The sequence below is a fragment of the Acinetobacter lwoffii genome, from assembly GCF_019343495.1.
Classification (GTDB): domain Bacteria; phylum Pseudomonadota; class Gammaproteobacteria; order Pseudomonadales; family Moraxellaceae; genus Acinetobacter; species Acinetobacter lwoffii_P.
This window is the reverse complement of sequence record NZ_CP072549.1, coordinates 2,651,495-2,766,837: the sequence shown is the minus strand read 5'-3', so window position 1 is coordinate 2,766,837 and position 115,343 is coordinate 2,651,495. Positions and strand designations below refer to the sequence as shown.

The 115,343-nt window shown below is 43.0% G+C and carries 98 protein-coding genes and 1 riboswitch (2 of these 99 running past the window's edge); of the genes, 37 read left to right on the top strand and 61 right to left on the bottom strand.

The annotated features are described in order from the left end of the window. Nucleotides 1-74, top strand: a riboswitch (cobalamin riboswitch); it begins 137 nt to the left of the window's first position. A gap of 38 nt (nt 75-112) precedes the next feature. The 6 genes from J7649_RS12960 (at nt 113) to J7649_RS12935 (ending at nt 7,113) form a co-directional block, all read left to right on the top strand. After that, a complete protein-coding gene (locus J7649_RS12960; protein ID WP_219308487.1) occupies nt 113-1,936 on the top strand; it encodes a TonB-dependent receptor plug domain-containing protein in 1,824 nt (607 codons plus the stop codon). A 102-nt stretch (nt 1,937-2,038) separates the two neighbouring features. After that, complete coding sequence (locus J7649_RS12955) at nt 2,039-2,623, top strand: cob(I)yrinic acid a,c-diamide adenosyltransferase (RefSeq protein WP_219308485.1); 585 nt, start codon at nt 2,039-2,041, stop codon at nt 2,621-2,623. 142 nt (nt 2,624-2,765) lie between these two features. Further along, entirely contained in the window at nt 2,766-3,479 is a 714-nt protein-coding gene (locus J7649_RS12950; protein WP_005267434.1) for a glycerophosphodiester phosphodiesterase, read from the top strand. Nucleotides 3,480-3,920: 441 nt separating this feature from the next. Beyond that, nucleotides 3,921-5,087, top strand: a complete 1,167-nt coding sequence (locus J7649_RS12945) for an acyl-CoA desaturase (RefSeq protein WP_005246022.1) — start codon at nt 3,921-3,923, stop codon at nt 5,085-5,087. A gap of 132 nt (nt 5,088-5,219) precedes the next feature. After that, nucleotides 5,220-6,665: a protein adenylyltransferase SelO gene (locus tag J7649_RS12940; protein WP_219308482.1), complete on the top strand. Its 1,446-nt coding sequence runs from the start codon at nt 5,220-5,222 to the stop codon at nt 6,663-6,665. A gap of 76 nt (nt 6,666-6,741) precedes the next feature. Then, nucleotides 6,742-7,113, top strand: a complete 372-nt coding sequence (locus J7649_RS12935) for an MmcQ/YjbR family DNA-binding protein (RefSeq protein WP_219308480.1) — start codon at nt 6,742-6,744, stop codon at nt 7,111-7,113. A 77-nt stretch (nt 7,114-7,190) separates the two neighbouring features. On the opposite strand, the gene J7649_RS12930 is transcribed toward J7649_RS12935, so the two are convergent. From J7649_RS12930 to baeS, 3 genes are all read right to left on the bottom strand, one after another. Next, nucleotides 7,191-7,697 carry a GNAT family N-acetyltransferase gene (locus tag J7649_RS12930; protein ID WP_216986540.1) on the bottom strand — a complete coding sequence of 169 codons (507 nt, stop codon included), beginning with the start codon at nt 7,695-7,697 and terminating at the stop codon, nt 7,191-7,193. A gap of 92 nt (nt 7,698-7,789) precedes the next feature. Further along, on the bottom strand, nt 7,790-8,476 hold the full coding sequence (locus J7649_RS12925) for a response regulator (protein ID WP_004278304.1): 687 nt from the start codon (nt 8,474-8,476) through the stop codon (nt 7,790-7,792). A gap of 13 nt (nt 8,477-8,489) precedes the next feature. Beyond that, entirely contained in the window at nt 8,490-10,142 is a 1,653-nt protein-coding gene (gene baeS / locus J7649_RS12920; RefSeq protein WP_219308478.1) for a sensor histidine kinase efflux regulator BaeS, read from the bottom strand. A gap of 134 nt (nt 10,143-10,276) precedes the next feature. Here baeS and J7649_RS12915 point away from each other — a divergent pair, with 134 nt between their 5' ends. The 3 genes from J7649_RS12915 to J7649_RS12905 all read left to right on the top strand — a co-directional run bounded on the left by J7649_RS12915 (nt 10,277) and on the right by J7649_RS12905 (nt 14,936). Further along, nucleotides 10,277-10,882: a hypothetical protein gene (locus tag J7649_RS12915; RefSeq protein ID WP_219308476.1), complete on the top strand. Its 606-nt coding sequence runs from the start codon at nt 10,277-10,279 to the stop codon at nt 10,880-10,882. 301 nt (nt 10,883-11,183) lie between these two features. Continuing rightward, on the top strand, nt 11,184-12,986 hold the full coding sequence (locus J7649_RS12910) for an acyl-CoA dehydrogenase C-terminal domain-containing protein (protein WP_219308473.1): 1,803 nt from the start codon (nt 11,184-11,186) through the stop codon (nt 12,984-12,986). A 168-nt stretch (nt 12,987-13,154) separates the two neighbouring features. Continuing rightward, nucleotides 13,155-14,936, top strand: a complete 1,782-nt coding sequence (locus J7649_RS12905) for an acyl-CoA dehydrogenase C-terminal domain-containing protein (RefSeq protein ID WP_180038786.1) — start codon at nt 13,155-13,157, stop codon at nt 14,934-14,936. Between the two features lie 60 nt (nt 14,937-14,996). On the opposite strand, the gene J7649_RS12900 is transcribed toward J7649_RS12905, so the two are convergent. Beyond that, nucleotides 14,997-15,203, bottom strand: a complete 207-nt coding sequence (locus tag J7649_RS12900; protein ID WP_005261855.1) for a hypothetical protein — start codon at nt 15,201-15,203, stop codon at nt 14,997-14,999. Nucleotides 15,204-15,376: 173 nt separating this feature from the next. Here J7649_RS12900 and J7649_RS12895 point away from each other — a divergent pair, with 173 nt between their 5' ends. Next, entirely contained in the window at nt 15,377-15,874 is a 498-nt protein-coding gene (locus J7649_RS12895; RefSeq protein ID WP_004647497.1) for a phosphate-starvation-inducible protein PsiE, read from the top strand. Nucleotides 15,875-16,205: 331 nt separating this feature from the next. Then, entirely contained in the window at nt 16,206-17,192 is a 987-nt protein-coding gene (locus J7649_RS12890) for an IS110 family RNA-guided transposase (RefSeq protein WP_004278529.1), read from the top strand. Nucleotides 17,193-17,312: 120 nt separating this feature from the next. Here J7649_RS12890 and J7649_RS12885 read toward each other — a convergent pair whose 3' ends face one another. Further along, nucleotides 17,313-17,765 (bottom strand): RcnB family protein, encoded by a 453-nt coding sequence (locus J7649_RS12885; RefSeq protein ID WP_219308471.1) that lies wholly within the window; start codon nt 17,763-17,765, stop codon nt 17,313-17,315. A 180-nt stretch (nt 17,766-17,945) separates the two neighbouring features. On the opposite strand from J7649_RS12885, the gene J7649_RS12880 reads away from it, so the two are divergent. After that, complete coding sequence (locus J7649_RS12880) at nt 17,946-18,404, top strand: hypothetical protein (protein ID WP_004647495.1); 459 nt, start codon at nt 17,946-17,948, stop codon at nt 18,402-18,404. Between the two features lie 84 nt (nt 18,405-18,488). Here J7649_RS12880 and J7649_RS12875 read toward each other — a convergent pair whose 3' ends face one another. Together J7649_RS12875 and znuD are read right to left on the bottom strand one after the other, a co-directional pair. Then, a complete protein-coding gene (locus tag J7649_RS12875; protein ID WP_219308469.1) occupies nt 18,489-19,952 on the bottom strand; it encodes a phospholipase D-like domain-containing protein in 1,464 nt (487 codons plus the stop codon). A 106-nt stretch (nt 19,953-20,058) separates the two neighbouring features. After that, nucleotides 20,059-22,173 carry a zinc piracy TonB-dependent receptor ZnuD gene (gene znuD / locus J7649_RS12870; protein ID WP_219308467.1) on the bottom strand — a complete coding sequence of 705 codons (2,115 nt, stop codon included), beginning with the start codon at nt 22,171-22,173 and terminating at the stop codon, nt 20,059-20,061. 140 nt (nt 22,174-22,313) lie between these two features. Between znuD and J7649_RS12865 the strand changes: the two genes are divergently transcribed. From J7649_RS12865 to J7649_RS12850, 4 genes are all read left to right on the top strand, one after another. Then, nucleotides 22,314-23,078 (top strand): DUF4184 family protein, encoded by a 765-nt coding sequence (locus tag J7649_RS12865; RefSeq protein ID WP_219308465.1) that lies wholly within the window; start codon nt 22,314-22,316, stop codon nt 23,076-23,078. A 163-nt stretch (nt 23,079-23,241) separates the two neighbouring features. Further along, nucleotides 23,242-25,026: an aspartate--tRNA ligase gene (aspS, locus tag J7649_RS12860; protein WP_005103279.1), complete on the top strand. Its 1,785-nt coding sequence runs from the start codon at nt 23,242-23,244 to the stop codon at nt 25,024-25,026. Nucleotides 25,027-25,140: 114 nt separating this feature from the next. Further along, nucleotides 25,141-25,362, top strand: coding sequence for a hypothetical protein (locus tag J7649_RS12855; RefSeq protein WP_004278319.1), 222 nt, complete (start codon nt 25,141-25,143; stop codon nt 25,360-25,362). Between the two features lie 18 nt (nt 25,363-25,380). Continuing rightward, nucleotides 25,381-26,247 (top strand): lysophospholipid acyltransferase family protein, encoded by an 867-nt coding sequence (locus tag J7649_RS12850; protein ID WP_219308463.1) that lies wholly within the window; start codon nt 25,381-25,383, stop codon nt 26,245-26,247. Between the two features lie 2 nt (nt 26,248-26,249). Here J7649_RS12850 and J7649_RS12845 read toward each other — a convergent pair whose 3' ends face one another. The 17 genes from J7649_RS12845 to mazG form a co-directional block, all read right to left on the bottom strand. Next, on the bottom strand, nt 26,250-27,077 hold the full coding sequence (locus J7649_RS12845; protein WP_100534596.1) for a glycosyltransferase family 32 protein: 828 nt from the start codon (nt 27,075-27,077) through the stop codon (nt 26,250-26,252). Between the two features lie 3 nt (nt 27,078-27,080). Then, nucleotides 27,081-28,493 carry a mannose-1-phosphate guanylyltransferase/mannose-6-phosphate isomerase gene (locus J7649_RS12840; protein WP_219308461.1) on the bottom strand — a complete coding sequence of 471 codons (1,413 nt, stop codon included), beginning with the start codon at nt 28,491-28,493 and terminating at the stop codon, nt 27,081-27,083. Nucleotides 28,494-28,516: 23 nt separating this feature from the next. Then, nucleotides 28,517-30,136, bottom strand: coding sequence for a glycosyltransferase family 2 protein (locus J7649_RS12835; protein WP_228738643.1), 1,620 nt, complete (start codon nt 30,134-30,136; stop codon nt 28,517-28,519). 2 nt (nt 30,137-30,138) lie between these two features. Then, nucleotides 30,139-30,861: a hypothetical protein gene (locus J7649_RS12830; protein WP_004647484.1), complete on the bottom strand. Its 723-nt coding sequence runs from the start codon at nt 30,859-30,861 to the stop codon at nt 30,139-30,141. Between the two features lie 128 nt (nt 30,862-30,989). Continuing rightward, entirely contained in the window at nt 30,990-31,916 is a 927-nt protein-coding gene (locus tag J7649_RS12825) for a branched-chain amino acid transaminase (protein WP_219308459.1), read from the bottom strand. A 24-nt stretch (nt 31,917-31,940) separates the two neighbouring features. Next, nucleotides 31,941-34,691, bottom strand: a complete 2,751-nt coding sequence (gene glnE, locus J7649_RS12820) for a bifunctional [glutamate--ammonia ligase]-adenylyl-L-tyrosine phosphorylase/[glutamate--ammonia-ligase] adenylyltransferase (protein WP_219308456.1) — start codon at nt 34,689-34,691, stop codon at nt 31,941-31,943. A gap of 94 nt (nt 34,692-34,785) precedes the next feature. After that, a complete protein-coding gene (locus J7649_RS12815; RefSeq protein ID WP_219308454.1) occupies nt 34,786-36,090 on the bottom strand; it encodes an RNA-guided endonuclease InsQ/TnpB family protein in 1,305 nt (434 codons plus the stop codon). Nucleotides 36,091-36,262: 172 nt separating this feature from the next. After that, nucleotides 36,263-37,531: a sensor histidine kinase gene (locus J7649_RS12810; RefSeq protein WP_219308452.1), complete on the bottom strand. Its 1,269-nt coding sequence runs from the start codon at nt 37,529-37,531 to the stop codon at nt 36,263-36,265. A 713-nt stretch (nt 37,532-38,244) separates the two neighbouring features. Then, entirely contained in the window at nt 38,245-38,778 is a 534-nt protein-coding gene (gene yjgA / locus J7649_RS12805) for a ribosome biogenesis factor YjgA (protein WP_004278333.1), read from the bottom strand. 2 nt (nt 38,779-38,780) lie between these two features. Continuing rightward, nucleotides 38,781-39,050, bottom strand: coding sequence for an HPr family phosphocarrier protein (locus J7649_RS12800; RefSeq protein WP_044109984.1), 270 nt, complete (start codon nt 39,048-39,050; stop codon nt 38,781-38,783). Continuing rightward, nucleotides 39,047-39,898 (bottom strand): RNase adapter RapZ, encoded by an 852-nt coding sequence (gene rapZ / locus J7649_RS12795; protein WP_219308450.1) that lies wholly within the window; start codon nt 39,896-39,898, stop codon nt 39,047-39,049. Before rapZ ends, J7649_RS12800 begins: the two co-directional genes overlap by 4 nt. An 18-nt stretch (nt 39,899-39,916) precedes the next feature. Beyond that, the gene (gene panC, locus J7649_RS12790) at nt 39,917-40,765 is read right to left on the bottom strand and encodes a pantoate--beta-alanine ligase (RefSeq protein WP_219308448.1); all 849 of its coding nucleotides are present in this window, start codon (nt 40,763-40,765) and stop codon (nt 39,917-39,919) included. Between the two features lies 1 nt (nt 40,766). Further along, on the bottom strand, nt 40,767-41,576 hold the full coding sequence (gene panB / locus J7649_RS12785; RefSeq protein WP_085064509.1) for a 3-methyl-2-oxobutanoate hydroxymethyltransferase: 810 nt from the start codon (nt 41,574-41,576) through the stop codon (nt 40,767-40,769). A 53-nt stretch (nt 41,577-41,629) separates the two neighbouring features. Next, nucleotides 41,630-42,115 (bottom strand): 2-amino-4-hydroxy-6-hydroxymethyldihydropteridine diphosphokinase, encoded by a 486-nt coding sequence (gene folK / locus J7649_RS12780; protein ID WP_219308446.1) that lies wholly within the window; start codon nt 42,113-42,115, stop codon nt 41,630-41,632. Then, nucleotides 42,112-43,584, bottom strand: coding sequence for a polynucleotide adenylyltransferase PcnB (gene pcnB, locus J7649_RS12775; protein ID WP_219308444.1), 1,473 nt, complete (start codon nt 43,582-43,584; stop codon nt 42,112-42,114). The genes folK and pcnB overlap by 4 nt, the downstream gene beginning before the upstream one ends. Nucleotides 43,585-43,720: 136 nt before the next feature. Beyond that, a complete protein-coding gene (locus J7649_RS12770) occupies nt 43,721-44,143 on the bottom strand; it encodes a ComEA family DNA-binding protein (protein ID WP_005245996.1) in 423 nt (140 codons plus the stop codon). Next, nucleotides 44,103-44,915, bottom strand: a complete 813-nt coding sequence (gene mazG, locus J7649_RS12765; protein ID WP_219308442.1) for a nucleoside triphosphate pyrophosphohydrolase — start codon at nt 44,913-44,915, stop codon at nt 44,103-44,105. Before mazG ends, J7649_RS12770 begins: the two co-directional genes overlap by 41 nt. Nucleotides 44,916-45,004: 89 nt before the next feature. On the opposite strand from mazG, the gene J7649_RS12760 reads away from it, so the two are divergent. Next, entirely contained in the window at nt 45,005-45,775 is a 771-nt protein-coding gene (locus J7649_RS12760) for an SDR family oxidoreductase (RefSeq protein WP_219308440.1), read from the top strand. 23 nt (nt 45,776-45,798) lie between these two features. Here J7649_RS12760 and J7649_RS12755 read toward each other — a convergent pair whose 3' ends face one another. The 21 genes from J7649_RS12755 to J7649_RS12655 form a co-directional block, all read right to left on the bottom strand. Continuing rightward, nucleotides 45,799-46,443 (bottom strand): 4'-phosphopantetheinyl transferase family protein, encoded by a 645-nt coding sequence (locus J7649_RS12755; RefSeq protein WP_219308437.1) that lies wholly within the window; start codon nt 46,441-46,443, stop codon nt 45,799-45,801. Between the two features lie 138 nt (nt 46,444-46,581). Beyond that, the gene (gene der / locus J7649_RS12750) at nt 46,582-47,991 is read right to left on the bottom strand and encodes a ribosome biogenesis GTPase Der (RefSeq protein ID WP_004278348.1); all 1,410 of its coding nucleotides are present in this window, start codon (nt 47,989-47,991) and stop codon (nt 46,582-46,584) included. 168 nt (nt 47,992-48,159) lie between these two features. After that, a complete protein-coding gene (gene bamB, locus J7649_RS12745) occupies nt 48,160-49,308 on the bottom strand; it encodes an outer membrane protein assembly factor BamB (RefSeq protein WP_168730663.1) in 1,149 nt (382 codons plus the stop codon). Then, nucleotides 49,305-50,003 carry a YfgM family protein gene (locus J7649_RS12740; protein WP_005103250.1) on the bottom strand — a complete coding sequence of 233 codons (699 nt, stop codon included), beginning with the start codon at nt 50,001-50,003 and terminating at the stop codon, nt 49,305-49,307. Before J7649_RS12740 ends, bamB begins: the two co-directional genes overlap by 4 nt. 30 nt (nt 50,004-50,033) lie before the next feature. Continuing rightward, entirely contained in the window at nt 50,034-51,329 is a 1,296-nt protein-coding gene (hisS, locus tag J7649_RS12735; RefSeq protein WP_219308434.1) for a histidine--tRNA ligase, read from the bottom strand. Nucleotides 51,330-51,332: 3 nt separating this feature from the next. Next, a complete protein-coding gene (ispG, locus tag J7649_RS12730; protein ID WP_219308433.1) occupies nt 51,333-52,454 on the bottom strand; it encodes a flavodoxin-dependent (E)-4-hydroxy-3-methylbut-2-enyl-diphosphate synthase in 1,122 nt (373 codons plus the stop codon). 23 nt (nt 52,455-52,477) lie between these two features. After that, nucleotides 52,478-53,269, bottom strand: a complete 792-nt coding sequence (locus J7649_RS12725; protein WP_219308431.1) for a helix-turn-helix domain-containing protein — start codon at nt 53,267-53,269, stop codon at nt 52,478-52,480. Beyond that, the gene (gene pilW, locus J7649_RS12720; RefSeq protein ID WP_219308429.1) at nt 53,260-54,060 is read right to left on the bottom strand and encodes a type IV pilus biogenesis/stability protein PilW; all 801 of its coding nucleotides are present in this window, start codon (nt 54,058-54,060) and stop codon (nt 53,260-53,262) included. Before pilW ends, J7649_RS12725 begins: the two co-directional genes overlap by 10 nt. 14 nt (nt 54,061-54,074) lie before the next feature. Beyond that, nucleotides 54,075-55,310: a dual-specificity RNA methyltransferase RlmN gene (rlmN, locus tag J7649_RS12715; protein ID WP_004278358.1), complete on the bottom strand. Its 1,236-nt coding sequence runs from the start codon at nt 55,308-55,310 to the stop codon at nt 54,075-54,077. Nucleotides 55,311-55,432: 122 nt separating this feature from the next. Further along, nucleotides 55,433-55,864 (bottom strand): nucleoside-diphosphate kinase, encoded by a 432-nt coding sequence (gene ndk / locus J7649_RS12710; RefSeq protein ID WP_004647460.1) that lies wholly within the window; start codon nt 55,862-55,864, stop codon nt 55,433-55,435. A gap of 110 nt (nt 55,865-55,974) precedes the next feature. Beyond that, nucleotides 55,975-56,175, bottom strand: coding sequence for a Fe-S cluster assembly protein IscX (gene iscX / locus J7649_RS12705; protein ID WP_004278360.1), 201 nt, complete (start codon nt 56,173-56,175; stop codon nt 55,975-55,977). Between the two features lie 87 nt (nt 56,176-56,262). Next, entirely contained in the window at nt 56,263-56,814 is a 552-nt protein-coding gene (locus J7649_RS12700; protein ID WP_005107877.1) for a phosphatase PAP2 family protein, read from the bottom strand. Nucleotides 56,815-56,834: 20 nt separating this feature from the next. Further along, complete coding sequence (locus J7649_RS12695; protein ID WP_219308426.1) at nt 56,835-58,115, bottom strand: glycosyltransferase family 4 protein; 1,281 nt, start codon at nt 58,113-58,115, stop codon at nt 56,835-56,837. Between the two features lie 271 nt (nt 58,116-58,386). After that, nucleotides 58,387-58,797: a hypothetical protein gene (locus J7649_RS12690; protein WP_005107879.1), complete on the bottom strand. Its 411-nt coding sequence runs from the start codon at nt 58,795-58,797 to the stop codon at nt 58,387-58,389. Nucleotides 58,798-58,807: 10 nt separating this feature from the next. After that, nucleotides 58,808-61,138: a fimbria/pilus outer membrane usher protein gene (locus J7649_RS12685; protein WP_219308424.1), complete on the bottom strand. Its 2,331-nt coding sequence runs from the start codon at nt 61,136-61,138 to the stop codon at nt 58,808-58,810. Nucleotides 61,139-61,179: 41 nt separating this feature from the next. Continuing rightward, nucleotides 61,180-61,881, bottom strand: coding sequence for a fimbrial biogenesis chaperone (locus J7649_RS12680; RefSeq protein ID WP_219308423.1), 702 nt, complete (start codon nt 61,879-61,881; stop codon nt 61,180-61,182). Nucleotides 61,882-61,991: 110 nt separating this feature from the next. Beyond that, nucleotides 61,992-62,513 (bottom strand): hypothetical protein, encoded by a 522-nt coding sequence (locus J7649_RS12675; RefSeq protein ID WP_005107882.1) that lies wholly within the window; start codon nt 62,511-62,513, stop codon nt 61,992-61,994. Between the two features lie 903 nt (nt 62,514-63,416). After that, a complete protein-coding gene (locus tag J7649_RS12670) occupies nt 63,417-64,247 on the bottom strand; it encodes a DUF2971 domain-containing protein (protein WP_219308421.1) in 831 nt (276 codons plus the stop codon). Between the two features lie 173 nt (nt 64,248-64,420). Beyond that, entirely contained in the window at nt 64,421-65,437 is a 1,017-nt protein-coding gene (gene ilvC, locus J7649_RS12665; RefSeq protein WP_004278368.1) for a ketol-acid reductoisomerase, read from the bottom strand. A 106-nt stretch (nt 65,438-65,543) separates the two neighbouring features. Next, nucleotides 65,544-66,035 (bottom strand): acetolactate synthase small subunit, encoded by a 492-nt coding sequence (ilvN, locus tag J7649_RS12660; RefSeq protein WP_004278369.1) that lies wholly within the window; start codon nt 66,033-66,035, stop codon nt 65,544-65,546. Further along, nucleotides 66,032-67,759, bottom strand: coding sequence for an acetolactate synthase 3 large subunit (locus tag J7649_RS12655; protein WP_004278370.1), 1,728 nt, complete (start codon nt 67,757-67,759; stop codon nt 66,032-66,034). The genes ilvN and J7649_RS12655 overlap by 4 nt, the downstream gene beginning before the upstream one ends. A gap of 686 nt (nt 67,760-68,445) precedes the next feature. Between J7649_RS12655 and J7649_RS12650 the strand changes: the two genes are divergently transcribed. The 7 genes from J7649_RS12650 to J7649_RS12620 all read left to right on the top strand — a co-directional run bounded on the left by J7649_RS12650 (nt 68,446) and on the right by J7649_RS12620 (nt 78,212). After that, entirely contained in the window at nt 68,446-68,799 is a 354-nt protein-coding gene (locus J7649_RS12650) for a DUF4124 domain-containing protein (RefSeq protein ID WP_219308419.1), read from the top strand. Nucleotides 68,800-68,924: 125 nt separating this feature from the next. Further along, nucleotides 68,925-71,546: a leucine--tRNA ligase gene (gene leuS / locus J7649_RS12645; protein WP_219308417.1), complete on the top strand. Its 2,622-nt coding sequence runs from the start codon at nt 68,925-68,927 to the stop codon at nt 71,544-71,546. A gap of 242 nt (nt 71,547-71,788) precedes the next feature. Beyond that, a complete protein-coding gene (locus tag J7649_RS12640) occupies nt 71,789-72,322 on the top strand; it encodes an LPS-assembly lipoprotein LptE (protein WP_219308415.1) in 534 nt (177 codons plus the stop codon). A gap of 9 nt (nt 72,323-72,331) precedes the next feature. Next, a complete protein-coding gene (gene holA / locus J7649_RS12635) occupies nt 72,332-73,318 on the top strand; it encodes a DNA polymerase III subunit delta (protein WP_219308413.1) in 987 nt (328 codons plus the stop codon). Between the two features lie 124 nt (nt 73,319-73,442). Further along, a complete protein-coding gene (locus J7649_RS12630) occupies nt 73,443-74,804 on the top strand; it encodes a MacA family efflux pump subunit (RefSeq protein WP_219308412.1) in 1,362 nt (453 codons plus the stop codon). 2 nt (nt 74,805-74,806) lie between these two features. Next, complete coding sequence (locus tag J7649_RS12625; RefSeq protein ID WP_044109938.1) at nt 74,807-76,783, top strand: MacB family efflux pump subunit; 1,977 nt, start codon at nt 74,807-74,809, stop codon at nt 76,781-76,783. A 10-nt stretch (nt 76,784-76,793) separates the two neighbouring features. After that, the gene (locus tag J7649_RS12620) at nt 76,794-78,212 is read left to right on the top strand and encodes an efflux transporter outer membrane subunit (protein ID WP_219308410.1); all 1,419 of its coding nucleotides are present in this window, start codon (nt 76,794-76,796) and stop codon (nt 78,210-78,212) included. A 68-nt stretch (nt 78,213-78,280) separates the two neighbouring features. Here the strand turns inward: J7649_RS12620 and J7649_RS12615 are convergent, their stop codons facing one another. Together J7649_RS12615 and J7649_RS12610 are read right to left on the bottom strand one after the other, a co-directional pair. Beyond that, nucleotides 78,281-80,116 (bottom strand): tetratricopeptide repeat protein, encoded by a 1,836-nt coding sequence (locus J7649_RS12615; protein ID WP_219308408.1) that lies wholly within the window; start codon nt 80,114-80,116, stop codon nt 78,281-78,283. Between the two features lie 98 nt (nt 80,117-80,214). Continuing rightward, nucleotides 80,215-80,985, bottom strand: a complete 771-nt coding sequence (locus tag J7649_RS12610) for a tRNA threonylcarbamoyladenosine dehydratase (RefSeq protein WP_114542006.1) — start codon at nt 80,983-80,985, stop codon at nt 80,215-80,217. Between the two features lie 182 nt (nt 80,986-81,167). Here J7649_RS12610 and J7649_RS12605 point away from each other — a divergent pair, with 182 nt between their 5' ends. Continuing rightward, nucleotides 81,168-81,419, top strand: coding sequence for a hypothetical protein (locus tag J7649_RS12605; protein ID WP_004733081.1), 252 nt, complete (start codon nt 81,168-81,170; stop codon nt 81,417-81,419). A gap of 36 nt (nt 81,420-81,455) precedes the next feature. Here the strand turns inward: J7649_RS12605 and orn are convergent, their stop codons facing one another. Further along, nucleotides 81,456-82,013 carry an oligoribonuclease gene (orn, locus tag J7649_RS12600; protein WP_044109923.1) on the bottom strand — a complete coding sequence of 186 codons (558 nt, stop codon included), beginning with the start codon at nt 82,011-82,013 and terminating at the stop codon, nt 81,456-81,458. Between the two features lie 125 nt (nt 82,014-82,138). Here orn and rsgA point away from each other — a divergent pair, with 125 nt between their 5' ends. The 4 genes from rsgA (at nt 82,139) to secB (ending at nt 84,471) form a co-directional block, all read left to right on the top strand. Continuing rightward, a complete protein-coding gene (gene rsgA, locus J7649_RS12595; protein ID WP_004278384.1) occupies nt 82,139-83,197 on the top strand; it encodes a ribosome small subunit-dependent GTPase A in 1,059 nt (352 codons plus the stop codon). 93 nt (nt 83,198-83,290) lie between these two features. Next, nucleotides 83,291-83,698, top strand: a complete 408-nt coding sequence (locus J7649_RS12590; protein WP_004647440.1) for a rhodanese-like domain-containing protein — start codon at nt 83,291-83,293, stop codon at nt 83,696-83,698. A 21-nt stretch (nt 83,699-83,719) separates the two neighbouring features. Next, nucleotides 83,720-83,974: a glutaredoxin 3 gene (grxC, locus tag J7649_RS12585; protein ID WP_004278388.1), complete on the top strand. Its 255-nt coding sequence runs from the start codon at nt 83,720-83,722 to the stop codon at nt 83,972-83,974. Between the two features lie 38 nt (nt 83,975-84,012). Then, nucleotides 84,013-84,471 (top strand): protein-export chaperone SecB, encoded by a 459-nt coding sequence (gene secB, locus J7649_RS12580; RefSeq protein ID WP_004647439.1) that lies wholly within the window; start codon nt 84,013-84,015, stop codon nt 84,469-84,471. A gap of 175 nt (nt 84,472-84,646) precedes the next feature. Here the strand turns inward: secB and J7649_RS12575 are convergent, their stop codons facing one another. The 7 genes from J7649_RS12575 to J7649_RS12545 form a co-directional block, all read right to left on the bottom strand. Next, nucleotides 84,647-85,453, bottom strand: a complete 807-nt coding sequence (locus J7649_RS12575) for an enoyl-ACP reductase FabI (RefSeq protein ID WP_004647438.1) — start codon at nt 85,451-85,453, stop codon at nt 84,647-84,649. Nucleotides 85,454-85,580: 127 nt separating this feature from the next. After that, on the bottom strand, nt 85,581-86,402 hold the full coding sequence (locus J7649_RS12570) for a TatD family hydrolase (RefSeq protein WP_219308406.1): 822 nt from the start codon (nt 86,400-86,402) through the stop codon (nt 85,581-85,583). Continuing rightward, nucleotides 86,399-87,361, bottom strand: coding sequence for an RsiV family protein (locus J7649_RS12565; protein WP_219308402.1), 963 nt, complete (start codon nt 87,359-87,361; stop codon nt 86,399-86,401). Before J7649_RS12565 ends, J7649_RS12570 begins: the two co-directional genes overlap by 4 nt. Nucleotides 87,362-87,405: 44 nt before the next feature. Then, entirely contained in the window at nt 87,406-88,230 is an 825-nt protein-coding gene (locus J7649_RS12560; protein WP_219308400.1) for a hypothetical protein, read from the bottom strand. A 111-nt stretch (nt 88,231-88,341) separates the two neighbouring features. Beyond that, on the bottom strand, nt 88,342-89,934 hold the full coding sequence (locus J7649_RS12555) for a peptide chain release factor 3 (protein ID WP_004647433.1): 1,593 nt from the start codon (nt 89,932-89,934) through the stop codon (nt 88,342-88,344). Nucleotides 89,935-90,077: 143 nt separating this feature from the next. Beyond that, entirely contained in the window at nt 90,078-91,931 is a 1,854-nt protein-coding gene (locus J7649_RS12550) for a putative bifunctional diguanylate cyclase/phosphodiesterase (protein ID WP_219308398.1), read from the bottom strand. Nucleotides 91,932-92,367: 436 nt separating this feature from the next. Continuing rightward, complete coding sequence (locus J7649_RS12545; RefSeq protein ID WP_219308396.1) at nt 92,368-94,554, bottom strand: carboxy terminal-processing peptidase; 2,187 nt, start codon at nt 94,552-94,554, stop codon at nt 92,368-92,370. Nucleotides 94,555-94,754: 200 nt separating this feature from the next. Here J7649_RS12545 and nagZ point away from each other — a divergent pair, with 200 nt between their 5' ends. After that, on the top strand, nt 94,755-95,777 hold the full coding sequence (gene nagZ / locus J7649_RS12540) for a beta-N-acetylhexosaminidase (RefSeq protein WP_219308394.1): 1,023 nt from the start codon (nt 94,755-94,757) through the stop codon (nt 95,775-95,777). A gap of 123 nt (nt 95,778-95,900) precedes the next feature. Next, a complete protein-coding gene (locus J7649_RS12535) occupies nt 95,901-96,764 on the top strand; it encodes a class I SAM-dependent methyltransferase (protein WP_219308392.1) in 864 nt (287 codons plus the stop codon). Nucleotides 96,765-96,791: 27 nt separating this feature from the next. Here the strand turns inward: J7649_RS12535 and J7649_RS12530 are convergent, their stop codons facing one another. Next, nucleotides 96,792-98,129: an alpha/beta fold hydrolase gene (locus tag J7649_RS12530; RefSeq protein WP_219308390.1), complete on the bottom strand. Its 1,338-nt coding sequence runs from the start codon at nt 98,127-98,129 to the stop codon at nt 96,792-96,794. Nucleotides 98,130-98,451: 322 nt separating this feature from the next. Between J7649_RS12530 and J7649_RS12525 the strand changes: the two genes are divergently transcribed. The 3 genes from J7649_RS12525 to pta all read left to right on the top strand — a co-directional run bounded on the left by J7649_RS12525 (nt 98,452) and on the right by pta (nt 103,584). After that, nucleotides 98,452-99,717, top strand: a complete 1,266-nt coding sequence (locus J7649_RS12525) for a glutamate-5-semialdehyde dehydrogenase (RefSeq protein WP_219310118.1) — start codon at nt 98,452-98,454, stop codon at nt 99,715-99,717. 452 nt (nt 99,718-100,169) lie between these two features. Continuing rightward, nucleotides 100,170-101,390 (top strand): acetate/propionate family kinase, encoded by a 1,221-nt coding sequence (locus J7649_RS12520; protein ID WP_219308388.1) that lies wholly within the window; start codon nt 100,170-100,172, stop codon nt 101,388-101,390. A 55-nt stretch (nt 101,391-101,445) separates the two neighbouring features. After that, entirely contained in the window at nt 101,446-103,584 is a 2,139-nt protein-coding gene (gene pta, locus J7649_RS12515) for a phosphate acetyltransferase (protein ID WP_219308386.1), read from the top strand. Between the two features lie 231 nt (nt 103,585-103,815). Here the strand turns inward: pta and J7649_RS12510 are convergent, their stop codons facing one another. Next, nucleotides 103,816-104,055 (bottom strand): DUF2171 domain-containing protein, encoded by a 240-nt coding sequence (locus J7649_RS12510; protein ID WP_004729548.1) that lies wholly within the window; start codon nt 104,053-104,055, stop codon nt 103,816-103,818. A 775-nt stretch (nt 104,056-104,830) separates the two neighbouring features. Between J7649_RS12510 and J7649_RS12505 the strand changes: the two genes are divergently transcribed. Next, nucleotides 104,831-106,357 (top strand): fumarate hydratase, encoded by a 1,527-nt coding sequence (locus J7649_RS12505; protein WP_004278405.1) that lies wholly within the window; start codon nt 104,831-104,833, stop codon nt 106,355-106,357. Between the two features lie 68 nt (nt 106,358-106,425). On the opposite strand, the gene J7649_RS12500 is transcribed toward J7649_RS12505, so the two are convergent. The 4 genes from J7649_RS12500 to tig form a co-directional block, all read right to left on the bottom strand. After that, entirely contained in the window at nt 106,426-107,142 is a 717-nt protein-coding gene (locus J7649_RS12500) for a DUF2846 domain-containing protein (protein WP_086044122.1), read from the bottom strand. A gap of 170 nt (nt 107,143-107,312) precedes the next feature. After that, nucleotides 107,313-108,623 (bottom strand): ATP-dependent protease ATP-binding subunit ClpX, encoded by a 1,311-nt coding sequence (gene clpX / locus J7649_RS12495; protein WP_004278407.1) that lies wholly within the window; start codon nt 108,621-108,623, stop codon nt 107,313-107,315. Between the two features lie 29 nt (nt 108,624-108,652). After that, a complete protein-coding gene (clpP, locus tag J7649_RS12490; RefSeq protein WP_004647427.1) occupies nt 108,653-109,258 on the bottom strand; it encodes an ATP-dependent Clp endopeptidase proteolytic subunit ClpP in 606 nt (201 codons plus the stop codon). A 194-nt stretch (nt 109,259-109,452) separates the two neighbouring features. Continuing rightward, nucleotides 109,453-110,784, bottom strand: coding sequence for a trigger factor (gene tig / locus J7649_RS12485; RefSeq protein ID WP_219308384.1), 1,332 nt, complete (start codon nt 110,782-110,784; stop codon nt 109,453-109,455). 266 nt (nt 110,785-111,050) lie between these two features. Here tig and J7649_RS12480 point away from each other — a divergent pair, with 266 nt between their 5' ends. Beyond that, nucleotides 111,051-113,306 (top strand): TonB-dependent receptor domain-containing protein, encoded by a 2,256-nt coding sequence (locus J7649_RS12480; RefSeq protein ID WP_219308370.1) that lies wholly within the window; start codon nt 111,051-111,053, stop codon nt 113,304-113,306. A 314-nt stretch (nt 113,307-113,620) separates the two neighbouring features. Beyond that, nucleotides 113,621-115,343: the 5' portion of a TonB-dependent receptor gene (locus J7649_RS12475; protein WP_219308368.1), read on the top strand. 605 nt of this gene lie beyond the right edge of the window; the window shows 1,723 of its 2,328 coding nt (coding positions 1-1,723); it begins with the start codon at nt 113,621-113,623; the stop codon falls past the right edge of the window.

Below are 115,343 nucleotides of genomic sequence, written 5' to 3'. Positions count from 1 at the left end.
GGAAGGTGGATATACAGCAAAGTCGCTGCTTTGCACATTTAAGTCCGGAAACCTGCTTGTTGTGTTCTATAACTCAATCATTCACGGGGAAGTGAATGTAGGGAGCTTTAACATGTCACTTCATTGTCAACCTACTGCCTTGGTAGGTGCGATCGCACTTGCGTTGGGTACCACTTCATCTGTTTTTGCTAACGAGCAAGAAGTTGCGAAAGCATCTTTAGATACCATTGTGGTCACGGCATCACGCAGCGAACAAAATATTGAAAATGTGCCGATGCGTCTAAATGTGCTTGATGAAAAAACGATTCAACAATCTCCTATTGCTGACTTACCTTCTTTATTAACGAAAGAAGCAGCGCTATCAGTCAAACAAGTGGGTGGCTATGGTCAACCAGCTTCAATTTTCTTACGTGGCAGCAATGCCGCACATACCTTAATTTTACAAGATGGTATGCGCTCCAATACCGCAACTGTTGCAGGTACAAATTTACATTTAATTGATACGACAGACATTAAGCAAATTGAAATTCTAAAAGGCCCTGCATCGGTACAATACGGTACTGATGCAATTGGAGGTGTAATTCAACTCATTTCCAAAACACCGACAGAAAATAGTGCGTTTACAACGGTCGAAGTCGGTGAAAAAAGTACCTACAAATCACTTGTCGGTATTGATGCTGCTGAAAATGGCTATTACGCCCAAATTCGTGGGCAACGCCTAGAAACAGATGGTGACCAAATTATTAGCAATCAATCTAAAAAAGCAGGTTTCGATCAAAAAGGCTATTCAGCGAAATTAGGCGTTGATCAAGACAACTTTGGATTGTCAGCGGAATTTAAAGAAAATGAAGGTCACGGCGACTACTTCTCTTATGGTGCACCAGAAGCTTATGATTTCACCAATCGCCTTTATAATATTAAAGGTTATTTTAAGCTTAATCCAAATTTAGTGTGGGAAACTCGCCTATCAGAATTTGAAGATGAATACGTAATTGTACAAAGCGCTTATCCATCGACTGTAATCACTGAACAACAAGAAATAGATTCCAATATTCAATGGCAAATCAACGCCGAGCATAAACTTCTTGCGGGTGTACATTACAATAAGACAGAAGCTGAAAGTTTAAACACCTTTAAAGATGAAAATGATAGCACTGGCTATTATTTACAGCACCAATATCAAAATGATGTCATCAGCACCCAAGCGGGTATTCGAGTTGAAGACAATCAGCAATTTGGTACACATAGTGTAGGACAACTCGCTGTTCGACATACCCTAAGCCATACATCAAGTATTTATGCCAATGTCGGAACAGCATTTCGTGCCCCAGTTGTCGGGCAAATTATTAGTGAACCCGCTTGGTGGGGCGGTAATCCTGACCTACAACCAGAAGAAAGTGTATCTTATGAAATTGGTTTTGATCATCTAATCACCCCATCAATGACATTATACGGTTCTGCTTTTCAAACCCAAGTCGACAATATTATGGTCTCTAACGGAGATACCAACTGGGTATTTGAAAATATGGACAGCGCCACCTTTAATGGTGCTGAATTGGGTTTAAAATTGACACAAGATGACTTCTATGCCAATGCTGAATATGCGTATATTCAAGCTAAGAACGATGATAAAGATAAAGATTTGCCAAATCGCCCACGCCAAAACTTCAACCTAACCTTGGGTTGGGATAATGGTCAGTATGGTGCGTCCACGTCTTTAGTAGCTAAAGGTAAATCTAAGGAGGATAAAGGCCTTATTCCAGGCTATGCAGTCATTGATATGAATGCCTATTGGCAAGTGAATCCTCACTTAAAAACCTTTGTGAATATTCGTAACCTAGGTGATACCAATTACAAAACAGCATTTAATGATGCCACATCTTATTACATTGCCAGTGACCGCCTCGCTTCTATTGGAATCACTTTTAAATACTAAGCTCTAAACAGCAAAAAACTTTAAAACAGCGCAGTTTATGGATAATGTTATGACCGACATTATCCTTTTTTATTATCTTCATTAAAAATTCAAGGAACACATATGGGCCACCGTTTAAGTAAAATTTACACGCGCACAGGCGATTCAGGTACCACAGGACTCGGTGATGGCTCACGTGTTGCCAAAGATGATTTGCGTATCACAGCACTCGGTGATGTCGATGAACTGAATGCCGTGATTGGCGTATTACGCGCACAAATTTCAGCAAGCAACATTGAAGATCAAGCCGCTTGGGATAAATCTTTAAGCCTGATCCAGCACTGGTTATTTGATCTAGGCGGTGAAGTCTGTATTCCGGGTTTTAATCTGGTGCAACCGGTATCGATTGAGTTTCTGGAAAATGATATCGACCGCATGAATGAAGCTTTGCCGATGCTCAAAGACTTTATTCTGCCTGCTGGAACGTTGGTGTGCAGCTTTGCCCATCAGGCCCGCGCTGTTTGCCGTCGTGCAGAACGCAGCGTAATGTCAGTTCATCACCGTGACCAAAATATTCAGGCAGCGTCACTGCAACTACTTAACCGTTTATCGGACTGGTTATTTGTAGCATCACGCACCCTGCAACGAAGCGAGGGCGGTTCCGAAGTGCTGTGGCAAAAAAATATCAATGACAGCATCGAAAAGTAAAATTATGTTTCAAGTTAGCATCTGAAAATACCCATCAGATGTCTCTTGATTTTACAGAGCATCTGACGAAAATAGAAAGTGTCATCCTTCTGTCACGTAGCCCTCGCAAAATGAACTTAACTTTCCCACTCATGAGCATCTTATGCGCATAATTGGTCATCGTGGTGCACGTGGCGAAGCCCCTGAAAATACCTTGGGCGGTTTTCAATATATTCAGGAGATCGGCATTCGCGCCGTTGAGTTTGATGTCCGTCAACTCAAAGACAATGCCTTAATCATCATGCATGATGACAACTTTGTGCGTACCACCGGTTTGCAGAAGCATCTATACGAGTGTAACCGTCAAGATCTTACCCAATATAATCACGCAATGGCCTGGTCAGAATGGAATAAAATCGAAGCGACCCCACTGCTCGATCAAACCTTAAATGTCATTCGAAATTTTGAGCATATTGAAGTCGAAATTAAAAGTGTTGACTCTGAAGCAGCAGCTGAAAAAATCGCGTTTGAAGTCGAACAGCAGTTACAAGGTTATGAGCAGGCAGCCATTATTACCAGCTTTGATGCCAAAATTCTGGATGCTTTCAAACAGCATAACTCACGTTTAAAACGCGGTTTATTGATTGAAACCGATGTCAAACATCAAGCCATTGATCAGGCGCTGGAACTTGGGTGCTGTCATATTGGCTGGATGGATGAACTGGCCAGTAAAGACCTGATTCAAGCCACGCAGGCTGCCGAGTTGAATATCAGTGTCTGGACAGTCAATGATGTCACCCGTGCCAAACAGCTGCGAGACTGGGGCATTCAGGGACTGATTACCGATTATCCAAAACTGATGCTACAACAACTCTAAGACAACCTCTCTTAGCCTTGATTGATCTAGGTATTTCTTGATCCAGTCCATGTCGATAACGCAATAATGAAAGTGTGAATCTTCCTTAATCAGATTTTATTTGAAAGTGAAATTAAGTTGCCCAACCTCTATATTCTGCAAATTTCCTGATAATATTGTAGAAATTATGAACAACTATTTTCCTCTGATTCATTCGGTTTCCATTTTCTGAAAGAGTGATAATCCTCAGTCACTTAGTCGGAAATCAGAACCCGTCTACGCTCGCAAAATGGTCACTTCTGCCCTACTTATTCTGTTACCGACAAGTACAATACAACCGTACAATAATGCTAGTGATGCCTTAGGGCACATGCTAATATGGACAAGATAGGCTGCTGTTAAAACCAACAGTAGTTTCTGCTTTTTGTTATACCTTCCGAGGTTCTAGGAGTGCTGTTGGAGATGAATGCTCCCTTACCCAAAGCCCCCATCAACTGGATTGCTGTGTTTGCATTGGTATTTTTACCGATTGTAGCCCTGATCGCGATTCCGTTGTATGCGTATCACCATGATTTTAGCGCTGCCGCTTGGATCAGTATGTTTGTTTTACTGGGCGTAAGCAGCCTCGGCATTACAGCAGGATACCATCGCCTGTGGGCACATCGTGCTTATGAAGCCACTTTACCATTGAAAATCATCTTGATGATTATGGGTACATTTGCTGTACAGAATAGTATTTTATTCTGGGCATCTGGTCACCGTACCCATCACCGTCATGTCGATGATGTTGATCAAGATCCGTACTCGATCAATAGAGGTTTCTGGTATGCACATATTGGCTGGATGTTACGTGATTATCCATCAGGTGCAGCCAACTATAAAAATGCGCCAGATCTGTTAAAAGACAAAGTAGTGATGTTTCAGGACAAATACTACGTTCCTTTAGTGATTGCTGTTCATGCCGCGATTTTATTGCCAATTGGCTGGGCAGTCGGCGATGTCTGGGGCGTATTGCTGTTGGGTGGATTAATGCGTTTAATCCTGAGCCATCATGTGACCTTCTTCATTAACTCATTGTGCCACATGTGGGGAAATCGTCCTTATACCGACGAAAATACTGCACGTGACAACTTCGTACTCGCGGTTGCAACTTGGGGTGAGGGTTATCATAACTATCACCACATTTTCCAATACGATTACCGTAACGGCGTGAAATGGTGGCAATACGATCCAACCAAATGGTTGATCTGGACTTGTTCTAAGCTTGGTTTAGCTAAAAACTTGCGCCGTATTCCTAGCTTTAATATCAAAAAAGCGGAATTGGCAATGAAGTTTAAATATGCTGAGCAGGATCTTGCGGTGTATGGTCATGATGTTTCTGAAGACATCTCGGCGGTAAAAACCAAGATTGCACAGGAATATGATGCATTTACCCAAACTTTAAATGACTGGGCAAAGCTGAAAGAACAGGAAATTCAGGTCAAGAAAGCATCGATGGCTGAAAAAATCCATCAGATGGATGACAAGCTGAAAGTTGAATTCCAGCTGGTTGAACAGCGTCTTTCCCATCATCGTCAAACCTTGAATCTACTGGTTCGTAATCTGAAAAAATCTGCAGTTTCTCAATAAAAGCTGTTGAACATTAAAGCCCCGATTGGGGCTTTTTTTATGCCCGAAAGATAACGTGAACTCTCGCTTATACAACAGTTTTATACATCTATCTTTGTTATAGTAAATTTATTCCAATCCTGTACCGATGCCATGTATTTTAACTCTCGCTATCAAACACTACCTGCTCGCCTCTATCACCATCAAATTCCGCTTCCATTAAAAGGTGCAAAAGCCGGACATTTTAATGCAGCATTGGCAGAACAGCTGCAATGGTCGGACGAAGACAAGGCGCAATGGGTCGAGATTTGTAGCGGTCAGAAAGTCTTTGCTGAGTTTGAACCTTTAGCTATGGCCTATGCAGGTCATCAGTTTGGACAATGGGCAGGACAGTTGGGAGATGGTCGCGGGTTGTTGATTGCGCAAATTCTGGATAAAAATAATCAGACCATTGACCTGCATTTAAAAGGTGCTGGTGCAACCCCTTATTCACGCATGGGCGATGGTCGTGCAGTACTGCGTTCAGTCATTCGTGAGTATCTGGCAGGTCATGCCTTAAATGCTTTAGGTGTAGCATCCAGTAATGCAGTTGGTTTTACTTCATCAATCCAAGGTATTCAGCGTGAGAAGCTAGAGCCGGGCGCGATGATGTTGCGTACTTCAGACTGTCATATCCGTTTCGGCCATTTTGAATGGATCAATCAGTATCAGCCAGATCTACTAGCTGAATTTACCCAGAAATGTATCGAATGGCATTATCCAGAATGCCTGCAAGCCGAACAGCCGATTCTGAGCTTTGCCACAAAAGTTATTCAGCGCACTGCGGTGATGATTGCCAAATGGCAACTGGTTGGTTTTGCACATGGCGTGATGAATACCGACAACCTGAATATTACCGGTTCAACTTTGGACTTTGGTCCTTATGGCTTTATGGAGCGCTTCCGTCCGAATTGGATCAATAACCACTCGGATTATCAAGGTCGTTATACCTATCAGCAGCAGCCGAGTATTGGGCATTGGAATTTATGGCAATGGTTAAATAATCTGGTGCCGCTCTGCCCTACCGATTATGACAAAGAACAATGGAAACAGGATTTAGCTGCATGTCTGGAGCACTATGAGCCAACCTTCTTGGAACATTATAAACATGGTTTAAACCAGAAAATGGGCTTGCCAAGTTTCCATAAAGACAGTTTTGACTGCGCAATGGCCTTTCTGCGAATTTTGCAAAGTGAACAACTGGACTACACCCAGAGTTTTATCCGTCTGCAAAATAAAGACTATGAAGCCATTAAAGATGATTGTCTGGACCGACGCCAGTTTGAAGCATTCCTGGCGCAATATGGATCTATCCGTGAACACCAGGATATAGAAGAATTGGATGCCGCCATGCAATTGGCCAATCCGCATTATATTCTGCGGAATCATATGGCACAGAAAGCCATTGAACTAGCAGAGCGGGATGATTTTTCTGAAGTAGACCGCCTGTTTAAATTATTGAGTCAGCCTTATCAGAAACAGCCAGATCTGGAACAGCCTGAAGATTTAGCACCATTGCCAAGTGACGTGCCAGAAGTAATGGTCAGCTGTTCTTCTTAATTTATTCACATCCAAAATAAAAACTGTGGATAATTTAAACATTATTCACAGTTTTATGATGATTTATCCATAGCTTATGACCTTACATACTCTTGCTGCCCAAGCTGCTTTAAAACTGCCTGAGGTCACTGTCACTCAGCCTTTTGGTGAGGGTTGTGATGTATTTAAAGTTATGGATAAAGTCTTTATGCTGACTTTTCATTTGCAAGGCAAAGCTGTCATTAATTTAAAAGTTGAGCCTGATCACGGTGCAATGCTGCGGGATATTTATCCCTATATTCGTGCTGGTTGGCATATGAATAAACAGCACTGGGTTTCAGTTTATGAGGATGAAAATCTGGACGAAGCTTTGATTGAAGATTTAGTGCTGAATTCTTATGAGTTAATACTATTAAAGTTAAAAAAAGTCGATCGGCAGCGAATTGAGCTACTTAAAACAGTACGATAGGTTTTTACCTTGTTTATAGGAATGATGTATATAAAAATTTTAAGATCCATTATCAGAATTATTCAATATATCGTCAGTTATTTAGTTGCATTAAATGCTTCATCATAAAATACCTGGGCTTTCGGAAAAGCCCCATCAAAACTGATCGCTTGAAAATATTCAGCTAGTACATTTTCCAAAATTAAATCGGCAATGGGTTGAAAACCAAAACGAGCATAATACTTAGGATCGCCTAATAGCACACAGCCTTTTGCATTCAATGCTTTCAGTCTGTCCAATGCTGCATGTATAAGCCTTGAACCAATGCCTAAACCTTGATAATGAGGCAAAACTGAAATAGGGCCTAATCCAAACCACCCTGCTGCACCCGAAGACATTGATACGGGAGACACGGCAATATGCCCAACAACAATATTATTTTCAAGAGCGACTAACGATAATGTCAATTGATGATTTTCCCTTAATACATTGATAATAAAATGTTCAGTATGACTTGAATATTCAATGTTTTTAAAAGCGGCTTTTGTTAATTCTTCAATTGCCTGAATGTCATTTATTTGCTCGTCTCGAATCATGATATTCATTATTTTTAGCCCTCTTATATTTATCATTTTCAGATATAAAAAAAGCGAATAAGTTCTCACCTATTCGCTTCTCTTAAACATTAAAAACTTAATCAGTCTTCAGGATATTCAAAACGGTAACCGACCCCATACACCGCCTGAATCCACTCATGACGGTTACCGGTTTCAGCCGCATCTGAAATCTTGCGGCGTAAATTCTTGATATGACTGTCAATCACACGGTCAGCCACATCAAAACTATCCGGATTAATATGATCCAGCAATTGCGCACGTGAATATACCTGTCCGACATGTTCCAGGAATAACTCCAGCAAACGGAATTCAGTTGGCGTTAAATTCAAGGCTTTTTGCTGGTACCAGATGCGCTGTTGTGATTTGTCCATGCGGAATAAATCATTGCTTTCCGGTTCTGATTTACGATCCAGACGACGTAACACAGCCTGTACACGCGCGACCAGTTCCTTCGGGCTAAACGGTTTACAGAGATAATCATCTGCACCCATATTCAGACCCAATACCCGGTCAATTTCTTCAGTACGTGCAGTCACCATAATAATCGGTAAATCCGACTGTTCACGTACTTTACGGCAAATGGTCAGGCCGTCCATACGCGGCACCATCAAGTCCAGAATCATCAGACTCGGTTTACGCTGGGTAAAACTGTTATATGCTTCCTGCCCATCATGAAACATACTGACCTCAAAACCAGCAGCTTCCAGATAGTCTCGCACCAACTGTGCAAGTTCGATTTCATCTTCAACCAGCATGACATGTTTCATCAATATATTTCCTTTATGGTTTCACTTGTTTAGGAAAGCTCAGCTTGCATCGTAAACCACCCAGTGGTGAATGTGCAAAGCTTAAGCTGCCGCCCAGCGCCTGCGTAATTTTACATGATAATGCCAAACCCAGTCCGGTTCCGCCAGTCGCCCGGGTACGCGAATCATCGACACGGTAGAAACGTTCACCAATACGCGCCAGTTGTTCATCAGTCAGGCCAAATGGACTATCATCGATATATAAGGTCCATTCTTTATCATCTTGCGTGGTGTGAATATGCACCTGCCCGCCTGCTTCAGTATAGCGAATACTGTTACTGAGCAAGTTCGCCACAATCTGTTTAAAACGATCCAGATCCAGATTTAACTCAGTCCCTTCGCCATCTGCAGTAACCGTCAATTCAGCTTGCTCAAATTTCGGCTGGAAGTTGATGAGTTCCTGCTGCACCACCTCCCACGGATTTACCGAGGAGAAATAAAATTGCAATTGCTGGGCATCGACCTGTGCCAGCGCGGCCAGATCTTGGGTCAGTTTTTTCAGGCTGTTTACCTGCGCCAGCATGGACGCAAAATGTTCAGGCGTTGGTTTACGAATCCCGTCCTGCATCGCTTCAATCTGTGCCTGTAAGACTGCTAGTGGCGTTTTCAACTCATGCGAAGTATCTGCCACCCACTGACGGCGCGAGGTTTCATGCTGATCCAGAATCACCGCCAATGCATTTAATTCATTGGATAAATCACCTAGTTCATCATTCCGGTTTACTTTAACCTGATACTGATAATTCCCCTGAGTCAAGGCACGTGTACCATTGAGCAGACGTTGAATCGGCTTTTTGAAATAAGTTGCCAATAACAGGGAAGCAATCAGACTCGCCAAAATACTGAGTGCATAGACCAGAAATAAATAACGCTTCTGGTTACTAAAGAAATTGATACTTAAGGCATCATCCTGATCCAGAACCGGTTTTAAGCCCAAATAGCCGACAATCTGATTATTCACCATAATCGGGCGATAAGAAATCTGTTCATCTGAAGCCTCACCCACTACGAAACGACGTTTTGCATCATACAGGGAGAGACGTGAACTGAGACCAAGACGGTCCGGCATCTGGATAAACTGTTTCTTGCCAGTCGGTTGCTGTGCTGGCTGCTCACCATTTTTGCGATCAGTTCTAAACAGATTCTGATTAGAACTGAGCGGGAATTTCAAGCCTTCAAAAGGCTGAAACTGGGAGGGCAAATTAGAGGCCAGCAAACGTAATTCTTCTTCATTGACCTGACGTTGTGGCAACTGTGGATCCACCATACTCGGTGCCACTTGAGCCAGGGTCTGTTCTTGAAAATAACGCTGCTGCAAGGCAATATCATACTGACGGCGCAGCCACCAGCGTGATAATCGGTCATAATCATCTGGTGCGGCTTCACCTTCCATCTGGAGAATCTGTGCCTGAATCGCATTGCCCCAGTCCTGATAAACTGCATAGACATCTGCCAGATTTTCAATCACATAATCCAGCTTCTGCATTTCGACATCAGCGACATAGCGGGCGAAATTACGCTGCATATTCAGATGCAATACACCTAGGCTCACCGTGGTAATGACCAGCGTGGTCAACAGCACGGTCAAAAATAGACGTAATGCAATGGGAATACGGCGAATGTTCAAAACTAAAATCTCAATTTTTCTTCTATATTCATTATTGTAGCGAACACCGAAGCAAAAAACTCTTCATTGTTTCTTCATCTTTATTGTTTAATCTTTATCTAACATAGAATCAGCTTCTTGACAGGATAAATACAATGCAAGCCATGACAAAAATAGCTTTAATCAGTGCAAGTGTTTTATCAATGGGTGCGTTGACTGCCTGTCAATCCACCAGCAATGTCCCAAACAATGATCATTCCCACATGATGAAACATCATGAAGGCAAAAAACAGCATCTAACTCCCGAACAGCGTGAACAGTTAAAGGCAAAACGTGCAGAACGCATGCAGTTTGCTAAACAGCTTCAACAAGCCTGCGACAATAAAGCTGTGGGCTCGGCCGTTCAAATCAAGACTGGTGACAAGACTATAGACGGCACCTGCAAGATGGTCTTTAAAGCAGATCGTAAAGAGATGAAAAGCCATCGCGATGAACATCGTGGCATGAAAGCTGAACATCATCCAATGCGTGCCGATATGCGTAGAGGCATGATGCACGGTGAAGTCTTGACGGATGCCAAACGTGCAGAATTAACCAAACAGTTTGATCAGCGCCTCGCTCAACATCAGGCACATCAACGAGCCATGCTGCAAGCCTGTCAAGGCAAAAAAGACGGGACTGCTGCACAGATCAAGATGAGCGAACAAACTATCAATGGCAAATGTCATGTCCGTTTCCAGCCCACAGCCTCTACCTATTAATGCATAGGAATCAAGGCTTCACGACTAGCACCTTCGGGTGCTTTTTTATTGCGTGCTCTTTCATGCATACAGTTGACTATTCGTTTCCTGCAGAATATGGCTAAAGTCTTTATACTCAAGACCTTTAATGCGTCATGCAGATTAATCTTTGACTTTACAGTCACCAAGAAAACACCCCGAAAAGCTTGTACCGCAGGGGAAGTTGTTGCACGATTAGATCATTCCAAACCGTGTCAGTGAAGACAGGTTTTAGTTCATCTAAGATTATAACGCTGGTTCAACCAGTATTGAGGAAACCGATATGCCACAATACAAAGCGCCTTTACGTGATATGCAATTTGTGTTGCATGAATTATTAAATGCTGAACAACACTATGCAAATCTCCCTGCATTCCAAGAAAACGTAAGCCGTGAGCTAGTAGATCAGTACTTAGAAGCTGCGGCCGACTTCTGTGAAAACGAATTGTCTCCGATCAACCAGACCGGTGACCGTGAAGGCTGTACCTGGAATGACGGCGTTGTTACGACTCCGACTGGCTTTAAAGAAGCGTACCAAAAATACATCGAGCTTGGCTTCCCTTCTCTTTCTGCTGAAGAACAATACGGCGGTCAAGGCTTACCGAACTCTTTAGGTATCGCGATTTCTGAAATGGTGGGTACTGCGAACTGGGCATGGGGCATGTACCCTGGCCTGTCTCACGGTGCGGTTCGTACTTTAGAACATCATGGTTCAGCTGAACAAAAAGACGCTTACCTGCCTAAACTGGTTTCAGGTGAATGGACGGGTACCATGTGCTTAACTGAATCTCATGCGGGTTCTGACTTGGGTATTATCCGTACTAAAGCTGAACCACAAGCGGACGGTAGCTACGCAATCTCTGGCGAGAAGATCTTTATCTCTGCTGGTGAACACGACATGGCAGAGAACATTATCCATATCGTACTTGCTCGTCTGCCAGGTGCACCGAAAGGTACCAAAGGTATCTCATTATTCATCGTGCCAAAATTCAATCTGAATGCTGACGGTTCGATTGGCGAGCGTAACGGTGTACGTTGTGGTTCGATCGAACATAAGATGGGTATCCACGGTAACGCGACTTGTGTCATCAACTTTGACAATGCTAAAGGCTTCCTGATTGGACCTGAAAACCGCGGCCTGAACTGCATGTTCACGTTCATGAACACAGCACGTATCGGTACAGCAGTTCAAGGTCTTGCAGCATCTGAAGGTTCATTCCAAGGTGCACTCGCATACGCAAAAGACCGTCTGGCAATGCGTTCTTTAAGTGGTCCTAAAGCACCTGAAAAAGAAGCAGATCCAATTATTGTGCATCCTGCGGTACGTAACATGCTTTTAACTCAAAAAGCATATGCAGAAGGTGGTCGTGCACTGGTTTACCTGTTAGCACAATATGCTGACGTGGTTGAACATGCTGCAGAAGAAGCTGACCGTAAATTTGCAGACAACATCCTGTCATTGCTAACACCAATCGCAAAAGCGTTCCTGACTGAAACCGGTTCTGAAGCTGCGAAACACGGTGTACAGGTATTTGGTGGTCACGGCTTTATTTCTGAGCACGGCATGGAGCAAATCGTACGTGATACACGTATTGCCTGCTTGTACGAAGGTACCACTGAAATTCAGGCACTAGACTTGTTAGGCCGTAAAGTATTGGGTACGCAAGGTGCAATGTTGAAAGACTTCACCAAGATCATCCATAAATTTGCTGAAGCGCACAAAGACAATGCTGCAATGAAAGAATTCGTTGAACCATTGGCTGCCTTGAACAAAGAATGGGGCGACCTGACCATGCAGATTGGTATGCGCGCGATGCAAAACCCTGAAGAAGTGGGTGCGGCTGCAGTCGATTACCTGTACTTCTCTGGTTATGTAACGCTTGCTTTCCTATGGGCACGTATGGCATTGGTTGCTCAAGAGCAACTGGCTGCGGGCACCACTGAGGTTGATTTCTACAATGCCAAAGTGACCACAGCACGTTTCTACTTCAAGAAGATCCTGCCACGCGTTCGTTCACATGTTGACGTGATCGCAACAGGTTTAGATCCACTAATGAACCTGGATGCGGAACACTTTGCATTCTAAGTTAGTGTCATTCTAACTGCATTATAGAAAAAGGACGGTCAATCAACAGGCAGTCCTTTTTCTTTATAAAGAGTTACAGAATTAACCTTTAGTCGTCTAACATTCAGATTTTGAGTGTTTTAGACTGATTAAAACTCATTTAATCAAACAATAAACAGGTGACACACCATGCCAATTTATAACGCGCCACTTGCCGATATGAAATTCATCCTGAACGATGTCTTCAATGCAGAACAGTTCTGGCAGGCCAATGAAAATCTAGCGCATCTGGATGCTGCGACAGCAGAAGCGATTCTTGAAGAAATGGCAAAATTTTCTCAAAACGTCATGCTTCCTCTGAACCGTACCGGCGATGAAGAAGGCGCAAAAATTGAAAATGGTAATGTGACCACACCTGCTGGCTTTAAAGAAGCGTTCAAACAATATGCAGAAGGTGGCTGGATTGGTCTGGGCGCAGATATGGAATGGGGCGGCCAGGAAATGCCGAAAATGCTAACGGTACTTTCTGATGAAATGCTGTTTGCCACCAACCCGTCTTTCATGCTGTATCCATTGCTTTCTGTTGGTGCGGGCATGGCGCTGAACAGCTATGCTTCACAAGCACAAAAAGAAACCTATTTACCTAAAATTTATTCAGGTGAGTGGTCAGGCACCATGTGCTTAACCGAACCACATGCCGGTACTGATCTGGGTATTATCAAAACCAAAGCTGAACGTAACGAAGACGGCACTTATAGCATCAGCGGCACCAAGATTTTCATCACGGGTGGTGATCATGACCTGGCGGAAAATATTATTCACCTCGTTCTAGCGAAAACCCCAGATGCCCCTGCTGGCTCTCGTGGTATTTCCCTGTTCATCGTACCGAAATTCTTGGTCAATGAAGATGGTTCTATCGGCGAGCGTAATCCGGTCGGCCCAGGTTCAATCGAACACAAGATGGGAATCAAGGCATCAGCAACCTGTGTAATGAACTTTGACGGTGCGAAAGGTTACCTCGTTGGTAAAGAAAATGAAGGTCTCGCTGCAATGTTCGTGATGATGAACTATGAACGTCTGTCGATGGGTATCCAAGGCCTAGGTGCTTCTGAATTCGCTTATCAAAACGCTGCGCAATATGCGACAGACCGTTTACAGGGTCGCAGCGCGGCTGGCGTTCAATCACCAAACAAACCTGCGGACAGTATTCTAGTGCATGGTGATGTACGCCGTATGCTGCTGAATGTACGTGCCAATAATGAAGCTTCACGTGCATTCGCCGTGTATGTAGGTCAACAGTTGGATATCACCAAATTCTCTACTGATCCTGAAGCGGTGAAAAAAGCCAATGACCGTGTTGCGCTATTAACACCAATCGCGAAAGCGTATTTAACGGATACCGCATTCCAGGCGACCCTAGATGCACAAATGGTCTTCGGTGGTCATGGCTATATCCGTGAATGGGGCTTGGAGCAATGTATCCGTGACCTACGTATTTCCCAGATCTATGAAGGCACCAACGGTGTACAGTCACAAGACTTGATCGGCCGCAAAACCATTAAATGTGGCGGCGAATATATCTCTGAATATATCTCTGAAATCCGTGACTTTGCCAATAGTCTGGATGCGGATCTAAACTTTATTAAAGATGCCACACTGGATGCAGCAACTGAAGTTGAATCGGTGACTCAGTACATTCTGGAAGCAGCACGAGAAAGCCATGACTTCCCGAATGCAACCGCAGTTGACTATCTGCACGCTGTAGGTCTGTTGAGCTTCTCTTATATGTTCGCGCGCATTACCAATGCAGCGAAAAATAAAGACGGTGAGTTCTATCAAAATAAAATCGCTCTGGCACGTTACTTTGTACAACGCATTCTGCCTGAACTGGCATTACGCATTACTAAAGTGAAATCAGGTTCTGACGTCATCATGAACTTCTCTGAAGATTATTTCACGACTCAAGCTTAAGCTAAAAATCTGCAATAAAAACGCCTGCATCAGCAGGCGTTTTTTATGAAAATGCAACAATTAAACTTTTTGAATTAGCAAGGTATCCGTCTGATTATTGCTTTTCGGATTCGAATGTTTATTCACAATTTTGATATTCCCCTCTGACTCTAAAGACTCGCAGAGCTCCACCACCTTTTGCATATCTTCAGCCTTAATGCCTACGCCGAGGATTAATTTTTTTCCGGCTTCTAATTGGCTAATTTTTGTTTGAATTTTATCTAACACTTTTTTCTCCTATTTATTCAATGTACCACCCATACAATATAGCAATTTAGTCTAAAATAAGCGCAAAAGTTCAAATAATTTAATCTTTATTTTTCATTCAATCATTCTGTGCATGATCTTTGCACGCTATTCTGTAACTATCTTTATTTCACATGAAAAATCAGGAGGATAATATGTCTAAATCACGTCCGAAAATTGAAAAATTTGAAGCGCTCCTCGACCGTCTTGGTAATCTTGCTGTAGAAAGCTTTCATTATATTGCGCTGTTTATTATTGGCTGTATGGTGATCTGGTCTGCTGGCCATACGGTCATCGACATTCTGACCGTCAAACAGTTCGCCACCATTGACGACATTCTTCTGTTGTTTATTTATCTGGAACTGGGTGCCATGGTCGGCATCTATTTTAAAACCAACCATATGCCAGTACGTTTCCTGATTTATATTGCCATTACTGCACTGACCCGTTTGCTGATTGCAGATATTCAACACACGCATAAAGCCAGCATGGATCTGGTGATTATTACCGGTTCGATTCTGATTCTGGCCTTTGCGATATTAGTGGTGCGCTATGCCTCATGGACCTATCCATCCGTGATCCGTGACAAACATAGTGAAAAGCCATTGCCACTCGGTAAAACACCGCGCCCAGAAGATGATGAATTGGCCTAGTCTTTTAAGCCCTCTTTTTTTTTGCACTTCAGCTTAAAGTAATACTTAAGCCTCGTTCAGGGTTTAGGACTATTTATCTCAAGCAACCTCTCCCTTGCGTAGCAGTGCTACTTGTATCTTGATTGATATAGTGATTAGCTACCACTATACGCAAATTGTAGAGTTTGGAGTGCTGCTAAAATCTTAAATTTGAACCTGAGATAAAACCTACAATTTGCCCTTATCCCTCATACAACTCTGAACGGTAACTAAGCAGTTTGATGCTGTATTCACAAGGTAAGATGATGGTTAATGGGATAAAAATCATAGCTTAAACTCAAGGAATATCACCATGATTATGCTAGGTATTGATGTCAGTAAAACCAAAATAGATTGTTGCATTTTCCCTCAAGGTTTGACTGGAAAAAGAAAAAATAAAATATTTACTAATACAGAAAGTGGCTTTGGCAGTCTGCTCAAATGGCTCATCACTCTTAAAATTGAACCTGATCAAGTGACAGCAATCATGGAAGCGACTTCGGTTTATCATGAGAATTTGGGATATTATCTATATGATGCAGGTGTAAAGGTTTGTGTGGCTAATCCTTCACGAGTAAGAGCCTTTGCCAAAGGCATGTCCATGCTAAATAAAACGGATAAAGCTGATAGTGAAGCTCTTTCACGTTATGGTTACACCGCAAAGTTAATCATATGGCAGCCTGAACCTGAAAATGTCAGATTATTAAAAGCTTTACTAGGCAGACGAGATGTCTATCTAGGTAGTCTATTGCAGGAAAAGAATCGACTTGAAAAGGCGCAGTCCACTCATACCTCCGTTGTTGTGATTAAATTACTTGAAGAGAATATTGAGTATTTAAATCAGCAACTTGAACATATTGATAAGTTAATAAATAATCACATAGATCAAGATCCAACATTGAAACAGGATTTGAAATTACTGCAAACTATTCCTTCAATCGGTGAACGATCAGGCTTATTACTGTTGGGGTTATTTCATTCGCACAAGTTTGAAAAAGCAAGTCAAGCTGCTGCATATGTAGGTTTGGTTCCAGTACATCAGTTGTCTGGCAGTTCAGTCAACAAGCAAAGTCACTTATCAAAAGCAGGTGACAGTAAAATACGCTCAGTATTGTATATGTCAGCATTAACAGCGATTAAATATAATCCACACATTGAAGCTTTATATCAACGATTATTAAGCCAGGGTAAAAATAAAATGTGTGCTTTAGGTGCTGCAATGCGCAAGCTTATACATCTGTGTTATGGCGTTTTAAAACATCAGACTGCCTATCAAAGAGATTATTTATTGGTCGAATAATCTCAAAACCTGATTGACTACCAAGACGGTATCTCATCTCCTCACAGGAGAGGGAACTATTTTGGTCTTTTTAGTTATTTACGCTTATTACTGAATTATTCGTTCAGAATTTAAAGCAGTTTAACGATTCGGCATCAGTACATAGCGTCCGTTTTCATAAATCCAGTAGCTGCCACGTGGCGGTGCTGGTAGTCCTAAACGCTGCCAATCGGTAATTACCGTATATCTCGAACTTTCAATCCGGGCAACATTCGGATCACCATTGACCCACCTATAACTATTCGAATTTTGATAAATGGTGGTCGGTGCCTGATACTGAATATTTAATCCACTTTGACTCTGCGCAGGCGGATAACCCCAATGTGGTGGTCGTTGCGGGTAATGTGGTCGCGGTGGCAGTGGACGTTGCGGATAATGCTGCCGTGGTGGATCATAAGATCGTGGTGCGCTGCGATAATTCGGTACAGATCGGTCTACACCACCATAACCCACCCAGGCATTGCCAGCCATCGTCTGTGCAGAAGCCCCCAATAGCAAAGCAGCGAATATTGCACTCGATAGTACGATTCTCATTTGAGCTTCCTCCGAATAATCTGCTTATATTTTAAACAAAATAGATGCAGAAAATATGGATAAGCTCGTTGGAGCTGCAATTTTTTGTAATGCGCTTGCCTATTTTCAATCTGACAGGCACGTCGGCAAGCTACTGCTTTATGCTAAAATTACTTTTTTTAATGTTTCGAGTTGAATACTGTGTCTGATTTAAATTTCGATCGTTTACATGAATATTTTTCTAAAGTGCCGAGTGTTCAGAAAGAACGGATTGATAGCTATGGTTCAGATGGCAAACAGGCATGGTGGTTTAAGTTTCAGATCAATGTCGATCATCCGCTGGCTTGGCAAACTGTGCAAGAATTAGGTCATGTCCTGAATTATATTTCTAAAAATGAACGTCTCCCAACTCAGTTCCTTCCAGTTTCGCCACCGCCATATATGAATGGTGTAGCCAAAGATTTCCTGTCTTGGGTGATCCAGTGTAATCACGCAGATTTCCCACCCGATGTAGTTTGTGACTGGTTAGAAGCGCGTTTACCAAATCCGGTTGATGATGAAGCGCAATGGAAAATTAAAACCGATATTTCTGAGCTGGATGAATTAACGGATAAAGAGCTGGATCAGCTGGTTCCGCCGAATCCAGAATCAAAAAGCTGATAATAAAAAATCTCCCTAACTCCCTCTTTTTCAAAGAGGGACTTTCCTCCCTTTTTAAAAAGGGAGGTCAGGAGGGATTTAAAATTAAAACGTCGACCAGCCGCTCCATTCCATAAAACGATACAGCCAATATTTAAAGAATGAGTTTTCTGCATATTGAGTGTAATCTACGCTCATCGAACGGCCATTTAGATTTGACCATGCACCCTCAAAATATTGCTGGGCATCCCGGAAGACTTCGGCCTGAGGCTGACCCACCACGCGCATATTAGTTTCCAGATTATAGTTTTTCAAATTGCGTACCGTAAAATTGGCCGAACCTAAAATCATTTCAGCTTGCTGAGCATTGCGCTTCATTAGGATCTTGCTATGACATTGCTCACCCTGAGTATGACACCAACGTACATTTATACCCGCTTCGTGCAATTCTGAAGCCACCTGCCGATTTGGAATTCCATTCTTTTCACGGCCAAAGGCATCTTTATTTGGGTCGAGTAAAATCCGGACTTTGACACCACGTTCATGGGCCGCTATCAGACTTTTGATAATTTTTCGCTCAGACAGATAAAACATTGCCAGATCAATCTGTTCACTGGCTTTCGCGGTCTGAATCAGATTCAGAATCGCATCATAAATGGCTTTTTCAGTCAGCACCTGAGCTTGTGGCTGGCTACTATCTGCCTGAAAATCCCCAGCGACAATGGCTGGCATATTCGCTTGTGACATCATGCCCACAGACAGTTCTGTTTTCAAAATATCCACAGCTGTGCTCCCCCAGACCAATAAACCAATATTGGAATGCTGTGAACTGCCATCATGCGGGTTCATGGACGTGACCAGTGCTTTCCAGCCTTGATCAGTATCCACCACCATGGTTTTGCGATGATTGGCTTTAAAGTTAAACAAATCAAAATAACTGCGCAGGGTAATTTTTTCTGTTCCAAACGGATTCGGCAACCAGCCTGTTTCCGGATTATTGCCAATGCCCTGGCAACAGATATACCAGAAGCCCGACCAGCTTGGATTGGAAGCCCGCAATGGCGTCAGATTGGTTTCAATGACATCAATACCGTGCTGACGTAATTCCCGATACTGCTCGGTTCTAATCCCACCATAAACTGAATTGATCGGATCGGTAATAAATTTGATTTCCACCTCAGGCTGCAACAGGCGCTTACTGATTAAAGCATCGCTCAGTTGTTGACTTAATGCCCGATGCTGCTGCATAGATGCACCGGTTTGCTGATTAAATAAAAACATGTCCAGCACAATCAGCGATTTGGCCTCCGCAATCATCTTCAGCATTTCATTAAAAATGCGATGATCTAAATGCTGTTTTCCTTCTGCATCCAGATAAGTCTGATCGGCCAGAAACTTGACTTCGGCATGACGCAGCTTGCCCGTGTAATTCAAACCTTCTGGCAAAGGCTTATACGTGTGGTAGATCGCCGAAGCCAGATAACCCACGGCCAGCATACTGATGATCAAAGTCGCATAACGGCGATTCGACCAGTTCAATTTATTGTGAATTCGTTGAAAGATACGCATAAGAAAAAACCTAACCCAATATACTCAGGCTAGGTTTTATCTTATGATTTTTCAAGTAGATTTCAGTGAGATCTAGATGATTTGGTCGATTATTTCAGTAGACCTGTTAGAAATCATACTGCACGCCGACAGTAAAGTTGCGACCCACCTGCGGAATATTAGACAGGAATGAAGTATGTGAATACACCTGATCATCGAGCAGGTTGTTGGCCTTGAAATAAACTCGATAAGCATTGTTATCTGCAATGCTATTGGCATAACTCAGGCCAACATTCACCATATTGTAGCCTTGGGTTTCATCTTCATAGCTGGCGATCTTGTCCTGATTAAAGACATGATAATACTCAGCCAAACCTGACCAGCCATCGGCAAAGTCTGCTTCTACTTTGGTGCCTAAGCGACCTGCAGGTACACGTGGTGCATTCTCAGCTTCAATCTTGCCACGCACATAGTCCCCAAAGACGCTGACTTTATACATATCATTGATCTGATAACCGGCTTGTGCTTCTGTACCATAAAATCTAGCTTTGTCTTGGGTATATTGCACGCCACGTAAATTACCTTTCTGCGCTACCGTTTCGTCATAGATATAATCATCAAACCAGTTGTGATAGACATGCACATGGTAATCCAGTTTATCCCCTTCATAATGCAGACCTAACTCGAGATTATTTGAAGTTTCTTTATCGAGATCAGGATTACCGAGTTCATAGGTATTGGTCGCAAAATGCAAGCCATCAGCATAGAGTTCTTGAGCTAAAGGCAAACGCTGCTGATGAGATCCCACCACAGAAAGTTTGTAGTTCGGTGCAAATTCCCAGTTGGCAGCAGCGGATGCAGAGACACCAGTCCCCGAATAATCTTTCTGATCCGAATCTACTTTCACTTTTTGATGATCGACACGCGCACCAAGTTCAACATGCACATCGCCAAGTTGCTTATGTTCTAAAGCAAAAAGACTGAATTTGTCAGTTTTTGTGTCCGGCATCACGACCCCTGAACCATGAACATGATGTTCTTCATCGTCCTCATCGCCATCTTCATGATGGTCATGCTCTGATGCGGCAAGATTAATTTTTTGCTGTGAAATCTGGGTTCCGATCACCCCTTCCCAACCTGCAACTGGCACGTGCACCAACTCTAAACGACCGTCATAACCTTTGCTTTTAAAGTTACTGATCACTTCATTTTCTTCAAGTTCATCGTGTTCATAATCGGTAATGCTGGCATGTGCACGTAGTTTTTCAACACCGGCAAAAGGCTGTTCCAGTTCGGTGCGTACTTCATAGCGTTCAGATTTTAAATCTACCCATGGTCCACCATGCTCTTCATGGACTGGTGCATCTGGGTCAGGTGTTGGACAACCATGAAAATGATCGCCATGTAAAACACAGCCATGATATTCATGACTATGCCCTGGCAAGCCATACTGATCCTGACGGTTGCTATAAGACAGACCGACAAAACCACGATCATGAATCCATGATCCGCCAATATTGACTGTTTGCCCTTCAGCAAAAGTATTGCCCACACGACGTTCTTTTTCTAATTCGTCATCATGCTCATGAAAATAATCCGGTGCAATATAATCATTGGCTTTACGTTTTGAGCCTTCTACACGCAAAGCAAAGTTTTCACCAATACCCGCTGTCACACCAGCACTTGCCAGTTTTTCATCACTGCCTGAGTTATAACGCAGGCCGACTGTACCTTCCAAACCATCTTCAGGCATCTGGGTCGGAATTTTTTGATCAGTGACATTCACCAGACCACCGACTGTACCAGCGCCATAAAGTAATGTAGATGGACCGCGAATCACTTCGACCTGTTTCGCCAGAATCGGATCAACGGTGACAGCATGGTCAGGAGATAAAGTGGATACATCCGCTGTTTCAGACGCATGCTGCAACACTTTCACACGTGGACCATCTTGACCCCGAATCACCGGACGGCTTGAGCCTGAACCATATTGATTAGAATAAACACCAAGCTCATCTGCCAAGGCATCACCAATGGTGGTGGCGCGTTCAGACAGTGCTTTCTGATCCACGACATGATCTGCAACTGCAAAATCTGCTGCAGTCTGCACCAATGGATGAGCTTGCACCTGAATCGTGTCCATGGTCTGAACCGGGATAGAAGATGAGGATTGCTCTGCAAATACTGTAGGCGCAACTACAGCAAAAATTGACAATGTTATTAGATTTTTAGGAAAGGACATGACCGAAGCTCAAATTCAGCAATTTGGATTAATGTTATAATATAACATTTCATTATTTTTGCAATCCTTTACGATAATCAGTGCTATATTTTATTAGAATGTCCTTTGAATACTTTTGATTACATTAAAACATTGTCTTTATGCCCTTTACCTTATCGCATGCTGTGCTTGCTCCACCTATTTCATATTTGACTGGGAATAGACTTCCTGTTGCTGCGCTGGCAATTGGGAGCATGGTTCCCGATCTGCATCGCTTGTTTACTCATACTAATTCGAATATCACCCATTTATGGTCTTCTCTGATTCATCCAGATCTCTGGATTGGTTTGGCTTTTTGTGCCGTCTGGTACCTGATTTACCGGCCCGTGATTTACCGTTTCATCGGTATTCAGCATGATTTAAAGATTCACAATATCCTTTCAGCACTAAAATTCATCCTGGTGATGTGTCTGGCAGTCATCATTGGTACAGCCACCCATTTAATCTGGGATGGAATAACCCATGTCGATTTTCGAACTTTTGCCTTCCATGAAGTCTTAGCCCAACATTTTCAGTTGTTTGGACAAAGCTATCCGCTGCATCGGATTTTACAGATTGGCACCTCAGTGATTGTCTTGCCTCTTATCCTGTGGATGAGCCTGCATTATTATAAAACTCATCAGCAATATCTTACAGTCAGCCTAAAAATCAAATCGTTTGCCTGGGGCTTATTGCTCTTTTCTATATTCACTGGCCTATTTTCTGTCTGGGATTATGCGCGCTATATTTCTACTGAAGTCTGGCAATCAGACCTCTATTATTTTACTGGTCGCTCGATCAATGAATTTAGTCAAGGCTTTTTGATCACCTTTAGTATGGGCTGTTTATTGTTTTTATTTTTAGATAGAGATCGCAGGATGGGTTAAACAAAGCACTGGCTTTGCCCCTATTCACTTTAAAATGATATTGTTTTTGACCCAAGTTCTTGTGACAACATGCCCAAAGAGGCATAATCCTACCTTTACTTAAAAGCGGTACGCTGTTTACGTATTCGCTGACCTTAACCCATATAGTTGGATTTCTAACGCTATGATGCGAACTCATTACTGCGGTTCTTTAACCGAAGCTCAAATTGACCAAACCGTAACATTATGCGGTTGGGTACACCGTCGCCGTGACCACGGTGGTGTAATCTTCCTTGACATGCGTGACCGTGATGGTCTTGTTCAAGTGGTTATTGACCCAGATACTCCTGAAGCATTCGCAACTGCTGATAAAGTACGTTCAGAATTTGTATTAAAAATTACAGGCCGTGTACGTCGCCGTTATGAAGGCACAGAAAATGCCAATATGGTGAGCGGTCAAATCGAAGTCTTGGGTAAAGAAATTGAAGTTCTTGCTCAGTCTGAAACTCCGCCATTCCCATTGAATGACGAAAACACCAATATTTCTGAAGAAATTCGTTTGAAATACCGTTTCTTGGACATCCGTCGTCCAGAAATGTTAGATCGTTTACGCTTCCGTTCTAAGTTAACCAACCTGATTCGTAACTACTTCGAAGACAATGGTTTCTTAGACGTTGAAACACCAATTTTGACACGTGCAACGCCTGAAGGTGCGCGTGACTATTTGGTTCCAAGTCGTGTTTCTAACGGTAGCTTCTACGCACTGCCACAATCTCCACAGCTATTCAAACAGTTGTTGATGGTCGGCGGTATTGATCGTTACTACCAAATCGCGAAATGTTTCCGTGATGAAGACTTACGTGCTGACCGTCAGCCTGAATTCACCCAAATCGACGTTGAAACATCGTTCATGAGTGACGATGACATTATGGATTTAATGGAAACTTTAACCGTGAAGATGTTCAAAGAACTTCTAAACGTAGAGTTTGATAAATTCCCACGCATGACCTACAACGATGCAATGCGTGACTATGCATCTGACAAACCGGATATGCGTATTCCTTTGAAATTGGTTGACGTTGCAGACTTAATGCAAGACGTTGAGTTCAAAGTATTCGCAGGCCCTGCTAAAGATCCTAAAGGTCGTATCGTTGCGCTTCGCGTACCGGGTGCTGGTTCACTTCCACGTAGCGCGATTGATGAATACACCAAATTTGTAGGCATTTACGGTGCACGCGGTTTGGCTTACATCAAAGTCAACGAACTTGAAAAAGGTATCGAAGGTCTTCAATCTCCAATAGTGAAATTCATCGAGCCAATCGTGCTTGATCTATTGAAACGTGTTGGCGCTGAAAATGGCGACATCGTATTCTTCGGTGCAGACAAAGCGAAAGTTGTTAACGATGCCATGGGCGCGCTTCGTGTGAAGATCGGTCATGACCTTAAATTATCAACTTGTGAGTGGGCGCCACTTTGGGTTGTTGATTTCCCAATGTTCGAAGAAACTGATGATGGCAAATGGACCTCTGTTCACCACCCATTCACGCTGCCAAAATCTAGCGTTGAAGAAGTGAAGAACAATCCAGGTGCTGCTCTGTCTGTGGCTTACGATATGGTATTGAACGGTACTGAAATCGGTGGTGGTTCACTGCGTATTCATAACCTTGAAATGCAAAAAGCGATCTTTGAAGCACTTGGTATTGGTGAAGAAGAAGCAGAAGAGAAATTCAGCTTCTTGCTTAATGCTTTACGTTACGGTGCTCCTCCGCATGGTGGTTTGGCATTTGGTCTTGACCGTCTTGTGATGCTCATGACTGGCGGTGCTTCTATTCGTGACGTAATTGCATTCCCGAAAACCAAAACTGCTGAATGTCCGTTAACGCAAGCACCTGCTCCAGTTGAATCAAATCAACTGCGTGACCTTGGTATTCGCTTACGTGAAAAACCAAAAGCTGAATCTCAAGAATAATTCTTGAAGTATTAAGTGAAAAAGCCCTGCCTCGTGTGGGGCTTTTTTGTGTGATTGAGTCGTATCTGGAACAGTGGCATAATAGCCACAGTTTTTAATCTAAGGTAATTAGCAATGGCTATGCGTCCTGCAGTTCGTAATCGCAGCATTATGCTTATTGTATTTTCAGTGGTTCAATGGCTGTTCATGCGCTATATCCTTGCCAACAATCTGTTCAACCTCGATACCAATGATCGTATTGTGTATTTTTGCCTGAGCAGTATTTTAGGTGCCCTGCTGATTTTTGTAGGTTTGATTTATATGGTGCTGAAGGGCAATCCGGACAAAGACCTATAATCTGACCATCTGGATACCATGTACACCCTACTCAAAAATTTCTCTAAGCTTCCACTAAGATTCATTCAAAATCTTGCGCAACTGGCTGGATCGCTTTTGTATCTCAGCCATTCTTCTGCACGCCGAGTGACCGAGATTAATCTGGCCTCTGCTTATCCTGAACTTTCTGAATCTGAACGGGCTGACTTGACTAAACGCAGCCTGAAAAGTCAGTGCATGACGTATGCGGAATCAGTCAAGATTTGGGGATCATCTTCTGAATATGCACTGTCTTTAATTCGAGATGTGCAGGGTGAAGATATTTTCCTGCAAGCTCTGCAAAATCCTCATGGCTGTTTGGCGGTGGTGCCTCATTTTGGTACTTGGGAGCTATTGAATGTCTGGGTCAATCAACACACTTCTCCTGTGATTATGTATAAGCCCAGCAAGAATCAAGATGTTGACCGCTTTATGCTTGAAGCTCGGCAACGCCTGAATGCAACACTGGTCCCTACAGATGATTCTGGGGTACGTGCTGTGTTTAAGCATTTAAAACAGGGTGGTTTTTCTGCAATTTTGCCGGATCATGTTCCTAAAGAATCTGGTGGAATCTATTCTTATTTTTATGGTCAAAATGCGCTGTCCTCTACGCTTCTTTCCAAACTGGCAGCTAAAACACAATGTTCTGTAGTTGGGCTTAGTTGTTTAAGACGAGAGGATTTGTCTGGCTACGATATTTACGTGACTAAATTATCAAATGATATTGTATCTAAAGATTTACAACTGTCGGTTGATACCTTAAATAAAGAAATGGAGCGTATGATTAATGTCGCTCCAGAACAGTATTTGTGGGGATATAAAAGGTTTAGGAAGATGATTGGTAATAAAAATTATTATAAAATATAACGTCAATTTCTCCACAAACCAAAAGTTTTTAAAGTATTTTTAACCAAACGTACACCTAATATATAAGCATTAAATATTAAATTCGATATATTATTTTTCCTAACAATAGGCCCTTTATAACTAGCATAATGGTTAGAAAGCACCTTAGTATGAGATTGATCAACTAAAGCATTATAAACAAAACCTAGGTCTCTATCATAACGTTCAAATCTATGAGGATATTTATCCATAACACTATGAATAGCTTTAGTATATGCCACAGGCCCAGTTACAAATAGCACACCTCTTTTCCCATAGCTATGTAATTTATAATGCCATGGTCGATAACTCAAGATATTATTTACTACTGTATTTACCACTTCCTTCAAGAAAGGAGAATTAGCCTCAGAAATAATAAACCATTGCTGATACTCACCATTTTTAATACCTAATTTATGTGTTAACTCTTCAAACAATCCAGCCCCTTCATTTACTTCCCCTTCTTCATTCTGCCATTGTGTAATAATAAAATGTTCATTAGGTTTAATAACTTCATTTAGAGGATAAACACATGTACTTTTAATATCCAAGTACACTCCACCTTCTTTATATAAAACTAAGTATCTAAATAAATCTGCCTTAGCAGCACCATAAACAGGATTAATTTTCAAATAGGCTTGTAATGTACGCTCATCAAAATTAGATTGAATATATTTATAAATATCATCATCTGTATAGAATCGATATTCCCAATCTGTATTTCTAGTTTTTAATTGACCTACAATTTCAGCAATTTCTGTTGGTAACTTTTCAGTTCTATAAGTTTGATGAATAATTTTAGGTATAGCCATTATTTATACTCTTCCATAAATATCATCAAATCTAATAATATCATCTTCCCCAAGGTAACTACCTGATTGAACTTCAATTAATTCTAAAGGTAATTTACCTGGGTTTTCGAGTGCATGAACTTCACCCACAGGGATATACACTGACTGATTTTCAGTTAATAAAAATGTCTCTGCACCCTTAGATACTTTTGCTGTACCACTAACAACAATCCAATGTTCAGCACGGTGATGATGCATCTGCGTAGAAAGCTTTTGACCCGGCTTTACAGTAATACGTTTGACCTGATAGCGTTCAGATTGGTCAATACAATCATATTTACCCCATGGACGATAAACTTCACGATGCGATGATATTTCACCTCGATCTTGTGATTTTAAATCATCAACAATCGCTTTAATTTCTTGAACTTGGTCCTTTGCAGCAATTAATATTGCATCCTGCGTATCAATAATGACCATATTATTTACACCAAGCAAAGAAACCAAGCGTTTTTCACTGTAGCAATAATTCTCACTAGATTTATTTGAAATAACATCACCTTGATAAACGTTACCTTGATGATCTTGCTCTGAAACCTCCCATAAGGCAGACCATGAACCAATATCACTCCACCCTGCATCAAGCTCAACTACAACAGCATTACTTGTTTTCTCCATCACAGCATAATCAATTGATTCTGACCTGCAATTTTTAAATTGATCGTGATCTATTCTAATAAAATCTTTATCATATTCAGTTTTAATCATTGATAGTCGGCAGTTATCTAATATATCAGTGCCATACTGCTCCAACTCATTCAAATAATGGTTCGCTTTAAAAACGAACATCCCACTATTCCACAAGTATTTTTTGGATTCTAAGTACAACTCAGCTGTCTCTCTATTCGGCTTTTCTACAAATTGCTGTATTTTAAAACCACACTCAAATTGTGTACCTTTTTCAATATATCCATACCCTGTTTCAGGCTGCAAAGGAACAATTCCAAAAGTCACCAATTTATTCTTTTCTGCTAAAGACACCGCATCTAAAATTGCATTTTCAAATACTGCAGTATCTTTTATCAAATGATCAGCAGCTAAAATCAACAGTATTTGATTTGGCTCAGTTTTCTCTAATAATAATGCAGCTAAGGCAATTGCTGGCGCTGTATTTTTACCTTCTGGTTCCAAAATTATTGTTGCATCGATCCCTATTTCACGCATTTGCTCTGCAGCGATAAAACGATGCTCTTCATTACATATTAGAATTGGCTGATCACATTCTAAATTTTTTAAACGCAATACCGTATTCTGCAATAATGTGTAATTCGTTGAGCCAAGTTTTAAAAATTGCTTAGGACTTTGTTTTCTAGATAATGGCCAAAGACGAGTTCCACTTCCACCCGCAAGAATCACTGGTTTAATTTTTTTTGACATTTAAAGCACCATTTTGCTGAATTTTAAAGATCTTTATTTTGTTTATTCATCTGCCAAAGCATCAAATATTTATCAAATGTATAACCCATTGATGCCAATGCTAAGAACAGACCATAAGCTCCACCAGCAAAGTCACCACGAATGATATATTCACGAATAAAAGAAAATATCGAACGGGATAATAATGCGATTAATGAAACACTTTTGTCGTGTTTGAATTTATCTTTTGCCCAATCATGGCTATAACGGACATTTTTAAGCAAGAAATGATGCAGGTCATCATTGGTTAAGTGTGGCAAAAAACCCTCTAGCTTCTGCATTGGTGCATTCTTTTGAGCCAAAGATTCATGTACTTCTAATGCCGAATACTGATAATGCACTCTTGAATATAAGCGTGCCAATTTATCTGTATAGAAGAAACGTTTTTGCACTTCGATACCACAGAATAAATTCACTCGGGCTAAACCGAAAACCTTATCTGTTTGTAATGGTTGTTCTAGAATTTGCGCAATTGACTCACGTAAAGGCTGCTCTAGACGCTCATCTGGATCCATGACCAAAACATAATCTTTTGTTGCATAGGTTTGAGCAAGTTGGCGTTGCTTACCAAAGCCTTGCCAGTCGGTATTTACAAACCATTTTGCACCGTAACGGTCTGCAATTTCTTTGCTATTATCGGTACTTCCAGAGTCAAGAATAACAATCTCATCAACAAGGTCATGAACCGTATCTAAACAATCTGCCAAATGACGAGATTCATTTTTTAAAATGATCACAAGCGATAGACTGGCTTGTTTATTTTTAAATACAATAGGTTTGAGCTCAGCATTATGAGCTTTGTACTCTAAAAATGTTTTTTCAGCTTCGTTATGATGTAAATCATACAAAATGGCATATTTATTAAAGGTATATTGGGTAAACAATAATGAATAAATAAAGCCATACGTACCTTTTAAAAATCGGCCATCTACCACATATTGCTTAAAGAATGCCCACCAAGCATGTAAGATAACCGACGGTATCGAGACGGTTCTACCACGCTGATAACGATCTATTGCCCAGGCATGTGCATATTGCAAACGCTTACTTAACCAAAACTCAGGTGTATCTGCTGTATGGTGCAGCATAAAACCTTTTAACGTTTCTTTTTGAGCACCATCAATCAGGACAGATTCATGTACTAAATTGTCATTATACTGAAACGTCTTTGGGTACAGGCGCCAATGTGCTTTAACGGCCCAATATTGATTGTCAATTTCATGTCCAAAAATACAGTCGATTCGCTTAATTCCATAGACTGTATTTTCAGGTTTAGCCTGAATCACCTGAAGAATGCTTGTCTTGAGTTCTTCAGTAATTTCTTCATCTGCATCTAAGGCGAGAATCCAATCACCTGTCGCATAACTTTGAGCAAGTTGACGTTGTTTACCAAAGCCTGACCATTCTGTATTTACATACCATTGACCACCTGCTTCTTCCACCAATTGTTGACTCTGGTCTGTACTACCCGAGTCTAAAACAATAAGCTCATCAATCCATCCTTTCAACGCTGGTAAAGTAATCGCAAGATTTTTAGCTTCATTCTTAACCATCATTACCACAGATAAACGATACGGCCGTTCTAATGTGTTCAGTTTATCCATGATTACTGCCAAGCATCCTTGATCCACTGCGATGGCAATACATAACGGTACCATTTCCCACCACCACCATTGACTGCATCAGGTGGATTAATCTCCCCATGAAACACAATGATTTTGGCCCCTTCAGGCTTCACAGGTGGCTTAAAGTAAGCCATCGGGATTTTTTGCAGGCAATGATATTTATAGCTCTTGCACCAGCTTTCTGGCCAGTATGTCTGTTTACCTTCACGGTCTACGTACCAAGACAAATAGGCTTGCTCATTACGGAATTTTTTACGGATTTCATCAAAGTTTTCACGGAAATAAGGTAACAGACCTGGGAAAGCACCCAGTTTAAACCGGTAAACCGAACTGTTACCGGTAATACGCCACGGCCGTTTCCAGTCATGGATAATCAGAAAGTCGCCCGGATAGGTAAAGAACTCATCGATATTATCGACAATCACTACATCAAGATCGAGAAATAATGCATTGCCTTCCAAACCATACAGATCAGGCTCAAAAGTAGATAGCTTGTTCCAGCCACGCTCAGGCGCACCTTCAGGCAATGCCAAAGGTGGAATAGGGAAACATTGTACTGCAGGATCAATGCCTTCAGTACGATCCGTCAGACAGACCATTTTAAAGTCGACTGTCGTATGTCGTTTAACCATATTGTATAAACGATTGACGTATTCTGAACCGTATTTGGTTCCCCATTTCATACAAATAACGATGTTACTCATTGCGTATGCCTAAGCTCATCTTAAAATCTTCTTGATGCTGAATATGATGACATAAGTTCAGCAGAATAAGTACATCCGTTAAAAAAAACCTCGCAAATGAGAGGTTTTTTCAATCAGTAAATTCTGAATTACTTCACATACGTTAACCAGTGTGCATATTTCGGGTCTTTGCCCTGAACCGCATCAAAGTATGCTTTCTGGATTTGAGTGGTAATTTGACCACGTACACCTTCACCAATTTGACGGTCATCATATTCACGGATTGGTGTTACTTCTGCAGCAGTACCGGTAAAGAATGCTTCATCTGCGATGTAGAACTCATCACGGGTAATACGGCGTTCAATTACGTCATAACCCAGGTCTTTAGCAATGGTAATAATGGTTTGGCGAGTAATACCATCCAACGCACCACCTGCGATATCAGGCGTATGAATCACGCCATCACGCACCAGGAATACGTTTTCGCCTGAACCTTGGCATACATAGCCTTGTGGGTCGAGCAGCATTGCTTCATCATAACCTGAATGCGCCACTTCCTGATGCGCAAGAATCGACAAGGTGTAGTTACCTGATGCTTTAGCCTTACACATGGTCACGTTCGGATGATGGTGGGTAAATGAAGACGTTTTTACGCGAATTCCCTTCGCCATCGCCTCTTCACCAAGGTAAGCACCCCAGCTCCATGCCGCAACTACGGCATGAATGGTATTGTCAGTTGCAGCGATACCGAGTTTTTCAGAACCAATAAAAATAATTGGACGTAAATAGCAAGACGCTAATTTGTTTTCACGAACAACATCAATTTGAGCCTGTTCTAATGCTGCTTGATCAAATGGAACTTTCATTTGATAAATTTTTGCAGAATTCAACAAGCGCTTCGTATGTTCTTTAAGACGGAAAATAGCCGTTCCATTCGGGGTTTCATAAGCTCGGACGCCTTCAAACACACCCATGCTGTAATGCAAAGTATGTGTTAATACGTGAGTTTTTGCCTCACGCCAGTCAACTAGTTGTCCATCTTGCCAAATGAAACCATCACGATCAGCCAAATTCATGCCACAAACTCCAATTTTTCACAATTATTCACTATCCAGTACAAAGTCTGCACTTGGATCAATTAGTCTTTGCCATAACTTGCAAACGGTCATTCGGGTATCGTGCCAGTCGCTTGCAGACACTTGCATGGATTGATTTGCAAGGGCTAAGCGATGGCTCTCGGCGCGTTCACGGAGATAAGCTTGAATCAGAGCAGTCGCATCGTCGCTGGATAAGCAACCTGATTTTGCGGCATCCTCAAGAATTCGTACATTGTCGGAGAAATGGGCGAGATCTTTATTCGTCCCACTCCAAGCCAACACCGCATACTGTGCCATAAATTCGATGTCTACGATACCACCTGCATCTTGTTTTAAATGAAAAATACCATCTTTTTTTTGCTCTTTAGAAGAACCGAGATGCTCCTTCATTTTCTGACGCATTTTCAGTACTTCTGCCCGTACATAATTTTCATCACGGGGCTGAATCAAAATATCCCGGCGCAAGACTTCAAACTTTTTCCGTAAGCTCATTTCACCCGCAATCGGGCGGGCTCGTACCAAGGCCTGATGCTCCCATAGCCAGGCACTCTTGAACTGATACTGTTCAAAGGCTTTTAAACTGGTGACCAAAAGCCCAGCTTCGCCCGATGGACGCAATCGGGTATCGACTTCATATACACGTCCATCCAAGGTTTGCGTGGTCATCAGTGACATAAACTTTTGTGCAACCCGCATGGCAAATTCAAAGCCACTGATCGGCTTAAGTCCATCGGTATCGGCCTGTTCACCCATATAGTGAATAAACACCAGATCCAGATCCGAGCCATAACCCAATTCAATTCCACCGACTTTACCATAACCAATGACTGCAAAAGCCGTATGCTCGACTGAACAGCGCTGCCCTTCTGCATCCAGTGGAAAACCATGCTTTTTTGCCACAATCTGATAGGCCAGATGCAGCGCTGCATTCACCGATACTTCAGCAATATCGGTCAAGGCATCGGAAACTTTCATCAGCGGGCTTTCTGCCAGTACATCACTGGCGGCAACGGCCAGAACATTAGATTTTTTAAACAGGCGCAAAACCCGCATCTGGTCTTCGACCTGATCAATTTCAATCCGTAACAGTTGCTGGCGCAAGGAATCTTCCAGATCCTTTCGTTTCGGCAATTCAAAATCCATCGACAGGAATTCATCCAGTAGCACCGGATAATGGGTCAGTTCTTCACAAATCCAGGGGCTGACCGTGGCCATCTTCACCAGTCGCTGCAAAGCCCCTTTGCTCTCAATTAACATCACCAGATATACCGTACGGCGCATCACCGATTCGACTAGGGGCATCAGTCGTACCAGTGCTGTCTGCGGATCATCTGACTGTAAAATGGCTTCAATTAAATGTGGCCAGAAGGTTTTTAAACGTTGTACCGCCTTTGCCGGTAATTTTTTTAAGGCATGCCCATTCCAAAACTCATGAACGAGATTCTTCGCATTCTCATCCAATACTTCTTTGAGTTTTTTTTCCAGCTGGGAAAAACTTTCAACCAGGGTATCTGGGCCATTTTCCTTGATTAAATGATCAAACTGATACATCACTTTGTCACGTTTCTCATTGAGATATGCCATAAAGCTGTCCCAATCCGCAAAACCAAGTGTGTCCGTTATACGCGCCCTTAACTCTGGCTCTGTCGGTAATGATTGCGTTTGCTGGTCATTTAGGGCCTGAATCGCGTGCTCAACCCGGCGCAGGAATAAATAGGCATCTTCCAGATCCTGCACCGCCTGTTCATCCAGTAACTCGGCATCATCCAGATGATTCAGATTCACCAGACACTGGCGATCCTGCAATTCAAGCTTGGCTCCACCATAAATCAGCTGAAACACCTGCACGATAAATTCAACCTCGCGAATGCCGCCAGCTCCGAGCTTGATATCATCTTCTATATTCCGGCGTTGTACTTCACGCTCGATCATGGCTTTCATTTCGCGCATGGCTTCAAAAGCGCTGTAATCGACGTACTTGCGGAATACAAATGGACGAGTCATCTCCAGCAGCTCATCGCCTTCCAGGCTTGGATTGACAATCCGTGCTTTAATCCAGGCATAACGCTCCCATTCACGCCCATGCTGGCTCAGATATTTTTCCAAGGCCGCGTGGCTAATGGCCAGCGCTGAACCATCGCCCCAGGGACGCAGGCGCATATCCACCCGGAATACAAAACCATCCGCCGTGATCTGATCCAGCAAATGAATCAATTTTTGTCCCCACAGGATGCAAAACTGCTGCACATCAATACATTTGCGCCCATCGGTTTCACCCTGCTCATCGAAGGCAAAAATCAAGTCGATATCACTGGAAAGATTGAGTTCTTGGGCGCCGAGTTTGCCCATCGCGATGACAATCAGATCCTGGACTTTTCCGTTATAGCCAATCGGCTGGCCATACTTGGCAGCGACCGGAATACGGGCAAAATCTTTCGCCGCACAGATGCAGGCATCGGCAAAATCGGAGAGTTCTTGAGTGAGGGTAATAACATCGGTGAGTTGATTGGCATCCTGCCAGATCCAGCGAAACATCAAACGAGCCCGCAGAATACGCATTGCGCGCATCCACGTTGCTTCATCGCTTATATTCAGGATGCAGTGCTGCACCAGCTGATCAATATATTCCCGACTGAGTGAGCCTTGAAACTGATCAATTGCATAATCCTGTTCCAGTAAACTCTGGTGATTGGCCAATACCTGTTCGGTATATTGGCTAGCTCTTAAGGTTTTCTGCAATTGTGCCGCATTCATCACTCAACTCTTCCCCTGAAACATTCTGCTTAGTTTTGACATACTCCCACCACTTTCACGATGTTCAAGTGGGGGATTCTAAAAGTAAAAGCTCTTAGGTGACTTCCTCACGGATTTCACTTGCTTTCTGCTTCGCAAGGCGACCTTTACCGCATCCACCCTCCACAGACAAAACGGTATGTCCTACCGCCAAAATATTGCGAGAAGCATTAATATCTGCATTCTCGCCAAAGCTACACTCGACACAACTAAAGTTTGCTTGAGTAAGCCTATTTTCTTTTGCAACGTGACCACATGAACTACAAGTCTGACTTGTATATTTAGGGTCAACTTTAACGAGTAAACCACCTCGCCACTGCTGTTTGTACACCAACATATTAACAAGCATTGACCAACCTTGATCCAGGATTGATTTATTTAAGCCGGACTTGGCTTTAACATTCTTTCCTTTTTTCTCGATTGAGCCTTTCGCTGACTTCGACATATTGGCTACTTTTAAGTCCTCAACTACGATCATTGCGTGGTTTTTGCTGAGCGTTGTGGTGACTTTGTGCAAGTAGTCATGCCGAATATTGTCAATATGATGGTGTAATGTATTGATCTTGAGATTCAGCTTTTTCCAATTTTGACTGAACTTGTTTTTCTTTCTCAGCTTGCGCTGAAGCCTAGCCAACTTTACTTGATTGGCCTTGAAACTATTGATCGGGTCGAATACTTGACCACTAGACGTTGTAATTAACTTTTTAACACCTAAATCAATGCCAACGGCTGATTTTGATGGGTGGACTGGTGCTTCTACTGTGTTTTCAGCACCAAATGACACATACCATTTCCCGACATGCTTTGAGATTGTGACGTTCTTAATCTCACCCACAATATTTTGTGATTTTCTGAATTTCACAACGCCAATGTCATTAGGTAACTTAACTTGGTTGCCTTTAACCCAACAATATCTGCCAAATTGAACAATACGAATGGAATCATAACCATCAGATTTCTTTTTGAATCGTGGCATAAGTGGTCTAAGTTGAACTTCACCACCATCGGATAATTTAAAAAATTGTGGCTTCTTAGTTCTAAATGGTTTTTGCTTTAACTTAGCTTGTTCCTTTTTGTTAAAAAACTTCCCCCAAGCATCACCAAGATCACGAACTTTTTGTTGGAGTGAAACGCCATTTGAGCTGTTTTCTAGAAAAGCACATTCAGGTTTTTTGCGTAATTCAGGAATTTTATTGACTAAATTAACTTTGTTGATTCGCTCATTATTAGCAAGCATCTCGAACGAAACAGCTAAAATTTGATTCCAAACAAAACGTGCAGAGCCAAGCAACTTGTTTAAAACAAGCTCCTGTTCCGCATTAGGCTCAAGCCTAAATTTGTACGCTTTGTTGATCTTCATTTCGCCTTAAATCTATTTAGATACAGAGACTTAATGCAAATTATTCTATCATATTGCACTAAAAAAAGTCGTGAAATTCACCTCCACCCTAATGTTGGGTGGAGTCCTCTTTCATACTAAAGATAGCAGGAGTTTTGTCTCAGTGGGAATGTTTTAGTTTGAAATTTACCTTTTAAGATTGCTCGATATGTACATCTTCAAGCACCAGTGCCTGATGATCATTGGTGACCATCGGTAAATGCACGGTAAAGGTCGTACCCCGACCCTCTTTGGAATCTACAGCAATTTGACCATGGTTCAGGTCAATAAAGCGCTTGCAGAGCACCAGACCCAAACCTGCCCCTTTCTCTTCAGCTGTGCCTCTGACACTCACACCCAAAGTCGGTTTAAACAGATTCTGCATCTGCTCTTCAGTCATGCCCAAGCCAGTATCCTGAATCGTAATCTTGACCTGCTCGCCTTCCATTTCTGCAGCTAAAATCACTTTACCGCCTTGATTCACCGGGGTGAATTTAAGCGCATTCGACACCAGGTTCTGCAAGACAGAGGTAATCATGTTGATATCCGCATGTACCTTGATGTCTTCAGGAATATTATCAACCAGTTCAATTTTTTTATTTAAGGCCAGACTTTTCAGCACACTGCACACAATATTACTGGATTGTTTCAATTCATAATTAATCGGATGATAAATAAAGCGTCCACCCTCTGCCATCGCCCAAGTCAGCAGGCTTTCCAGCAGGTTATAGGTCGATTGTGCATTATCATATAAATAATCCGCGATGCTCTGGATACTGGATTCGTCCAGAGTGTCACGCTCCTGCGCTAGCACTTCGGAAAAGCCCAGTAAACCATGAAATGGTGCACGCAAGTCATGCGCAATAATCTGGAAAAATTTGGTTTTACTGAAGTTGAGTGCGCATTGCTGTTCATATAATTCTTTCAGTTCAGTATGTTCTTGATTGAGCTGAATTCGAATCACTAAACTTTCAGCAAATTGTTTAATAGTGACAATATCATCCTGATCAAACCCTTCAGTCTGATCATCAAAGAAAATGACCTGTCCAAAAGACACACCGCTACTTGATTTTAAATTAAAGGCGACTAATCTCTGATGCGCTACACCGAGATTTTTCACATAATTTGACAGTTCTGTATAAGCAGGATGCATCTGGTCAATGACCTCTGCCTGTTGCAGATATGTAGGCAGATTCACTTCCTGCGGGGCGTGCAAGGCCCGGAAACCGCGCGGACAGCTGTACCAGATATAGGGTTCCGTATGGAAGCCGATAATACTGGTTTTAACGTTTAAAACTTTACGGGCGATCTTACAAAAGGTGTCTAATAGGTTGTTAGAGGTATAGACACCTAAAATGAGAGATATACGGCACGAGCTTAATTGCTCCGTATTCTGACCGACCTCTAGCAGTTTTAGTTCCATGTCTGCCTCTCTGAATGTTTATGGAATAAAGAAAACACAGCCGACCAAATTCATACAATCAATAACAAAGATTCTATATTTACTCAACGATGGAAACCCACCTCTAGGTTAAAGGATTTGTTAACCTGTTTCTATCCAGATACATTCTTAACTGCAAGGTACTGATATTTAATTGATTAAGAATAACTTGAAAATTTACTATTCTAAAAAAACCTACATAAGTATTTGAAATTAATCTATCTCACCTAAAATAAGTATCTTTATTTGTATCTACTGTAACACAGTACCGAATAAAAAATACCCACCATCGATTTTTACTCTATTTAAAGTAAAAGCTAATGATTTTTCAACTATATAGTTTGACCTTATGATTAAAAACAGATTTTATATCAGGTTTCATCTATCTAATAACACTCAGAATTATTTTTTAATTTTTAAAACTATCTTAACAATTCCAGTCTACGAAATATTTAAATATCAGCATTTCAACTAAAAACAGACCCAAAAAACCACTGAGAATTGTAAAGAACTTACATTCATTAACAAATTAATTGCGAAAATTTTGTGTTTTTTATCCTCAGTGCAGTTTTAGAAGCTGGAATAGAAATATTAAGATAGATCACTTATAGGCTATGCATGTCTACGTCAAACCAATCGGCTCAGAATAGCTATAAAAAAAGCGGCCTAAAAAGACCGCTTTTTTACATGGCTACTTAATTGTCAGAAATCAAGGCCACTTGCTGTACATAGTTAAACAGCTTTAATTTAGAAGCATTCACTTCTTCTTCAGGTGCTTGATTCTTTAAATCACGGTGTACCCGAAGATAATGTTGACGTAAGGTATGACGCTCTGTCGCATTATAGGTTTTGGTAAATTCATTGATGGCCGGATCTCCATCTTTGACAATTCGATCCACCCAACGCTGTAATTGAGCTGTCTTTTTAAGACCTTGTTTCGGTGTTAAATAAGACAAAATTACCGTTTCATTTTCATTGCGTAATAATTTACCAATCCGTGAAAATTGACGACGACGTGCTTCATGTGAACTAATTGCCTGCACATCAAGCAATGCGTCAATCAAACGCTCATCTACAGGTAGGTTTTTAATTTGTTTAGCGCTCAGCTCTGCAAGCTGCGCACCTAAAGCAGCCATACGCTGGACTGCTTTTTTCTGTTCGGTCTTACTTGCGCGTCCCTCTAAAGAATCAAAATCTTCTTCAGTTAAACTGTTCGGTCGACGTGCCACGATTAATCTGCCTCATAAAATTTTGCTGCAAATAGTGCCTGAATTTCAGATAAGGCTTTTTCCTCATCTGCTCCTTCAATCACTAAGCGTAAAGTTGTTCCTTTGCCTGCACCAAGCATGAGCAATGACATGATATTTTTGGCATCTACCAATTTGTCAGCCTTGCCAATCTGGATACTGGAACGAAATTTGGTGGTAACTTCTATCAGTTTACCAGATGCGCGTGCATGTAAACCCAGTTTATTAATTACGTCAACTGTCGTATCAATCATGACCAGTGCTTCATTTCTCGATGGAGGACTTGAATAGACCATTTTGCCTCAAGGGCTTTTTTTAGTCTATCCACAATATAAACAGAACGATGCTGACCACCGGTACAGCCAATCGACACGGTCATATAATGACGATGCCCTTCAGCAAAGGTCGGCAACCACTTGTCCAGAAAATGATACAGATCATTGAACATATCCTCGACCTGATCGCTCTTTTGTAAAAACGCCTGCACCGGCTGATCTAGTCCTGAAAATTTGCGCAGTTCCAGTTCCCAATGCGGATTCGGCAAATGCCGGACATCAAAGACATAATCGGCATCCAGTGGAATGCCATGCTTATAACCAAAGGATTGCAGAATCAGGATCAGGTTATCGGCCTGCCCAAGCTTGGACAATAAGGTATGTTTCAGATCATGCACGCTTTTGTCGGTGGTATCGATGTGTACCGTAGAGCGCAACTGAATCGGCATCAACAGGATTTTTTCTTCCTGTATACAGTGATTCAGACTTTTAAAGCGTGACGCTAAAGGATGCGGCCGACGCGAAGCACTAAAGCGGGCAATCAGCTCCTGATCCTGCGTGGTCAGATAGATAATATCGACCGAGCCATGCTGCTGTAGTTGCTCAAATACATGATCAAATTCTTGTAAATCTGCCCGGGTACTGCGCACATCGACGCCCAGCGCCAACTGTTCCAGATTATTTTCACTGTCCAGTTTTGCCACGATTTCGGGAAGCAATGCCAAAGGCAGATTATCAATACAGTAATAACCCAGATCTTCAAGCACCTGTAATGCAGATGATTTACCCGAACCAGATTGTCCTGTGACAATTAAAATGCGCTTCATGCATGCTACCCTTTCATCTTAGCCGGCAGTGTATTTAACCTGCAGGTTATCGATCAGACGTGTATTACCCAACTTTGCAGCTATAAATAACACAAGATCTTGATTAAACGTATGAATTTTTTGTAATTCGGGAGTGCGGGCTTCAACATAGTCCACCACAAACCCGGCATCGGTTAAAGTCTGGCGAATCTCTGCCAATACCGTTTCCAGCTCCACGCCTGCATGTAATTGCTGTTCAGCCTTTTGCAAGCTTTGATAAATGACCGGTGCGATTGCACGATGCTCTTCACTTAAATAACCATTGCGCGAACTTAAAGCCAAGCCGTCTTCTGCACGGGCAATCGGCACACCAATCACTTCCAGTGGAATATTCAGGTCTTGTACAAACTGACGAATGACCGCCAATTGCTGATAATCTTTCTGGCCAAAGAAGGCGTAATTCGGCTGTACGATGTTAAACAATTTAGTGACCACCACCGCCACGCCATCAAAATGGCCGGGACGCTGCAAACCACATAAATCATTAGTAATGTCAGAAACACTGATATTGGTCAGACGCGGTTTTTTACCATACATTTGTTCAACCGTCGGCGCAAACACGATGTCACAACCAACTTCTGCCAAAAGCTGCTGGTCCTGCTCAAGCGTACGCGGATAGCTGTCAAAATCTTCATTTGGCCCAAACTGGATCGGATTGACAAAGATACTGACCACCACCACATCACACAACTTACGCGCTTCACGCACCAAGTTTAAATGTCCTTGATGCAGATTACCCATGGTTGGTACAAAACCGATAATCTTGCGACTGGTACGTGCCGGATTTAATGATGCCGCTAAGCCCTGAATGGTGGTTTCTGTTTTCATCTTACAATTCAACCTGAAAAGTTTGTTCTGGTGCCGGGAAAGATCCATCTAAAACTGCAGCATGGTAAGCTTTAAAAGCATCCAGAATGGCTGTCGCACCCGATTGTTCTTGCATAAAATTACGTACAAATTTTGCAGTGTGACCAAAGGTCAGACCCAGCATATCCTGTACCACTAGCACCTGGCCGTCTGTAGCTGCACCTGCGCCAATGCCAATGACCGGAATGTGCGGAAACAGTTCTGTGATTTCCTGGCCAAGCTGTGCCGGTACGCATTCGAGTAGCAATAATGCAGCACCCGCCTCTACTACTGCTTTACAGTCCGCAATGAGCTGATCGGCCGCTTCACGGGTACGGGCTTGCAGTTTATAACCGCCAAAGACATGTACCGACTGCGGAGTAAGACCCAAATGCACACACACCGGAATACCGTTACGGGTCAGCACTTGCACGGTTTCCGCCAACCATGCACCGCCTTCCATTTTCACCATTTGCGCGCCAGCCTGCATCACGGTTTTCGAACTTTGCAAGGCATCATTCAAGGTAGCATAGCTCATAAATGGCAAGTCAGTCATGATAAAGGCATGCTGGTTACCACGGCGTACCGCAGCCGTATGATAGGCCATATCCGCAACCGTGACCGGCAAAGTCGAATCACGGCCCTGAATTGACATTCCCAGAGAATCGCCAATTAAAATGCTGTCCACTTCGGCAATTTCCATGGCTTTGGCCATACTGGCATCATAGCAAGTCAGACATGAAAATTTGCGTCCATCTGCTTTAAAGCGTCTTAAATCACTCAGACTGACCATGAAAATGTTCCTCTATGCTTGAAAGTTCTGACAAAGCTACCATCACTTAAAAATTAAATATTTGCCCAGTTGCTGTCATCGAGTACCGCGAGGGTCGACTGTTTAACGATGTCCAGGTCTTTTAATCTGTGTCCATAAACCTGTAATTCAGGCTCAATATCCAGAAGTGGAATCAGGACAAAATCACGCTCTAATACCCCAACATGCGGCACAGTTAAGCGTTCATTTTGAATGTGCTCATTACCATAGAGCAGCAAGTCCAGATCCAGCGTACGTTCGCCCCAATGACGTAAACGTACCCGACCAGCGTCCTGCTCAAAAGCTTGCAGGCGATCCAGCAGGCTTAAAGCGGCCAGATCGGTATTTAACTGCACCACTGCATTCAGATAGTTCGGCTGATCCTGTGGTCCCATCGGTGGACTTTGATACAGATGCGAAGTTTTCACCTGCCCCAAGGTCGCCAGTTTCTGTACAGCTTCTGCCAGAATCTGGCGTGAATCGCCCAGGTTACTGCCCAGGCCAATATATGTCACGATCATTGTGTTGGTCCAAATACCACTTGGCTCAGATCACGTTTTACCCGCTGACGTTTCATAATCGGATGATCTGCGCCAATTTCACCGCTGGCACTGGCTGCCACATGCGACAGAGGTTTCGCCTTGTCTTCAAACTTGGCTTTACGCACCCGACGATTGCGTGGTTCAGGTTCATTCACTAACGGCTCAATCTCGGCAAGATCTTGCTGTTGGGTCAGTTTCTGGTCCAGATGTTCTTCTTGACTCGCCTTGCGACGGCTCTTGGCACGCTGACGGTTATACTGGCTAATGGCCCGTTCTTTCTCGTCACCGCTCATTTGCTGGTAAGCATCCCACCAGCTGCCCATGCCTTGGGCAGTTGCATCGCCTGATTTTTCACGCAGCAGCAAAAAGTCAAAGCCGGCACGGAAACGCGCATGACTGGACAAGGCCTCAATTTGCTGTGGTTTTGGATTCAGCAAACGGGTCTGCATTTCCCAAACTTCACGAATAAAAGTTTCCGCAAAGCGTGGAATAATAGTGCGGGTTGCCTGACGTTTTAATACGTCGAGACCGGCTTGGGCACGGGCTTCGGCCGCTACCACACCTTTATTCAGATAGAATTCACAACGCTCCAGGAATGGCTGCCACAACAATACCGCATAGAAAAATGCCGGATTGATGGTCTTGCCGATCGAAATACGCTGATCGGTATTTTTCGCAGCGCGTTCCATAAATGGCATAATTTCAGGCTTGATATCTGCAAATAACTGCTGCCAGATCCCGAAATCAATCAGCATTGGCAAGACACGGTTCAGGTGTCCCATGGTGAACAGTTTCTGTGATTCATCATAAAGTCGATGTGGAGAAACATCACGCAGCAACTGGGTCATTTCCGGGGTAAAGACATCCAGAATCGCTTCATCAATATTAAAGTTCAGTTTGGCGGCAAAACGTAAGGTTCGCAGCATCCGCACCGGATCTTCTTCAAATCTTAAAGCCGGATCACCGAGTAAGCGTAAGGTTTTGCTGTGGATATCATCCACTGCATTGCAGAAATCCAGCACAATGCCTTTACGCGGCTGGTAATACATCGCGTTGATGGAAAAATCACGACGGGCAAAATCCTGCTCGATGCTGCCCCAGTTATTATCACGTAGAATCATCCCCGCGGCCGAGGTCACTGCTTTTTTTGGTGGTGCACGAAAGGTTGCCACTTCAACCAGTTCCCGCCCTGAATAGACATGCGCCAGTTCGAAACGTCGTCCGATAATTCGACAACGTCGTCCGAAAACTTCCTTGACCTGAGCCGGGGTTGCATTGGTGACTGCATCGAAATCTTTAGGATTCAAACCTAACATCAGATCTCGAACACCACCACCCACGATATAAGCTTCATAGCCTGCCTTGTTTAAGGCATCAATCACATCGAGAATATAAGAAGGTAATTGAGCGGTTGATAAACCACATTTTGACGCGCGCAAAGTTTGCAAAAGACGCTGTCTCCTACGTCTGAACGTAAAATTCTAAGATGACGCTAATCATATCGCTTACACGGCTAAAGGGCAATTTGATTATGTCAATCCTGCGAGTCAAATTAATCAGCTAGTCATGATCCATACTGTCGCCTTACAAGGCCAGTTTGGCCTTGTTTTTGGCAAATAATGCCGGCCCAATCCCTTTGACCAGCTGGATCTCTTCAATGCTTTTGAATTTTCCATTTTTTTGCCGATGTTCAATAATCGCTTCAGCCTTTTTTTGACCAATACCATTTAGCTGCTGTAATTGCTCTACAGTTGCATTATTCAAACTGATTTTATCAGCAGCAGAAGATGCCGATAATGCAGGCTTCGCCAGATAGTGATTGCTTTCTGATGAAGCCGTAGCGGCAGCTTTTTTCTTCAGGCGGGCGTCGTGTTGCTGTTGTTGGGTCTTCCATTCCATATAATCGGTCGCAGTCGCATGCGCTGTTCCGATAGAAATAAAGCCCAGCCAGCAACTCAGAAGAAGATTAATCCATGTTGGACCGATTCGATAAGGTGTTTTTTTCATGTGCTGCTCTTTGTTTTAATTCTAATTTAGCCTGTTCCCAGAGCTGATCAAGTTCAGCCAGTGACAGTTTTTCCAGGTCTAATTGCTGTAATTGTGCCTGATCTTCCATCAAGGCAAAGCGGGTTCGAAATTTATGGATCGTCCCCAATAATGCCATCTCACTGGAGATGCCAAGTTTACGTCCAACATTGACCAGAGAAAATAAGCAGTCGCCAAATTCTTCCTGTATTTCATCGGAATTTTGTCCGGCTACCGCTTCTTTTAATTCAGCCAGCTCTTCTTCCAGCTTGGCATAAGCACCCGCCATGTCCGGAAAATCAAAACCGATTTTGGCGACATTTTTTTGAATTTCATCAGCCTGCACCAAAGCCGGTGCATGTTTAATATCATCCAGACGTGAACGCGGCTTGCCCTGCTTTTCTTGCTGTTTGATTTCTTTCCATAGCTCAGACACATCTTCCGGACTCATTTTTGCAAATTGTTCAGCCTGAAATACATGCGGATGACGGCGAACCAGTTTATCGGTAATGGCCTGAACCACATCCTGAAAATCGAAAGCCCCCTGCTCGCTATACATTTGCGACTGGAACACTACCTGTAACAGCAAATCACCCAGCTCATCGCGGACATCGTCGACTTTTCCAGAGCGGACTGCTGCTTCGACTTCGTAAGCTTCCTCAATGGCATATTTAGTCAGAGATTCAGGGGTCTGTTGCTGATCCCATGGACATTTTTCACGTAATTCGCGAATGACCTTGAGTAGTTGTTCCATATTCAAAAACCTCTTTTTTACCAAATAGTCGCGTCAATCTGCCAGTTTCTTGTTATGCTCAAAAAAAAGACAATAAGGAGATCAGGCACATGCACAGTATATTGATTAGTGGTGCAGCACAAGGAATTGGTGCCGCGACGGCCACCCTATTTTACCAGCACGGCTACAAGGTGGGCATTTATGATGTTCAGGTGGAGCAGGCAGAACAACTGGCCCAGCAACTGGGCGAACATGCCAAAGCCGGTTTTCTGGATGTGGCTGACTACGCTTCCTGGGAAACAGCTTTAGCCGAATTTTCAGCTTGGGCAGGTGAAATCAATATTCTGGTCAATAATGCCGGGATCCTATATTCAGGGCCTTTTGAAGATACTACTATTGATGCACATCACCGGACTCTGGATATTAATGTCAAAGGGGTCATGAACGGCTGTCATGCCGCTTTCCCATATTTAAAAGAATCTTCATTTGCCCGCATCATTAATCTATCTTCCGCTTCGGCAATTTATGGCCAGGCCGATTTAAGCAGTTATTCCACTAGCAAGTTTGCAGTGCGTGGCCTGACTGAAAGTCTGGATATTGAGTGGCAACCCTATGGGATTCGAGTCTTGGATATCATGCCGCTTTTCGTCAGTACGGCCATGGTCAAAGATATGCAGGCAGAAAGTATTAAAAAAATGGGCGTGCATTTAAAAGCAGAAGATGTCGCACAAGATATTCTGAAACTGGCAGAACTCAAAGATTCCATCTGGCAAGCAACGCATCATCCCGTCGGATTCAAAAGTCAGTTTTTATTTCATTTATCGCGGATGAGTCCGCAATTTGTGAATCGGCTGAGTAATCTGCTCATTTCCAGAAAATAAAAAATATTCGGGTTGATTCTGTTTTAGACAGTGTGATGAATCTGAATCACCGGAAATTTCAACCCGTTGCAAGAGTGCTCACTTTGCCAGGCCACGGTGAGCACGCAGCCAGCAAGCGTATAATTTTGATAGGCATAGACGCCAATCTTTGGATGTTCGCAGCGCCCGCCATTTTGCTCAGGATGGATATTAGTATTGAATTCGTTGAGGTTGATCCGGATTCCCAAGCCTGATGCCTTTAACACGGCCTCTTTGGTCGTCCAGACTTTAAACCAGTATTCAGGGTCATAAGCCAGCGCTTGCCAATTTTTGAGTTCTTCAGGATGGAAGGCGTGCTGTGCCAAAGCTTCAAAACGGACTTTACGGCTCAGTTCTTCAATATCGATTCCCAAGTTTTGGACATTCCTGCTCGTGGCCAGGGCGTAGAAATTATGGCTATGGCTATGATTAAAACTGAAGTCTGGATAGTCATTTAAATAAGGCTTGCCAAAATTCGTCCGCACCACCTGTTGATCGCTAACTGGCAATTCAAAAGATTGGGATAAAAGCTGATTGCGCAAAAATGCCACTTCGCGTTTCCGTTCGGCAATCTGGGTTTTGCGGTCTGACAATTGATCACAAGCCAGATCAGAAAGTTGATGCAGATGAATTTGAATCAGCCGAGCCACGTGAATCCATTAAAAAGATGTCAATTGATTTGAGTGTAAAAGAATTTACACTTTTATTGGGAGAGAAATTCATTATTTTCTCAAAACAAAAAGCCCGCTTTACGCAGGCTTTTTATCCGAAAAATTTAAACTATAAAATTAACGCTTAAATTTCTTCTCGGCTTTCTTGAACTTCTGTACATAGCGACGTTTACGTGCAGCTGCACGCTCATCCACTTGAGACTTACGACCTTCAAACGGGTTTTCCGAAGTTTTAAACTCGATTTTAATCGGTGTACCTTCAAGCTTGTACACTTTACGGAACACGTTTTCCAGGTAACGACGATAATCCGCAGGAGTTTTATCCACCTTGTTTCCGTGAATCACGATCGTTGGCGGATTTTGTCCACCCATGTGTGCATAACGCATTTTAATACGACGACCCTGAACCATTGGCGGTTGGTGGGCATCTGTCGCATCATTTAAAATCTGGGTGATTTTTGCTGGTGACACTTTCAAACGAGATGAATCATAAGCACGGTGAATCGATGGATAAAGATCACCCACACCCGTTCCATGCAATGCAGAAATCAAATGTACTTTGGCCCATGGAATAAAATCGAAGCGACGCTCTACATCGAGCTTACATTGCTTACGATCATATTCAGTCATGTTATCCCATTTGTTGACTGCAATGACCATGGCACGACCCGCTTCAAGCGCATAGCCAATCAAATGCAAATCTTGCTCAACAATACCATCACGCGCATCAACCACAACAACAATTACGTTGGCATCTTTCATTGCCTGTAAAGTTTTAACAATCGAGAATTTCTCAATCATTTCATCAACTTTACCTTTACGGCGCACCCCTGCAGTATCAATCAGGGTGTATTGACGGCCATCACGCTCGAATGGAATATAAATCGAGTCACGTGTTGTACCCGGCTGGTCAAATGCCACCACACGCTCTTCACCGAGCAAACGGTTCACCAGCGTTGACTTACCAACGTTCGGACGACCAATAATCGCTAAACGCAGACCCGTGTTTTTGTCATGCTCTTCCGGATTTTCATCTTCCGGTACATCAGCAAGTACATCTTCCAGCATCTGCTGAACACCACGACCATGGCTGGCTGCCACTTGTAGCGGCTCGCCCATACCCAGTTTGTAGAATTCAACCAGGGCAGCTTCAGCATGTACGCCATCAACTTTGTTGGCCACCAGAAAGACTTTTTTGCCTAAAGTACGCAATTCACGGGCAATCTGTTCATCAGAAGCCAGCAGTCCGGCACGCGCATCAACCACAAAAATAATGATGTCGGCTTCATGAATAGCAGTCTTGGACTGCTCTGCCATGTACGAGTCAATCCCACCTTCATTTTCGCCAATACCGCCAGTATCGACCACAATGAAAGATTTATTTTGATAAGTTGCATCGCCATATTTACGGTCGCGTGTCAGACCTGCAAAGTCTGCCACCAATGCGTCACGGCTCTTGGTAATCTGGTTGAACAGCGTTGATTTTCCGACGTTCGGACGACCAATGAGCGCAATTACGGGTTTCATAGAGTAACCTTTATTCAATATCAGGCGTCAAAGTGGCCTGAACATCAGAAAGTATAGGAAGATATAAGGGGGAAATACCCTAAATAAAAACACGGGGCATTGATTTTTCAATCACCCCGCGTTCACAAAAATACGGTTGTGGCTAGTTTAGCATAAGGCTCGTTAAAATTAACGGTTCTGCCAAATGCTTAATGCGCCCTTGCGTGTGGAAACATACAGCTGGTTGTCGATGACGCGTAAGCTACGTACTTCCCCAGAGGTTTTCGAACGACCAGTAATCTGTCCGGTACGCGGATCAATCAGGTGCAAGACACCATCCAGATCGCCGACTACAAGATCAGTACCCAGCATCACCGGATTACTTAACTTGCGATTCAGCAACTGGTCATTTTCCCAAAGCGGTTGACCCGAGGTAATTTCAAAGGCTTTGATTTTGCCATCGGTTTGCGCCACAAATACACCATTGCCCACAACTTCTGGACGCTGGATACTGCTGGCATCTTCACTCCAGACCACCTGTTGTGAAGCTAAATCCAGCACAGTCACCTGACCTTGATAACTGGTGGTCACCACAAACTGGCCTGCAACGACCGGTTCCCCGTCAATATCAACCAGACGCTGGATATCAGAACGCCCATCCGACACTGCGACACGACGCTGTAATTTTGGCACACCGCTTAAGGCATCCAGTGCATAGATATAAGCATTGGAAGATGCAATCAGTACATTACGCGCATCTAATGCAACCGGTGCAGCCATACCACGCAGGCTGAATTGTACATTAGGTAAGTCATAAGTCCAAACTTGCGCACCCGTCGCAATTTCATGCGCATATACGGTGCCGTCATTGCTGACACTAATGACCCGCCCTGCATGAATCAGTGAAGGCGCCAGTAAAGCACCCGTCAATTGCGCAGTCCATTTCTGCTCGCCGGTTTGTTGATCTAGCGCAAACAGCTGACCTTTCTGGTTGCCGACGACAACAAGACCTTCGGCAGCTTCAACGCCAGAACTTAAATTGTCTTTGCTGACTTTCTTCTGCCACAGACGCTGTTTGCCTTTAAATGCAGACACTTCGCCTTTCGGGTCAATCGCAAAGACCACGCCATTGTCTGCATCCAGACGTAAACGCAACGGATCAGCAGCATCTGTTGACGCCACACTGGTGGAAAATACAGGGACCAGGGTTTTGGCTTGGGTCAGTTTTGGAAGTGGATTCGGTTTTACTTCTGGAACTTTAGTGGTTTTACCTGCACAGCCAGCCAGTGCAAGCGTTAAAACAGTCAAGGCACAGGTAATTTTGTATTTTCTATTCATGCAGCTTCTTCCGCTTGTGTTTCTATAATTGGGCGTTCGATTTCTGGATCATCGACTAACACGCCTACGCTTTCGAGCTTAATTTGTAAAATCTGACGTTCTTCTTTACGTTCAATCAAAGCATCCCATGCACTTTGATATACTTTTTTCGCATTTTCAATATCATTTTTGGCAACATAGATATCGCCACGTGCTTCATCGGCAGTTGCTTTAAATGCAGGTTCAGTCACTGCTTCTAAAGTTTTCAATGCAGCATCATATTTTTTCTGTGCCAGTTGCGCATAGGCCAGACGAAGTTTAACCACCTGAACCAGGCCTTTATCATCTACTTTCGAGTTTTCAACTTTCTGTAGTGCTTTCTCGGCCGCAGCATAATCTTCTTTGTCATAAGCCAGTTTCGCCATGACTAACTGGGTTTGAATCGCCTGAGCTGAGTCAGGCGCTTCCTTGACAATTTTGTCCGCAGTTTCAGACAGCTTGGCAAAACCATCACCTTTCGATGCCTGTGCATCATCCATCAACTGCTGAACCTTGGCAGTGTGCATTTGCGACTCTGCCAGGTTTTTCTTCTGCCAATATTCCCATCCAAAAAAGGCAATCAGCGCAATTAAAATCCCGGTAATCATCGAAGAACCATATTTCTTCGTAAAGGATTTTAAGCTTTCAAACTGTTCATCACCACTCATTGCGCTCATGAGATTACCCTTTTCCTAATGTTTTATCGATTATTTTGAAGAAATTTTAGTACTAAAAAATGCAACGAAGTCCGTAAATGGTACATTCGATTGCTCTGCGGTTGCCAGCTCTTTCACAGTAAACGCCTGAGCTTCCAGTTCACGCTCGCCCAAAATCGCCGCATACAAAGCACCGGCTTGATCGGCCTTTTTCATTTGTGATTTCATTGAACCTTGTGAGCCTACTTTCAGACGAACCTGACTGTCTGCTGCTTCAAGCTGATCACGAATCTGCTCCGCAATGACCAAAGCTTTACCTTGAGAAGCCGGTTCAACCACCAGGAATACTTCACAATCACGTGCCCGGGTATTGTCTTCAACCTGTTCCAGCAGAAGCAATAAACGCTCGATCCCCATAGCAAAACCGACCGCAGGGACAGACTGATCTGCCTTTCCTTTAAGTTGACCCACTAGACCGTCATAACGGCCACCGGCACAAACTGTACCTTGTGAACCCAAATGGGTTGTGGTCCATTCAAAAACAGTTTTGTTGTAATAGTCCAGACCGCGTACCAGCTTTTGATTGATCACGAAGCTCACGCCTGCATCAGTCAAATACTGCTGTAACTGGGCAAAGTGCGCCAGCGTTTCTTCACCCATAAAATCATGCAGTTTCGGTGCATTTTCTAAGATACTTTGTGTTTTGGCATCTTTAGAATCCAAAATACGCAATGGATTCGTGGTCAGACGGCGCTGAGAATCTTCATCCAGATCAGCTTTATGCGACTCTAAAAACTCAACCAGCGCCGCACGATAGGCTGCACGCTCATCCGACTCACCTAAAGTGTTCAACTCAAGCTGAACCTTGTCTGCCACACCCATACGTTTCCATAAACGTGCTGTCATCAGGATCAGTTCTGCATCCATGTCCGGAGTCGCCACACCAAAAGTTTCTACACCAAACTGGTGGAACTGACGGTAACGGCCTTTTTGCGGTTTTTCATAACGGAACATTGGGCCGATATACCAGACGCGAGGCGTCGCACCGCGCAGCAGGTTATGCTCCAGCATGGCACGTACACAACCCGCCGTCCCTTCAGGACGCAGCGTCAATGACTCAGGCGGATTGCCCTTGTCGAGGAAGGTATACATTTCTTTTTCAACGATATCGGTTGCATCACCGATCGAACGTTTAAACAGATTGGTCTGTTCTACGATAGGCAAACGAATTTGTTGATAGCCATAGGCATCCATCAAACCGGATAGATGCTGTTCAAGACGTCTCCAAGCTGGGGTTTGCGTTGGGAGAATGTCATTAAAACCTTTGATTGCGACGATTGAACTCATGATCTACTCAGGAAAACTTGTACGAATAATTTCTTTAGATTTAGCTTCTTCAAGCTCGGAAACGCGTTGACGAACCATGGTTTCGATTTCATCAACCAATTGATTCGTGTCAATTAAATGGCTCTTTTCGCCATTACGGTACACTAGTGAACGCGGACTTGCACCCACCACACCAATATCCGCTTCTTTGGCTTCGCCCGGCCCATTCACTTTACAGCCAATGACAGAGACATCCATTGGGGTACGAATATCTTCTAAACGCTCTTCAAGTTGCTGCATCACCGAAATCACATTAAATTCCTGACGTGAACAGCTTGGGCAGGCAATGAAGTTAATCCCGTTGGAGCGCAGACCCAGCGATTTCAGAATATCAAAACCAATTTTAATTTCTTCTTCAGGGTCGGCAGCTAAGGAAATACGCATGGTATCCCCAATGCCTTCCATCAGCAGGCCGCCCAAAGCGATCGCTGATTTAACCGAACCGGTGCGGTAAATACCCGCTTCCGTTACACCCAAATGTAACGGATTATTAATTTGCTGTGACAGCAAACGATACGCATCCATGGTCAGGAACACATTCGAGGCTTTGACTGAAATTTTGAATTCCTGGAAATCCAGACGGTCTAAAATATCGATATGGCGCATCGCAGATTCAAGCAAAGCCTGGCCAGTCGGCTCACCATATTTCTTTTGAATATCTTTTTCCAGTGAACCGGCATTGACACCGATCCGCATGGAAATATCGTTATGACGTGCTGCGGCCACCACTTCACGGATTTTCGCTTCAGAACCGATATTGCCCGGGTTAATCCGCAGGCAGTCTGCACCCAAATCGGCAACTGCTAAAGCAATTTTATAATCGAAGTGAATATCGGCGACCAAAGGTACATTGACCTGCTTGCGAATTTCACCAAATGCCGCCGCGGCTTCCATGGTAGGCACAGAAACCCGCATAATATCCGCACCTGCATCGACGCAGCGCTGAATCTGTGCAACCGTAGCTGCTACATCACAGGTTTCAGTATTGGTCATGGACTGGATACTGATTGGTGCATCACCACCCACATAAACTGAACCCACACGAATTTTACGTGTTGGACGACGTTTAATTGGATTTATGATCATCGTTCTGCTCTACTCTTGATCTGTTAAGGTGATAAACGGAATTCTGCTTTTCCGTTCACAGTGTAGGGTGACAATGAAATATTTTCATTATTCAAACTGAGCGATACAGCCGAGGCATCATCCAGACGAATCTGGAATGGCGCTTCACCATTCAGTTGCAAGCTCGATGCCTGACGGCCAGTTGCCAGAACATTACCCGCTGAGTCGACAATATGCACCGAAGTCGGACGGTTAAAATCAAGTTTCAGCTGATCACCGGAAAGTGCGGCACCTGTATCCAGATTCAGAATCTCGACATTAGAAGCGCCTACTCCAGAGACTTCACTGCTATTTTGGGAATTACTGCTCGACCAGTTCTGAATCATGGCAAACAGTGCGCCCAAAATCAGCAACAGTACCAGCGTAATAAAAATTCGTCTTAACCACTTACGATTGCGGTCACGCTTGGAACCTGGCAATTTCCCCATAATTTTGATAGGAGAATTGTTCAGGGCATGGTTCGGCAGCAGCCCGGTATCATTGGTATAAATTTCATCAAAACGCTGAATAATACTAGACGCATCTACACCCAGAAATTTGGCATAAGTCCGGTAATAACCTTTGATAAAGGTCGCTTCAGGCAAAGATTTGTATTCATCCTGCTCAAGAGCAGTCAGGGTTTTGACCGGGATGTTCAGCTCTTTCGCTACATCTTCCAGATTGCGTTGCTGATTGATGCGAATCTGGCGCAAGTACTCGCCCGGACGTTGAATATTTCCTAACGCATTTGGAGCTACGCTCGAATGATTCGATGGTGAATTAGGATTTACTTCCATACGGCCTCAGTACTGTACTGTAATTGCAAATAACGTTGGTATTCCTGGCTTTCAGGAAAAAGTGCACGTAACTGGTTGACCAATACCTGCATACCCAACTGATCACCCCCGGCACGCGCAGTGCGAATGCCGACCCAGAGCGCACGAGCACCCTGATTCTTCTGTCCCACACCACGCACAAACTGTTGATACATTTGTGTCGCCGCCGGGAACTGCTGGTTCAAATAAAATATTTCTGCCAACTCTAACATTGAAATATAAGAATCGCGATTGGCTTGCAGCGCCTGTTTGAATGATTTTTCAGCATTTGTTGCATCACCCAGTTTCAGGTAAATCCGCCCCATATTTTCCAGTGCGCGGAAACGTTGATCATAACCCAACGTGGCACCAGCAATTTGAAACTGCTCGATCGCATCATTATAGCGTTCAAGCTGATATAAATAAGTGCCGTAATTATTTCGCGCCTGCGCATTTTTCGGATCTGCCGAAATCGCACGCTTGAAATAATGATCTGCTTTTTCGAGATTAAGCTTACTACCTTCCTGTTGCAGTAGCACGCCCATCATCATATTTGCTTGAGAATCACGCGGAGTAGTCTCAAGTGCCTGATCCAGCGCACGTTTGGCTGCATCCAGGTCACCTGTTCTCAGATATTCTACCGCCAATTGGGTACGGACTTTGGTGGCCTTTTCAGGGTCTTTCTGACCCAGATCTGGCGTCTGACACGCGACTAAAACCAAAGACACACATACTGTTGAAATCAAAGCAAACTTTGATGTTAGATTTCTCAACTGGCGACCTCTTATTATCCTTGTGAGCGCATGATCTCATTCGATTGCGCAATTTTCTTTTTCCACTGTTCCGCACGACGGGTACGGTCAGCGACTTGTCCGACTAACTGTCCACACGCGGCATCAATGTCATCACCGCGTGTCTGACGAATCGTACACACAAAACCGGCATCAGACAAAGTTTTTTGGAAAGAAATAATCCGGTTGCGGCTTGAGCGGCCATATGGCGCATGCGGGAACGGATTAAAAGGAATCAAATTAATCTTGCTTGGCAAATTCTTCAACAGCTTAATCATTTGCTGAGCATGTTCAGGATGGTCATTCACGCCATCTAACATCACATATTCAATCGTCACATGTTTACGTGAACTTTCGTTACCATCTTTAGCAATATAACGCTGACATGCTGCAATCAGCTGCTCAAGCGGATATTTTTTATTGATCGGCACCAGCTCGTTACGCAGTTCATCATTTGGCGCATGCAATGAAATAGCCAGCGCCACGTCAATATCTTTGACCATCTGATCGATTTTCGGTACCACACCAGAAGTCGATAAAGTCACACGACGTTTTGACATGCCGTATGCAAAGTCATCCAGCATAATACGCATTGAATTCAATACTGCATCGTAGTTGAGCAATGGCTCGCCCATGCCCATCATCACCACGTTCGTGACTGAACGTTCACGCTCAAGTACAGGCACATCTTCCATATAGGAATAGTTCGCCATCCAGAGCTGACCGATAATTTCGGCTTGAGTCAAATCACGCTGGAAACCCTGTTTACCGGTTGAGCAGAATGAACAGTCCAGTGCACAGCCCACTTGTGAAGAAATACACAAAGTGCGACGTAAACCACTGCGATGTTCAGCAGGAATCAATACGGTTTCGACGAGGGAACCTTCACCGTCGCCAACACGGAATACCCATTTACGGGTACCATCTTTAGAATAGTTTTTATGCACCACTTCAGGCGCTTTAATTTCACAAATCTTTTCCAGTTTTTCACGCAGTTTTCCTGAAATATTGGTCATTTCAGCAAAATCAGTCACGAAGAACTGGTGAATCCATTTCATCACCTGCCCGGCACGAAACTTCTTTTCACCCATGTCCTCAAAGAATTTTTCCATTTGCGGACGTGACATGCCAAGTAAATTCACTTTCTCGACAGTATTTGCCTGTGCTGGAGCGGATGGAGTGTGTTGCTGTGGCTCAGAAACTGCTGATACAGCGACTGCTTCAGTACTCATGTGTATTACCTAAACCATGTCTAAAGATGAAAGGAGAAGCTCAATATGTGAGCAAAGAATTATTCAGAGAATAAAAAAACCAGATAAGTATAATAACACTTATCTGGCTTGAATACTGCGAATTAACGAGTACGTGGAGCAATCTCAGTTTGAGCGAAGAAGTAGTTAACTTCACGATCAGCAGATGCTACAGAGTCAGAACCGTGAGCAGCGTTTTCATCGATGCTTACAGCGAAATCTGCACGGATAGTACCAGGAGCAGCTTCTTTAGGATTCGTCGCACCAAGGATGTCACGGTGAGCAAGAACAGCGTTTTCGCCTTCAAGAACTGAAACAACCACTGGACCAGAAGTCATGAATGCAACTAGGTCAGCAAAGAAACCACGTTCTTTGTGCTCAGCATAGAAGCCTTCAGCTTCAGCTTGAGTCAAATGTTTCATTTTAGTTGCAACAATTTGAAGACCAGCTTTCTCGAAACGAGCAAAGATGTCGCCGATGTGGTTTTTAGCAACTGCGTCTGGTTTAACGATAGATAAAGTACGTTCGATAGCCATGATAGGCTCCTTAAGTCAATTGTTGACATGAAAATTTGGCGCATTATACCGAGATAATGCGCATTTTTCTGCTTTTCATCTGTAAAAAAATGCTTTTTTAAGATGAGGGCTTAGCGTGCCTCATCAATCCATGCCATTTGAATCGCTTCAAGCAGACCTTCAGTCGACTTGGTTGGATCATCTTCAAATTCAGGCAAAGCACATACCCAGGCATGTAAATCAGTAAAACGAATCCACTGCGGGTCCACATCTGGATGCGCTTCATAGAGTTCAATCGCGATATCGAGAGTGTCAGTCCAACGTAAACCCATCTCTATTTCTCACCATAATTGCTTTGATGCTGTACTTTAACAAATCTGTGAAAATCTGCGAGCCTTTGCTCCGGCTTTCACTTATTTTTACAGCACAATATTCAGATAAGGTGCGGTCAGGACAATGGCAATTGCCATCATGCCACCCAGAATTGCGCCAACTGCCACATCACTTGGATAATGTAATCCCAACACCATTCGGGACACTGCGACCAGAATCGTAAAAGGCAACATCAGCATGAGTAATAAAGGTGCGACATAACCTAAAACGGTGGTTGCCATCACGGCATGCAAGGTATGCCCCGAGGGAAAACTGAAATGATCCAGTGGATGCTCACCCAGACGGATCACCTGATGCACCTGATAAGGACGTGGCCGTACGGTTTTGATTTTAAGCACCTTGTAAATAATGGTACCAATAGTGCTTCCCAAAATCAGATAAACAATCTGCACGGTATAGATCAAGCCTTGCATGATCCAAACCAGTATCAGCATGAAATACCAAAATGCACCATTTCCTAAGCGGCTAATCATTTTAAAAAAAGTGGCAATACGGACTGAATGCGAAAAATGATTCAGATAAACACAGCCTTTCAAATCGATTTCTAAAAATTTAATCTTTACATTCTGGAGTTTCACACTGTTGCTCCTTTCTTGTTTTATATCCTGTATTCCTGATGCTGTACCAGTAAATACAGTGCCTGTTCAAATTGCCGGACTGGATATTGCCAGCCTACTTTTTCGGCTTTTTTACGTGCTTGCGCGCCCATCTGCTGTAATCTTTGCAGATCAGGCAGTTCGAGCATCTGCTGAATCAAACCCTGCTGATGTCCAAGTCCGCTCAACCATCCCGTTTCACCATGCTGCACATGCAAATTTGCACAAGCATAATCATAAGCAATCACTGGCAAGCCACTGGCCATCGCTTCCAAAACCACATTTCCAAAGGTTTCGACCTGGCTGGCAAAACAGAACACATCAGCACTGGCATACGCCGCTGACAGTTTTTCCCCTGTCAAGCTACCGGTAAAAACAATGCTACCATCCTGATTCAGTTGTTGCAGTCGAGTGCGATCCGGCCCATCTCCGACCACCACCAAACGCACATCTTGCTGACGAACTTGGCGCAGCACAAAATAGGTCTTGATCAGCACGTCAATTTCCTTTTCAGGAGAAAGCCGTCCCACATACAACATTACCCGGGTCTCGTTTGAAACTCCCCAAGCATAGCGCAAATCTGGTGATCGCCACTTTGGTGAAAATGTATCTGGATCGACGCCTCTGCCCACGACTGCCAAGGGACAAGTTACACCAAACTGATTTAAGGCTTGAGCCGTGTCTCGACTCGGGACACAGGTCAAATCAGTATTATTATGAAACCACTTTAAATAACCTTGAATTGGCTTCAGTAAAAAGGCCAAATCAAAAAACCGACTAAATTCCTGAAATGACGAATGGAAACCGCTAGAGACTGGAATTTTATGGAATTTTGCAAGCTGCTGAGCTACCAAACCCAAAGGGCCTTCGGTCACAATATGAATAATATCGGGTATAAAAGTTTCAACAGCTTGATGGATTTTTAGAAATTGCGGTCTACCAAACTGCAAATTACTATATTTAGGAATGCAATGCGCTTTAACCAGACATTCACTATGCGGTTGAAAATCATTACAAGCTTGTCGTTGTTCTGGACGTATTAATAAAATCTTATGCCCCTGTTTTTGTAATCCTTTACAAAGTTGCAATAAAGCATGGGCAACACCATTGATTTCAGGAGGCCAAGTTTCGGTAACGATGGCAATTTTTAAACGGGACCGTGTCAGATCTTCTAGGACTATTTTGTCACGAATAGCCTGTTTACGTTGCTCTTTTAAATCAAACTGGATTTTGTGAATAACAGGTCTTTGCTCTAATAATTCTGAGATGGAAATTTGTTGCATCTCGCACCTATTTGCTTATATTTTTCACCCAGTATAGAAAGATCTCATGACTATTTGATGAATAAAAATAACTAAAAAAACCAAAAATAAATCTTCTAAATTATTATTTATATTAAAAAAATAAGTGAATACCAATTAATTCTTAGACTAAAAAGATATTCACTTTATACAGATCTTCATTTAACCTCCTCAAAGTTTCTGCATGTTTGCTTTACTGTACTGATCCCAGGTTGGTTTAAAGTCTTTCAGGCAATTTCCTTATTTCTATGATTTAAAAATTAATATCGACAGAAATCCGATCACGATAAGTTCCAGCTGGAACCCCATTAAAAGGATTCTCTTCGAGTTGAACCGAAACGATATATTTCTGTCTCTGTGAAGCTCCCTGATTCACTCTGACTCCCCATAACCCACTATTTGCACCACTCAAATTTAATTTGGTACGCAATTTATTAGGACCATTAGACACATAACTTATCCCGTTGGAACTCACCAGGTTCTGACTATTAAATAAAATTGAATAGCCCATATCACATGAAATATTAAATGAAGTGGCAGCCTGACTACGCTGATAGCTGGCTAGACGTAATTCTGGAGTGGTAAAACCATCAATCGAGCAATATTGGGCCATGGCTATTTCACTCATACTGAGTGCGGTAATAAATAAAAAGAGCTTTTTCATTTTTCTACTCCTACTTACATATAGTTTCCAGAATTTGCTTGTCTGAATTCTGGAATTGGTTTTCATTCAGAATGAATTGAGCCTGGCACTGCTGCCCTCTATTAGTCTTCACTTTAATGTTGTAAGTGCCTGCTTTAAATAGATATAGGTAAACAATACCCTGACTATCAACAAAAGAAGGTTCTGTACTGAGACCATCCACAAGAACCTCAGAGCCTATGACTAAATTATTTTGTTGTGCATCTTTAATTCTTAGCGCAATACGTTTGGTTTTATAGATAGGAAAATCCAGCTTATATCCACGTTGATCCAGACCAATAATTTTTTTAGAAGAGTGTTCAAAAGTTTCTTCCATCGCTAACTGGTTATGGTCAAAAGAAATATCGTAATGGATATAAGGGATGATGTTATGTATAAACATATAGCCTTGATTATTGGTGCTTCCAGCTAGACTCGCTGAACGATAGATATCAAGATTTGGATGTTGATCGACCTCAACCAGAGCAAAAGCATTATCAGCATATTTGGTGAATGCTATTTTACTACCTAGCCAAACCAAGGCGCCCTCAAACATAGCCTGTGAATTACGACGATTCTCATATTCATCATGAGAAAGTTGTAAATTACCAATACTGGTTTTCCATAAACCATAAGCATTGTAATTAACTTCTTCTTCAGTGCGATTAACCCCCAAAACATAATCAAAACCATTCTGAGTCATCGTTCTGTGACTAAAACTTAAACTCGTTTCATTATCCTCAGTATCGTGATTTAAATAAATTTGACCCTTTTCTTCCCAATCGTAAGATAAGGCGATATTAAAACCATGATCCCCCTCATTCCCAAAATCTTTATAAAAGCCAAAATTTGTATATATTTTTTTTGTTAAGCTTTTTGAAGCTCGAATATCAAAAATTTTCTGAGTATCATTACTAAAACCATTTTGATCATAATAAGATTGATAAATATAACTAAGATTTAATCCATCAATGAATCCCAAATTGGAAAAATTAAAATATAGAATATTTGAGGCTTCAATATTAGAGTTATATATATCACCACTTAAATACTGATATTCCTGAGTAAAATATCGACTATTTATACCAAAGGACCAGTTTCTAAAATCTCGACTCAGGGCTATCGAAGCCGCATATCCTTGTTCATCATCCGCTTCTGTCTGGCTAACTGAAAATGCACTATCCATAAGCAAGTATTTACTTATTCCTTGGGTCCATAAAAAATCAAAATTGCTGACATCTTTACTATATAAAAAATCTCCTCCCAAGGTCGTTGAAGACGTTATACCCCGCCGATAAAACAATTTTGTAAAAAACTCCCGATAATCATCATCGACATAATCATAGTTATATCTTAATTTACCCAATGAAATATTATATTCGTTCAATTTTGGCTTTAATAATCGACTATTAATATAAACCGGAAAACTCTGGACGCTCCTATTCCCTAAAATATCTTCTACAACAATTTGTGCATCACCCGCCTGATTTAGCATTGCTCCAGCAGGAAGATTATAATTACCAGGGGTCACAGAATCCCGATATAAACGTACCCCATTAATATATAGATCAATTGTTGAGGGTACGCTTGCACTCCCATTTAAAGTCGGCGCATTCCAGTAAACAAAGTCTGGACGATTGGTATAGTTGGTACCAAAACTTAGCCCCCCAAACCGAAAAGAATTATTTAAACTACTATAAGGACTCGTCGTATCTCCCAAGGTAAGTCTTGAAAAGTTTTTTGGAAATTCAACATCGAGCGTCGTATTGACACGTAAAAATCTTTCTTCAATATCTTCAGGTTCATTACGATATAAAAAAGCATTTTTTAATAACCAATAATCTTTAAATATCCCAATTTCTGAAAATGTATTAAATTCTTGTTCTTCATCATCTTTATTATAAAATAAGCTATAATTAACAAACCCTCCAAAATTCGCTTTCTCGGGATTTTCTACCTCTAATTCATAATGAGTATCTTCAAAATAATTGACTGGAAAATTAATTTTAATGGCTTGTAAACTATAGTCATCTTCAACTGTTACACCTGGTTGATTCAATAAACAGAATTCTTTCTTGACCAAGTGACGGGGGATCCTTTCAATGTGAATTCCGATTCTGGATAAAGCCTCACACTCAATATATCTCTGCCCTCCATCAGAAAAATGAATTGCTTCAGTTTTATAATCTAAGCCATTTACCCATATATTTACGATGAACATTTCTAAATTGTCTTTCTGCACCGTCTGTTGAACATTTTCAGCATTTACATTTGTTAGCCCCATCCCACACGCGATCATTAGAAGAATTTTAGTGACCTTCATAGCATCATCCTTTTACTATTTATTCTTTTTATAAGCATCTTCTAGGCTTTTACAGGAAATTCCAAATATCCCTCATGGTCTTCCACTTTTATCTTTAATTTCAAATCTCCATTTTCTTTTAATTCTCCAAGTTCAAATTTAATTTTATTTCCACTCAAAATATATTGAACAAAATCTTTTTTCATGAGTTGATTATTTTTACTATCCAATACTATAACTTCAGTAATTTTTGCATGAGATTTAGATAAATTATTTACATTTAAATAAGCCAGTTCATTAATTTTTTGCAGATCTATATTTAATTTTGGTGTAACCTGTTTTCCAGCAAAAAAAGGCAGTGAGAAATTAAATAAAAAATTAATCGAAGAATTATCATCAACTGGTGTTACTTCTTTAAAAATGATCCTCCATGATTGCTGTTGCTCTAAATTTAATGGGGGTTGGCTAAACCCGATACGGACAACTTGTTTACTTTCAGGTTTTAGCTCAAATGTTTTTGGATTAAACAATAAAGTATTATCCTCCAATAGAACATCTTCACCTTTTTCATTTTGCTGCCATTTAAATGCACTAATTTCATATATTTTTGAAGTACTTAATCCTGTACTTTCAATATTAACAGTTGTACTTTTCTGTCTTTTAAAATCTTGAATATAGAGTTGGATAGGACTGAACTTTATTCCCGCTGATAAAGAAAAACTAAACAAAAACAATATAGAAAATCCTATAATTTTTTTAATCATATTTCACTCCCAAACCTAAATATAATTATTATTAATCATAAAAATATTAAAATAGGAGATGTAGTACATCTCCTACTTATTCAAAATGTTATATAAAAAATTTCTTATTATTAGAATCGCACTTCTACGTTATATACACCACGATAAGTACCAGCATCAGCTGCTTCAACCGCACTACCAGCTACTGTAGCTGCGACATCCCAACGATGAGCTTGTCCTTTGGTACTTGACTGAGTGCCATAATAAGCTTTTCCACCACGTGTAGTAGTCACAACTACAGGTACAGAGTTCTCACCATTGCGCAAAGTATTTAGTGGATTAATATTTAATCGATAAGGGGCATTTGTGCTGACATTAAAGAAGCCCGCATCGCTCCAATTACCTCCCGTGGTTTGTGCAAGTGTTAATCGAGGTGTCTCAACATCTAAATCACAATGTCTTGGAACTTCCAAAACAATGTCAATTTTTCCGTCACATTTGTCTCCACATCCATGTTTGCCTGGTTTATGAGGTTTATTTGGACCCTGTTGTGGAGGACCACCTCGGTTTGTTTCTGCTGCGTATAGAGCTGTTGAACTAAAACCAAAACCCAGTACGAGTGCTGCCAATGTGGCTTGAGTCATTTTTTTCATGTTTTTCTCCATTTCTTTTTTTAAAAGAATATATTTTTCTTTTATTTTTAACGCTTATATCCCAACTCTTGGAATTCAGAGCTATTTTTCTAAGCGCAGACTCATATTAGTGCGATTATTTTCATTAGCGTACAAAGCTTTAATATTCACAATATAGCGCCTATATTTTTATAAATTATCTATCTATATATTTATTTGTTTTATAAGCACTTAGACTTATATATAAATTATTACAAATACAATCCATTTAAAATTATAAGCATTCCATACTTTCACCACACTTCATTTAATAGATAAAAATACCCACAAGACATTGATATAATTATTTTTTCAAATTACTCAATTTAAATTGGAAATAAATCTTACAAATGCTTACAATTTCCAGATACTACCCTTTAAAAAAATTATTTTTTTTATTTTTTATAGTTATTTTTACAGCATCATAAAAGTTTAATATTTTTCAGCTAAACAAACAATTACAATCAAACAACACAAAGCATATATTGAACCTAGAATATAAAAATGTAACAAAGTAAATAATTAATTTTATAATATTATTAAATTTTAATTACTATTAATTTAATTTAATTTATCAATAATTTTAATATTTAAAAATTTAATTTCAAAATTTATATTCTAATAAATATTTTTTTGATTGACCTCAAGGTAAAAATAAGTTTAGTGATGTTTATTTCAATATTTTTTAATTGATTTTTTTTAGAGGTCGTACAATTATAGTTCAATAACTGATTTATACAAATCAAATAATAAAAAATTGAGTGTGGACATGATCAATAAGAATGAGTTTTTACGCTGGCTATACTTCATTTTTTGAAAAGAAAAATGAAGTGGAAATTTAGAACACATACTATGCTTTAAAACCAATATTATTACTTAATATTTTTAAATATCAATATTTTTACGTGTAAGATCCCACCTATCATAATCTTTATCTACTTTAAATACAGGTAAACTCAAACTTCTACAAAGGTTATATAACCGATCTAATTTTTCTATATTATCAGGATTCCAAGTATTAGTTTCTTTTTCTTGTGAACGTCTTAATTTCCGGTATGAACCTAATCCAAATGTTACATCAACAAAGGCATCAGGATTTATTTCCAATGTATAAATTGGTTTAAATCCTGGTGTAATTTTTTGCCATACTTGACCATCAAAATTATACTTTCGTTGACGTGGTATATGATAGGTAGAAATATAAGGTGAAATTTTTTTCACAATTCTTACCTCTTCTTCATACTTCCAAAAATGCATTTTATTAAGTAGCGCTTGTTTCAATATTTCTTTATCTTTTCCCCAAGTTAAATTTTCAACATTATTCAAAAATTCAACAGTACATCGATTTAAGTTTTTCGGCTCTTCACTTAAATATGTGACTGAACCACAGTCTGCTGTAATAATGAATTTATCAGCATCATTCAATCCAGCTTTATTTACGTCAATTCCAATTACTACACCATTATGGCTATCTGCATAATGTGCCCACATCAATGGATTTAATGGCTGTTTAGTTAAACATGTAATTAAATACTTTCTGGAAAACTTCTGCTGCAAAACCTCATTAGAATTTCGCTTTGAAATTACATGATCATACAAGCCTAATGTTGTACATTCGAACGGATCATTAAAATCCTCTAAATGCGAAAAAGCTAATGTCCGATTATTTAAGGTTAAAAGAGCATCATCAAAGCTCATATATTTATATAAAATCATTATTCTTATCCAATAAAAAACCCCGCTTTCGCAGGGCTTTTATAGCATAAAAATCAGCCAATCAAGAGATTAGTTTTTCTATTTATCAACGATTTTGTTTGCTTGGCTCCAAGATATGAAAAACCCACTCAAATTAAGTGGGTTTTCGCATTCAAATCAATTGATTCGAGAAATTAGTTTTTCTCTTTATCTACAATTTTGTTCGCTTGGATCCAAGGCATCATCGCACGTAACTTGTTACCAGTAACTTCGATACCGTGAGCCGCATTTTGACGACGACGAGCAGTCATAGATGGGTAGTTCAACGCACCTTCTTGAATAAACATCTTCGCGTATTCGCCAGATTGAATACGTTTAAGTGCATTACGCATTGCTTCACGAGACTGTTCGTTGATTACTTCAGTACCCGTTACATATTCGCCGTATTCAGCATTGTTTGACACTGAGTAGTTCATGTCCGCGATACCGCCTTCGAACATCAAGTCAACGATCAATTTAAGTTCGTGTAGACATTCGAAGTACGCCATTTCTGGAGCATAACCCGCTTCAACAAGAGTTTCGAAGCCCATTTTAACCAATTCAACAGCACCACCACAAAGAACTGCTTGCTCACCGAAAAGGTCAGTTTCAGTTTCTTCACGGAATGAAGTTTCGATGATACCTGTACGGCCGCCACCTACGCCTGAAGCGTAAGAAAGAGCAACGTTACGCGCATTACCAGAAGCATCTTGGTGAATCGCGATAAGGTCAGGAACACCTGAACCACGTTGGTATTCAGAACGTACTGTGTGACCAGGAGCTTTAGGCGCAACCATGATTACGTCTAAGTCAGCACGTGGAACAACTTGGTTATAAAGAATCGAGAAACCATGAGCAAATGCTAAAGTCGCGCCTTGCTTGATGTTTGGCTCAATTACGTCACGGTAAAGTTGAGATTGGAACTCATCTGGAGTCAAAATCATAACTACGTCAGCTTGCGCAACAGCAGCAGGAACTTCAGCAACTTTAAGACCTGAATTTTCAGCTTTCTTCCAAGAAGCAGAGTTCGCACGTAAACCTACAGTTACGTCAACGCCAGAATCTTTCAGGTTAAGCGCATGCGCGTGGCCTTGTGAACCGTAACCAATGATCGCTACTTTCTTAGATTGGATAATAGATAAGTCACAGTCTTTATCGTAAAAAATTTGCATTGCTGTCTCCGCTTAAATGCTTGTTTGTCCGTTAAATCAGGCAATGACCCTTAAATTTACATTGCCTGATACCCTCTTCTTGTTCAGATGAGGAAATACTTAAAATTTAGATGGTGAGTACTTTTTCGCCGCGTGCGATACCTGATACACCTGAACGTACCACTTCTAAAATCGTGTGTTCTGCAAGTGCATCAATAAATGCATCCACTTTTTCAGTCGTACCTGCGATCTGAATGGTATAGGTCGTTGGGGTTACGTCAACAATCTGACCACGGAAAATATCCGCAGTACGTTTGATTTCGTCACGGGATGAACCCAATGCTTTCACTTTAATCAGCATCAATTCACGCTCAATATGTGCACCTTCAGACAGGTCAACCACTTTCACCACTTCAACCAGCTTGTTAAGCTGTTTGGTAATTTGCTCAATCTTGTGATCATCGCCATAAGTGGTCAATGTCAAACGTGAAAGTGTTGGATCTTCAGTCGGGGCAACATTCAATGTTTCGATGTTGTAGCCACGCTGTGAGAACAAACCCACTAAACGGGAAAGCGCGCCTGATTCGTTTTCTACGAGTACAGAGATAATATGTCTCATTTCGTGCGCTCCCCTTTAGCCAACCACATATCCTGCATCGACTGACCCGCAATCAACATCGGGTAAACGTGCTCGGTACGATCTACCATAACGTTAATAAATACGCACTTGTCGTTAATCGCCATCGCTTCTGCAAGCTTAGACTCTAGCTCATCGGCATGATTAATCTGAATGCCAACATGACCATAAGCTTCCATCAGTTTGGCAAAGTCAGGTAATGAATCTACATAAGAACTTGAATGACGTCCTTCATAGTTCATATCTTGCCATTGTTTTACCATGCCTAAAGACTGGTTATTCAGGCACAGGATTTTTACATTCAGGCCATATTGCTTACAGGTCGACAGTTCCTGGATACACATCTGAATCGATGCTTCACCGGTGATACACACTACTTGCTGTTCCGGGTATGCAAGCTTCGCAGCCATTGCATACGGCAAGCCGACACCCATGGTGCCTAGACCACCTGAGTTGATCCATTGACGTGGACGTTTGTATTTGTAATACATCGCACCAAACATCTGATGCTGACCGACGTCAGAAGTAATGATCGCTTCACCATTGGTCACTTTGTCCAGTGCCTGAACCACTTGTTGTGGCTTCATTACACCATCAACACCTGCTTCAAAACGACCGCCATGAACCTTGCGCCATTCATTGATCTGTTTCCACCATGCCGCAATCGCTTCAGGATTTGGCTTAGAAACATTAAGCTGTTTCAACTGATTCAACATCTCATTCAATACAGGCTCTACAGCACCGACAATTGGAATGTGCGCCATAATGGTTTTTGAAATTGTCGCTGGGTCGATATCAATATGAATCACTTTGGCATTCGGACAGAATTTCGCAGGGTTATTGGTCACACGGTCATCAAAACGCGCACCCACACACAGAATTACATCTGCATTGTGCATGGTCATGTTAGCTTCATAAGTACCGTGCATACCCAACATACCGATGAACTGTTCATCATCACCCGGGAATGCGCCAAGACCCATCAAGGTATTGGTCACTGGATAACCCAATAGATGCGCAAGCTCTGTCAATTGTGCTGAAGCATTGCCTTGAACCACACCACCGCCTGAGTAAATAACTGGGCGTTTAGCATGGATCAGTTCTTCAATCGCTTTACGAATTTGACCTGAGTGACCACGGAACGGTGGCTGATACGAACGCATCTTCACTTTTTCTGGGTATTCGTAAGCAAATTTCTCTGCAGGATTGGTCGCATCCTTTGGAATATCAATCACTACAGGACCTGGACGACCTGAAGACGCAATATAGAAGGCTTTCTTGATAATCGCAGGAATTTCGCTGGCATGACGCACCTGGAAGCTATGTTTCACGATAGGACGTGAAATACCGACCATATCGGTTTCCTGAAATGCATCTTCACCAATCAGATGACTCGCAACCTGACCTGACAAAATCACCATCGGGATTGAGTCCATATAGGCCGTTGCAATTGGGGTCACCGTGTTGGTTGCGCCCGGACCTGAAGTCACCAGCACAACACCGGTCTTGCCTGTCACGCGTGAGTAAGCATCGGCCATGTGACCAGCAGCCTGTTCGTGACGTACGAGATAATGATTGATTCTGTCTTGTTGAAATAGCGCATCATAAATATGAAGAACTGCGCCGCCTGGGTATCCAAAAACATGTTCAACGCCTTCGTCCGCTAATGCGCGAACAAGCATTTCACCACCAGATAGAAGTTCCAACGTGATTCACCCTAATATTATTCACTGCACAAATGGGAGGCATTTGCAGTGTTTCATTTGTTAACTGTCTGCAATGTTATAGCACACAAATTTCATAGTTTTCAAAGCAATAGGAAAAAAATCTGATCTCTTCGCTGTTCGAGCAATACGGGATCTAAAACATGTTGGGATAAACATATTTTGCTTAGCTTTGTTCAATTTCTCGGCTAGAAAAATCGCCCACTGCATGAAATGACACTTAGTCGAAGGGTGATCGATCTAAGGCATATAAAACTATTGCAGCATTCTTGTGTTTTCAGGCTTTAAAGTCAAGTTTAAAAAACAGACAATCCATACTTATAGTGCCTAGATCTGCTGTTTTTAACAGCAATATCAGCTCATAGCCATGCATTTACTGTCTTGTCTATTCATCTAATCCAATAAAATTCATAGAGTTAATGGTTTAATTTTATAAATTTTTAATATGTCTTATATAAAAAAAATGAATGAATTTTTATTAAATGAAAGGAAATTGTTTATCAATAAATTTTGTATACGAAGATTTTTCTCTGATTTCTTATATGCTAGATTGAGCTTATTTAAGCAGTTAGCTTTGAATAAAGCAGATAAAAATCCATCATTTTTACTGAAAATATCACTACAATAATTGCAGTATTCCATGCCTAGCAAGCCGAGGCCCAAGAACAATGAAAATATCTTTTTTAACCGCCTTCAGTCTAAGCTGCGCAATATCTCTGGGCATCTATAGCACCAGTGCGTCAGCAATCCAGTATTATAAATGGGTCGATGCCAAAGGTATCACGCATTATACCAAGACCCCACCGCCAAAATCTGCGAAAAAAGCCACCACAGTGGATACTTATGGCTGGAAAAATTCAGCACCGGCATCCTCAAAACCGGCTGAAACTGAAGCTCAAACCGAGAACACGTCGCAAGAACAACAGCAACAAGCCCCTCAAGTTCCTGCGAATCAGGACCAGCAACAACGTGAAGCCAACGAAGCCTTGCAGCAATCTAAAAATCGTGCAGTGGCTTTATAAGATACCTCTCTTACTAGAACAGCAGGTTTTTTCTTCGGGAAATGCCGGCGCAAAATTCACTTTTAGGTGCATTTTGCGCTATGCTGTGCAACAGACTTTTTTCACCGTAATTCACTGATACGTTTATGACTACTCACATTGATTCCGAATATCAAGCCAGTGCGATTGAGCCTCAAGTCCAACAGGATTGGGAATCTCGCAAAGCCTTTAAAGTTGCCGATAAAGTAGAAGGTCCACGTCGTTATATTCTCTCGATGTTCCCTTACCCAAGTGGCAAGCTGCATATGGGTCATGTGCGTAACTATACGATTGGTGACGTGATCAGCCGTTTCCATCGCTTAAAAGGTGAAACGGTCCTACAACCAATGGGTTGGGATGCTTTCGGTCTACCTGCTGAAAACGCAGCGATTGCACATCAGGTTGCACCAGCAAAATGGACATTTGAAAATATTGCTTACATGCGCGACCAGTTAAAAAAACTCGGTCTTGCAGTGGACTGGGATCGCGAATTTGCGACCTGTACCCCTGAATACTATCGCTGGGAACAATGGTTATTTGTTCAACTTTATAAAAAAGGCTTGATCTACCGCAAGCTTTCAACCGTGAACTGGGATCCAGTTGATCAGACTGTTCTTGCCAACGAACAGGTTGAAAATGGTCGCGGCTGGCGTTCAGGTGCATTGGTAGAAAAACGTGATATTCCAATGTACTACTTCCGCATTACCGATTATGCGCAAGAGTTACTTGACGACCTAGACACGCTTAAAGATGGCTGGCCACAACAGGTCCTGACCATGCAGCGTAACTGGATTGGCCGCTCACAAGGGATGGACATCACCTTCCCTTCAGCAAATCCAGAAATCTATGCAGACGGTTTAACGGTATTCACTACCCGTGCCGATACCTTGATGGGCGTGACCTATGTTGCAGTTGCAGCAGAACACCCGATGGCGCTGAAAGCGGCTGAAACAAACCCAGAATTGGCTGCATTCATTGAAGAATGCCGTATGGGTTCTGTGGCAGAAGCGGATCTTGCGACTGCCGAGAAGAAAGGCATGGCAACCGGTCTTTCTGTAAAACACCCTGTCACAGGTGAAGAAGTTCCGGTCTGGATCGCCAACTATGTATTGATGTCTTACGGTTCAGGTGCGGTGATGGCAGTTCCATCACACGATGAACGTGACTTCGAATTTGCCAATAAATATAGTTTGACCATCAAGCAAGTGATTGATGCCAAAGGCGCAGATGATGCTGAGTTCTCTGAGACAGAGTGGCAAGAATGGTATGGCTCTAAAGAAGGTAAACTGGTTAATTCAGGCGAATTTGACGGTCTAGATTTCCAGGGTGCATACGATGCATTCCTTGCCAAATTAGAACCAACAGGCCTGGCAAGTTCTAAGGTTCAATTCCGTTTACGTGACTGGGGTGTTTCCCGTCAGCGTTATTGGGGTTGTCCAATTCCAATGATTAACTGTCCATCATGTGGTCAAGTGCCAGTACCTGAAGAGCAGCTTCCTGTGGTTCTTCCGACTGACGTTGTTCCAGATGGTTCAGGTAACCCGTTGAACAAAATGCCTGAATTCTACGAAACGTCATGCCCAAGCTGTGGTGGCGATGCTCGTCGTGAAACAGATACGCTAGATACCTTCGTGGAATCATCTTGGTACTATGCACGTTATGCATCTCCAGACTTTACTGATGGCATGGTAAAACCTGAAGCGGGTCAAACTTGGTTACCTGTCAACCAATACATCGGTGGTGTTGAACACGCGATTCTGCACTTACTTTATGCACGCTTCTTCCACAAATTGATGCGTGATGAAGGCGTGGTACAAGGCAATGAACCATTCACTAACTTGTTAACGCAAGGGATGGTGCTAGCAGATACCTTCTACCGTGAAGCAGACTCAGGTAAGAAAACCTGGTTTAATCCGGCAGATATCGAGCTTGAAAAAGACGAAAAAGGCCGTGTGCTTTCTGCCAAATATAAAGAAGATGGCCAAGACGTTATCGTTGGTGGTCAGGAAAAAATGTCGAAATCGAAAAATAACGGTATCGACCCGCAATCGATTATTGACCAGTACGGCGCAGATACGGCACGTGTGTTCATGATGTTCGCTGCACCACCTGATCAATCACTGGAATGGTCTGATGCCGGTGTTGAAGGTGCAAACCGCTTCCTGAAACGTGTATGGCGTTTAGCAACAGGTTTCCTTGAAAAAGCGAATACTGCTGCAAACATCGACAAATCGGCACTGTCTACGGCTGCGCAAGACCTACGTCGTAAGACACACGAAACCATCCAAAAAGTCGGTGATGACATCGAACGTCGTCATGCATTTAACACTGCCATTGCTGCATTGATGGAACTTCTAAACGCCAACAACAAGTTTGAAGCCCAAGATGACAATGACGTTGCTGTTGCACGTGAATCAATTACCACGCTGTTAACTTTACTTGCACCATTTGCACCGCATTTAAGCCAGACTTTATTGGCTGAATTTGGGATTGAATTGAATTCAACTTTATTCCCTGCGGTAGATGAATCTGCGCTGACACGTAATACACAAACTATTGTGGTTCAAGTCAACGGTAAGCTTCGTGGTAAGCTTGAAGTATCTGTAGATGCCTCTAAAGATGACATCTTGGCTCAAGCCAAAGCATTGCCTGAAGTTCAACAATTCTTGACAGGTCCAACTAAGAAAGAAATTGTGGTACCGAATAAATTAGTGAATTTGGTGGTTTAAATCCATATAGCTCGTTCTCCCTTTGGGAGAAGGTTGGGATGAGGGTAATTAACCTCTCCCTAGCCCTCTCCTTTTAGGAGAGGGAACTTAAGGAATAATCTCCCCTAACCCCTCTTTAAAAGAGGGGAACAAAAGGATTTCACAATTCCCAAACAAAGCCCGTTGCCAGCCAACGGGCTTTGACTTTACAATCCAGTTCAGGATTTCAAATATTCCCCTTCGGGAAGCATAGAGGGCAACACATGCATTTGGGCAAACATTTAGCAGCAATTGTTTTAACTTGTGGTCTGAGTGCAGGCTTAGTCGGCTGTGGCTTTCATCTGAAAGGAACCAATCTGAGCTCCGCCCCTGTTGCTTACTCTGTCATGAGCCTGTCTTTACCGCCCAATACTGAAGAACTGCAAGAGAAACTGGCAGTTTACCTCGGTGCTGCAGGCGTACAGCTGAGTAATGCACCCAATGCTTATGTGTTACGTGTCCTGGATTACACCCCTCGCCGTCTGGAACTGAACGGTAAACTGGTTGAAACCTTGTTACGTTTAAACGTGACTTTCCGGATTGAAGATGCACAAGGCAATCCGATCACTGAACCACGCACTGTCGTGGCAACACGTACGTATCAATATGATATTGAAACGGTCAACACCGATGACCAGGAACAAAAATATCTGAATCAGGTCATTATTGATGATGTGGCGCAGCAGATCGCGCGTCAGATTTCATCGAACCGCTTACCCTTAGCCAAACAAAATACCTCAGCGCAACCTGCTCAATAAGACCTCTTTATGAAACTTGATTATCTGCAAGCCCTGAAACGTGTCGATGAAGCTCGCGGTGCTTGGGTCTTGCATGGTCAAGAGCCTTTGCTGGAACAGAATTTAATTGATGCCTTTCGGGCCAGCTGGCAAAAGCAGGACATTGAACGTCAACGCTATGACATTAGTTCGGTCGCTGACTGGAAAACCGTCTTTAATGCCTTGAACAGCTTGTCGCTGTTTTCAACCCAGTTGGCGATTGAAGTACATGGCAATATCAAACCGGATGCCAGCGCAATCAAGTTACTGAAAAACTATTTGCAGCATAATGAACAAAACCTGCTGTTGGTGGTGATGCCCAAACAGGATAGTAATAGCCTGAAATCCAGTTTCTTTCAGCTGATTGATGCCAATGGTGTGAATGTTTCGCTGGTGGCCAATTATCCAAAAGACCGGCAGCAGATTCTGGGTATTGAAGCTGAAAAACTCGGCATTCGTTTAGCCAATCATGCCTGGCAATGGCTGGAACAACATCATGAGCACAACCTGCTTGCAGCAAAGAACAGCCTGATGCGGGTTAGCGATACCTTTGCTGAAGTCGATATCATTCAGGTTGATCATTTATATGCATGTTTACAAGATCAGTCACGTTATAGCACCTATGATTTGAGCGATGCCCTGCTACAAGGTAATCTTTCCCAGTCGATCAAAATTTTTCAGTATCTAGTCGTTTCAGGTGAACCGATGAGCCTGATTTTATGGAGTCTCAGCAAGGAAATGCGTCTGTTGATGCAGCTGTTTGAACAACCGCAAAATGCCTTGCAAATCGGGATCTGGAAAACCAAAGTCGGGTTATATCAACAAGCCTTGCGCCGTCTCAGCCCACAGACTTTTCTGGCCTGGCCGGGGTTATTATTAAGAATTGATGCCTCAATTAAAGGACTCGGACATGAAAATCCGGAGCATTTGGTACTACAGGCGATTTCCAGTATCTGTGGCAAGCCCCTATTTCACTAAGTCTTTGTCAAAATTCGAAAAATAAAATAATAATCATTCCTATTAGTTTAAAAAAATACACGATTTATCCTAATTTCGCTTTTATAATCGTTCACAATTCTCTGATTTTGAACCGATATTGATCATGCCAAAAATAAAACCGACGAAATTGATTATGGCCGCCGTGATTGCCATTGCGCTCATCGCTGCGGGGTGGTACTTCCTCAAACCCAAAGAACAGCCTCCGCAATATATTACGGCTGAAGTCACCCAGGGCGATATCGAAAGCTCTGTACTGGCGACTGGTATTCTGGAAGCGACCAAGATGGTCAGCGTGGGGGCGCAGGTTTCGGGTCAGGTCAGAAAAATGTATGTAGAACTGGGCGATCAGGTCAAGCAAGGTCAGCTGATTGCCCGGATTGACTCCGTTCGTCAGGAAAATGATTTAAAAACCGCTGAAGCCAGCATTAAAAATCAGATGGCACAACTTGCAGTAAGACAGGCGAATTTGGCTAAAGTTGAAGCTGAATATAACCGTCAGAAAGCCATGTATGCACAGGATGCCACTTCTCGCTCAGAGCTGGAATCGGCATTTGCGAACTATAAAACGGCGCAAGCGGATATCACCGCCATCAATGCACAGATTGAACAGTCGCGTTTGACGCTGGCGACTGCCAAAGAAGATCTTGGTTACACCCAGATTGTGGCGCCGATGGATGGCACGATTGTGGCGATTGTGACCGAAGAAGGTCAGACTGTAAACGCCAACCAGAGTGCGCCGACTATTGTGAAACTGGCAAAACTGGACACCATGACCATTAAAGCTGAAATTTCTGAAGCAGATGTCATGAAAGTTGAAGAAGGTCAAACGGTTTATTTCACTACCTTAGGCAATAACGAGAAAAAGATTTACGCCAAACTGCGTCAAGTTGAGCCTGCACCCAATTCAATTAATACCGATAGCAATACATCAAGCTCATCGTCAAGTTCTGCGGTTTATTACAACGCATTGTTCGATGTCCCGAATGAAGATGGAAAATTGCGTATTGATATGACGGCGCAAGTTTATATCGTGCTGGATGAAGCCAAAAATGTACTGACCATTCCTGCTGCAGCCATTCAAGGTTCAAACCGTCTGCCACGTGTCAATCGTGGTGAAGCGCGTGGTGAGGGTTCTCGCGGTGAAGGCGGCCCGGCATCACGTTCTGAAGCTGAATCGGCTCAAGGCAACCGCCCTGCCGGTGAACGTCCAGCGCGTCTAAACCTGTCTGAAGCAGAACTTGCGCTGATTGAGCAAGGTAAAGCACAGCGTGGCATGGTTCGTGTCTTGCAAGCCGATGGTACTGCAAAACCAACCCCTGTATTAATCGGTTTGAATAACCGCGCGACTGCGCAAGTGCTGAAAGGTTTAAAACGTGGTGATCAGGTGGTGATTGCCGATGGTTCTGATACCTCCAATGATGCAGCAAAACGCGGTGGCAATAGCCGTGGCCCAATGAGAATGTAAGCATGAATTCACAACAACAGCCTCTCCTCGAGGTGAAAAATCTGGTTCGTGAATTCCCTGCGGGTGAAAGCACGGTCCAGATTTTAAAAGGGGTGAATCTGGAGATTTATCCGGGTGAACTGGTAGCGATTGTCGGCCAGTCCGGTTCCGGTAAATCGACCCTGATGAACATTCTGGGTTGTCTGGACAAACCAACTACCGGTAGCTATAAGGTTAAAGGCCGTGAAACCCGCGAACTGGAAGCGGATGAACTGGCGCAATTACGCCGTGAATATTTCGGCTTTATTTTCCAGCGTTATCATTTATTGGGTGATTTAAACGCAGCAGGCAATGTCGAAGTTCCTGCGATTTATGCCGGTGCAGATTCATCTGAACGACATGCGCGAGCCGTCAAGATTCTGACCGATCTGGGTCTGGGTGAAAAAACCCAGAATCGTCCGAGCCAGCTCTCTGGTGGTCAGCAGCAACGTGTTTCGATTGCCCGTGCGTTAATGAATGGCGGTGACGTGATTCTGGCCGATGAACCGACCGGTGCATTGGACAAGAACAGCGGTATTGAAGTGATGCGCATTTTGCGTGAACTGAATGCTAAAGGTCATACCATCATTCTGGTCACGCATGATCATAATGTAGCGAAAAATGCGACGCGGATTATCGAGATCTCGGACGGCAATATTATTTCTGATCAGCCCAATGTTCCTGAAGTCGAAGAGCATCTGGAAAAACAGCCGCTAATCCGCAGTGAACAAAAGAAGATTTCTTCATGGCGTTCTGCAGTTGACCGTCTCGGTGAAGCTTTCCGTATGGCCTTGCTGGCCATGAATGCACATCGCATGCGGACTTTCTTGACCATGCTCGGAATCATTATCGGTATTGCTTCGGTGGTCTCGGTGGTGGCACTCGGTAATGGCTCACAAAAGCAGATTCTGGAAAATATCAGCAGTCTGGGGACCAATACCATTACCGTATTTCAGGGTCGAGGCTTTGGGGATAACTCCAGATCTTCACAGTCCAAAACCCTGATTCCGGCCGATGCCGATGCGCTGGCTGAACAACCGTATGTCGATGGCGTTAGCCCATCGGTGAATAGCAGTGTCACCGGCCGTTATAAAGAAATCGAAGCTTCAACCACGGTCAACGGCGTCAGTGAGGATTTCTTCTATGTGCGTGGCATGACGTTCCAGTCCGGTCAGCCTTTTGACCGCAGTAGTGTCATGCAACAGGCGCAAGATGTCGTCATTGACACCAATACCAAAAATACCTTCTTTAAGGATGGCACCAATCCGGTGGGTCAGGTGATTTTACTCGGGAGCGTACCGAGCCGGATTATCGGGGTGATCGACGCGCAAAAAGGCATGATGGGCAATAATGACAGCCTGAATGTCTATCTGCCTTATTCCACCGTGATGAGCCGTATGCTGGGGCAGTCCAATGTGCGTAGCATCATTGTGCGGATCAAGGATGAATACCCAAGTGCAGCGGCTGAAAATGCGATTCTGAATCTGCTGGTACAGCGCCATGGCGCGCAGGATGTGTTTACCCAGAATGCTGATAGTATCCGTGAAACCATTCAGCAAACCACAGCCACCATGACCCTTTTGATTTCAGCGATTGCCGTGATTTCTCTAGTGGTCGGCGGGATTGGGGTAATGAATATCATGCTGGTCTCCGTGACTGAACGTACTCAGGAAATCGGGGTGCGTATGGCCGTTGGCGCACGTCAAAGTGATATTTTGCAGCAATTCCTGATTGAAGCCGTTCTGGTCTGTATCTTGGGTGGTATTTTGGGTGTGCTGCTTTCTCTCGGAATTGGCCAGCTGATTACCCATTTTGCCGGTGGTACGTTCCAGATGGCATATTCAACCACTTCGATTGTAGCTGCCTTTGTCTGCTCAAGCCTGATCGGGATTGTGTTTGGCTTTATCCCGGCACGTAATGCTGCTCGTCTGAATCCAGTCGATGCACTTTCTCGCGAATAAGGAACCTGATATGCAAATGAATTTAACCAAGCTTGCCAGTGCCCTGTTGCTGGGAAGCTCGCTGGTCGGTTGTGCCGCAGTGGTGAAAACCCCCTATGAACAGCCTGCGATCAATATGCCGGGCAGCTTTCAAAACAATAAGGTGCTTAGTCAGCAGATTCATGCCGATATTCTGGCAGATCAATGGTGGACTTTATTTAAAGATCCGCAATTAAATAATTTGGTGAATGAAGTATTGGCGCAGAATACCGATCTGGCAGTGGCCGGCATCAGTTTACAACAGGCCCGCATTCAAGCCAGACAAGCTCAAAGTCAGCAAGGCGTTCGCGTCGGTGATGCAAGAATTTCAACGGGCCATCGTTTTAGCCTAGATGGTGGCGGCGATTCTTCGACGGGTCTTTCACTGGGTTATCCGGACTTAAGCTATGAGCTGGACCTGTTTGGTAAACTGGCCAATCAGACTGAAGCGGCACGCTGGGAAGCACTGGCCTCTGAAGAAGACTTGCAGGCAACCGCACAAAGCCTGATTGGCACCACGGCACAATTGTACTGGCAACTGGCTTATCTGAATGAACGTTATAGTGTGGTACAGCAAAATCTGGCGACCGCGCAAAAAACCTATGATCTGGTGCGGGTGCAATATCGTGCCGGCGCAGTATCCGGTCTGGATTTAACCCAGGCGGAACAGGCAATTCAAAGTCAACAGGCGACTTTAAGCCAGATTGAACAGCAACGTGTGGAAACACGTACCGGACTCGCGGTATTGCTGCACATGCCGGTTCAACAGCTCGCGATTCAAGAGCCAAGCCGTTTACCGAATATTCAATTGCCGAGTATTCAGGCTGACTTACCGGCGAGTTTGTTGTCACGTCGCCCTGACCTTCGAGCCACTGAACTGCGCTTGCGTAAGGCACTAGCCAATAAAGATGCCAACAAAGCCAGCTACTATCCATCCATTAGTTTGACCGGTAATCTGACCACCGGTATTGGCAGCAGTACTTCCCTCTCGAATGCCCTGAAAAATCCGGTTGCAACTTTAGGTGCTGGTCTGACTTTGCCTTTCCTGCAATGGAATGACATGAAACGTGATCTGCAAGTCAATGAGCTGGAATATGAAAAAGCCATTATCCAGTATCGCCAGACCATGTATGAAGCCTTTGCTGATGTGGAAAATGCCTTGTCGAATCGTACTGAGCTCACTAAGCAGGTGACTTTGCAGCAACGGAATGTTGAGCTGGCAGAAAGAACTGAACGCTTGACTGAAGTGCGTTATCGTAATGGTGCAGTAGCCTTGAAAAACCTGCTGGATGCACAGGAAACCACGCGCAATGCACGGCTGTCCTTGGTGCAAACCCGACAGAACCAATACAATGCCTATGTCACCTTGATGCAGGCATTGGGTGGTAGCCCGATTAAACAGTTGCCTTAACAAAGCTTAATCCATAAAAAAACCGCTGCCAAACAGCGGTTTTTTTAGTTCATATGATTTGAGTCAGTTTATTTCATTTGCAAATACGCATTCACATTTTTCAATAATTCAATTGATCGCTCATGTCCGAGCAAACTGCCTTTTTCCAGCCAGTCCCGTGCGATTCCGATATCACGCTCTACACTAATACCCTTGGTATATAAACGCCCAAGATGGCTATAAGCATCTGCATTCACCTGTGCTGCCGCCTGCTGATAATACTGCACGGCTTGCTCAATATTGCTCTCAACACCTTGACCCTGCTCATATGCTTCACCCAGAGCATTCAGTGCCACACCATTCTGCTGAGCAGCCGCTTTTTGCAGATAGCTCAAGCCTAAGGCAATATCCTGCGCAATCTGTTGCCCCTTAAGATACTCCAATCCCAATTCTGCCTGTGCCTGTGCATGTCCCAGTTGTGCAGCCTGATGCAGATAACGATTGGCCTGCTCTGAATGACAGATAAAGACCGGATAAATACCTGACAGAGCCTGATACAGGAACCAGGCTGCTTCCTTGGAGCCTTTCGCAACCGCCTGATTCAGATACTGGACGGCTTTGTCGCGTGTCGGCAATGGATATTCCGCCAGACTATAAAAACGCCCGACGATATAAATTAAATCCGCTTCAGACTGAGCCACAATCTGCCAATAGTGCTGTGCCGCGCTCTGAATCATTTGTGTGGCTTTGGCAATGTCTTTTACTGTACCGACACCATTTAAATAACACAGCGCTAGCCCCATCTGTGCAGACACATCATCAGGACTAAGCTGATAGGCAGCCTGATATAACTCAAATGCTTTTTGCGGTTCGTTGGCCACCAGGTGCTGCTCAAAATACAGCGCAGCAATCATGCATAATGCAGGCGCATGCTGACTGTTGGCCGCTTCCGACCAGTAACGAAATGCCATGGTTTCATTTTTATCAACATACCAGCCATGAAAATAAGCCAGCCCGATTAAAGTCTTGGCTTGTGCATCGGCATGCTCTTTGGACTGCTGCAATAAATGCTGGAACACGCGTTGACGCTGGTCGGTATCGATACGGCCTTGTAACACACCGGCATAATAATCATAGAGACCTTTCTGGTCACCGAGACTGATACAGCGTTTAATAAATTGCAGGGCTTGGGTCGGGTCTTGCGGTAGAATCTGACCACGCGCATAATCATCGGCGATCTGCTGATTAGCGGCCAAATGATCTTGTTGTGCCGCCAGAAACAGATAATGAATTCCTTGCACTAAATCTTGGGTTGTTGAATCTGCCAAATAATACTGAGCCAACTGATACTGCGAATTGGCATGACCCTGCCCGGCATTTTGAATTAATAATGCCAGACGCTGTTTTTCTGCAGTCATCTCGTTTTGAGGCTGGCCTTCGGTAGAAGAAAGTTCAGTAATACGATATTGGGCATCCAGATTGCCACGTGCTACCGCATGTCGGTACCAATACAAAGCTTTTTCCGGGTCAGCCTGTTGATATGCCTCCCCTTCATGAATCCGCCCCAAATGATAAGCCGCTTCATCACTGCCCAAGCGAAAGGCTTTGTCTAGGTAGCTAATGGCTTTTTCAGTATTTTGCTCATGTCCCAGACCTTGCAGATGCATCAGACCCATGCCTACATAGGCTTGTGGGATTTCCTGTTGCTGGGCCAGCCCCTGATAAATCTGATAGGCACGTTCATAATTCGGATATTCCGGATCTGAACTCAAACGTGCTGCATGTTTCAGTTGAGCATCAATCTGCTCAATCCATAAATCATGTTGTATAGCCTTCGCCTGATCACGTTTCACCGGATCCGGACGTTTCCACATCCAGATCGCCAACGCCCCTATCCCCAAAATCAGTACCAGCAAGAACCACATAGCTGCTCCAAAACATTATTTTTGTTCTGCAAATGAATCCTTTCATTCTAAACGCCAGTTTAAAAAAAGCACATAGATTGTGCTTTTTATTTTTTAAATCAGGCTTTTGCTCTTTTATTATCGAGTTTTTTCAAGCCTTCTGCTACAGCGACCATGGCAAAGCTTGAAGTTACCACCACGGCAGAGCCATAACCACCACAGCGCAAGCCGGCACTGGCGCAGACATCGGCACTGGAGAATGGATTATCGATGGAATAGACACAAGTAATGCCGAATTTTTCTTTGGGCTTTTTGCAGATGCCTTTGCTGCGTAACTGGGCACGTAATTTGGCCAGCATCGGATCCTGTTCGGTTTTAGATAAATCGGCGACCCGAATTTTCAGCGGGTCCAGTTTACCCCCTGCCCCGCCCGATACAATTAAAGGAATCTTGTTAAAGCGACAATGTAGCATCAGAGCAAATTTGGCTTTGACATCGTCAATACAGTCGAGGATTAAATCTGGATCACCTGCTAAAGTTTCTTTGATATTTTCAGGCGTCAGGTAATCATCAATCAGATTAATTTTAATGCGTGGATTAATTGCGCGGCAACGCTCGGCCATGACTTCAATTTTTTCATGACCCAAGGTGGTACTCATGGCAGGTAACTGACGGTTAATATTAGACGCGGCCACCACATCCATATCGACCAAGGTCAGCTCGCCCACACCACTACGTGCCAGTGCTTCTACCGCCCATGAACCTACGCCCCCGATACCAATCACCATCACATGACTTTTTTCATAATGGTTAAAGCTGTCTTCTCCATAAATTTTGGCAACACCAGCAAAACGGCGGTCATATTCATCATCTTGAAGCAGGTCGGTCATAGGTCATCTATAGCAATAAAAATACCGGATCATTTTAACAAAATCCGCTTTTCTTTACCGCCACTAAATTTTTGATCGATTTAAATGACATTCAGACCGGATGAGAGCGACAACCCACTCGAGATTGATTAAAATATCAACAAATTAATTCTATGTCATTTGGCCAAAAGGAGTGAAATGTCATGCTATTTAACACCCTTTTGGGTTTGAACATACTTTGTATCGGGCTTTATTTTTATGTTCTGATCAGCCAAAAAAACAAAAATTATTATCTCAGTATTCTCATTCGTTTAATGACTTTAGGATTATTTGGCTTGGTTATTTTCGATCGTTATGAAACACAGAATCATCTGATCATGTTATTGCTCTTGTGGGTAGGCTTTGAAAGCATGGAGCAGTTTTACGCTAGAAAAAAATCCAGTTCAGTAAAATAAAAAAGAGGCTTGCGCCTCTTTTCAATTCATCGGAATTTAGTCTTTATTCATGATAAAGAAATATTGACGATAATATTTCAGTTCTGCAATCGAATCGCGAATATCATCCATCGCCAGATGCGAGGCATTTTTCTTGAGACCGCTCATGATTTCCGGGCGCCAGCGTTTGGCTAGTTCTTTCACTGAAGAGACATCCAGATTACGGTAATGGAAATACTGTTCCAGTTCAGGCATCAAACGGTGCAGGAAGCGACGATCCTGACAGATCGAGTTACCACACATCGGTGAAGATTTTGGATTGACCCATTTTTTCAGGAATTCAAGGGTTTGCTGCTCGGCATCCTGAGCGGTCAGTTTACTGCGACGCACACGCTCAATCAGACCGGACTGACCATGCTGGCGAGTGTTCCACTCATCCATGGCATTTAACAGACGTGCAGGCTGATGTACCGCAAGCACAGGACCTTCAGCCAAAATATTCAAATTGTCATCGGTTACAATTGTTGCAATTTCAATAATTTGATCATTGTCTGTGTCTAGACCTGTCATTTCAAGGTCAATCCAAATCAGGCGGGTATCAGCGGTGCTGCTCATAAATGTGCAATCTTATTGGGTTTAAAAACAACTATAGTAGCAAATTAATTACATCTTGGGTGTCATTCGGGGGCTGCTTCATGCTATTTTTGCCATCTGATTTACCCGGTTTTTTTAGGATATGAATGGCCTTAATACGTAAGCGTCGTCTGACAGAGCAACAACAGCGCCGCATTCAGAAACAACAGAAAACACGTCAAGAAGATCTCGATACCTCCAGTGATCTTGAAGGTTTAGTGGTGCAACATTATGGCCGCCAACTTGAAGTGCAAGCTTTGTCTCGCCCTGACATTCACCCTGAAAAACCTGTGGTCGCCGATGGTGAGCCTGAACCTTTCTGGAAAGAGATTGAACTGGACAGCGTCTGGCGCTGTCATACTCGAACCAATCTGGATTTATTGGTCACGGGTGACCGGGTCAAATGGCAAGCCGATCCGAATACCGGTTTAGGAATTATCACCGCGATTCATCCCCGAAAATCCTTATTGACACGCCCCGACCGCTATCACAAGGTTAAACCGGTAGCGGCCAACATTTCACTGATTGTGATCGTGTTTGCACCATTGCCTGAGCCAGCGCCGGGCCTGATCGACCGTTATCTGGTGGCCTGTGCCGATGCCGATATTCCTGCATTGCTGGTGATGAATAAAGCCGATTTGTTAAAAGAAAACGATCCGATTCTGACTCTGCTGCAAGAATATCAAGATCTCGGTTATGAAGTGATGCAGACCCAATCCGATGGCGACCTGACTGCACTGTCTAATCGTCTGGAAAATGAAACGGTGGCTTTCGTCGGTCAATCTGGTGTGGGTAAAAGCACGCTGATTAATGCGATCGTGCCGGATGCCGCACAGAAAACCAATATTATTTCGGAAAACTCGGCACTCGGTCAACACACCACGACGTCAACGCGCCTGATCGGTTTTGGTGAAGGTGCCGCCCTGATTGACTCTCCGGGAATTCGTGAATTTGGCCTGTGGCATCTGACTTTAGATAAGGTACAAAGCGGCTTTCCTGAAATTGAAAATCTGCTCGGCCATTGTCAGTTCCGTAACTGTACCCATAAGCATGAAAAACAATGTGCTTTGCGTCAGGCTGCGGCCGAAGGTGAAATTTTGCCGCGCCGACTGGACAGCTATTTACGTTTAATCGACGAAATCACTGAAGCACAGCAAAAAAATTAATTTTCTTAACCCTTGGCCCTTGAAGCGGTGATTTTGATCACCATATTTATGAGCTATACTCTTGGCAATTTTAAAATTGTAATTAGGTGAATTGTGGAACGTTGGTTCGAGTTTATGGGGAATCACCCCTTCTTATTTGGAACACTCGCGGTATTAGTGGTTTTGTTCTTCATTATCGAAGGTCAACGTAACGGTCGCAAAATTTCTCCGCAATCGCTGGGAATTTTAGTCAAAGCAAAAAATGCCATGCTGGTTGATCTACGTGATGCCAAAGACTTCCGTGAAGGTCATATCAGCGGCAGCCGTAATATTCCATATAGCCAGATTACAAAACATGTTGAAGAGCTGAAAGCATCTGATCGCCCTTTGGTGTTCATTTGTAACCTTGGACAGGTGGCTGGTACTGCATTACAGCAGGTTGGTCATGCCGATGCCTACCGTCTTGATGGCGGCGTCAGCAACTGGAAAGCTCAAGGTTTACCTTTGGTGAAAAGCAAATAATCCACGAACAGGAGATTGATCATGGCTGAAGTTACTATTTACTCGACGACAGTGTGTCCTTATTGCGTGCGTGCAAAACAGCTACTGGAACGTAAGGGTGTGGCATATAAAGAGATTAACTTGTCTCAAGAAGCGCCTGAAGTACGTCTTGAATTGATGCAGCGTACCAATCACCGTACCGTGCCACAAATTTTTATTAATGATCAGTTCATCGGCGGTTTTGACCAGCTTTATGCTTTAGAGCGTGAAGGCAAACTTGATGAATTGCTGGCTTAACCTTACTAAAATTATCACTTCATATTAAGGATCAAAAAATGAGTGAAGAACAACAAGCTCAACCACAATTGGCATTAGAGCGTATTTATACCAAAGATATTTCTTTTGAAGTTCCTGGGGCGCAAGTTTTTACCAAGCAATGGCAACCTGAGTTAAACATCAATCTTTCTTCTTCTGCAGAAAAAATTGATGAAACTCATTTTGAAGTAGCTTTGAAAGTCGTGGTTCAAGCGACCAACGAAGGTGATACCGCGTTTATCGTTGATGTCACTCAAGCTGGTATTTTCCTGGTAGATGGCGTTGAAGAAGAGCGTCTTCCATACATCCTAGGCGCATACTGCCCGAACATCCTGTTCCCGTTCCTACGTGAAGCAGTGAATGATATGGTGACTAAAGGTAGCTTCCCACAATTGCTATTGACTCCAATCAACTTCGATGCTGAATTTGAAGCCAATATGCAACGTGCCCAAGCCGCTGCTGTGGATGGTCAAGCTTAATCGCTGTCATTCAAATCTAAAAAAGACCACTTATGCGGTCTTTTTTATTGCCTTGAGTGGCCTCCCCGTTTATCAAAGGGGGAATGAGGGGGATTTTAATCATTTCCTCACTCAGAGAAAGAAGTCATTCCCCTCTCTCTAACTCTCTCCCTGAGGGAGAGAGGATTTATAGGACTTATTCCGCATCCGCCATCAAATCAGCGCTCATACCTACCGTATTGAAACCGGCATCGACATACAGGATTTCACCGGTAATTCCGTTAGCCCATGGCGAGCACAGGAATAATGCGGCATTACCGACATCTTCAATCGTCACATTACGTTTTAATGGAGCAACTTTCTCATTCAGGTCAAGCATTTTACGGAATGATTTAATACCTGAAGCTGCCAAGGTACGGATTGGACCCGCAGAGATCGCGTTCACACGAATACCTTCCTGACCCAAGCTAGACGCCAAATAACGTACGCCTGCTTCTAAAGAGGCTTTGGCCATACCCATCACGTTATAGTTTGGCATTACACGCTCAGAACCTTGATAGGTCAATGTCAGCAAACAGCCTTGACGGACTTGCAGCAAAGGTTTTGCCGCACGTGCCATTGCAATAAAGCTATAAGCACTGATGTCATGTGCAATATTAAAGCCTTCACGATCCGTGATCTCGGTGAAGTCACCATCTAGCGTATGTGCCGGTGCAAAACCGATAGAATGCACTACGCCGTCCAGACCATCCCAGTGTTTAGCCAGTTCGGCAAATGCATGGTCAATTTCAGCATCGACTGCCACATCACAAGGAAAAACCAGTTTCGAACCAAACTGTTCAGCAAAGTCATCTACCCGCTTTTTCAGCTTTTCATTTGGATAAGTAAAAGCCAATTCAGCACCTTCACGATGCAATGCTTGAGCAATACCAAAAGCAATCGATAATTTACTCGCAATGCCCGCGATCAAGAAGCGCTTACCCGCCAAAAGTCCTTGTGCCATGTGAATCTCACCTAAAAGAATATATATGGCATGATGCCAAGTCTGAAGCATTTTAGAAATTGCATAATGCACCTTTTTTTCGATTTATGATGAACTGGGAATTTAAGACTGAGTTAAGAGTATTAACTTAAATGGTCAGATGCAGGGCCTGATGAGTATTTTGCCAGAGCTGTTCAGCCAGTTCCTCTTTGTGCATATGCAGGCTCTTTGCCAGTCCTTGCAGCACATAAGGTAAATTTGCAGGTGTATTTCGGGTACGTTGCTCGGTCGAGCTTTGACAACAGAGTGGCGTCATATCCGGACAGTCAGTTTCCAATACCAAATGTTCTGGTCCGACATACTGCACCACTTGATGAAGTTTTTTGGCATTTAGATTGGTGATTTGCCCGGTGATGCCCAGTTTGAATCCCAGCTTGATAAAAGCCTTGGCTTCCTCAATCCCACCACCAAAGGCATGCGCAATGCCGCCCTGTTTAAACTGCTGTTGTTTTAAAATCTGCAAAACCTCCGCATGTGACTTACGGATATGCAGCAAAACCGGCTTATCGAATTGCTGCGCCAGTTCCAGCTGTGCAGCAAAAAAATCTTTTTGCTTCTGGAAAATTTCAGCCTGTTTGTGCTGTTTTAAAAAGGTATCCAGACCGATTTCGCCAATGGCAATACAATGCTCATTTTTAAGCAGCTGTTCCAGCTCCTGTAAATGATCAGTCTGATGCTGTTCAATATAAAATGGATGCAAGCCCGGGGCTAAATGACTTTGCGGTGCATTTCCCAGGTCATTGATAAAGTCGTGAGTTCCTAACAGATCAGCAAAACGGTTTTGCAAAAAACCAATTAAAACCAGATGCTCGACACCTGCCGCTTTTGCCGCATACGCCAACTGTTCCCGATCAGGATCAAAATCGGGAACATCAAAATGGGTATGCGTATCAAACAGTTTCAAGGTCATTTGGCTTTTGCAGCAGATGCTGGCTGTGCCTCAGAGGCAGCTTTTTCAGTTTTAGGCAGATATTCAGGTTTCAGCACACCTTGTAGCTGCTCATAAGGAATCATTAAACGTGGCAAGCCAACCACATATGGCCCAATTTCATATTCGGCATATTGCAAGACCAGACCTTGTTGAGCCAGATAGAAATTATCGGTGAGTCTGAACTTCCAGGCCTGCTCATATTCCGCCACATCTTTGGCCAGTTTGGACTCTACCACCCAGTTTTTAAACGCGTCATAAGCACGCGCTTCCAGTTGAGCTTTCTGTTTGGCTGCAATAATGTCATCCAGTTTGACCAGTTTTTTCTGCTCCAGATCAAAATTATAATAGGTCTGTGCAGATGCGCCGTGTGCGCCTCCTAGATAATAACTGCTGTTCAGAACCACGGTCGCCAACGGATCACCTGAATTCAGAATCTTGGGCTTAATCATCAGGCTAATACTATGACTGGCACTCAGGGCCTTGAGTTCCTTATCCAGATTCAAGAAAGTCTGCATATAGGGCTGGGTTTGCTGCTCAAGCTGCTGTTTCGGTGTGGTTACTGTGGCCAAAGCCGCTTTGGGTTCAGAGGCGGCAACGTCTGCTTCGCTGGCAGCGCTCACTTTTGCCGGTTCAATCGCATCAACAGACAGGATATTTTTCAACTGTTGCAGAATCTGCTGGTCGATCCATTCATCAATAAAGCTCTGATTACTATTCAGGCGTTCGATCGAGATTTCCGGACAGCTTTTGTCTTCACATTCTGGAATCGCCAGCTTGAGCTTTTCAGTATCGCCGCTCAGTTTAAGTGCTTCAGCTTCGGCTTGTAGCACCTCGGAAGCACTTGATTCTTCCGGCTCATTACTCTTCGGCTGGCAGGCACTCAGCAAGATCGCTGATGCAAGGATGGATAGACAAAAGATATTCTTGTATTTTGGCATTCATTCACCTTTTTGGAACCTGTATGCTTGCAGGAGTACGCGCTTTAAAACATATGCTGATAGATATCAGCTTTCAAGACCTGTTGTGTTTGTTGTTTTGTTAAATAAATATCCAGTTGCTTGGCATCTTTGCTGATTTCATGACTGCGAAAATGCAGCCCAATACCTTCCTGATCAAAGAACCAGTCAGCCTGTCCCCAATACAGTTTTTTCGGTGCCTTCTGCTGAACTTGCGGATCATTTTCTTTGAGCCATGTCTCATAGGCTTGCTGAATAATCTGATCCATTACTAACTGTTGCTTAGGATCGATAATATCCAGTGGAGTCAGCATTTTCTGCTGGCGACGATCAGCCACAAAAAAATAATAGCGCTCATGCACGCTGACATTTTCCTGTTTGGTATCGACCCCGATCTGCATCAATACATATTGATTGCGCTGGTAAGGAATGCGGGTATATAGCGATAATTCATAAGCCTTGTTCAAATTGAGCTGCGCCTGCCAGGCATCCGATTTTTTTACATAGGCATTGATGGCCTGCTGTAAATTCATGTCCTGTTTCAAACCGATTTGATCCTGGATCACTTTGGCCTGCTGCTTTTCAATCCATTGGTTCATCCATGGATCAACCGTATGCAAGGTCTGAATATCCAGATTAATACAGTTTTTATTTTCACAAAATGGCAAGGCAATTTTGGCCGGCTGCTCTTGAATATTCAGATAAGGTAAAACATCTGCGGTCTGCTGAGCTGCGGTGATTTTCTCATTTTGCGGAGTATTAACAGGCTCTTTTTCACTTTTATCACAGCCACTCAGGACAAGACTTAAACCAATCACAGAACCGAGGACGACTTCCTTGCTGAGCTTCATTCTCTTTGCTATATCTATCGAGTTATTAATTGCTTAAATGTAGCATAAAATAAAACAGCTTCCGGAGAAGCTGTTTTATATTTTTAAACTTTAGCTGCGTAGCCTGAAAGTTTAGTGTTCACGCGTATTGTGGAACACGATGTCCGGATAACGTTCTTGCATGAGCTGCAAATTCACTCGGCTTGGCGCAAGATAAGTTAAATGACCACCGCCATCTACGGACAACTGGTCATGGGCTTTTTTCTTGAATTCGTTGAATTTCTTCTCGTCATCGCAAGACACCCAACGTACTGTGTTGATGCTGACCGGTTCGTAAACACAGTCGACCTTGTATTCTTCTTTCAGACGGTAAGCCACCACTTCAAACTGTAGCACACCCACAGCACCCACGATCAGGTCGTTGTTATTCTGCGGCATGAATACCTGAGTCGCCCCTTCTTCAGACAGCTCTTTCAGACCTTTTTGCAATTGCTTGGATTTTAGTGGATCTTTCAAGCGGACACGACGGAACATTTCAGGCGCAAAGTGAGGAATACCGGTGAACTGAAGTTTCTCACCCGAGGTAAATGTATCACCAATCTGGATGGTGCCATGGTTATGCAAACCAATAATATCACCCGGCCAGGCTTCTTCAAGATGCTGACGATCGCCAGCCAAGAAAGTTAAGGCATCGCTGATACGCACATCTTTATCCAGACGTACATGCTTCATCTTCAAGCCTTTTTCATACTTTCCTGAACAGATTCGCATGAAGGCAATACGGTCACGGTGTTTCGGATCCATATTGGCCTGAATTTTAAAGACAAAACCGGTGAAGCCTTCTTCATCTGCTTCTACAACACGATCTTGAGTCGGATGGGCTTTAGGAGATGGCGCATATTGACTGAAGGCATCCAGAACATGGTCGACACCAAAGTTACCCAAGGCTGTACCGAATAGAACAGGCGTTTGACGACCGGCCAGGAATTCTTCACGGTCTAAAGGCTCATTGGCCATTTGTACCAGTTCCAGCGATTCTTCAAATGCCGCCCAAGCCAGTTCACCCACTTTCTCACGAAGATCAGGATAGTCATAACCATCACGCACTTCGATCTCAGTAATCACTGAACCGAAACCGGCTTTATACACGTAGAATTTTTCTTCGATTAAATTGAATACACCGGCAAAATCACGGCCAGTACCGAGCGGCCAGGTGATCGGAACACATTTAATTTTCAGAACGTTTTCGATTTCATCCAGAAGCTCAAGCGGTTCACGGATTTCACGGTCCATTTTGTTGACGAATGAAATGATCGGTGTATCGCGCATTCGACACACTTCCATCAGTTTAATGGTACGGTCTTCGACACCTTTTGCCCCGTCAATCACCATCAGCGCAGAGTCTACTGCGGTTAGGGTACGATAGGTATCTTCCGAGAAGTCTTCATGTCCCGGGGTGTCCAGAAGATTGATCATCTTGTCTTTAAAAGGGAATTGCATTACCGAGGTCGTAATCGAGATACCACGCTCTTTTTCCATTTCCATCCAGTCCGATGTTGCGGCCCGGTCAGATTTACGGCTTTTTACCATCCCGGCAACCTGAATGGCCTGACCCCATAACAGCAATTTTTCTGTCATGGTGGTTTTACCGGCATCGGGGTGGGAAATAATAGCGAACGTACGTCGCTGGGCGACTTGTGCCGCCAGTTCTTGCTTAAAGCTCATGAAATATACCTACTGCTCAATGCACAGCATTCGAGATCAAATTCGATCAATATGAAAAAAATTGGCGATATTGTAGCAGAGTTTCAGGGTGGAGTTCCGTGAGCCATATTGTCTATCCTGACGCTCAATCAATTAGAGCGCTATTAATGGAATTGTAAATTTTCTAAACGTTGTTCATCTACCGGCAAGCCCAGTAAAAAACCTTGTAATTGTTCACAACCGAGCCGGGTTAAAATTTCTGCTTGCGCTTCTGTTTCAACACCTTCGGCGGTCACCACCAAGCCCAGTTTTATGGCCAGCTGAATAATGCTTTCCAGAATCATTTCTTCTTTGGAGCCGACTGCCAGATTTTTGATAAATTCCCGGTCAATTTTTAACTCATCTACGGCGAAATTCTTTAAATAGAGAAAACTGGAATGCCCTGTACCAAAATCATCAATGGCTAGACGGATGCCCATTTGTCTTAAGCGCTTAAAGCTGCGCATACTCACATCAATATGATGCATGGCAGTCGATTCAGTAATCTCGATCATTAAATGCTGAGGACTGATTTTATATTGTGCAAATAACTTTTCTAAAGTACTAAACAGATGCTTATGTTCAAATTGTACCGCAGACAAATTGACCGCGATAGGGAAAAATTCAGTATGTGTCCGTTGCCATTTTTGAATCTGCTGACAAGCCAGTTCCAATGCCCAATAGCCCATTTGAATAATCAGTCCGGTTTTTTCAGCTGCATTGATAAACAGATTCGGGCCGAGCAGCCCAAACTGGGGATGGTTCCAGCGAATTAATGCCTCTACCCCACACAAGCTACGATCCTTGGTCCAAAACTTGGGCTGATAAAACAGCACAAACTGCTGTTCTTCCACGGCTTTATATAGATCATTAATCAGGGTACTCTGACTCTTGCTTTTATCCTGATCGGTAGAGTAATTAAAGACTGAATAGGTATTGCGTCCCTGATACTTGGAACTCAGCATCGCGGCATCAGCATTGACCAGCAGATCCTGTAAATTTTTGCCGTGCTCCGGATACATGGCAATACCAATACTGCCCGAGATATGAATACTCTTGCCTTCAATCAGGAAACTTTCCTGAATCAGTTCAAGAATCTGTTCTGACATTTTTGCAGCTTTGGCGACTGAAGTATTTTCCAGTACCAGCAGAAATTCATCCCCACCGATTCTGAGCAGCTTGGAATGATGGCCTAATAACAGATGAATCCGCGTGGTCAATTGAATCAGCAACTGATCGCCGACCAGATGGCCAAACACATCATTGACTGCCTTAAAACGATCCAGATCGATATATAAAAAAGCAATTTCATGCTGCTGTTCGGACTGACCTGAAAACAGCAGATTTGCATATTCAGCCAGATACAAACGGTTAGGTAATTTGGTCAGATTGTCCTGAATGGTCTGATTTTCAATTTGTTGATTGGCCCATGCAAGCTGACGGTTGCGTAATCCCACACGCAGTTCGGACACGATGATACAAATCAGCGTTACCAGCAGCAATCCACTCATCAGTATCATGGCCAGAAATAGCTGATCATGTGCCTGAACTAATTCCGGTGACTGTTGCATATGGGCGGCAGTAAAATTGAATGACATCATGCTAATAGAGTGCATGCCAAAGATGCTGAGTGCGATCACACCTAATACGAGAACTGACCGGAAAAATGACCAGGTACTTCTGGTACTTAACCAGAGGATAAACATAGATGCAATGCATATCACCAGAACAGACAGGAGCATCAGGCCCAAATCCATCTCATATTTATTCAGCACAAAACTTGCTGTCAGCCCAATAAAATGGATCAACCATATGAATAGGCCCAATAGCATGGCGGTTAGCATTAAACTAAAAATACTAAAGTTTGGCTGTGAAGCGCCTGAAGCAAATTTTTTAATCCGCGCAATAAGATAGCAAGCCACTAATGCAGAGAAAATGGAACCGATGAGCAGACCAATATCATGCTGAATATCAATCATATAAAATGTTCCCCATCGGTGATCATTTTTATTATGCTCTGCACTGATATTTCCATTTTCACCCGGTCAAATTTGAACTCAGTAAAATCTCAAGACTGACCATCCATACAAGCCAATTGATTTGCAACAGCATCAGTCTTAACTAAAATTTCGACTTTATATTTCTTTCTTTTGAAGTTGAGAATTGCCCCAAAAATAAGACTCAACATAAAAATAAAATACAACTTATATATTAGAAGTGTTTCAAATTTAAGCAAATATTTAGCTTCATTTTTTTAGCTCATTTATTCGATCACTATCACAATTTTTTTCTTTTTATTTAGACAGATGGCACTTCATAGCAAAATTTTATTTGGTCTTTTGTACAGATTTTCAAAATAAAAAAAATAGCCTGTCGAAACAGGCTATTTTAATGAATGATAAATAAAGTTAAATCTTAGGATTTTTTCTGTAAGTTGGCATAATCCAGTAACACATTTGCCGCTTCAATCACAAAAGCTTCTTCTTCAGGCAAAGCCGGACGTTCTTTGGCCTTCATCTTGGCACGTGTTTCAATCAAGGCATCCAGTGAAGCCTGATAACTTTCCCAATTTGGATAAGGTTTCAGACCTGTTGCGGCACGGCGAGTGTTTTCTGCGTCCAGCGTTTTTTGCTCCATAGCAATCAACTCAGCCTTACGCTGTTGCAAATCCAGTACCTGACGCTTTTCTTCCTCAGCTTTCTTCATCACTGCTTTACGCTGTTCTAAATATTTGAACTGAGAATCCAGTGTGACCCTTTGCTGAGAAAGTTTAGCCAATTCAGGAACGTATTTCTGTACTGCACCTTCACGTTTAAATGGTGCCGTTGGAATGGTATCCCACTGCAAGGCATTTTTAGCCTTACGCTCGCCAAACTCTTCGTTATAAATATCGACCAGTTTAATGTCCGGAACGACCCCTTTATTCTGGGTACTGCCACCAGTCACACGGTAGAATTTACGCTGTGTCAATGTCGCCTGACCATGCGCCAGACTATCCAGTTGTACCTGTGCTGTACCTTTACCTGTGGTGGTACTGCCAATCACAATCCCGCGCTCATAATCCTGAATCGCAGCAGAGTAAATTTCACTGGCCGATGCAGAGGCCAGATTCACCATCACTGCCAATGGACCAGCATAAGTTTGTGCACCGCCATCATCATCTTCAAAGACGCTGACATTGCCATTGCCATCACGGATCTGCACCACTGGACCAGACTTGATCACCTGCCCCAACATACGCGCCACTTCTTCCAGTGAACCACCTGGGTTATTCCGTAAATCGACAATAATCCCGGCAACATTCTTCGCTGCCAGCTCTTTCAAGGCTTTGTTGGTATCTTCAGACACCGAACGATAATCGGTACCGGCACGGCGTGCACGATAGTTCAGGTAGAACGATGGAATTTCGATCACACCATATTGATATTTCTTGCCATCGCGTTGAATGTCGACTACACGCGTACGTACACCGGCATCTTCTTCCTGAATCACATCGCGGGTAATGGTCACATTACGTGCCTGCCCCATGGCAGCACCCGCACCGAGTAAGCGTAGAGTGACTTTCGTGCCACGTTTACCACGAATCAGACCGACAATTTCATTACTTGGCCAGCCAATGACATCGACCATTTGCTCGCCGTCTTGGGCTACACCAATGATACGATCACCTGATTTAACTTGACCGGATTTGCTGGCCGGACCACCTTCAACGATGGTTTCAATCTTGGTATAATCTTCATTGCCACGCTCCGGACGAATCGATACGCCGACGCCTTCCAGCTGTAAAGTGGTCTGACGATTCAACTCCATCGCATCCACAGGCGGGAAGTAATTACTGTGGGGATCATAAGTCAGCATCATCGCGTTCAGTGTCTTGTCGAGCACATCATCACTTTTGACGCGGCTGAGACGTTCCAGTTGACGGGTATAACGCTTGGTCAAGGTTTGCGCAGGCGTTAGATCTTCAGGACCAGTCAGGTCTTGTCCATTGGCCAATTCCGGATTGGCTTTCAGCGCTTTCTGCTTGGCCAATTCCTCTTCTTTACTGATGGTCAGATTGATCAGCTGAGACACCAGCATTTTTGACCAGTGCGCACGCTGTTCAGCCTCAGTTTTAAAGAATGGCGCTTTCTCACGATCCGTTTCGATATAAACATTTGGCTGATTCAGATTCTGCGGTTTTTTCAGCTCATTCAACATATAGTTGTAGAACTGGTGCAAGCGCTGTTGATATTGCGCATGCATTTCATAAGGACCAGACAAGTTGCCGGCTTTCAGATTGGCACCAAAATTGGCACCATAGCGTTTCTTATAGTTTTCAACTTCTGGGGCCAGAAACAGACTGTGTTCCGGATCAAGACTATCAATATAGAAATCAAAAATACGCTGCGAAGTCTGGGCATCCAGACGCATATTTAAATAATGCTGACGGTCAACCAGGGTTGCCAGCTGACGTGACACCAGCGCCTGCTCTTGAGATGGCTGAATTGCTTTACTGACCACTTCATTACTATTGGCCGCAATCGCATCATTCACTACATGGGTAAAAAAGAATCCACCTGTCGCAATCGCAACTGCGCAAGCTATAGTTTGAAATTTCATAAATAATTCGTACTTCCTTGGCCTAGAGACCAATGTGACCGTGTTGCTTTTCGACCAGAATTTAACGTATTCAGCATCTTAAACAACTTAATATGTTTATGTCGTGTAGTTTTATCATATTCTGTGCTGACAAAGTGTAGCAAATCATTGCAGAATTCAGGTATTGTTTTCTCCGAAAAACTCTAAAACGGATTCCGCATATGATTGGCGCATTGATGCTCGACATCGCAGGCACAACCCTCACTCAAGAAGATATTGAACTATTAAGTGCGCCGCAAGTCGGTGGAGTGATTTTATTTGGTCGCAATATCGAATCTCCGGCGCAAGTCCGTGCTTTGACCGATCATATGCGTCAGGTGCATCCTGATATTTTAATTGCGGTAGATCAGGAAGGCGGTCGTGTCCAGCGTTTAAGACAAGGCTTTACCCTGCTGCCTGCCATGGGGAAATTTGGCGAACTTTATACGCGCGATCCACAGCGTGCCCTTGAACTGGCTGAAAAATGCGGCTGGCTGATGGCGACTGAAGTACTGGCTGTCGGCATTGATTTCAGCTTTGCACCGGTACTGGACTTGAATGACATCAGTGATGTGATCGGCGATCGCAGTTTCGCGCAAAATATTCAGGATATTATTCCGCTGGCTGGTGCATTTCTGCACGGCATGAAACGTGCCGGCATGGCTTCAACTGGTAAACATTTCCCAGGTCATGGCTCAGTCAAAGCGGATTCACATGTTGCTGCAGCAATTGATACGCGCTCCTATGCAGAAATCCAGCAAAAAGATATGCAAACATTTATCCAACTGCAACCACAACTGGATGCGCTGATGCCGGCTCATGTCATCTATAGTCAGGTTGATCCTAATCCGGCAGGCTTCTCGGAATTCTGGATTCAGAAGGTTTTACGTCAGGAGCTGGGCTTTGACGGCGTCTTGTTCTCGGATGATTTAAGCATGCAGGCCGCATGTGTCGCAGGCGGTGCCGATGTCCGAATTCAGGCCGCACTCAAAGCTGGTTGTGATATGGGTCTGGTCTGCAATGATCGTGCAGCACAATGTATTGCACTGGAAGGAATTGAAGATCTGCCCCTCCCGAACCAGCAACGCCTGGAACGCATGCGCGGCAACATCCCGAACATCCAGATTGGTGATGAACTGGATCTGGGTGAAGAATGGCGCGAGATCCGTAATGAAATACTGGCATTTAAACAGCAATCCAGCTAAAACTTTTTAAATCCAATCAATATGAAAAAGGGACACGACAAGGTGTTCCTTTTTAATTATAGTAATGAAAAGGTCACACTATTATTTAATCAACTTAAAAATAACAATAAGGTCAGAACAAATATGACAGACTCACTTTCGCAACATCGCCATATTTCTTTTACGGCGCACTATACCGGCTATATCTGGTATCAAATGGGAATCTCACATCCAGCCTTTGCTACATCCAAAGGCAAGTTTCTGGCCAAACTGCTTCATCCACTTGAATCCTGGGCAGAACGTCATGTCGGCGGTAGCATGCGGACTACACTTAAGCAGCGCCATCAGATGATTGATGAGCATCTGTGTCAACTAATTGAGCAACACCCACAACTTCAGGTTCTTGAAATTGCCTGCGGACTATCTCCACGCAGCTGGAATTTCAGACAGAAATTTCCCGAGATTAATTATCGTGAACTGGATCTGCCCGATATGGCCGAGATCAAGACGCAGGCTTTACAGCAAATCGATCAGCATGCCCCTGAAGTCCTGACTGCCGATATTTTTAGTGAAGAGCTGGACTGTATTTTTCAGATGTTTGACCGAAACCAGCCCTTGGTCATCATTAGTGAAGGGCTGATTAATTATTTTGATCAACATATGTTACGCATTCTGATGCAGGGTATTACAGAAAATGCGCAGTATTTCCCGGCAGTTCACTATCTCAGCGATATTTATCCCGAACCGGTGAAAAATAAACTGGCGAACTTTATCTGGAGCTGTAGCCGCCTGCTTAAATTCATGTCTCGCAGTGCGTTTACCTTTCATTTTAAATCCCCCCAAGAACTGCAGCACTTTTTTCAAGATGCAGGATTTGACCAGGTTGAGGTACAACAACCACAACGTTATTTTGCCGAGCCTCGTCAGCAAAACCCGACTCATGAACAGGATGAACATTTGGGTGATCTGGTCTGGATGATTCATGCCGTGAAAAAAAACAGCGTTTAAGTACGCTGTTTTTTAAAGATGATGTTTTTAAATTGCCGCATCAAATACTTCAGTTTGTGACAGTACTTTTTGCATTTGTACAAAGCGTAATAAGCGTTCTGCGACTTCAAAACTGCCATGTTTGAATAAGGCACGCAGCTGAGTATCATCCTGTTCAAAGATTAGGCATTCAATCTGAAATCCCCCTGTTTCATCTTCCAGATGCAAGGCCAAATCACGTGGATAAGTTGTTGCATGCGCAGCCTGTTCTGCATCTAACTCCAGCAATACTCCGAAGAAATTCATGTCCACAATCTCTGCTTTTAAAATGAGATCAGAATGACGATGACTGAGGAAACGCTGTGAATCTTGCACCTGAATCCTCTCTTCACCGCGACGTTCAAGCTGCTGTATCTGTTCGCGAGTGAATGGAATAATTCCTTCCAGTTGATCCACAGGCTCATCACACAAGAAAGTTGCAAACAGATGCATGGTTTCTTTACGACGTTGCAACTGCGGTACATGATCGGCGCCTGCAATTTGCACGTACTGCATATCCGGGCATTGCAGGGCAAAATTCGCATTCTCATGTGGCAAAGTAAAACTGTCATACTGTCCACATGCCACCAGCACTTTGCACTGCGGAATCGGCACATTGGTCAGACGCAATAAACGGTTGCAGTTAATATCATAACGATCCTGTTCGGTGGCCGTAAATTCCGCCATCTGTTTAAAGAACAAACGCTTTGCAGTCGGTGACATCCGGGTTTCTGTTAAACGTGCATGATTCACCAGGTACAAAATGACGGCCTGACCAAATTCATCCATACGCTGTTCTTTCATTAGATGCAAAGACTCTTCCAGCAGCATCCGCCAGCTTTTACGGGTTTTCTGCATCACACCCATCAGGATCATCCGATCGACCAGTTCAGGACGCTGATCTGCCAAACAGGAAGCCACCACTGAACCCAAGGACATGCCTAGAATTGCCACTTGCGGCAGCTGCATCTGTTCCAGCCAGCGCCCCAGCATCGCAGCAAGGTCTTCAAGCTCCAGTGTTCCGGCAGACAGCCCCGTATCGACATTACTAATCTGCTGGTTGGCCCCCATGGACGGTAGGTCAATCAGAATGATGGGACCTGCATCAAAAAGCTGTTCTACACAGTATTTGTAGGAATTAAAATTCTGGAAAGCTCCCCCAATAATCACCATGGGTCTTAAATGTAAGGTATCCGGACGGGCGATCGCCATATATTCGATTTTCCAGCCATCCATCCAGGTGGTGCGTGGTGGCTGCTTAAAACTGTGCTTATCATAAAAATCAAAAAAACCATCGTGTCTATGTTGTTCCAATACATGGGCGTCCATGTGGATAATGGAATTCATATTCCTTTTCCTCCGTCCTTGCCTTATTTTTATTGTGCAAGTCATGCTTAACAGATTTTATATTTCAGGCGCATTCCGGTGTGCCTGAACACGCATCCTGCTCTTTAATAATTATAAATGACATCAATGCCGCGTGTTTCATTCTATACAGAGCTGCTTTTCACAAGCAACCGCTTCAGTGACCACTTATCTACTTTTAAACAGAAAACAATTTCAAAATGTTTAGAAGTCTGCGAAAACGGATGATTTTTAATAGATGGGCTTCATTGTGCAGCAGCAGGCTGTTAATATCGAAATGAAATTTCTAAGTGATCAAACCGCTATGCAAGAGTCTATTGAACAATACATGCAAACGGTAGGACAGCAGGCACGCCAAGCGTCTCGCATTTTGGCTCGCGCGTCCACCCAAACTAAAAATAATGCGTTATCCGCTATTTATACGGCTTTGGAAAATAGCCAAGCTGCTATTTTGGTTGCTAACCAGAAAGATATGACTAAGGCGCATAATAACAATCTGGACCCTGCCCTGCTTGATCGCTTAGAACTCAACCCCGCGCGCTTTAAAGGTATGTTACAGGGCCTGAAAGATGTCATTGGCCTGAAAGATCCGATTGGTGAAATTAGTGATATGGCTTATCGCCCATCCGGGATTCAACTGGGCAAGATGCGTGTGCCTTTGGGTGTGGTCGGCATGATCTACGAATCACGTCCTAACGTCACGTTGGAGGCTGCATCACTTGCGCTGAAATCAGGCAATGCCATTATTTTACGGGGCGGTTCAGAAGCTCTGGAATCGAATCAGGCAATTGCAGTCGCGATTCAGCATGGCCTGAAAGTCGCAGGCTTGCCTGAGGCTGCCGTACAGGTGGTAAATACGACTGACCGCGCTGCAGTGGGCCAGTTGATTACCATGACCGAATATGTGGATGTGATTGTGCCTCGTGGCGGCAAGAGCCTGATCGAACGGATTACCGAGGAAGCACGCGTACCGGTCATCAAACATTTAGATGGCAACTGTCATGTCTATGTAGAAGCACAAGCGGACTTGTTGAAAGCCTTGCCGATTGCGCTCAATGCCAAAACCCATCGCTATGGCGTATGTAATGCCATGGAAACCCTGCTGGTCGATGAAAAAGTCGCTGAAGAATTCTTGCCACGCATCGCGGAGCTTTACCAAGAGAAAAAAGTCGAACTTCGTGGTTGCCGGGAAACCCAGCGTATTCTTGGAGATGCAGTAATTACAGCCACTGAAGAAGATTGGTATATCGAGTATCTGGGTCCTATTCTGGCGATCAAAGTCGTTTCTGGTATAGAAGAAGCCATTGAGCACATTAACAAATATGGCTCGCATCATACTGATTCTATTATTACAGAAAACTACAGTCTGGCTCGCGAATTTCTGGCGGGTGTAGATTCAAGTTCGGTCATGATCAATGCCTCTACTCGTTTTGCAGATGGTTTTGAATATGGCTTAGGCGCAGAAATCGGAATTTCGACCGATAAAATCCATGCTCGTGGCCCAGTCGGTCTTGAAGGCCTGACTTCGCAGAAATGGATTGTCTTTGGCGATGGTCAGATTCGCCAATAAGTATTCAGATCGCTAACTTAAAAACAGCCTCATTTATGAGGCTGTTTTTTTTATGGACAGAAAAATTGACACTGAAATAGATGGATTAGAACCTTCGGGTCATTTTATTGATGAATCTCTTTATAGAATTGTATTTAGAAACAATATTTGCCTTTTCAGGCGCTAAACTAAAAACCAATCTGTTCTAAAATTAAATTTAAGCAGAATTGAGTATTCTTATTGATTATATTTTCAGCATCATTTTATTTATAAATGAAAAATATGAACTGATAAATTTTAGTTATTATTGTTAAATCGGTCGATAATGCTTAAGTCTAATCTGCTAAAGTCTATCTAGGACAGAAAAAAAACAAATGTTAAAACATATTCATTGATCTGGATTGCTGCTTCATTGTCCGCAATTGGGTCAAGCAAATGGACGAGAATTTTAATTAAAAATTGGGTAATCAATCGTGTCTAAATCAGTATTAGTTATTAATTGTGGCTCTTCTTCAATCAAGTTTGCATTACTTCTTGAGGAGCAGAATTTCCGTATTCATGGTTTAGCTGAGAACTTAGGCACAGAGAATGCTCGCATTAAAGGCGTGACGGTTGGCAATGAGCCGGTCGATATCCACATTCCATTTGCTGACCACAAAAAAGCACTCGAAGTCGGTCTGGAACGTCTGGCCAACTACCGTCCGGATGCGATCGGTCACCGTGTCGTACATGGGGGCAGCCTAACCAAAGCTGAACTAATCAATGACGAGATTATTGAAAAAATTCGTGAAGCAACGCCGCTTGCACCATTACACAATCCGGCACACCTGATTGGTATTGAAGCTACCAAACGTTTATTCCCGGAATTACCACAGGTTGCGGTATTTGATACTGCCTTCCACCAAACCATGCCAGCGCATGCTTATCGTTATGCCCTACCGAAATTCCTATATACCGCCCATGGTGTACGTCGCTATGGTTTCCACGGGACTAGTCATGCCTATGTTTCAGAGCGCGGTTCTGAACTGGCAGGCAGTTTCAAACAAGGTGGCTGGTTAACCGCGCATCTGGGTAATGGTAGCTCGACCTGTGCCGTGTGGAATGGGAAAAGTGTAGATACTTCAATGGGCTTAACTCCGCTTGAAGGCATTGTTATGGGCACACGCAGTGGTGATGTCGATCCAAGCCTGCATAGTTTCTTGGCGAAAAACCTGGGTTGGGACATTTATAAAATTGACAAGATGCTGAATAGCCAAAGTGGTCTTTTGGGTCTGTCTGACCTGTCGAATGACATGCGTACCCTGATTGAAGCTTCAGAACAAGGCAATGAAGATGCCGCACTGGCGATTGAAGTATTCTGCTACCGTTTAGCTAAATCTCTGGCAGCGTTGAGCTGTGGTCTGCCACGTCTTAATGGTCTGTTCTTCACTGGCGGCATTGGCGAAAACTCAGCGTATATCCGCGAAAAAACCATGACTTACCTGCCTCATTTCGGTTTCAGTCTGGATAAAAATGCCAATAATGAGCTGAAACGCGGTACCGAAGGCCGAATTGATTCAGGTACAGGCCCACAAATCTGGGTAGTGCCAACAGATGAAGAAGGCCGTATTGCACGGGAAGTTCAAAGTGTGGTTGAACTTGAAGTGGAGCGCAATACTGCAAAAAAGTCTCAAGCTGAGGTAATGCCTGCATAAGCAGGCTTTAGCTTCTTTTTCACTGATTTTTATTATTCTGCGACTGACATAATTTATGAAAACAATTTTATTGGTTCCCACGGGGGAAGGCGTAGGCTTAACTTCTGCATGTTTGGGCCTGATTTATGCACTGGAATGCCAAGGGGTAAAAGCTGGTTTCCTGAAACCTTTTGCCCAGGAATTGAATGAAATCGAAGACCGCACCACGGCTTTGTATCGTCATATTTCTCAAAGTGAAACGGTTGAACCTATCCGTTATAGCAAAGTCTTGCAGCAGATCAATCTGGGTGAACAGGATGAATTGCTTGAAGAAGCGGTGCGTCTGCATCGTCAAATTGCTAAACAGCATGACCTGATTATTGTCGAAGGGCTGTTGCCAAATACTCAGGACAGTTTTGCCGATGATTTGAATGCTTCACTGGCACAAGCACTGGATGCCAAAGTTATTGTCGTCAGCAATGCCAATATTCAGCAGCCAAGCCAAACCGCAGATAAAGTTGAACATCAGCTGCGTAATTTTGGTGGCGCCAGCTCTACCCGTCTGGCAGGTATCATGTTGATGCGCACCAAGGGTCTACCTGAAGAATCTGCGCAGATTCCTGTCACGCTGAATCCGGATTTACGCCTTAAAGCTGAAACCGCAGAATTTATCACCGCCATTCGGCAGACGCATCCGCATATTGGCTCTGAAAAATTGCCAGTGATTGGCTTGGTGCCTTTCAGTAAAACCTTAAGTGTGCCGCGTATGTCTGATCTGGCAGCCCATATTTCTGCCTACTGGATCAACGAAGGCGAAGCCAAACAGCGCCGTGTGCAACACAGTAGCCTGATTTCAGCCAATATTGAACATGAATTGCATAAATTCGTGGCTGGCGAATTAATTATTAGTGCCTCCGACCGAATTGATGTATTACTGGCAAGTAGTCTGGCCAGTAGTAACGGGATTCCTTTGGCCGGTCTGGTACTGACTGAACATCAACAGCCAAATGATCATGTATTAGAGTTTTGTCAGACTGCCATTAAGCAAGGTTTACCAATCCTACACACGCCACTCAGCACGTTTGAAACCGCACAAAAACTGGCAAATCTCAGCAATGAAATTCCAGTGGATGATACTGAACGTGCAGATCAGGTGACACGTTTTGTTTCAAGCCATATCAATCCGGAATGGCTGAATCAAATGTTGAATGGTTCTTATAAGCCACGTCTGTCACCTTCCGCTTTCCGTCATGAACTGGTACAGAAATCGATTGCTGCGAAAAAACGTATTGTACTGCCAGAGGGTGATGAACCGCGTACCGTACAGGCTGCGGCCATTTGTCAGGCGCGTGGTATTGCACAGTGTATTTTGCTGGCCAAGCCTGAAGCTGTGCTAGAAGTAGCCAAAGCTCGCGGTATTGAATTGCCTGAAGATCTGGAAATTCTTGATCCGGATCTGGTGCGTGAAAACTACATCGACAAGATGGTGGAGCTGCGTAAAGGCAAGCTCAACGAACTACAGGCCCGTGAACAACTGCAAGATACAGTAGTACTTGGCACCATGATGCTGGCGCTGGATCAGGTTGACGGTTTGGTGTCGGGTGCAGTGCATACCACGGCGAATACGGTACGTCCTGCTTTCCAGCTGATTAAGACTGCTCCGGATTACTCACTGGTATCTTCCGTATTCTTTATGCTGTTGCCAGATGAAGTCTATGTGTATGGTGACTGTGCGATCAATCCGGACCCTGATGCAGAACAGCTGGCCGAAATTGCAATCCAGTCCGCCGATTCTGCCAAAGCCTTTGGTATAGATCCACGGATTGCGATGATTTCCTATTCGACGGGAACTTCCGGTACCGGCGCAGATGTGGAAAAAGTCGCTGAAGCCACACGGATTGCCAAAGAACGCCGCCCTGACCTGCTAATTGATGGTCCATTACAATATGATGCAGCATCGGTGGAAAGCGTGGGGCGCCAAAAGGCACCTGATTCACAAGTGGCTGGACGTGCCAATGTATTTATTTTCCCGGATCTGAATACCGGTAACACGACCTATAAAGCGGTACAACGTGCTGCCAATGTAGTCAGTGTTGGACCAATGCTGCAAGGCTTGAATAAGCCGGTCAATGACCTGTCGCGTGGTGCCTTGGTCGATGACATCGTGTTTACCATTGCCTTAACCGCGATTCAGGCCGAGCAGCAAGAAGCTTAATACTTCTTGAATTTAAGTTTTCCAAACCATCTGATTGAAAAATCAGGTGGTTTTTTTATAAAAAAACACTCATAGCTTCAATAAATTCAGCACGCGATCATTATCTCGTTTTAATAAACAATAAAAATGCCAGTCTTTCGAACTGGCATTTTCAACGGTTACTCATAAAGTCTGTGACATAAAAAATTAAGCTGAAGCAGCCCTGCTTTTCAGTCCACTAACTTTAATTTCTTATAAGGTAGTCCACTCTTTACGTACCTCTTCCGCAGTTTTATTGAGCACGACGCTATCGTCTTTGATTTCACTTACCCAACTCAAGGGAATCAGATGATGCTCATTATTTTCATCATCACTTCTTGTTAATTTAATTGAATCCTGACCTTCTAAATGGTCCACCTTCCCGACTTGAGTACCACATGAAGCAATGACTGAAGCATGTTCTTTAATATCACTTGCATTAAAATTGTTCATTCTACTTGCCTGTTTCTAGAAGTTGAGAGAAACAGTCTAAGCAATAAAAAATGCCGCATGTGTAAGGGTTTTCAGGCTTTGAGTTTTTCTGGGTTAAAAATGTAAATGGTCAACATGGCTTGAGTAAGCTATAGGAGAGATGCTTTTTAAATTTGAGTTTTCAAATATTTTTATAACTGGATTTGAAGATTTGAAGATTTGAAGATTTGAAGATTTGAAGATTTGAAGATTTGAAGATTTGAAGATTTGAAGATTTGAAGATTTGAAGATTTGAAGATTTGAAGATTTGAAGATTTGAAGATTTGAAGATTTGAAGATAGGTTAATTTTTTATGTCTTAAAATAAAAAAGAAGATAAAGCTTAGGCTTGATCTTCTTTCTGACCGTACATCCAAGTTGCAGCGATATATACACAAAAACCAGCTGCCATCAAAATACCTGTAACCATTGTTAGGATCTCCTTTAGTTGATAGCTGCATTATGTAAAAGTTTTATGACAGTTATATGACAATCTGGTTTTTTATTAAACTTTAAATAAACAATAAAATTCAAACACTTAATATAAAATCAGAAAAATTATGCGTATTTTTAATCTGAAATATGACACTGAATATGACAACTTGCTGTCATATTTGACCCATTGAATAGCTAAAGTCCTTGCTCAGATTGCTTAAACTATAAACTTTCGGCCAATGCTCACCCAAAATGCCCACAACCTGATTCTTTTGTCTTATAATTTAGCCCGCTAGCTATCAGCCCGCTCAAGAGATATTTGTATGACAACTATTATCAAGCAAGATGACTTGATCACATCAGTTAAAGATGCGCTTCAGTTCATTTCTTACTATCACCCACAAGACTTTATCCAAGCGATGAGCCGTGCGTATGATCGTGAAGAGAACAAAGCTGCTAAAGATGCGATCGCACAAATCTTAATTAACTCACGCATGTGTGCAGAAGGCCACCGCCCAATCTGTCAAGATACCGGTATCGTCAACGTATTTGTTGAAGTGGGCATGGACGTTAAATTCGATTTAACCATGAGCCTGGATGATGCAATCAATGAAGGCGTACGTCAGGGTTATTTAGAAAACTCGAACGTGCTTCGTGCATCAGTTCTAGCCGATCCTGCATTTGGTCGTAAGAACACCAAAGACAACACTCCTGCCGTGATTTACCACAAGCTTGTGCCTGGTAATAAAGTAGATATCACTGTGGCAGCCAAAGGTGGCGGTTCAGAAAACAAATCTAAACTGGCAATGTTAAACCCGTCTGATTCAATCGTAGATTGGGTACTAAAAACTGTTCCAACCATGGGTGCAGGCTGGTGTCCACCAGGTATGCTGGGGATCGGGATCGGTGGTACTGCTGAAAAAGCCATGATGCTTGCTAAAGAAGCATTGATGGAAGAGATCAACATGGACGAATTGCTTCGTCGTGGTCCACAAAGCAAAATGGAAGAGCTTCGTATCGAAATCTTCGAAAAAGTAAATGCTCTGGGTATTGGTGCACAAGGTCTTGGCGGCTTAACCACTGTTCTAGACATTAAGATCAAAGATTACCCATGTCATGCTGCGGGCAAACCAGTCGGTATGATCCCGAACTGTGCTGCAACTCGTCATGCACACTTCCAGTTAGATGGTACAGGTGTTGCACACATTCAAGCACCTAAACTTGAAGACTACCCTGCTGTGACTTGGGATTCTTCATCTTCTAAACGTGTTGACCTCGACACGATTACCCAAGAAGAAATGAATAGCTGGAAACCAGGCGATACTCTGCTTCTTAACGGTACAATTTACACTGGCCGTGACGCTGCGCATAAACGTATGGTCGACATGCTAAATAACGGTGAAGAACTTCCTGTTGACTTGAAAGGCAAGTTTATCTATTACGTAGGCCCTGTTGATCCAGTCGGTGATGAAGTAGTTGGTCCTGCAGGTCCTACAACTGCAACGCGTATGGACAAATTCACACGTCAAGTTCTTGAAGCGACTGGCATGTTTGGCATGATCGGTAAAGCGGACCGTGGTCCTGCTGCCGTTGAAGCCATTAAAGACAACCAGGCAACTTACCTGATGGCTGTCGGTGGTGCTGCTTACCTCGTGTCTAAAGCTATTCGCGAAGCTGAAGTGGTTGCCTTTGCTGACCTGGGTATGGAAGCAATTTACAAGTTTGTGGTAAAAGATATGCCGGTATCTGTAGCGGTTGATGTGAATGGTACTTCTATTCACGCGACTGCACCTAAAATCTGGCAAGCAAAAATTGGCAAGATTCCAGTAGTTGACGCTGCTGCGGGCTAATTTTTACTGCAATAAAACAGCACCTTGAATGGGTGCTTTTTTATTATATTTTCTCAATAAAATATCAATTACCAAGTCCGCGGATCCCAAAGTTTAAAAGGTGCTTCCAACTCTACATCTAATGATGGATCATAAGCAGTCGGTTCAATTTTTTGGGCTTTTTTACGAATCTGGCCTGTTTCCTGATCTTGTGCCACGAAGTTAAAACTGTCTGATTTTAGCTGAGTAAAAGCAATTTCATTTAGGCCAACTTTTTCCGGCATCAGCATGAGCGGTCCGGAAACACTCCGACGTGTACTGATATTCTCTTCATCATATTTAATAAAATAAGACTGTCCTGCTTCAACAGTAAAATCCAGATATTTAGGCTTTTGGAAATGCAGTGCACCTAATGGCCGACTGGTACTCAAACGATAGGTCCCTGCAGGTACTTCAATCCAGTAATAATGATTATGCAATAAGCTTGGAATATGTTCTTGATTGATAAACAGGCTGGCAGCGACAATTTCCTGACGGTTCCATCTGGAATCGGGCCGGTATAAATACACGATGGCGGCTTCATCATGCTGCGGTTTCACCGTCTGAAACTGGTTACCTTGCTTTTGATTGACCCAACCGCCAATGGTAAACATGCCGATACGATGCTGCTCGACGAAGCCCGGTTTTTTTTCAAGATCGATATTTTTTAAAGTGCTGAGTGGCTGTGTAGGCTCAACGACGGCTTTCTTACCATGACACCCCAGCAATGCCAAACTGCTGATGAGTACAATTGCGACTCCACGCATGCTTATCCCTCACTGCGTCTTTATTCTTTTGTATGCAAGTGCTTTGCGATTTGTTTTTTATAAGTTTTAGGCATCCACGCCTAGTGAATCAGATTAACACCGAGCTTTATTTTTGGAAATAAAAAACGTGCGAAAACACGGAGTTTTCGCACGTTTCGGACGAATAGCAATTAAGCGGATTTGCTATTCACGACCTTTAAATCTATTTTTGTCGCAGTCTCTTGCTGATCATGTGGCTGACGCTCAGCACGGTATTCCGGCTCTGCCTCACCTTTAATCACAGCTTCATTGATGACGACAGTGCCGACATCGCTACGGCTTGGCAAGTCATACATGGTTTCCAGCAATGAATTTTCAAGAATTGAACGTAGACCACGCGCGCCTGTATTACGCTCAACTGCTTTCTTAGCCACTGCACGTAGAGCAGATTCTTCAAAGACCAGATCCACATCTTCCATATCAAACAGATGTTGATACTGACGGGTCAAAGCGTTCTTCGGCTCAGTCAGAATCTGCATCAGTGCTTCTTCATCCAACTCGTCCAAAGTGGCAATTACTGGCAAACGACCAATAAATTCTGGAATCAAACCAAATTTTACCAGGTCAGTTGCTTCAACTTGACGGAACAAGTCAGAAAGCTTCTTGGTTTCATCTTTTTTACGCACTTCTGCAGTAAAGCCGATACCACCTTTTTCCTGACGCTGCTGCACAATTTTCTCAAGTCCTGAGAATGCACCACCACAGATAAACAGGATGTTTGAGGTATCAATCTGAATGAATTCCTGCTGCGGATGCTTACGTCCACCTTGTGGCGGAATTGATGCAACCGTGCCTTCAATCATTTTCAATAATGCTTGCTGAACCCCTTCACCCGATACATCACGCGTGATGGATGGGTTTTCAGACTTGCGGGTAATCTTGTCGATTTCATCGATATAGATAATCCCCTTTTGTGCTTTTTCGACATCGTAATCTGCTTTTTGCAAAAGCTTCTGTACGATGTTTTCTACATCTTCACCCACATAACCGGCTTCGGTCAGTGTCGTTGCATCTGCCATGGCAAATGGAACATCAAGAAGACGTGCCAGCGTTTGTGCAAGCAAGGTTTTGCCCGATCCTGTCGGACCAACCAACATAATATTACTTTTTGAAAGCTCGACTGAATCATCAGCTTTCTTGCCATTATTTTGCACTTTCAAGCGCTTGTAATGGTTATAAACCGCAACTGACAAGGTTTTTTTCGCGACGTCCTGACCAATCACATATTGATCCAAGGCCGCACGAATTTCATGCGGTTTCGGCAAAGGACGATTGGCCCAGTCATTGGTTTCCACCTGTTGACTGGTTTGAACCAAATCTAAGCATACGTCCACACATTCGTTACAAATGTATGCGTCCTCGCCTGCAATCAGCTTCCCGACTTCAGACTGCGTTTTACCGCAAAATGAACAATGCTTTTGTCCTTGAGGATGTTCGGACATATTTACTCCACTATCTCAATCTTTAAAACTTATGGACGTTTAGTTAAAACTTCGTCTACAAGACCGTATTCTTTCGCTTGCTGAGCAGTCATAAAGTTGTCACGGTCTGTATCACGTGCAACTTTCTCGTAATCCTGACCGCTGTGTTCAGCCATTAAACGGTTTAAACGTTCTTTAATAAACAGGATTTCACGCGCATGAATTTCAATATCTGAAGCCTGACCACGGAAACCACCCAATGGCTGGTGAATCATGACACGGGCATTTTCAAGGCAATAACGCTTGCCTTTGGTACCGGCATTCAGCAGGAACGCCCCCATTGATGCTGCCTGACCCATGCAGTACGTTACGACATCAGGTTTGATAAACTGCATGGTGTCATAAATCGCCATACCTGCAGTTACCGAACCGCCTGGTGAGTTGATATATAGATGAATATCTTTATCTGGATTTTCCGCCTCTAAAAACAACATTTGCGCAACGATCAGGTTCGCCATGTTGTCTTCAACTTCGCCCGTCATAAAAATTACACGTTCACGCAAAAGGCGTGAATAAATATCAAAAGAACGCTCACCACGAGAGGATTGTTCTACCACCATTGGCACTAAAGCGTTTTCAATCGTTGGAACATACATACGTTTATTTATTCCTAAATTTTTTGTGACCTAACCCATAATCACAATATGAGGGATAATCACTGAAATTGCAAAAAATTCGCCAACAAATCCATTATATTTTTTGCATTAGTTTTGTGAAAAACAGAAATGCTTTTTTCAGGCATCAATATGAAAAAAAGGCGCATTAAGCGCCTTTTTTATCGAAAGCTAGATTAGCCTTGTTGACGAGCTTGTTGCTCTTTCAATAAGTCTTCATAGCTTACAGTCGCATCAGTTACTTTAGCAGAAGCCAAAATGTAATCAACAACTTGATCTTCTAGTACAACTGCTTCGATTTGAGCACGTTGTTGCGCATCGTTTTTGAAGTATTCAATTACTTCGTTTGGATCTTCATAAGAAGAAGCCATGTCTTCGATGTACGCTTCAACACGTGCAGCATCTACTTCGATTTTCGCATCAGCTAAAACACGGCTTACAAGTACGCCAAGTTTTACAGATTTTTCAGCTTGTTCTTTGAACAATTCATCTGGAAGCATGCTTGAATCAAATGCTTTCGCACCTTGAGCACCAAACTGCTGTGTGAACTGCTGGATCATTTGTTGACGTTGACGGTCAATTTCTTGAGCAAGCATAGTAGCTGGAAGTTCAACTTCGTTTGCAGCAACTAATGCATCGAAAGTCGCGCCTTTAACCTGGTTGCGAAGGCCATTCTTCACTTCACGTTCCATGTTTTTACGAACGTCAGCTTTTAACTTCTCAACGCCTTCTTCTTCAGATACACCGAAGATTTTCAGGAATTCAGCATCAATTTCTGGAAGTTTTTGTTTTTCAACAAGCTTTACAGTGATTTTGAACTGAGCTTGTTTACCAGCCAGATTTTCAGCTTGGTAATCTTCAGGGAAAGTAACGTCGATTACTTTCTCTTCGCCTTTCTTCATACCAACGATGCCGTCTTCGAAGCCAGGGATCATACGACCAGAACCTAGAACAAGTTTGAAGTCTTCAGCAGCGCCGCCTTCAAATTTCTCGCCATCCACAGTACCTTCGAAATCGAAAGTTACCTGCATGTCTTTTTTCGCCATGCCTTTGGTTTCAGTCCAAGCAGCACGTTGTTTTTGAAGATTTTCAATCATCTTCTCAACATCTTTGTCATTTACTTCAGCTGCTTTACGCTCAACTTCCAAGCCGTCGAATTTCACTTCGATTTCTGGATAAACTTCAACAGTCGCTGTATATACCAGCGCGTCGTCTTTCATTTCAGTTTTTTCGATGTTTGGCATGCCCACAGCATTGATTTTTTCTTGCTGGATCGCTTCGAAAACTGTGTCACGAATAATATCGTTTACTACTTCTTGGTAGATACCCGCGCCGTATTCACGACGAACTACGTTTACAGGCACTTTACCTGGACGGAAGCCGTTGATCTTCGCAGTTTTAGCAGTGCGTTTTAAACGAGCTTCAAATTGCTCATTAATACGGCTCGTCGGTACAGAAACATTTAAACGACGGGCAACGCCCGAAACCGCTTCAGAAGTTACTTGCATGGCTTCCTCTATATATTAGGTTATAACAGGTTTATAAAAATGTGCCACATTATATGACAACATTTAAGGATATACAAAAAATACGCGCGAGTTCCAGTTTTTAAGCCCTTTTTTTATTTGAATTGCCATCTTTCCAGATGCCCAGTCAACCCAATTTAAATGGAGAAAATGTATATTTTTATTGCAAATGATAAATACTATCATTAATATCCAGTTTCTTATTTGAGCAACAATACTAATTTATTCTTCGGTTCGGGAATTTGGTCATGCATAGTTTTAGTCTTCGTCCACTTACATTGGCAATTCTTGGGGTTACAGCAACATCTGCTTTCGCAGAGACTGTGAACGAGACAGCGACTCCTACAACAACACATCAAATGTCTACGATTGTGGTTTCAGCGGCGGGTTTTGAACAAGATATAAAAAATGCGCCTGCCTCTATTAGTGTAGTAACTGCAGAAGACTTAAAGAAAAAAGGTATTACCAGTATTGCAGATGCGCTCAGTGAAGTACCAGGTGTCGACGTACGAAATGGCCAAGGCAAAACTGGTGGTTTAAATATCCAAATGCGTGGTCTGAATCAATCTTACACTCTTATTTTGATCGATGGTCAGCGTCAGAATACTTCTGGTTCAGTTGGTCCAAATGGTTTTGGTGAATTTAGTACAAGCTTTATGCCACCATTAGCTTCTATTGAACGTATTGAAGTCATTCGTGGGCCTATGTCTACCCTTTATGGTTCTGATGCCATGGGCGGTATCATTAACATTATTACCAAGAAAGTTGCATCAGAATGGAATGGTAACGTTTCTGTTGAACAGAATATTCAAGAAAATTCTGATATTGGTAATAACTGGAAAACCAGTGCAGTTGTTAATGGTCCAGTGATTCAAGATAAACTTGGTATACAAGTACGTGGCGAGTTTTTCCACCGCGATCAATCAGATCGACTTGTTACACCCGCAAAAACTATTGATGAAGGCAGCCAAGGTCGTGACCCTCGTACAGTAGAAGCAAATAATTATGCTGTGGGTACAAAACTTACGCTAAATGTAAATGATAACGTCTCTACTTGGGTAGACTTTGATCATGCTAAACAACGTTTTGATAATAGTGATGCCCGTTTAGGTGAACTTTACGAATTCAACCGCACGACAGGTTTACCATCAGGGATTGGTTCATATAAAGACGAGATCAAATTCTTAAGAGATCGTATTTCTGCAGGTGTAGATGCTGAGCTTAGTTTTGGTCAATGGAAAACATTTGCAAGCTATGTTTCTTCTGAACAGGAAGGCCGTCGTCTTCCAAAAGGAAATGTACCTGAATACAATTATTATTCAGATGGTACACAAGATCGTATTTTAGAAAATAAAGACCTAACCGTTGATTCTCGTATTATTTCAACACTTGGCAACCATAAACTTACAGCTGGTATTGAATATAAAGATGGTGAAACCATCGATAACTCAGCAGGTAATGGAGTTGCTTTTGAACAGGATTCTTGGTCTGTGTTCGCTGAGGATGAATGGAATCTAACGGATTCTCTTGCATTCACTTTCGGTGGTCGCTACGAAGACCATAGTGCTTTTGGTGGTCACTTTACACCTCGCGCATATTTAGTTTGGAACACCAATGATCAGTGGATTTTAAAAGGTGGTGTAAGTACTGGCTATAAAGTTCCAACAGCGAATGACCTTCATAATGGAATCAATGGTTTTAGCTCACAAGGCCGAAACGTGACTTTGGGCAACCCAGATCTTAAGCCTGAAGAAACCACAAACTATGAACTTGGTTTCGTTTACGATAACTTATCTAATTTCTCTTTAACTACCACTGCGTTCTTTACTCAGTTTAAAGATATTATTATCAGTGATGCACGCGTCGTTGAAAACTGTTTATGGGCAGGTCGACCAACAGGACAAGCACCTGCAAACAACTGCATGACTGTAGGCAATTTTGATAATCAGCAAAACTTTAGCTTTAAAGGCAATGCAGGTGAAGCTGAAAGCTACGGTGTTGAACTTAGTGCTAAATATGACATTTCTTCAAGCGTTGATGTAAAAGCAAACTATACTTGGCTAGAGTCTGAAATTACCGAAGGTGAAAATAAAGGTAATCCTATTGAAAATACACCTCGTCACGCTTTGAACTTCACAGGAACTTGGTATGTGAATGATAAGTTCACTACTTGGTTAGAAGCTGAATATAAATCTGACCGTGTACGCTTCACAGATCCTGATTTAAGCGATGTCAATGTAAGTCGTGAAATTGATGCTGTCGGCAATAAGTTAAAAGCCTATGAGCTATTTAATTTAGGTGCATCTTATAAAGTCAACAATCAAGTTACTGTTTCAGGTCGTGTGAATAACTTATTGAACAAAGACTTTGGCGACTATAAGTCATTTATTAATAGTGATAACGAAGTTGAAAATGCTTTCTTATATACTAAAACGACGAGTGGTTTAGCGGGTACTTATATTCCAGACCGTAACTACTGGCTATCTGTTTCATATGACTTCTAATATTTAAGTGAAAATTATTTAAAACCCTGCCCTGGCAGGGTTTTTTCTTATCGTGCGATCAATACTTTCCAAAACATTATTAATTTATGCCCCTCTATAGACATCATTATTCTCAATAAAAATTTAACAATCAGATTGATTTACCAATATTTATTAAAAACATAAACTTAACTATTTATTGTTATAATATTACATTTATAAACTCATTTAATATTTTCTTAAAGATCATGAATTCCCATGATAAAAAGATAAAAATAAAAACAAGAATCATTATTATTCGCATACATTTTTAGCATTCATTTATTAGGTTTAACATGACCTTCATTAAAACACGTAAAAAAATCGTTTCTTCTGCAATTGTTTCATCTTTATCAATGGTAGCTGCATCTGCGATGGCAGAAGAACAGGTGATCCAGTTAGAGACGATTCATCAAGAAGTCAAAGCTGAACAAACACCCAGCTTAAAAGTAGATCAATCTGCGAATAGCAAATTTGTTGCGCCTTTACTCGATACCCCAAAGTCAGTTTCAGTGATTTCAAAACAGCTGATTGCAGATACACAAGTGACGACTTTAGCTGATGCACTGCGTACAGTTCCGGGGATTACCTTGGGTGCAGGTGAAGGTGGTAATCCGAATGGTGACCGTCCATTTATTCGCGGTTATAACTCTGAAAGCTCGATGTATGTAGACGGCGTTCGTAATGCCACTTCACAAAACCGTGAAATGTTTGCGGTAGAACAAGTTGAAGTGACCAAAGGTTCTGCTTCTGCCATGGGCGGTGCAGGCACCACTGGCGGTAGCATTAATATGATTTCTAAAGTCGCTAAAGCAGGCGATTTTCTAGAAGGCTCGGTCGCTGGCGGCACTGACAATTACCAACGTATTACTTTAGATGGCAACAAAGATTTTGGTAACGGCATTGCTGCACGTGTTGCCGTCATGGGACATCAAAACGAAAAAGCAGGCCAGAAAGACGGTGCAGAATATAAACGTGCTGGGATTGCACCGAGTATTAGCTTTGGTCTGGACACCTCTACTCGCGCGACTTTAAGTTATTACTACTTAAAATCGGACGATACGCCTGACTCAGGTATCCCGTATAACAACCCATTTGCTGCTCCAAGAACTGCAACAGCAACTGACTATCGTCCATTAAATGGAAATGGCAAGCCAATTGACGTTAAACAAGGTCAATATTACGGCTGGAAAGATCGTGATTTCCAAAAACAAGAAAATCAGATCGGAACCATCAAATTAGAACATGACTTAACTGACAATCTAACCATTAGCAATACTGCTGTGTATGGCAACTCTAAGAATGATTACCTTTGGACCAATCCAGATGACTCTCAGGGTAACTTTTACAACAAAGCAGGTTTTACAAGTGAATTAACAGGAAATGTTTGGGCACGTGCCAACTCACGTGTAGCAGATACTGATGCTTTTACCGACCAACTTGCTTTAACCGGTAAATTTAATACTGGCATGCTTAAACATAGTTTTAACCTGGGTGCCGAATATTCAGACCAAGAAACTGACCGTACCCAATACATTATCGATGGTGTTAACGCTACAGGTAATGTACACAATGCCTGTAACGCTGGTGATATTACTTCGGGCTGGTGTACTTCGGTACAAAACCCAAACCGTGGGCCATGGACAGGTACATTAAGTACCAATGGTGCCGACCAGTACAATATTCAAAGCAAATCAAAGTCTGTTTATTTCCTGGATAGTATTGAATTCACCCCTCAGTGGCTTTTAGATTTAGGCGTACGTTGGGATGACTACTCAACTGAGCAAACCATGCTTGCAGGTCGTTTTAATACTACGACTCCAGCAGGAACAATTGTTAAACTTGAAAATGATAAAGACTTTATCAACTATCAAGCTGGCCTGACCTTTAAACCTGTTGAAAATGGCAGTATCTATGCAAGTTATGCAACATCTGCAAATCCAGTCGGCGTAGATGGTGGCGATGGTTCTGAAGGGATTACTGCTGCAATAAATAATCTTAAACCTGAAGAAGTCCGGA

Excerpts from the sequence above, each read along its gene's own strand:
- ilvN (WP_004278369.1), bottom strand. The coding sequence starts at position 66,035 with ATGAGACATATTATCTCTGTACTCGTAGAAAACGAATCAGGCGCGCTT.
- J7649_RS12825 (WP_219308459.1), bottom strand. The coding sequence starts at position 31,916 with ATGAATTTGGCTGATCGTGATGGTTTCATTTGGCAAGATGGACAACTA.
- J7649_RS12930 (WP_216986540.1), bottom strand. The coding sequence starts at position 7,697 with ATGAATATCATGATTCGAGACGAGCAAATAAATGACATTCAGGCAATT.
- J7649_RS12550 (WP_219308398.1), bottom strand. The coding sequence starts at position 91,931 with ATGATTGATATTCAGCATGATATTGGTCTGCTCATCGGTTCCATTTTC.
- panC (WP_219308448.1), bottom strand. The coding sequence starts at position 40,765 with ATGAAAACAGAAACCACCATTCAGGGCTTAGCGGCATCATTAAATCCG.
- J7649_RS12725 (WP_219308431.1), bottom strand. The coding sequence starts at position 53,269 with ATGGAAGTAAATCCTAATTCACCATCGAATCATTCGAGCGTAGCTCCA.
- panB (WP_085064509.1), bottom strand. The coding sequence starts at position 41,576 with ATGGTCAGTCTGAGTGATTTAAGACGCTTTAAAGCAGATGGACGCAAA.
- J7649_RS12895 (WP_004647497.1), top strand. The coding sequence starts at position 15,377 with ATGTCTAAATCACGTCCGAAAATTGAAAAATTTGAAGCGCTCCTCGAC.
- J7649_RS12605 (WP_004733081.1), top strand. The coding sequence starts at position 81,168 with ATGCTATTTAACACCCTTTTGGGTTTGAACATACTTTGTATCGGGCTT.
- J7649_RS12865 (WP_219308465.1), top strand. The coding sequence starts at position 22,314 with ATGCCCTTTACCTTATCGCATGCTGTGCTTGCTCCACCTATTTCATAT.
- J7649_RS12545 (WP_219308396.1), bottom strand. The coding sequence starts at position 94,554 with ATGAAATTTCAAACTATAGCTTGCGCAGTTGCGATTGCGACAGGTGGA.
- J7649_RS12575 (WP_004647438.1), bottom strand. The coding sequence starts at position 85,453 with ATGGCACAAGGACTTTTGGCGGGTAAGCGCTTCTTGATCGCGGGCATT.
- J7649_RS12770 (WP_005245996.1), bottom strand. The coding sequence starts at position 44,143 with ATGAAAAAAACACCTTATCGAATCGGTCCAACATGGATTAATCTTCTT.
- J7649_RS12905 (WP_180038786.1), top strand. The coding sequence starts at position 13,155 with ATGCCAATTTATAACGCGCCACTTGCCGATATGAAATTCATCCTGAAC.
- hisS (WP_219308434.1), bottom strand. The coding sequence starts at position 51,329 with ATGAGTTCAATCGTCGCAATCAAAGGTTTTAATGACATTCTCCCAACG.
- J7649_RS12960 (WP_219308487.1), top strand. The coding sequence starts at position 113 with ATGTCACTTCATTGTCAACCTACTGCCTTGGTAGGTGCGATCGCACTT.
- J7649_RS12885 (WP_219308471.1), bottom strand. The coding sequence starts at position 17,765 with ATGAGAATCGTACTATCGAGTGCAATATTCGCTGCTTTGCTATTGGGG.
- mazG (WP_219308442.1), bottom strand. The coding sequence starts at position 44,915 with ATGGAACAACTACTCAAGGTCATTCGCGAATTACGTGAAAAATGTCCA.
- glnE (WP_219308456.1), bottom strand. The coding sequence starts at position 34,691 with ATGAATGCGGCACAATTGCAGAAAACCTTAAGAGCTAGCCAATATACC.
- J7649_RS12950 (WP_005267434.1), top strand. The coding sequence starts at position 2,766 with ATGCGCATAATTGGTCATCGTGGTGCACGTGGCGAAGCCCCTGAAAAT.
- J7649_RS12625 (WP_044109938.1), top strand. The coding sequence starts at position 74,807 with ATGAATTCACAACAACAGCCTCTCCTCGAGGTGAAAAATCTGGTTCGT.
- J7649_RS12955 (WP_219308485.1), top strand. The coding sequence starts at position 2,039 with ATGGGCCACCGTTTAAGTAAAATTTACACGCGCACAGGCGATTCAGGT.
- J7649_RS12855 (WP_004278319.1), top strand. The coding sequence starts at position 25,141 with ATGGCTATGCGTCCTGCAGTTCGTAATCGCAGCATTATGCTTATTGTA.
- J7649_RS12500 (WP_086044122.1), bottom strand. The coding sequence starts at position 107,142 with ATGCGTGGAGTCGCAATTGTACTCATCAGCAGTTTGGCATTGCTGGGG.
- J7649_RS12935 (WP_219308480.1), top strand. The coding sequence starts at position 6,742 with ATGACCTTACATACTCTTGCTGCCCAAGCTGCTTTAAAACTGCCTGAG.
- J7649_RS12615 (WP_219308408.1), bottom strand. The coding sequence starts at position 80,116 with ATGTGGTTCTTGCTGGTACTGATTTTGGGGATAGGGGCGTTGGCGATC.
- J7649_RS12675 (WP_005107882.1), bottom strand. The coding sequence starts at position 62,513 with ATGAAAAAAATGACTCAAGCCACATTGGCAGCACTCGTACTGGGTTTT.
- J7649_RS12695 (WP_219308426.1), bottom strand. The coding sequence starts at position 58,115 with ATGCAACAAATTTCCATCTCAGAATTATTAGAGCAAAGACCTGTTATT.
- J7649_RS12610 (WP_114542006.1), bottom strand. The coding sequence starts at position 80,985 with ATGACCGACCTGCTTCAAGATGATGAATATGACCGCCGTTTTGCTGGT.
- J7649_RS12525 (WP_219310118.1), top strand. The coding sequence starts at position 98,452 with ATGCAAGAGTCTATTGAACAATACATGCAAACGGTAGGACAGCAGGCA.
- J7649_RS12845 (WP_100534596.1), bottom strand. The coding sequence starts at position 27,077 with ATGGCTATACCTAAAATTATTCATCAAACTTATAGAACTGAAAAGTTA.
- J7649_RS12630 (WP_219308412.1), top strand. The coding sequence starts at position 73,443 with ATGCCAAAAATAAAACCGACGAAATTGATTATGGCCGCCGTGATTGCC.
- secB (WP_004647439.1), top strand. The coding sequence starts at position 84,013 with ATGAGTGAAGAACAACAAGCTCAACCACAATTGGCATTAGAGCGTATT.
- J7649_RS12480 (WP_219308370.1), top strand. The coding sequence starts at position 111,051 with ATGCATAGTTTTAGTCTTCGTCCACTTACATTGGCAATTCTTGGGGTT.
- J7649_RS12830 (WP_004647484.1), bottom strand. The coding sequence starts at position 30,861 with ATGAGTAACATCGTTATTTGTATGAAATGGGGAACCAAATACGGTTCA.
- clpX (WP_004278407.1), bottom strand. The coding sequence starts at position 108,623 with ATGTCCGAACATCCTCAAGGACAAAAGCATTGTTCATTTTGCGGTAAA.
- rlmN (WP_004278358.1), bottom strand. The coding sequence starts at position 55,310 with ATGAGTACTGAAGCAGTCGCTGTATCAGCAGTTTCTGAGCCACAGCAA.
- ispG (WP_219308433.1), bottom strand. The coding sequence starts at position 52,454 with ATGATCATAAATCCAATTAAACGTCGTCCAACACGTAAAATTCGTGTG.
- J7649_RS12560 (WP_219308400.1), bottom strand. The coding sequence starts at position 88,230 with ATGAAGCTCAGCAAGGAAGTCGTCCTCGGTTCTGTGATTGGTTTAAGT.
- J7649_RS12740 (WP_005103250.1), bottom strand. The coding sequence starts at position 50,003 with ATGAGCGCAATGAGTGGTGATGAACAGTTTGAAAGCTTAAAATCCTTT.
- ndk (WP_004647460.1), bottom strand. The coding sequence starts at position 55,864 with ATGGCTATCGAACGTACTTTATCTATCGTTAAACCAGACGCAGTTGCT.
- J7649_RS12915 (WP_219308476.1), top strand. The coding sequence starts at position 10,277 with ATGCAAGCCATGACAAAAATAGCTTTAATCAGTGCAAGTGTTTTATCA.
- folK (WP_219308446.1), bottom strand. The coding sequence starts at position 42,115 with ATGATCGTGACATATATTGGCCTGGGCAGTAACCTGGGCGATTCACGC.
- holA (WP_219308413.1), top strand. The coding sequence starts at position 72,332 with ATGAAACTTGATTATCTGCAAGCCCTGAAACGTGTCGATGAAGCTCGC.
- rapZ (WP_219308450.1), bottom strand. The coding sequence starts at position 39,898 with ATGAAGCGCATTTTAATTGTCACAGGACAATCTGGTTCGGGTAAATCA.
- J7649_RS12555 (WP_004647433.1), bottom strand. The coding sequence starts at position 89,934 with ATGAGCTTTAAGCAAGAACTGGCGGCACAAGTCGCCCAGCGACGTACG.
- J7649_RS12875 (WP_219308469.1), bottom strand. The coding sequence starts at position 19,952 with ATGCGTATCTTTCAACGAATTCACAATAAATTGAACTGGTCGAATCGC.
- J7649_RS12570 (WP_219308406.1), bottom strand. The coding sequence starts at position 86,402 with ATGACCTTGAAACTGTTTGATACGCATACCCATTTTGATGTTCCCGAT.
- J7649_RS12800 (WP_044109984.1), bottom strand. The coding sequence starts at position 39,050 with ATGATTGATACGACAGTTGACGTAATTAATAAACTGGGTTTACATGCA.
- J7649_RS12810 (WP_219308452.1), bottom strand. The coding sequence starts at position 37,531 with ATGGAACTAAAACTGCTAGAGGTCGGTCAGAATACGGAGCAATTAAGC.
- J7649_RS12910 (WP_219308473.1), top strand. The coding sequence starts at position 11,184 with ATGCCACAATACAAAGCGCCTTTACGTGATATGCAATTTGTGTTGCAT.
- J7649_RS12670 (WP_219308421.1), bottom strand. The coding sequence starts at position 64,247 with ATGATTTTATATAAATATATGAGCTTTGATGATGCTCTTTTAACCTTA.
- der (WP_004278348.1), bottom strand. The coding sequence starts at position 47,991 with ATGAAACCCGTAATTGCGCTCATTGGTCGTCCGAACGTCGGAAAATCA.
- J7649_RS12510 (WP_004729548.1), bottom strand. The coding sequence starts at position 104,055 with ATGAACAATTTTAATGCAAGTGATATTAAAGAACATGCTTCAGTCATT.
- J7649_RS12835 (WP_228738643.1), bottom strand. The coding sequence starts at position 30,136 with ATGGATAAACTGAACACATTAGAACGGCCGTATCGTTTATCTGTGGTA.
- bamB (WP_168730663.1), bottom strand. The coding sequence starts at position 49,308 with ATGAATAGAAAATACAAAATTACCTGTGCCTTGACTGTTTTAACGCTT.
- J7649_RS12940 (WP_219308482.1), top strand. The coding sequence starts at position 5,220 with ATGTATTTTAACTCTCGCTATCAAACACTACCTGCTCGCCTCTATCAC.
- iscX (WP_004278360.1), bottom strand. The coding sequence starts at position 56,175 with ATGGGTTTACGTTGGACTGACACTCTCGATATCGCGATTGAACTCTAT.
- J7649_RS12685 (WP_219308424.1), bottom strand. The coding sequence starts at position 61,138 with ATGAAGGTCACTAAAATTCTTCTAATGATCGCGTGTGGGATGGGGCTA.
- aspS (WP_005103279.1), top strand. The coding sequence starts at position 23,242 with ATGATGCGAACTCATTACTGCGGTTCTTTAACCGAAGCTCAAATTGAC.
- J7649_RS12690 (WP_005107879.1), bottom strand. The coding sequence starts at position 58,797 with ATGAAAAAGCTCTTTTTATTTATTACCGCACTCAGTATGAGTGAAATA.
- J7649_RS12840 (WP_219308461.1), bottom strand. The coding sequence starts at position 28,493 with ATGTCAAAAAAAATTAAACCAGTGATTCTTGCGGGTGGAAGTGGAACT.
- ilvC (WP_004278368.1), bottom strand. The coding sequence starts at position 65,437 with ATGCAAATTTTTTACGATAAAGACTGTGACTTATCTATTATCCAATCT.
- J7649_RS12650 (WP_219308419.1), top strand. The coding sequence starts at position 68,446 with ATGAAAATATCTTTTTTAACCGCCTTCAGTCTAAGCTGCGCAATATCT.
- rsgA (WP_004278384.1), top strand. The coding sequence starts at position 82,139 with ATGGCCTTAATACGTAAGCGTCGTCTGACAGAGCAACAACAGCGCCGC.
- J7649_RS12680 (WP_219308423.1), bottom strand. The coding sequence starts at position 61,881 with ATGATTAAAAAAATTATAGGATTTTCTATATTGTTTTTGTTTAGTTTT.
- J7649_RS12815 (WP_219308454.1), bottom strand. The coding sequence starts at position 36,090 with ATGAAGATCAACAAAGCGTACAAATTTAGGCTTGAGCCTAATGCGGAA.
- J7649_RS12565 (WP_219308402.1), bottom strand. The coding sequence starts at position 87,361 with ATGCCAAAATACAAGAATATCTTTTGTCTATCCATCCTTGCATCAGCG.
- J7649_RS12760 (WP_219308440.1), top strand. The coding sequence starts at position 45,005 with ATGCACAGTATATTGATTAGTGGTGCAGCACAAGGAATTGGTGCCGCG.
- J7649_RS12945 (WP_005246022.1), top strand. The coding sequence starts at position 3,921 with ATGAATGCTCCCTTACCCAAAGCCCCCATCAACTGGATTGCTGTGTTT.
- J7649_RS12850 (WP_219308463.1), top strand. The coding sequence starts at position 25,381 with ATGTACACCCTACTCAAAAATTTCTCTAAGCTTCCACTAAGATTCATT.
- J7649_RS12620 (WP_219308410.1), top strand. The coding sequence starts at position 76,794 with ATGCAAATGAATTTAACCAAGCTTGCCAGTGCCCTGTTGCTGGGAAGC.
- J7649_RS12535 (WP_219308392.1), top strand. The coding sequence starts at position 95,901 with ATGACAGACTCACTTTCGCAACATCGCCATATTTCTTTTACGGCGCAC.
- J7649_RS12925 (WP_004278304.1), bottom strand. The coding sequence starts at position 8,476 with ATGAAACATGTCATGCTGGTTGAAGATGAAATCGAACTTGCACAGTTG.
- J7649_RS12530 (WP_219308390.1), bottom strand. The coding sequence starts at position 98,129 with ATGAATTCCATTATCCACATGGACGCCCATGTATTGGAACAACATAGA.
- grxC (WP_004278388.1), top strand. The coding sequence starts at position 83,720 with ATGGCTGAAGTTACTATTTACTCGACGACAGTGTGTCCTTATTGCGTG.
- tig (WP_219308384.1), bottom strand. The coding sequence starts at position 110,784 with ATGCAAGTAACTTCTGAAGCGGTTTCGGGCGTTGCCCGTCGTTTAAAT.
- J7649_RS12640 (WP_219308415.1), top strand. The coding sequence starts at position 71,789 with ATGCATTTGGGCAAACATTTAGCAGCAATTGTTTTAACTTGTGGTCTG.
- clpP (WP_004647427.1), bottom strand. The coding sequence starts at position 109,258 with ATGTATGTTCCAACGATTGAAAACGCTTTAGTGCCAATGGTGGTAGAA.
- orn (WP_044109923.1), bottom strand. The coding sequence starts at position 82,013 with ATGAGCAGCACCGCTGATACCCGCCTGATTTGGATTGACCTTGAAATG.
- nagZ (WP_219308394.1), top strand. The coding sequence starts at position 94,755 with ATGATTGGCGCATTGATGCTCGACATCGCAGGCACAACCCTCACTCAA.
- znuD (WP_219308467.1), bottom strand. The coding sequence starts at position 22,173 with ATGTCCTTTCCTAAAAATCTAATAACATTGTCAATTTTTGCTGTAGTT.
- leuS (WP_219308417.1), top strand. The coding sequence starts at position 68,925 with ATGACTACTCACATTGATTCCGAATATCAAGCCAGTGCGATTGAGCCT.
- J7649_RS12890 (WP_004278529.1), top strand. The coding sequence starts at position 16,206 with ATGATTATGCTAGGTATTGATGTCAGTAAAACCAAAATAGATTGTTGC.
- pta (WP_219308386.1), top strand. The coding sequence starts at position 101,446 with ATGAAAACAATTTTATTGGTTCCCACGGGGGAAGGCGTAGGCTTAACT.
- J7649_RS12505 (WP_004278405.1), top strand. The coding sequence starts at position 104,831 with ATGACAACTATTATCAAGCAAGATGACTTGATCACATCAGTTAAAGAT.